The sequence below is a fragment of the Paenibacillus lautus NBRC 15380 genome (assembly GCF_004000945.1).
GTDB lineage: Bacteria > Bacillota > Bacilli > Paenibacillales > Paenibacillaceae > Paenibacillus_AQ > Paenibacillus_AQ lautus.
Genome location: NZ_BIMF01000017.1, coordinates 1 through 115,343, shown reverse-complemented (window position 1 = coordinate 115,343; position 115,343 = coordinate 1). Strand labels below are relative to the sequence as shown.

Sequence of the window (115,343 nt, the reverse complement as noted above, 5' to 3'; positions counted from 1 at the left end):
TACGTGGAGCGCCTGGTGGGGCATGACACGATTCTTCGCATCCTGTCCCAGATGCGCCTGCGGCTGTACCGCATTCTGGAACCGCAAGCCCTCCGCTTGTCCTCCCGGTACCGCACCGGGGATCTGCTTGGCGTGCTCTCCGATGATATCGAGTATTTGCAGGACGTCTATATCCGTACGGTCTTTCCATCGATTGTTGCGCTTGTGTTATACGCCGGTGTTATTCTGGCCGTCGGTCTGTTTGACCCGGCATTTGCCCTTCTGCTTGCGCTGTATGTAGCGGTGCTGATTCTGGTACTGCCGCTGGTTTCCCTGCTGCTCACCAAACGGAAGAACCGGGAGATGAAGCAGGCCCGCAGCAACCTCTACCAGAAGCTGACCGACGCGGTACTGGGCATTCATGAATGGTACGTCAGCGGCCGGCAGACGGAATTCCTGACCGGTTATGAGGCGGATGAAGCCGAGGTCGACCGGACCGACCGCTCCCTTAAGCGCTGGTCGCGTCTTCGGGCTTTTATCGGTCAATGCGTGGTTGCCGTGACGGTGGTATCGATGGTGTATTGGTCAGGACGGCAGTATGCGGACGGCTCGATCGATGTTACGCTGATCGCGGCTTTTGTACTGGTTGTGTTCCCGTTAATGGACGGATTCCTGCCGGTATCCGAAGCCGTGGAGCGGATTCCGCAGTACGGCCAATCGGTCGCGAGACTTCAGGCGATCGATAGCGCCGAAACATCTGAAGGGAAGCAGAACCGGGGGCAACAGCTGAATGAGGGAGAGATCGAATCGGTCATAAACAGCGGTGTTCATGTGAAGGCGGATGGCGTCAGCTTCCGTTATGATCAGGCCGCAGGCGGCGAATCCGGGCTGGACCGATCCGATGTGAATAGGGATGGATCTACATTAATGGATGTATCCCTGGATATTCCTCCTGGGGCTAAGGTAGCCATTATAGGGCGTTCCGGGGCCGGTAAATCCACCCTGCTGCAGCTGATTCAGGGTGTGCTGGCACCTTCAGGGGGAAGTCTTACCCTAGGCGGAGTGGATTCTGCGCGGTTTGGCGATGAGATATCTTCCGTTATTTCGGTATTGAATCAGAGTCCGCACTTGTTTGATACGACGCTAGCCAACAACATCCGGCTCGGACAGCCGGATGCCACGGAGGCCGAAATACGGGATGCGGTTGCCCTGGCACGGCTTGAACCGTTGGTGGCATCCCTTCCGGAAGGGCTCCTCACCCGTATGCAGGAAGCCGGACAGCGTTTCTCCGGAGGAGAGCGCCAGCGCGTGGCTTTGGCCCGGATCCTGCTGCAGAAGACGCCGGTCGTTATTTTGGATGAACCGACGGTCGGACTGGATCCCAAAACCGAGCGGGAACTGTTATCCACCATGTTCTCCAGTCTGCAGGACCGGACTCTAATCTGGGTAACCCATCATCTGGTTGGCGTGGAGCGCATGGATGAGATCCTATTCATGGAGAACGGCCAAATCGTTATGCGGGGTACGCACGATGAGCTAATGGAGCACTATCCGCGGTATCGAAACTTGTACCTACTGGATCGTCCGGCAATCTAGGCAACAACAGCATCCTTTAGTAGAAGAAACCGGCCTTTGGGGTCGGTTCTTTTTTTTTGTCTCCATCTTATTTTTCTTAATGAGCCCGATAAAAGATCAAAATCCATGCGCATCGTGGAAAGATGTAACATTAGTCTAAAGCAGGATAAAGGGTTAATTACAACTTTAGGGGTGTGATGTATGGTGGTTCATAAGCGGATGGTTAACGTGTTTCGTCATTTTGCTGAACGGGAATGTCCGGGCTCCAGTGTGTTCTATGAGTATTTGGCGCGCCATATAGCCGATGATGAAGAGGTGCTGCAAGTCGCTGCATTTGTCCCTGCAGGCCAGCCTGTCCCCAATATGCTGTTTGGCGCCGTTCAATATTTGCTGCTCCAAGGTGAGGGACCGGAGCTGAGGGCGTATTACCCCGGCCTTGTGGAGCATCCGAAGGAAATGAGCTCCTGTTATCCCCATTTTCGTTCATTTGTACTGAGTCATGAGGCGGCTATTATCGGAATACTGGAGAGCAAGCGGGTACAGACGAATGAAGTCCGCCGCTGTGCGTATTTGTATCCGGTGTTCTGCTCGATCTATGACAAGGTCCGTAAGCCGCTTGCCTTGGTGGAGCTTGGAACCAGCGCGGGCTTGCAGCTGCTGTGGGATCGATATAGCTATTCCTATGGAGACGCTGCGAGTTACGGCCTTGCGGGGTCGAAGGTTCATATCACATCGGAGATCAAGGGAGGACGCACGCCGTTCCTGCTGGCTTCCAGTCCTCCGGTCGTCTATCGGATGGGGATCGATCTGCATGTGAATGATGTGCGAAACCCGGAGCATTTGTTGTGGCTGCGGTCTTTAATCTGGCCGGGCAATCACGACAGGGTATCCATGCTGGAGCATGCAGCGAAGGTGCTGAAGCAGCAGTCCGGGATCCAGTTCCGGGAAGGGGATGGGACCGCGCTGCTTCCCGATATCGTGAAGGGCATCCCGGAGGAGGCCGTCATTTGCGTATTTCATACGCATGTGGCCAATCAGATTCCGGAGGCATCCAAGCAAACACTGCTGCATCACTTACATGAAATCGGAAGCGTCCGCGATATCGTGCATGTCTACAACAATATGCAGGATGAAGACCTCCATGTGGACTATATCCTCGGGGGCGTGCGAAGCGAGTTTACGGTCGCCCGGACGGATGGGCATGCTCGCTGGTTTGAGTGGCTGTTGTGAAGCGGAATATTGCCGTTAGCTTGAAAAATCACGGCGAATCGTGCGATACCTCCGCTGTTTCAAGCGAGGCGGCGGTGAGTAAGCCAGCTAAGAAGGCACCGAGCCAAGGCTTTAAGCATGGAAGTCGCAGCTGTTCATCCCGTCTGTTTTTTTCTTGGGCAAGTCTATGTCATAATAGGAGAGATGGAATATGAAGCGCTTAAATTCAAGGAAGCCAAAGGAGGAAGTTGGGATGGATTATCGTATTGAGAAGGATACCCTGGGTGAGGTTAAAGTGCCTGCGGATAAGCTATGGGCAGCGCAGACACAGCGCAGTTCCGAGAATTTCCGGATTGGAACCGAAACGATGCCGAAGGAAATCATTCGGGCGTTTGCCGTATTGAAAAAGAGCGCAGCCATTGTGAATGGCAAGCTCGGCAAGCTGGATGCAGACAAAGTGGATGCGATCACGACCGCCGCCGACGAGATTGTGGCCGGCAAGTGGGATGAGCACTTTCCGCTCGTGGTTTGGCAGACCGGCAGCGGCACACAGTCCAATATGAACGTGAACGAAGTCATTGCGAACCGTGCGAATCAACTGCTTGAGCAAAAAGACAGCGCCCTGCGCGTTCATCCCAACGACGACGTTAACAAATCCCAAAGCTCTAACGATACGTTTCCGACAGCGATGCACATGGCCGCGGTCGTGGCCGTGGAAGATCATGTGCTGCCCGCGCTGCGCCGCTTGAAGAAAACGCTCGAGAAGAAAAGCGATGAATATAAGGACCTGATCAAAATCGGCCGCACGCATCTTCAGGACGCCACACCGCTGACTCTAGGACAGGAAATCAGCGGCTGGCACCGGATGCTCGAGAAGTGTGAATTGATGCTGGCTTCTGCCGTAGAACCGCTGCGTGAGCTGGCTATTGGCGGTACTGCCGTCGGTACCGGCATTAACGCGCATCCGAAATTCGGAGAAATGACGGCTGCCGAAATCAGCATGCAAATCGGAAAAAGCTACACGTCCGCCAGCAACAAGTTCCATTCGCTGACCAGCCATGACGAGATTGTATTTGCCCATGGGGCGCTGAAGGCGCTGGCTGCCGATCTGATGAAAATCGCCAACGACGTTCGCTGGCTGGCAAGCGGTCCGCGTTCCGGGATTGGTGAAATCTCGATCCCTGCCAATGAACCGGGCAGCTCCATCATGCCGGGGAAAGTGAACCCAACCCAAAGCGAGGCACTCACGATGGTGGTCTGCCAAGTGATGGGCAACGATGCCACAATCGGTTTTGCAGCAAGCCAGGGGAATTTTGAGCTAAACGTATTCAAACCGGTGATCATCTATAACTTCTTGCAGTCCGTACGCCTGCTGTCGGATGCCATGGACTCGTTCGACCAGAATTGTGCGGTCGGCATCGAAGCCAACCTAGACGTTCTCCGTGCAAATATGGAGCGGTCGCTGATGCTGGTGACGGCGCTGAATCCACATATCGGATATGAGAATGCCGCGGCCATCGCGAAAAAGGCACATAAAGAAGGGACAACGCTTCGCGAAGCCGCTCTGGCAAGCGGTCTATTGAGCGGAGAGGATTTTGACCGGATCGTTCGTCCGGAAGAAATGATCCATCCGAAGGAGTAAGGCCCAATGTTTAGAGCTTGATCGGAAAATAGGCCTCGGCTGAATACCCAGCCCATTTCACCACGGTGAAATGGGTTTTGGTTTTTTAGATTATAGAATGATAAGGTTTCAGCGAAGCTGAACCATATTTGATAATCGCAGGACACCTTTTTCTCTAAACGCGGTCCGTCTTTTTGTAGCACATCGACAGAAATTTTTCTTCTCCCAAGCTCCACAGCGGTTATAATAGGGTGTCAGGATTTGACCATGATTCACAAACCATATGCATGAAGGACGGATGATAACTTGAGGAAACATCAATGGATTGCCACGCTGCTCTCTCTGATCTGCACCGGGCTCGGGATGTTTTATATCGGGACGCCGGGCATGATGATAGGCGGAACGCTGCTTATGGCGCTTCAGGGAGCGGCTTTGTTTATTTTTTTCATGACATTGGGATTTTTGGGTATGCTGATTGGTCCGATAGCTATTGGGCTTCATATTATAGGTCTGATTATACCGGTTATTTACTTCAACTATCGTTCGCCCAAGAAACCGATGTTCGACGAGAAGCGGCGGCGCCAACTATCCTCCCCTTGGAAAATCATCGTGCGGACGGTGATCGGACTGGCCTTGTTCGCCGGGGCCGTATACGCGGGGTACACCTGGGGATCTGCTCCGTTTATGAAGACGGCTGCTGAGAAACGGGTGGTTCAAGAAGCGGCAGAGTCCTATCTGGAGCAGAAGTACAACGAACCCTTTAAGGTAACGGACGTGGACTATACCTGGGCAACCAGCTCGTATCAACTTCGAGCCCATCCGGAACAGGAGCCTGAGCTGGTGTTCACTCTTAACAGTAATGATAGCAGCCCCCCAACCATATCGAACGATATATATCTGAACCTGCTGTGGGGGCAGCAGCTGAAAGACGAGTTGAAACCTCTGCTCGCTGAGCTTTATCCGGACCAGGCGTTTGCGGACGCCTATGTCAACGCCGATTTCGACACGGTTGAGCGTGATTATAACCAACTTGCAAATGCCGACGGAAATGTCAGTCAGAATATCAGTTTGATCGTCTTTGCGGATCTGACGGCAGACAATCTGGCGCAAGAGAAGGAACGGGTGCTGGAGCTGATTCGGCGGCTGCCTTCGGTGACGGTACAGGGCGAGACAGACCTTCATATCGAGTATTATTCTATGGATCAGAAGACGCCGGACCGTGTGAAGAAGATAGAGCAGGATTTTGATTACATGAATGGGAAACGGAGTACCCATTTCTTCAGGGCGTTCGATATTTCCAAAATCACGTCCACGGATGACATTGAGATCAGAGGACTGGAATGAAGAATGTGAAGGTTTTGAAAGATTGAAGGATTGGATTGCCTGCATTCAGATTAAAAGCCAGGCAGAGTTTGTCACTCTGCCTGGCTTTTTTAAGTATTCATTAGGGGAGCAGATAAAGGGGGCCTCAGCGCAGGGACAGATGAATGAGGCGCCCTTTCTGGGTCTGCGTCATGGTCAGCTTCAGATTTAAGGCTGTGGTCATGTCTCGGACAGGTACGTAGAGGGTGTTCTTGATGAAAAGGGGGCCGTTATACTTGCTCTCATCAAGCTTGCAATGGTCAGATTCCTCGGGGCATAGCTTGGCCGGCTTATAAATGTCGATATCGTTCACGCTCATCTCTTGCGTTGCCCGCCGTACGATCGTATACCCCCATCTGTCGTTGCCCCATATCGATACCGGGGGGCTGTTGGCAGCTTTCAAGTCATATTGATGAAAGTTGTCCAACTCCTCCTTCAGCGTATAGGAAATTTCATACCCCATTGCATCGGCTAAGGACTTGAGCGGAACGTACGCTTTGCCTTTGTGAACAAGAACGTTTGTCATGGGGGTGCCTGCCGCCTTCACGGAATAGTCTTCTGCATCGTTAGCGGCTGCTTGTTCGCTGTTCCAAATTAGCGAAGCGGCTAGCAGGACACTTGTCAGCGCGAACAGCGATATTCTTCTGAATTTCACGATCATAATAACCTCCTTCCGTTTTTCGAATGGGTATAGGCATCCAAATCTAGGAGCCTATCTATTATTATAAACTCTTTTTCAGGCCGGCTGGTTAGCTAACGGATCAGATAAAATAAGGATACCCCTGTCTTACTGTGTGAAAGAGCAGAGGATAGCCTCATGAAGCCTTATGAAAAAAAAGGGATTTCGTAACGTCCTTAGACGGATATGCTGTCTTGGTGTCCGGAGTTTAGGTCTCGGTCCGGCAGCAGGTTTTGATTCCAACGCGCTTTCTCGAGCGCCAAGGAGCTTCCGCCTACGATCGTGCTGGCCATGTTCAAAATATGACGGACGTGCTTCACCTCCGTGCTATTCGTTATGAAGTGCGTGCCGACCGCGAAGGCGGTCAGGTACTCCTCCCAACTGCTGTAATGCTGCTGAAGGTACCGCGCGGCCTGGAGATCAATCTCCCAGGCTTCTCTTTTGGACAGGAGGCCATAGACCCGCCCGATACGGGCGAGCATGATGGCCCAGCCTCCCCCTAATGCGGCTATATCAGCGGAGGGCAGGAGAGACATGTATTTGTGGACGACCAACAGCTTATCGTATTGGGCATCCTCTTTGGAGTTCTCCACATACCGCTCACGTACCGCAAAGGTTAATGCCTGCAATTTGGCGTGAATATCCTTATACTCCTGACAATGGCCATCCTGAAGCAAAAAGTGAATTTGTTCTTCCAGCGAGGTTTTGTCCTTGACACGCCAATAGGCCAGCGTCTTCTTCAAGACCATGTTTCTGATCCAGCGTTCCCCCATATGAAACTCGTAAGGGATATAATAATAGCCAAGCATGCTGTCGATGCAAACGCTGGACAGGCAGCGAAAATACAACTCCAGTCTCTTCTTTTGCTTGCGGCTGTAAGCACTCATTGTTTCACGCACCTTTCTAAGTTGCTATTACCCGGTGAGTCCGGATCATTTTCCATGAATTCCATAACAGGACGGCAACCAGCATGCCCGTAAAGAGCGGATGCAGGTCGAAGAACAGCTGAAGCACGAGGTAGACCAGAATATAAAGCCAGCTTAACCTCAGCACCATCATCGCATAGAAAAGCATATTGTTTCTCCACGCGCGTTTTTTCTCAGCAGGGTCAATATCACTTCGATCGTAATTCTGCTTGTTGGCAGTCAAGCATAGATAGATGAACGAATGGATATGGGTGTTATCCAGTTGATTGGATTGCTTCAAAATCTCTCTTGCCCGGTCCATCTCGCCAAGTTCTATATAGCAGCGCCCCTTCAGACTCAGTGCATCCGTATTCTGAGGCTCGCGCTCCAGAATGCGGTCGAGATCTTGTATGGCCGCCTCATATTTCTGTTGATCGAAGAGGATTTGGGCGCGGTATCGATATCCGTCGATATCCTCGGGCAGCAGCCGAATGGCCTGGCTGAAGCCGTTCAGCGCTTCCTCGGGCTCGCCGATCTCAAGATAATATTTTCCTCTCATAAGCTGGAGGTCAGGGTCATCCGCAAACATCGCGTGCGCTTCGGCAAGGTGCGTTCCGGCTTCCTCCGGCTCATTATGCATCAGCATAGACTGAGCGTAATCTCTTAAATCGAGATAATGCTCGATATCGATGATCTCCCGCAGATGTTGCTTGAAGCATTCATAGCGCAGCTCCGTGGTACCATGGATTTGCCTCATTATATAATCAACAAAAGCTTCCGAATGGCGATCCAGCAGCTCGTCTCGGTTCTCGCTGAAGTGGAACATGCCATCCAGCTGCTGCCATACCGGACGCGGCAGGTGTCGATGATCCTCCAGATAGGAGAGAAGGGCATACTGCAGCTCCTCGCTTTTCTCCACATCCCACGCAATATCCTGGTCAAGGAGCTGCTCCCATGTGCCTGAATCGATGCGTAAGGAGAAGTCTTCATAAACCTCGTCAACCTGGCTGATAAACTGGTGGATAGGGTTTAGTGGTATGGGCTGCTTATGTTGGTTGACTGCTGTATATTCAGGTGGCGTATATTCCAGATCAGGATGCGCAGTGTCACTCTCCTGTTGTTGGGCAGAAGTGCCTGCAGCGTACGCCGGGGATGGCTCTGCGCAGATAGAATCGCTTTGAGCGTTGTTCGCGGTTATGTCTTCCTCGAGGATCAGAGTTTCCTCTTCCTCTGTCTTGAAATAAGGTGCTTGCTTCATAGCGGAATCATATGCTTCCCTCAGCCGCTGATAGCCTTCGGGATCCTCCTCCGGATGGTAGATCCGCAGCTTTTTGGCATACGCTTTTCTGATGATCGATGTGTCTCCTGTTGCCTCGACGCCTAAAATATCCCATATGCTCATGACAAGTCCATCCACCTTTCCATTTGGTCCAGCTGATCCTTCAGCACTTCGGCCGCTTTCTTAATCTCCTGGTCATTTTGCGTTTGCAGCAGCTTTTCGAACTGCTGAATGCATCGCGCAATGAGCTCGCGGCGGTCACCCAGCGACTCTTCATACAAGCGTTCTCCTCTCGCAATCAGAAGCCGGTTTTCCGTACGGTCACGGGGATGAATCTTGATATCCTTCAATTCCGCCAGGCGGGCCTCAATCTGCTCTTTGGTCAACGTGCCGGTATTTTTCTCGATAATCGCTCTTTTTTTCTCGCCGGTTGACACGCTGACCACCTCAACCTCGAGTATGCCGTTGATATCATAGGTGTAGCGTACGTCAATGCTCTGTTCGCCTGCCGGGGCAGGAGGAACCTTGATCTGAAGCTCGCCCAGCTTGATATTGTTCTCCACCCGCCGGCTTTCCCCCTGATACACGTCGACATTCAAGCGTTTCTGATTGTCCGAGATGGTGTACAGCCGTTCTACCCGGCTAACGGGAATGGGCGTATTCCGTTCAATAATGGGCAAAAAGTGTCCATCCGAGTATTGGCCTCCTCCGAGCTCGCGGACGACGCTGGTGCCGAGGGTGTAAGGACACACATCGGTCAAAATGATTTCCTCCAGCGCCTGGTTGCGCTGCTTCAGGGCGGTCTGTATAGCTGCGCCTAACGCTACCGTCTCGTCGGGATGGATATTGCTGTACGGCATGCGTCCGAACATCCGGGCAATCACATTTCGGATCAGCGGCATGCGTGTGGCTCCGCCAATTAGAATGATCGCGTCCAGATCAGCAGGCGTTAGCGAGGCATCACGGAGTGCGCGTTCAATGGGCTGGCGAAGACGGAGCAGCAGCGGCTGGGCCAGCTTTTCATATTCAGTCCGGTTGATGTGCAGTTCCAAGGTAGAGCTGTCGCCCTTGAGGCGCATGGTTGCTGCCGTTTCTTGCCCCAGGGCCAGCTTGCACATCTCGGCTTGCTTGTATAAGAGCGACTTGGCCTTGCTGCTTAGATCCTCAGATTCCAATTGATGTGTATGTAAAAAGTGGGAAACGAGGAGTTCCGTAAAATCCTCACCCCCAAGAAAGTTATCCCCGGCAATGGATTTCACATCCATAATCCCTTCAAACAGCTCCAGAATGGAGACGTCGAATGTGCCGCCCCCCAGGTCAAAGACCAGGAACTTGGTCTCGGGACTCTCCTGATGCAAACCATAGGCAATGGCTGCTGCCGTAGGCTCGCTGATCAGTCGTTCTACCCGAAGACCTGCCAGTTCTGCCGCGGCCTTCGTCGCTTTGCGCTGCGTATCGTTGAAATAGGCAGGGACGCTGATGACGGCTTCAGTTACGGGCTCGCCCAGATAAACCTCGGCATCGCTCCTCAGCGCTTTGAGCACAAAGGAGGAGAGCTCCTCGGGGGAGAAGGAATGGCTGCCGAGGCTGTATTTTTTCTCCGTCCCCATGAATCGTTTAAACGTCGCAGCGGTTGCTTCCGGATGCGTAATCATCCGTTCCTGTGCAATCCGGCCAACGAGGATGTCCCCGTTACCGTCAACGCTGACAACGGAGGGGGTAAGGTGATCTCCGAGCACATTCGGAATGATAACCGCTCCGTCCTCGGCCCAATAAGCCGCAAGGCTATTCGTTGTACCAAGATCAATTCCGATCATCGTCATGTAGTAATCTCCTCTTCCTATCAAGCATTCATGTAAAAACGAATTCGTTCATTATATGATTTTACCAGTGTTAATAGAGTCTTTCCATTTCGTTGACATATACGTTATATCATATACCACATTAATTTATGGTAGAGATGTTAATATATAGATTTCAGCGGTCCCTTGTTATGTTATTTGACACAAATATCCCCATACTCTTTAATGATTTCCCTGATTGACCAGAACAAAATATATATAAAATGAATGAAATAGAGTGATAATCGCTGAATTCATAAAGATAGTGCGCTTACATGAATACAATATAGACTTGTTAGGTTATTTAACATATTCTATCATAATCATCATCTACTACATACCAACATCGATAGAATGGAGCGTGGTTTCATGCGTAAAACGACCTCATGGAAGTTAAAAGGGAGTGCCGCCCTGTTAAGTGCTTCATTACTGACCGGATCATTCATCCTCACGGGAGCTCCTGTAGAAGCCAGCGGTTCGGATGCAGGTACTGGGCAAGCTCAGGCCGTTCAGAAGAGTAACCTGAAGTCACCTATTACCGTCGCGGAATTCTCCAAGCTGCTGAACGGGGTCGCGAAGAGTAACGGGCTTGAGTTCAAAGGACTGGATGGAACCGGAACGATCAAGCGCAAAGACGCTGCAGCAGCTATCTATGAATGGATTGAATTGCCAAAGAGCCCTAGTGCATATAAGGACCTGTCCGATGCTGAATCGGAGATTGCCGGTGCCCTGCTCAAGGCCGGCATTATGAACGGCTACAGCAGCACCCGATTTGCGCCGAATCAACCGGTGACGATGTCCGATGCCAATCTGTTAATCGATCGGATCGAGGTATATCTGACTCCCTTTAACTTAACCGAAGCAACGATAGCCGAGATGCAAACGGCGATGGAGCAGGGGAAGGTCTCCTCCGTCACGCTGGTACAGCTCTATCTGGCAAGAATCAATCGATATGACGATCAGCTGAATGCCATTCTAACCGTGAACGACAAGGCGGTGGAGACGGCAAGAGCGCTGGATGAGGAACGCAAGACCCACGGCTCCCGCGGGCCGCTTCACGGAATTCCGATCATTGTGAAGGATAACTATGATACAGCGGATATGCCGACCACGGCAGGCTGTATATGTCTCAAAGACTCGATTCCGGATGATGATTCGGAGCAAGTCGCCCGTTTGAAGGCGGCGGGAGCGATCATCATTGCCAAGGCGAACTTGGATGAATTCGCGTTTAATATTACAACTTCCAGCTCGCTAGGCGGACAGACTTTAAATCCTTATAATCCGGGGCATTACCCTGGCGGATCGAGCGGCGGGACCGGGGCGGCGATTGCTGCCAATTTTGCAGCTGCCGGTCTGGGTACGGATACAGGCGGCTCCATCCGCATTCCGTCATCCCTGAACAGTCTGGTGGGCATCAGGCCAACGATTGGATTGTCCAGCCGTGATGGCATTATTCCGCTGGCATTAACGCAGGATGTTGGCGGACCGATGGCCCGGACCGTGGCGGACGCAGCGGCTGTTCTTGAAGCTACCGCCGGCTATGATGCGAAGGATTTGGTGACAACGCAAAGCTTGGGTCGTGTTCCCGACAGTTATTTGAGTTATCTGGACAAGGAAGGACTTCAAGGTGCTCGGATTGGCGTAGTCAGCCAACTCCTGGAAGGCACGAAGGCCGAGCAGAAAGAAGTGAACGATATTGTCCTGCAAGCCGTGAAGGATATGGAGAAGCTCGGCGCGACGGCCGTCCATATCGAAATTCCGAATTACGAGGCCATCATGAAATTCCCAAGCCTCAGCGGCTGGGAGTTCAAATTCCAGTTGAATGATTACCTCGAGAGCCTGGGCGACGACGCACCTTATCACTCACTGGAGGAAATTATAGCGTCGGGCGAATATATGGAATCTCATAAGAGCTCCATGGAAGCAAGACAAGCCCGTGAAACCTTGGATGACAATGAATACCGTAAAATTGTTCTGGATCGCACCAAGCTAACGCAGGAATCGCTATTGAAAGTAATGGCCGAGCATGATCTGGATGCTCTGATTTACCCAACCTCGGCTGAGCCGGCAGGCAAAATCGGAGAGGGTCAGAACTCGGGCGTGAACAACAGGCTCAGCCCGTTCTCAGGCTTCCCGGCGATCACCGTGCCCGCCGGTTTCACAAATGGCGGTCTTCCCGTTGGCGTGGAATTCCTTGGGAAGGCATTTGATGAAGGGATTTTGATCAAACTGGCATACAGCTATGAACAAGGAACCTTGCACCGCAAGGCTCCTACATTGACGCCTTAACGGAATGTGATGCACCGCAGTCACTATGATGAGCACTATACTCCCGTAGCCCTGTGGCGTTGGTATTGAATACGGCAGGCAAGAAAAAAAGTACGGATCAAGATGAACCTTGATCCGTACTTTTTTGGTTAGACGGTTGTTTCACCTAAACGAGAAGCAACCTGCATATTGGAGCTGACCATATACTACATACTCACGGTATTCTTCGCATCCCGATAACCGGACAGTTTATTTACGAAGAACGTAATAAGGAACGAGCAGAGCATGCTGGCTGCCATGGAGATCAGGAAGCCAATGGTGTTATTCGATGTGATGGGACCGATGAAGGAAGGCACGTAGGCGGTTCCCCGAACGCCGAATAAACCGACGAGCATGCCGCCAAGACCTGCGGAAGCAATCGCTCCAGCAAACACAAGCTTGTTCGAAAACATGAAGGGATAGGCGGCTTCAACGAAGGTGCCAAAACCCATATTGATGGCAAACCCGGGAGCCGCTACGGCCGCCTCTCCCTTATCCCGAGGGGCGATAATGTTGGCCAGCGTGATGCCTGCGGACACCATCACCAGACCAACCATATCGACCGCGCCGAGGAAGCTGTTGCTTGTCGTCTCCATCTCCAGCAGTACAATCGGCAGGATGGCCGCATGATAGACGCCGCCAATGATCGCGGGCCAGATCAGCAGGCCTGCAATCAATCCGGCTATGGCCGGGCTCCAAGAAACAAGCGTTTCGATCAGGAAGCGGATGCCTTGTCCTGCACTCAGCGCAATCGGCGCAATAAGGAAGTAAACCAGCAACCCGGCAATCAGTCCGGATATACCGCCTGCCACGATATTGACCGTGGTTGCGGGGAAACGCCACTCCACGCATTGACGGAACACGTAATGGACGATGATCCCTGCGCCAATTCCGCCAATGATGCCTCCGATAATGCCCCCTTCGACGGAGAGGACACCTGCCACGATGCCTGCCACGATGGATACCTCGTCCAGTTCGGACACCTGCTTGGCTGCGATAACAGCGACGATGACCGGCAGCGCCTTGATCAATAGATCAAACACCTCGGTCAGCGAGGATAACCCCGGGATTTTGCTGACCGCGAGGATCAGGGCCATGCCGATGAAACCGGGGAGGGATGCCATCATAATGCCTCGAATATTGATTCTCCGCCATGGCGACGAGCTTCCTGGCGCCCCGTGAAGGTTCGCGGTTGCATTTCCGATGACCGGCCGGTACGTAAGCCGCCAATGCTTGCTGAGGGAAGTAATAAAGGTGACCGCGCGGGTTCGGTTGGTTGTTCCGGTTGTACCCGAGGCGGCGATGACATGCGCGCCTTTGGTCTGTATGATGGCCATGGAAGTTCCGCCGGTACCGGTCACTGGCAGTCGGAATTTAGCAGCAGCCTCAATGGCGTGCCGGTTGCTGCCCTCAGGGTCGGCACTCATGACGATAATGCCGTCAATTTCGCCGAGTTCAATCTGCTCGGCAATCTCTAGGTCCAGCCGTTCAGCCGCTTGATTGACCTGCCGAAGCGTACCTTCCGCGATAACGACCGGCTCCCCTTGAGAAATGCTCCAGCTGTAAAGAGCAGCAGGCGTTGTATCCTTAGCTGCATCCATGGAGACCTGGGCAGCGATAAACTGCAGTGCCCCACAGGACAGGCCTGCGCTCTCCAGCTGCATCAATATCTCATCCAGCAGCTTGCGCGGGTCTTTGCCGCCGAGATTGTACAGATTGCCGCCGCTGCTTCCAATGATAGCGATTTGACGATTCATGACTTGCTGCCCCCCATATGTATGAAATTAGATTATTTCTATATTACAGCAGAGTTATAACTTGTTAAAGTGTTAAAATGTTATGCCGTCATACGAAAGCCGCCATGCATAACCCGGTAAGGGCTGCATGGCGGCTTGGCTATATGGTATCTATTCGTTGTTTTCGCTTGCGGCCGCGACGGCAGCTGCTTCTTCCGCTGCTGCTTCGGCAGCTGCCTCGGGTGTTTCTTTAACGATTTGCAGCTTTGTGTAGCGGTGAGTCTTCTTCTCGATGACAGTAAATGTCAGGTCACCGTAACTCCATGTATCGCCTTTGGCAAGCTCGGAGTTATGTCCGTACAGCCAGCCGCCGATCGTATCCAGGTCATCGGTGCTCAGGTCGGTGTGAAGCAGGTCGTTGATCCGGTTAATGGATACCTTGCCGTCGGCAATAATCCGGTTCGGCTCAGGTTGAGTCAACTCGCGTTCTTCATCCTCGTCGAATTCGTCGCGGATCTCGCCGACGATCTCCTCCAGAATATCCTCGATGGTGATCATCCCGGAAGTGCCGCCATATTCATCGATCAGGATGGCCATATGCGTGCCTTCCTGCTGCATTTTGCGAAGCAGCTTCTTGATCGGAATCGCTTCGGATACCGTCATGGCCGGATGAATCAGCTTGGTCAAGTCGATGTTGGAATTGTCATCGAACTCCAGGAAGAACTGCTTGGTGTTCACCATGCCGACGATCTGGTCCTTGTCACCGCGTACAACCGGAAAACGGGTGTACTGCTCGCGCTTGATGATCTGCAGATTGGCGGCAAGCGGCTTATCCACATACAGGCAGATCATATCGGTACGGGGTACCATAATCTCCTTGGCAAGCATATCATCAAAAGCAAAAATTCGGCTTACATAACCGTATTCGGCTTGGTTGATCTTTCCGCTCTCATAGCTGTCGCTCAGAATCATGCGGAGTTCTTCTTCCGAGTGAGCTTCTTCGTGCTCACTGGCTGGATGCATGCCGAACAGACGAACGATCTTGTTGGCGGATCCGTTCAGCAACCAGATGAACGGGTACATGATCCGGTTAAACCAGATAATAGGTGTCGCACAGATGAACGACACGGCTTCCGCTTTATTAATAGCAATCGTCTTCGGTGCAAGTTCACCGATAACGACGTGAATATAAGTCATGATAATAAATGCAAGTAAAAATGAGATGAGCGATGCGATAGCAACAGGAATGGAAAAGCTATCAAACACCGGGTGAAGAATTTTCTCGATGGTCGGTTCCCCGAGCCAACCAAGACCGAGTGCCGTGATGGTAATTCCCAGCTGACACGCAGACAGGTATCCATCCAGATTCGAAGTTACCTTTTTGACGGCAAGCGCGCCTTTACGCCCTTCCATTACCAATTGGTCTACCCGGCTGGGACGAAGTCTTATAATAGCAAATTCCGTCATAACGAAAAAAGCGGTAGCTGCGATAAGCACAGCGACTAAGAATAAATTTAAGCCTATACTGTCTTCCAAACAAAACACATCCTTTTTTATCTGATCCGAATTAGTTTTTTAATAACCATCACTTACTATGCATGGCTGCCAACATAATTCGACCGGAATTTTAAAGGGTCTAGCATCATGTGCTTGAGGAGCAGAAACATACCGGTATCCGTGCGGAATGTAACGTTATGCAAGGAAAGCAGAGACACATGGCGTTTCGACTCCAGCATCAACCGAACAGGTTCCGGGCTCTTGGGTACCGGCGTTGGCGATGGAAGAGTCCCTTCAGACGCTTCCATTCCCTGCGTAGCCGCAGCGGAATCGGTGATGTCCACCAGGGGAACACGGGTAAAGGAAGCAATCAGAAGAAGGCCAAGTGTTGAACATATAATTCTGTTTATCCTTCGTATGGGGTCCAAGTCGGATCGTCACTCCTACAATTCATAATCGATTTGTTCATAAAAAATATATGGCTTAATTGTCAACGTATGAGTATGAAGTCTTTCGAGTTGTTGTACGTAATTTCACCACGAATGCGGTATTCAAAACAAGGTATATTGTTAAGATGATAAAATTTATAAGTTTCAGCGAAGCGTAAGCAACTCTTTAATCGCATTTATAGTTTTGGGGTCCCCGCAAAGTATTTGGAATAAGCATCGAAGCATAGGCTCCACTTTGTGGGGCTATTTTATTAATCATAAGAAAAAGTAAGCCACTATGTCAAATAACCGTCGCCTTCGGCTGTATAAACCCATATACATCAAGGGATTTCAGCGATACTCTACCAAGTAAAAATAGGACAACCCTCCGATTATCCGAAAGAGTTGTCCTATTAAGCAACGGGCTATTTATGGTATGGCAGCTGTCTGATATAGCTGTCCGACAGATGAAGCAGCTGCAGCGCGCGTTCGAATTCTTCCTTGGTCGCCTGGGTCTTCTTTTCGTCCGCGTTCGGAAGCGGATGCTTGGTCCCATCCTCAAAGCCGATTCCCGGAATGTACAGGGTCGTATTGTTGATAAATGTACCGGATGGAAGGTAGTACCGTTCCGGCAGCAAGTTATTATTGGTGTGGTTTAACAGATCCTGACCGAAATGAAGCTGATGGTCCATCGATACGCCGAGCAGGTTGGCCACCGTCGGCAAGAGGTCGATCTGCCCGCCGACTTGCTCCTTCACTTCCGGCTGAAGACCTTCTCCATGGATCATAAGCGGGATATTGATCATATCTCCAGAGTTATAATCACGGCCATAAATTTCGTGCATCAGCTCTTTATCCTTGTTGTCCAAGGAATAAATCGGCAGTCCGAGGTGGTCACCGTAGAGAACAACCAGGCTGTTATCCCACACGCCGTCTTTCTTCAGCTGCTCAATGAATTTACCAAGCGCATCATCGGCGTAATTCTGCGAGCGGATGTAGTCGCCGACGAAGGTGCCTTCATATCGCTCCGGCAGCGTCATCCGATATTTATCTTCGGGAATCGTAAACGGATGGTGAGCCGACATGGAGATGACTTGGGTATAGAACGGTTTATCGGCTTCGTCCATCTTTTTCAGCTCGGCCGCCGTTTTGGAATACAGGGCATCGTCCGAGGCACCGAAGAACAGTTTATCTTCATCACCGAAAAACGCTTTATCGTAATAACGGTTGAAACCGAGGGCCTTGTACAGCTCTCCGCGATTCCAGAATTCCACCACATTGGTGTGGAAAGTGGCCGTATCATAACCTTCCCCTTGCAGCAGTCTCGGCAGGCTTGGCAGAACTCTGTCTGCATAATGCTGCGTTGCCGCACCACGTGGCGGAATGTAGAATGACGTATTCACCACAAACTCGGCATCCGAGGTATTACCCTGACCGACATTCTGGTAGAAGTTCGGGAAGTATAAGCTCTCTTTGGCGAGTTTGTTCAAGTTAGGCGTAATTTCTTTACCATCAATGTTCAAACCGATTAAGAACTTCTGGAAGGACTCCATCTGGATGATAATCAGGTTTTTCCCTTTGGCTGCACCTGAGAGCAAGGCTTCCTGATCAGCCGCTCCGAGGCCTTTCAATTCATTGACTTTATCCTGCGTGATGGTCTTGGCATCCACGAGCTCTTTGTTCTCCTGCTGGAAAATCGTGTAGGCTTCGTAGTTAAGAATGCCCATTTCCTGAGCCTTCACGATTTCATTCATGCTTGCGCGGTTCGGCATAATCTGGAATAGGCACAGCATTAAAGAAACGACAAAAACGATAGGAATAATCTTGCGCTTTTCTTTCTTGGCATGCCGAATCTTCCATTTTTTAACGCGGTCACTGCGCCATAATAGAAAAAACATACCGATGATATCCGTGAAGATCAGCAGATAGTAAGGGTCCATCAAGGAGAATACGCTATTGCTTACCGCGGTTACCTGATTGACCTGCTCCAGCGCATGATACGTAACAATGACACCGTAATATTTATAATACATAATGGCTGCAAAAAATATGGCGGTCAGCAATAAGTTAACACTCATATAGGCAGCGAGCTTTCGCTTGGAAGCGAACCATTCGATCAAGCTGAACACAAGCCAAATAAAAGGAATTTCCGTAATGAGCGGTTTCCATGGCATGACATCATCAAAAATGACCATCCAGGCTACGTAGCTTTTGAGCAGCATAATGACAGAGAAAAATATAAAAGGCTTCGTAATCGTTAACCGAAACCGCGAGGTGGAGAACACCTGTATCGCCTTCCTTTCAATGCCGCCGTACACCATTTTTGAGAACTGCAGCGGCCATCCGTTATTTAAGAATCGATAGACGTTATTCTTACTGTTGATATACATTCCGTATACCATTTATTTTACAAAATGAATGAACAGAACTATTATGACCTCTTCGGAGGAGGTTGTCAAAGAGTTAAAGTAAGTCCTTAAGCTTCTTATAACAACATGAAAAAGACAGCGAAAAAACCGGCCATCGCCGGTTTTGTCAGGGCCTTAGCAAATATTAATAAAGAAAAGACATGATCAGTGGTGCGGTTCCAAGGGTGAAGAGAGCGGCGACAATCATCGAAATGCTGGAGATTGTCCCCGAAAGGGAGCTGAATTCAAATGCCTTGGAGGTGCCGGTTCCATGGGCGCTGGTCCCAAAGAGCACGCCTCTTGCGATATCGCCCCGAATCCGGAAAATTCGCATGACCGCCGGTCCGATCATGGACCCCAGAATCCCGGTCATAATGACAAAGACGGCCGTCATGTTCGGCACGCCCCCAATGACCTCGGAGACATTCATGGCAATGGGGGTTGTTATGGAGCGCGGCACGAGGCTGGTGGCCAGCGAGCTGTTCAGATGCATCCATTTGGCGAGAACTGCAGAGGATAACATCGCCAGTACCGATCCGGTCAGCACGCTGAGCATAATTTCGGCCGCATGCTTTTTAAGGGTTTGGAAGTTTTTGTACAAAGGCACGGCAAAAGCGATCGTAGCCGGTCCGAGCAGCTTGCTGATCCACTGCGCCCCTTCATTGTATGATTCATAGGATACCCCCGTTTGTGTCAATATCACAACAATCAGTACAGGGGTGATAAGGAGCGGCGATAAATAGACCTTTGGCAGACGGCGATACAGTCTTTTGGCTCCCCCATAAATCCCGACCGTCAATAATAAGCCGAGAATTACCGTCAACAGGATGTTCATGGTGTTTTACGCTCCTTTCTGGATGAGATGAAGCCGGCAGTCAGTCCAGAGCTGACCATCACAATGACGGTGCTGAACAAAACCACGGCCAGAATCTGGAGCCCTTCGGCCTCCAGCATCGGGAAATATTTCATGATGCCAACCGCAGCAGGGATGAAGAACAGCAGCAATTCGGCGAGCAGCCAATTGGCGCCAAGCTCGATCCACTCCAGGCGGAGGACTTTGGTTTCGAGAAGTATAAACACAACAACGATTCCGAGAATGCTGCCCGGAATCCCTATATTCAGCCAAGCGGCCAGTTGATCCATCCCTAACGAGAGAAGCATGAAACCGGCCACTTGCAGCGTTCCTTTCAGCATGTTGATCATGACCGGCCTCCTTTATTTTCATTGGTATTGAAATTTTACAACGATAATTTTCATAGGTAAAATGCATATATCGAATGATATGCATTCCATTTATCTATACATAGAAGAAACCGGAGGGAGTATCGGATGGATATACGGCACCTGGAGTATTTTCTTGAGGTAGCGAGGAACCAAAGCTTCACCAAAGCCGCCGAGAAGCTGTATATTACGCAGCCAACGATCAGCAAAACGATTCGCAACATGGAGGACGAGTGGGGCGTAACCTTGTTTTACCGGCAGGGCAAGCGGATTGAGCTGACGGATGCGGGTCATATCATGTATCAGCAGGCGCAGCAGATGGTGGATTCCTTTCAGCGGGTATCGGCCGAGCTGGAGGATCTCATGAACCTGAAGCGCGGCCATCTCCGTATCGGGCTTCCGCCCATGGTAGGTTCAAGCTTTTTCCCTGAGGTGATCGGTCAGTTCCACCGGGAATATCCGAAGATTACCATTCAGCTGATTGAGGATGGTGCCAAGAAGGTCGAAGCGGATGTGGAAAGCGGTCAGACGGATATCGGCGTCGCGGTGCTGCCGGTCAATGAAGACGTATTCCACTATTATTCCTTTGTGAAAGAGAAGCTGAATCTGCTCTTGCATCCGTCCCATCGGCTGGCAGGAAGAGAGCATGTACACCTGAATGAGCTTGCCGACGAGGCATTTGTGTTGTTTCGAGAGGACTTTACGCTGCATGACCGGATTATCCGCGAATGCGTCAGCGCCGGCTTTGAGCCAAGGGTGGTCTATGAAAGCTCACAGTGGGATCTCATCAGCGGCATGGTGGCCGCCAATTTGGGTATCGCACTGCTCCCGGAGACGATCTGTAAGGAAATCGATTCTTCGCGCGTGACGATACTGCCGCTGGATAATCCCTCGATCCCCTGGCAGCTTGGAATGATCTGGAGGAAGGACCGGTACCTGTCCTTTGCCGTCAGGGAATGGATCAGCTTTACCCGCGCCCTGTTGGGTGAGCATGATTAAGTTTGTTTTAAATGAAGGGACATTTCATACATTTTCACGCCTTGGACATAATATCCATAGTAAGAGAACCCATTTTACAAGCCTTATATCCAAGGAGGAATGACATTCGTGAGTGGCCAAGAACATGATGGTAATAATGGAACGAACCCAGGACGGGAAGGCTTTGCCCAGAACCGCGGCGAGACGGAGCGGGAGGATACGCTGACGAACCGCCAGGGACATCCTATTTCGGATAATCAGAATGTGAGAACGGTAGGGAATCGGGGACCGATGACCCTGGAGAATTATCATTATCTGGAGAAGATCACGCATTTTGATCGGGAACGCATTCCGGAGCGCGTAGTGCATGCAAGGGGTGCTGGAGCTCACGGTTACTTTGAAGCTTACGGGAAAGTGGGCGATGAGCCTGTTTCGAAATATACCCGGGCCAAGCTGTTTCAGGTTGAAGGCAAGCGCACGCCGGTGTTTGTCCGGTTCTCAACCGTCATCCACGGTTCCGGCTCACCGGAAACGCTTCGGGATCCGCGCGGGTTTGCCGTGAAGTTTTACACCGAAGAAGGCAACTGGGATCTGGTGGGCAATAACCTGAAAATATTTTTTATCCGCGATCCGCTCAAATTTCCGGACATGGTCCATGCGTTCAAACCGGATCCGGTATCCAACGTTCCGGGGCCTGTCGGCATGTTCGACTTTGTATCCCGCTCCCCGGAAGCGACGCATATGATCACGTTTGTCTTCTCCCCATGGGGCATTCCGGCTAACTACCGCCAAATGCAGGGCTCTGGTGTGAATACATACAAATGGGTCAATGCAGATGGCCATAGTGTGCTGATCAAATACCATTGGGAACCGCTCAAGCAAGGCATTAAGAACCTTACGCAGGAAGAAGCAAGCAAGATCCAGGCTATGAATGACAGCCATGCAACACAGGATTTATATGAGGCCATTGAACGCGGGGATTATCCGGAATGGGAGCTATGTGTTCAGATTATGAGCGATGATGAGCATCCGGAGCTGGAGTTCGATCCGCTTGATGCAACCAAGCTGTGGCCGGCAGATCAATTCCCGTTCCTGAAGGTAGGCAAAATGGTGCTGAACCGCAATCCGGAGAACTACTATAACGAAGTGGAGCAAGCGGCCTTCGGTACGGGCGTGCTGGTGGATGGACTCGATTTCTCGGACGACAAAATGCTCCAAGGTCGCACATTTTCTTATTCGGATACCCAGCGGCATCGGGTAGGCACCAACTATCTGCAGCTGCCGATCAATGCGCCGAAGAAGCGGGTCGCTACCAACCAGCGCGGCGGACAGATGTCGTATTACGTGGATAAGGCACCAGGCCAAAGCCCCCATGTGGATTACGAGCCATCCATGACCGACGGTCTGGTGGAAGCCGCGCAGACAGCGAAACCGCATCAGCCCCATTATGATGCCAACCTCGTCCGGCAAAAGCTGGACCGTACGCTGGACTTCAAGCAGGCAGGGGATACGTACAGAGCCTTTGAGGACTGGGAGCGAAACGACTTGATTAGCAATCTGGTGGGTGCGCTCATCCAATGCGATATCCGGATTCAAGACAAGATGGTGGAATATTTTACGAATGCGGATGAGGATTATGGACGCCGCGTGCGGGAAGGACTCGAGCAGGCCAGAAAGGGCTCGAACGAGACGGTCCGGGAGCAGGCGGTAGAGGATGCAAACCGCATGGGCCATGAGGCGGATCCTTACTAAAATCTGCCAGGACGAAAGAGGTCTCCAGGTTATTATTTGCAATGGCAAGAAGAAAGCCGCCTGCACAGCGATGGATGTGCAGGCGGCTTTACCATTTGAGGTTGTAAAATATTTGCGGAATGTTAAGATGTTGCAAGGAAACCAAGCGATACATATCGAATCAACATAGAACCATGGGAAGAGGAGGCTTGCTTTATGGCAATACAAGCGGGAATCATCGGCTACGGCCTGTCCGGGTCGGTGTTTCATGCACCTATCCTGAGAAGCGTGCCGGATTACGAAGTCCACACGGTTGTATCATCAGATCCGGACAAGGTTCACAAGGATTTGCCGGATACGGCGGTTGTCGATAGCGTGGATGAGCTTTTGTCTAATCCGGATATTGATGTTGTCATCATTACGAGTCCGAATGCAACACATTACGAATATACCCGGTTAGCCATCGAGGCCGGTAAGCATGTGGTCGTCGAGAAGCCGTTTACCGTAACATCCGCAGAAGCAGACCAGCTGATTGATCTGGCCAAGCAGAAGGGGGTCCTGCTGACGGTATATCACAACCGCCGCTGGGACAATGATTTTCTGACGGTCCGCAATCTGCTGGAGACGGGAGCGCTCGGCAAGCTTTCGATTTATCAGGCGCAGTTCAGCCGCTACCGTCCGGAAGTGCAATCGGAGCGGTGGAGGGAGCAGGGAATTCCCGGGTCTGGCATCCTGTATGATTTGGGTTCGCATCTGCTTGATCAGGCGCTGTTCCTGTTCGGTCTGCCGGAGACGCTGTGGGCGGATTTGAGAACGGAGCGCAAAGGGTCCAAAACCCATGATTATTTTCATCTGGTGCTGGGTTACAAAACGTTTCGCGTTATTCTGCATTCCGGTTCGCTGGTACGGCAAGCCGGCCCGAAATTCGAGCTGCACGGGGATAAAGGAAGCTTCCTGAAATATGGAGCAGACCCTCAGGAAGGCCAGCTGAAGCAGGGAATGCACCCGGGGGATGCGGGCTGGGGCGAAGACCAGCCGGACCAGTACGGGGAGCTTGCTACCGAGCTGAGCGGGCTGGCGGTTCAGGGCGAGATTGAGACGCTGCCGGGACGCTATCAGGCCTTTTATCAGGGTTTGGCCGAAGCGATTCTTAAGGATGGCCCGTTACCTGTTCAGCCTGAAGAAGCCCGTAATGTCATCCGCATGATTGAGTATGCACTGCAGAGTTATCAGAAGGGCCGATTGATCAAGATCACGTAAAAGCCGCTGCATCTGGTCCCCGGGTCGTCGTTGATTAACACATAGTTTACTCCGAATTGTGGGATATTAGGTGATGCAACCCTTGTACGTTTTTCATGAGGGGGAATCAATGCATATCACAACAAAGAAGGAGAGAACGGATATGAAGAAACGTGATATCCTTCGGCCGGCCTTATCGCTTCTGGTGTGCTTGGCGGTGATGCTGTCCATATCGGGGGCGGCTTTGGCGGTAGGAAGCGGTCCGTTTCATTTTGGATTCAAAAAAAGCGTCAATGGCCAGCTGCCCTCCATCAACGAGGAGGGTTTTAAGGAGCTCCTGCAAAAATACGACGCGATCTTTATGGGCGATGCCGAGCAGAAGGAGCTGTATCTTACGTTTGATAACGGATACGAGAACGGATATACCTCCCGTATCCTGGATACGCTCAAAGAGAAGAAGGTGCCCGCCACCTTTTTTGTGACCGGACACTACGTAAAGACACAGGAAGATCTGCTGAAGCGGATGACGGCGGAAGGCCATATTATCGGCAACCATTCCTGGAATCATCCGGATGTGACCACGATCTCGGCAGAGAAGCTGACCGAGGAACTGGAGCGGGTGAAGAAAGAGGTTATGCGCATAACCGGCCAGCCGGATATGAAATATTTGCGTACGCCGCGCGGCATTTTCGATGAGCGGTCGCTGGCGACCAGCAAACAATTGGGCTATACCAATGTCTTCTGGTCGCTCGCGTATATGGATTGGGACGTGAAGTCCCAGCGTGGTGCGCAGTATGCTTATGATAAGGTAACCGCGCAGCTTCACCCGGGCGCTGTGATCCTGCTGCACTCGATCTCCAAGGACAACACCGAGGCGCTTGGGCGGATCATTGACGAAGCCAGGAACCGGGGCTACGAGTTCAAGAGTTTGGATCAGATGCAGAAGAAAGCCCCGTAAGCACATGCTGCTTATGCGTACAGCGTGCAGAACGCCATCCTGTCAGGATGGCGTTCTGCACGTTTTTTTGTTACCGAATGAAGTTGGATGCTTCGCTTTCAGGAACGAATGTTTGGTATAATATCCTTCATAGAACATGAACGAAGGAGACCATCATGCCTCATACTATTCAAATATCCGTCAGGCCGCTGGTGGAATACGTCTTTCGCAGCGGCAGCATTACTTCCGGTTTTCGCACGGCGACATCCCTTACTGAGGGAACCCGTGCGCATCAACAGGTACAGCGTGATTATGGTGAGAACGATCAGAAGGAAGTTCAGCTTGAAGTAGAGATTCCCTACGAAGATCTTCTGTTTGTGGTGGAAGGCCGCTGCGACGGTCTGATTCAAGAGGAAGAGCGGATCATGATTGACGAGATCAAGTCGACCTCCGGTGATTTGGGCGAGATTACGGAGCACACGTACCCGGTTCATTGGGCGCAGGCCAAAATGTATGCCTATATGTACGCGAAGCTGCATGAGATACCGACGATGGCGGTGAGATTAACCTACTTCCAGGTCCCGAGCGGAGAGCGGAAGCAGTTCGTACAGGAATGGAGCTTCGCTCAGCTGGAATCCTTCGTATTGGAGGTCGTGGCGGCGTATGCGCCTTATGCCAACCTGCTGCGGGAGCATGGCGAGCGGAGGGATCGGAGCATCCGCGAACTGAAGTTTCCGTTTCCCGCCTACCGCGAGGGGCAGCGGAAGTTGGCCGGAGCCGTGTATAAAAGTATCGGGGAAGGACGAAGATTGTTTGCCAAAGCCCCGACGGGCATAGGGAAGACCATATCCACGCTGTTTCCTTCGGTTAAAGCGATCGGCGAAGGCTTGTTATCCCGGATTTTTTATCTGACGGCCAAGACGATCACCCGAACCACCGCGGAAGAAGCCATGGCGCGTATGGAGCGTCAAGGACTCTGCATGCATACGGTCACGCTGACGGCGAAGGACAAGATTTGTTTCAGTGAAGCCGAGGGCTGCGGTCAGATGGGCTGCGTGTTCTCAGAGGGTTACTATGACCGGATTAATGGCGCCATACTGGATCTGCTCTCAAATGAAACGATGATCACGAGGCCCGTTATTGAAGAGTACGCCCGGAAGCATACGGTGTGTCCGTTTGAGTTCTCGCTGGATGCCGCGTACGCAGCCGATGCCGTCATCTGCGATTATAACTATGTGTTTGATCCGCGCGTATCCTTCAAGCGGATGCCGGAGGACGTGAAGAAACGCAGTGTGCTGCTCATTGATGAGGCCCACAATCTGGTAGACCGTGCGCGGGGAATGTTCTCGGCCGAGCTGAATAAATCGGCTTTTCTGGAACTGCAACGAGCTTACAAGGAGAGTAATCCCGCGCTTTACAATGCGGCGAAGCGGGTGAATAACCGCTTTAAAGTGCTGCGCAAGGTCAGTGAGGAGGAAGAGCGGATTGTCGGGTCCCAGCAGCCGGAGATGATGGTTGAGCTGCTGGAGGATTTCTCGCTCCAGGCAGAGGCCGAGCTGATGACCGGCAAGAGCGGGGATGAGGCCGATGCGCTTCTGGAATGCTATTTTGCCGTGCAGGGGTATCTGCGCATCTCCAAGCTGTATGACGACCGCTTTGTCACGTATGCGGAGATGAGTCAGAGTGAGGTGTTTCTCAAGCTGTTTTGTTTGGACCCTTCTTATTTGCTCCAGCAAGCGGGAAAAAACTACCGCTCCAGCGTATTCTTCTCGGCAACACTCATGCCGCTCGGATATTATCGCGACATGCTGGGAGCGGAGGAAGAGGACTACAGCCTCTCGATTCCCTCCCCCTTCTCTTCCGAGCAATTGGATGTTCGAATTTTGCCGTTATCGACGCGCTTCAAGGATCGGGAGCGCAATAGCGAGGCCATCGTCCGGATGCTGGGTGCACTGGTTCAGGAGAAGCCGGTGAATACCTTGATCTTCCTGCCGTCCTATCCCTACATGCAGGATATTCATGAGGCGTTTGCCCGAATGAATCCGGGAGCGCGTACCTTGCTCCAGGGGCATGGGATGAGCGAGGAGGAGCGGGAGGCATTCCTGAATGCTTTCCAGGCGGATGCGGAAGATCCACTGATCGGCTTTGCCGTGATGGGCGGTATTTTCTCCGAAGGCATCGATCTGAAGGGAGAACGGCTTTCGAGCGTTGTGGTCATCGGCGTTGGATTACCGCAGCTATCCTTCGAGAATGATATCATCAAGGATTATTTTGATCGCACCGGCAAGAGGGGATACGATTATGCCTATGTGTACCCGGGCATGAACAAAGTGCTGCAGGCCGGTGGTCGCTTGATCCGATCGGAGCAGGACAGCGGGACGCTGACGCTCGTGGATGACCGCTTTCTGAATCGCCAGTACGGGATGCTGCTGCCGGAGGAGTGGAGGCATTACAGGCGCATCTAATTTTTTCTTGAGATGTTGACACTTGGAAATACGAACTCTATAATACGGATATATTAATTAAGCTGAAGGAGGCTGATGTCAGATGGTTATGATGCATAGTGGATGGGTCGCATTGACGTTGGTCTCTTTGGACGGGAAATTCTAATGGTAGCAGGGGTGTAAGGCATGTGACCTTACGTGTCTTTATCTCAATACCTAAGAACCCGCAGGAGACCGTGCTTGGTATCCTGCGGGTTTTTTGTGTCTATGCAAGGGGCGTGGTATGACCTTTATCGGCTTGGCTGTATGGGGATTAATGCCTTCTTCTTGCATAGATTCAGATCAGCCGCAGATACAAATCTGCGGTTTTTTTGTGTTTGATAACAACAACCAATCCAATAACGATAAGGGGATATAACGAATTTGACTAAACAAGACATGACCATGCTACAAGCCTATGGATGGAATGAAGAATGGAGTTTGATGGCAGAGCAGATGCCGCAGCACGATAAAGCGCTGGTACCGGCACGCATCACGGCCCAATTCTCGAAGCAGTACCGCATTATTACGCAAGAGGGAGAGCAGTCCGCGATTGTCACGGGCAAATACGAATACGAAGCAGCCAGCAAAAGCGACTTTCCGGCTGTTGGCGATTGGGTCATGGTGGAGCCGCTGAAAGGGGAATCCCGTGCCGTCGTTCATAAGCTGCTCCCCCGAAAGTCCGCGGTGACGCGCAAGGAAGCAGGAAGCGTGCCGGATGAGCAGATCATTGCCGCAAATATGGATACCGTGTTTATCATTAACGCGCTCAATAAGGATTTTAATGTTCGCCGAATAGAACGCTATCTGATTGCGGTCTGGGAGAGCGGAGCCGCACCGGTCGTGCTGCTTACCAAGGCGGATTTATGTGAATCGCCGGAAGCGTATGTCGCGGAGGTAGAGGCTGTTGCTCCAGGTGTGCCGGTCCATGCGGTAAGCTCCTTGATGGATCAAGGGAAGGAGCAGCTGCAGGCTTATTTGGTGCAAGGGAAGACGGTTGCCATTACGGGTACCTCCGGGGCCGGTAAATCCACCCTCCTGAACTGGTTGTCGGGCCAGGAGGGTCAGCGGGTTCAAGGGATACGCGAAGAGGATGCAAGGGGACGGCATACCACGACGCACCGGGAGCTCTTTGTGCTGCCGGGCGGCGCGATTATGGTGGATACGCCGGGCATGCGGGAGCTGCAGCTGTGGGATTCGGAAGAAGGGTTCGAGGCGACCTTTGCGGACATTGCCACGCTCGCCCAGCAGTGCCGGTTCCATGATTGCCGCCATGAGACGGAGGCCGGCTGTGCAGTTCAGGAAGCGCTGCAGGACGGAACCCTGGATGCGAAACGATATGCGAATTACAAGAAGACGGAGCGGGAGCTGGCCCATATCGCCCGTAAAGAGAAGGTTAGCACCCGCCGCCAGAATAAGAGCTCAGGCAAGTCCTCGCGGAAGAGCGACAGAGACCGCAAAGGGACGTACCAGCAGCATCTGTACGATGACGAATAATGGATGTTACGGAGGTCCGAAGTCGATTTGACTTCGGTCTTCTTCGGGTATATAGTTAGGTAACCAATTAAATTGGCAGACTATCTATTTATTCGAGAGGTTGCAGAAAAGAGGTGGACCATGGAAGAGGATATACATCCAGATTTACATAAAGAGAACAACCGGTCAGAGGAAAGGGCTTCGCGAGAAGAACTGTGCATGAAGGGCGGCAGGCGAGAAGATAGCGTCGCCGGCAGGCTCTTGTACAGCATTCGCATGTTCCACAAGCAGGAATGGGATCAGCACTTGATTTCCGGCTATACGCCCGGTGAGATTCGCGTTCTGATGGGAATCAAACATCATATCGAGCCTGATGGTCCCGGCATGAAAGTGTCCGAAATCAGCAGCATGATGAATGTTACGTCACCGACGATCACCCAATTTATCAACGCTCTGGAGAGCAAAGGTCTGGTGGAACGGGTGATGGATGCACAGGATCGACGTGCGGTGCGCGTACAGCTTACCGAGGAAGGGAACCGCGTTGTTCAGCAAACGTATCAGAACGTCAAGAACAACTTTAACGAGCTGGTGGATTTTCTGGGAGAAGAGGACAGCGTCAAACTGACGGAGCTGTTAACGAAGGTGTATCATTTTCACGAGCAAAAACGCAAACCGAACGAAACGACATCAGACAACGAGTAGGGGTGGGGGATTTGTTAAAACTGTTTCACTACATGAAGCCGTACCGGACAGCGGTCATTTTTGTCCTGCTGTTTACATTTTTCCAGTGTCTGTCTGATCTTTACCTGCCGACCTTGATGGCAGACATCGTGGACTATGGCATCGTTGAGGGAGATGTGCCTTACATTTGGCGTGTGGGCGGCTTTATGCTCCTCGTAGCAGCAGGGGGCATGGTGTGCTCCATTGCTGCGAGTTATTTGGCATCCAAATCAGCTACGGGATTCGGGAAGATTGTTCGGGGCCGCGTCTTCTCCCATGTCGAGAATTTCACGCTGCAGGAATTTGACAAGATCGGTACGGCATCCCTGATTACCCGTACAACGAACGATATCACGCAGGTACAGCAGGTCACGATCATGATCCTTCGCATGATGGCGATTGCGCCGATGATGTGTATCGGGGGCATCGTGATGGCCGTGTCGAGAGACCCGGGACTGACCACGGTGCTGCTGATCGTCCTGCCTATTCTGGCACTGGCCATTTTCCTCATCGCCAAAAAGGGCATTCCGCTCTTCAAAGCGATCCAGGTGAAGATCGATACGCTGAGCCGCGTGCTGAGGGAGAATCTGACAGGAATCCGGGTCATTCGTTCATTTAACCGGATGAATCATGAAACCGTCCGCTTTAATGATGCGAACGAGGATTTGACAGCCACCTCCATCAAAGTGAATAAAATCATGGGTGCGATGATGCCTGTCATGATGCTGGTCATGAACTTTGCAACGCTGGCGATTGTTTGGTTCGGAGCCCATCGCATAGAGGGCGAGCATATGAAGGTCGGAGACCTCATGGCATTTCTCCAATACGCGATGATGATCATGTTCTCCCTCATCATGTTATCCGTCATGTTTGTCATGATTCCGCGTGCACAGGCATCAGCGGTTCGGATCAATGAGGTGTTGAACATGATGCCGGAGATCCATGATCCGAAGCAGCCGGGCGAAACCGGCGTGGAGCACGGCTCGATTGAATTTCAGGATGTAACCTTCTATTATCCGGGTGCAGAGGAGCCCGCCATATCCGATATTTCCTTCCGTGCCGGGCCGGGTGAAATTACCGCGATTATCGGCGGAACCGGTTCAGGAAAATCAACGCTCATCAGCTTGATCCCTCGTTTCTATGACGTAACCTCGGGACGGATTCTCGTCAATGGTACGGATATTCGGGACATGCTCCAGGAGCAGCTGCGCAGCCGAATCGGATTCGTGCCGCAGAAGGCGCTGCTCTTCACCGGTACCATCGCGGAGAATATCCGCTATGGTAAAGAGGATGCAACAGACGATGAGATCCGGCATGCAGCGAAGGTTGCCCAGGCGGCCGATTTCATCTCGTCCATGGAGGGCGGGTACGATGCCGAGATTTCGCAGGGCGGCAGCAACGTATCCGGAGGTCAGAAGCAGCGGCTCTCGATTGCTAGGGCGCTGGTTCGGAGACCCGAGATATATGTGTTTGACGACAGCTTCTCGGCGCTGGATTTCAAGACGGATGCCAATCTTCGCGCAGCGCTCCGCGAGGAAACGACGGAAGCTACCGTTCTGATTGTCGCTCAGCGGGTCAGCACCGTCATGGACGCTGATCGGATTATCGTGCTGGATGAGGGACGCATTGCCGGCATCGGCACGCATGAGGAGCTTATGGCTTCCAGCGATGTGTACCGCGAAATCGTCACCTCGCAGCTGTCAGAGGAGGAGATCGCATGAGTGAGAAGAAACGGGGAGGACATCCTCGGGGACCGGGCGGTCCCTTTGGCGGCGGCCCGCACGGACCTGGAATGGCGGGGGAGAAAGCCAAGGATTTCAAAGGCACTTTTCGCCGGTTAACACGATATCTCAAACCGCATACCGGCAAGCTGCTGATCGTCTTGATCGCAGCTATTCTCAGTACGATATTCAGCATCGTGAGCCCGAAAATATTGGGGGATGCGACCACGATCCTGTTCAAAGGCTTCATGGCCAAGATGCAGGGCGTGCCGGGGGCCGGAATCGATTTTGACGCTATTCGGACGATCATGCTCTGGCTTTCAGGGCTATATCTCTTAAGCTCTCTGTTTGCTTACATCCAGCAATATGTTATGGCCGGTGTGGCCCAGCGTACCGTGTATGATTTACGTAAAGATGTTTACAACAAGCTCGGCCGATTGCCGCTTAAATATTTCGACGCCCGGACGCATGGGGAAACGCTGAGCCGGGTGACCAACGATATGGACAATATCAGCAGTACGCTTCAGCAGAGCTTGACGCAGATGATTACCTCCGTGGTCACGCTGGTCGGCGTCATTGTTATGATGCTCACGATCAGTCCGCTGCTGACGTTGGTGGTTATTCTGACCCTTCCGCTTAGCGTGGTGGTCACGATTGTGGTTGCCAAGCGCTCGCAGAAGCATTTTGTGGCGCAGCAGAAGCATTTGGGTGAGCTGAACGGACATGTGGAAGAAATGTACACGGGCCATAAAGTGGTCAAGGCCTTTGGCCGGGAACGACAGTCCATGGAGCAATTTGATGAGGTCAACGACAAGCTGTATGATGCCGGGTGGAGAGCCCAGTTTATATCGGGTACCATTATGCCGCTGATGGGTTTTGTCGGAAATATCGGTTATGTGATCGTCAGTGTTGTCGGCGGTGTGTTGGTTACCCGCAGAGCGATTGAGATCGGGGATATTCAGGCATTCATCCAATATTCACGCCAATTCACGCAGCCGATTACCCAGCTTGCGAATATCGCGAACGTCATTCAATCCACCATAGCATCGGCAGAGCGCGTATTTGAAGTGCTGGATGAGGAAGAAGAAGTGTCAGAGCATACAGCTCCGGCAGTGCTCAAGAAGCCGCTTGGCGATGTGTCATTCGAGAATGTGAGTTTCGGCTATAAAGCGGACCAGCTTCTGATCGAGGATATGAATGTGGACGTGAAGCACGGGCAAACGGTCGCCATCGTCGGACCGACCGGCGCAGGGAAAACCACGCTCATTAATCTGCTGATGCGGTTCTATGAGCTGAATAAGGGCAAGATTACGATAGACGGCACGGATATTACCGCTCTTCGGCGCGGTGAACTTCGCAGTCTGTTCGGGATGGTGCTGCAGGATACATGGCTCTTTAACGGGACCATCCGGGAGAATATCGGATATGGGCGCGAAGGTGCCACGGAACAAGAGATCATCCGGGCGGCGGAAGCGGCTCACGCGGATCACTTCATCCGGACATTGCCGGACGGCTACGATACCGTTCTGAACGAGGAGGCCTCCAACATATCGCAAGGGCAGAAGCAGCTTCTTACGATTGCGCGCGCCATTCTGGCCGATCCATCGATTCTGATCCTCGATGAGGCAACCAGCAGCGTGGATACGCGGACGGAGCTCTATATCCAGAAAGCGATGAATGAGCTGATGAGGGACCGGACCAGCTTTGTCATTGCCCATCGGTTGTCCACGATCCGGGATGCGGACCTGATTCTGGTCATGAACAAGGGCAGCATTATCGAGAAGGGAACCCATGAAGAGCTGCTGTCTCAGGGCGGCTTCTATGCGGACCTGTATAACAGTCAATTCAGCGACCAGCATGAGGCTGGATAGCGAGGCGAGGATTGTCATCATAAGAAGACCCATTCGAGTGCGGAGTGGGTCTTCTTTTTTAGATTAATTAAAGGTTTTTGGTAGGTTGAGAGTAAGCTGGCAGGCATATTTGATATTGCATTTTCATATGGTTCTTTTATAATGATGTTTATGTTTATATCTTTAAAGGGAGCCATGATCATTATTGAATAAGTCCGAACTGAACCGAATTACGCAAGAGCTTCTACGTCGGTCGGGCAGCAGTGTCACCGTGGAGATGGAGGCGTATTTTCCAGGGGGCCGGTTAATCGGCGGAAAATATGTCATGCATTCGCACAGCGTGACGATGTATACCGAAGTCATACGCCAGCAGTGTTTGCAGCTGTTTGGCACGCTTGAGCCGTTCCATGCCTATTTTGCGGTGGTATTTGCACATGAGCTGGGCCATTCGATGGACATGACCCTGACAGAGCTGTGCGACCGGATGGATCGAACGGTGGATGAATGGGATCAGAGGCAGATCGCGCTTCAAATTGAGGAAAATGCCTGGAATAACGCCATACCTTGGATCCAGGATATCGATCCCGATTTCATACAGGTGATCGTGGACCGGTCGCTTGAGGCATACCGCGAGGAGCCGGCACCAGAAATCGCTTAGGCCTGCTAAGGTAATCTAGGTCCAGGTCATAACATTACACAGGCACCCGTCAGGGTGCCTTTTTGAAGTTGTAAGAAAGTATAAACTTCAGAGACTTCCCATCGGGGGAGGCATGGAGATGGCTTCTAATAGCGTATGTTATACAAGATAAAACCAAAAATGGCAGCCACCACAATGAAGGCACCTGCAGCAGCAAGGGTCATTAAAAATCACTAAGCAGGCTCTGTTGCCGGATACCGCGCAGCTTTTCCTTTGCTTTCTTCTCCGAGACGTCCTCTTTAATTCGATCCAAATATTCAGGGCCTAGAACCATGGTTATCCCTCCCGTAACGATTTGTAAGCTCATTATACCAGAAAAATGTTATTTTTGGTTGAAATTAGGTCGCGACCGGTGTATAGTCCCATGTTATAGAAAAGAAGTGAAGCTCGAATGGGCTTCACTTCTTTTTAGGTTAGGAGTCATTGAGGGAGCGATTGCGTCCGCTTAGCTCTCCGGATCCAGCTGCTTCAATGGCTCAATGGCCGGCCCTTCGATCACTTCGCCATTATAGCGGTATCGTGATCCGTGACACGGGCAATCCCATGAACGTTCGCCCTCATTCCATTCCACTTCGCAGCCGAGGTGGGTACAGGTCGTATCCACGAGATGGAGATTCCCTTGGTCGTCCTTGTAAGCTCCGGCACGCTGACCGTTATGGCGGACGACGGCGCCTTCGCCGGCCTTCAGCTCGGTTATATCGGCGTGGGACATCTCCACCTTGCCGGCAACGAAATCTTTGGCAACCAAAGCATTTTGCACGACAAACGTTTTGATGCTCGGGTCCGCGTGGAAGCGGGAGGGGTCAAAGACGTCGGCGTAACGGTTATCCTTCTCCAAGATTTGATCAGCGATGATGTTCGCGGCCAATGTTCCTGTTGTCATGCCCCATTTCCGGAAGCCTGTCGCAACAAAGATCCGATCCTGATTGGACGTGATCGGCCCGATGTAAGGCATGTTGTCCAGTGTAATCAGGTCCTGGGCCGACCAGCGGTAAGGAATGGCGGAAGCGCCCAACAGATTTCCTGCAAAAAGCTCCAGGTTTTCGTAATGCTGGTGGGTGCAGATGCTGCGGCCCGTCGGATGATTCTCGCCCCCGACGATAACCAACTCCTGGCCGTCATAAGAAGCTGACCGCAGGGAACGGGTCGGCTGATCCACGCTTAGGTACATTCCTCCCGGATAAGCGGTTTCGGGTTTGACTGCAATGGCATAGGAGCGTTCCACATGCAGCCGCGTGAAGAACAATCCTTTGGCGTCAATGAACGGAAAATGAGACGCGGATACGGCGTGATTGCACGTAATCCGGTGACCGCCCCGTTTGGTCAACAGCGTGATCGGTCCATCGGTTCCGGCCTTTTCGTCCATGGTCGTGTTCTCGTAAATCCGTCCTCCAAGCAATAGGAATTCTTCTGTCAGATGCTTCAAATACTGCAGAGGATGGAACCGATACTGCCCGGGCATCTTAATCGCTCCCCGAATCGGCATAGGGAGGGGAAGGCTTTCCTGCCATTCTCCCGGAATGCCGAGCTTCTCATAGGCTTTGATTTCGTCTTCCAGTTTTGAGAGATACTTGTCCTCCTGCTGGGCGTAGATATGGGCATCCTCCAGCTTCAGCCCAAATTTCTCTTCGTCTCCGCCAATTATATCCCTAATGAATTCAATCGCTTCCCGATTTCCTTCGTAGTAGAGCCTCGTTTTCTCCTCTCCAAAATGATTCATGAATTCATGATAGATCAGCCCATGCTGTGCCGTTACCTTAGCTGTTGTATGACCGGTGGTCCCGTTCAGGATTTGCCCTGCCTCGATTAGCACGACGTCCTTGCCTGCCTTGGCAAGCAGATAAGCGGTCGTAATACCAGTTATGCCGGCTCCGACGATGGCCACATCTGTCTCAATATCTTCGGCCAAGCGGGGGAAAGTGGGCAGTTCAGTTGTCCCTCTCCACAGCGACTCCGGATATTGCGGAAGTTCTTGATGCGATGAATTGGTTGGGTTCATTCACGATTCCTCCTCAGTTTCTACGGGCGTTGCCCTTAAACACAGACTCTTGTCTTCATTATTACCACTTGGGAATGATTAGAAACGAACAGAATTCCATTCGGTATTCATAAGTTTCCTGGAGGATTGTAAATATTTTGGGACATTTGTGCAGAAACTAAAGAAACCGCGGAAATTTTGGGATTTTGTGAAAAAGAGGGGTGGTATATCATGACCAGCGAACAGCATCTAAATGCGGACCTTGCCAGGAAATGTCTGAAAGAAAATTTCCAGAATATAGGGGATATAGAACATCGAGAGCTGAAAAATGAAGGTGGGCACGCGTTACTGATTTATTTTAAAAGTATGTGTGATCCTGTCATGATTAACGATAATTTGATTAACCGTTTCTATGAGCTGAATTCCTTGGACTTATACGACCAATTCATCCGATCCTTTCCCTCAAGCCTGGAGCCGAAAGATGAACAGGAATTGCTCCGTAATATACTTAGGGGCTGCGTAGCTATATTCATTAGGGACAACGTGCTCCTGTTTGACGCCGTATTGGTTAATGCAGGCTCCATTCAACCCGCCAGTACGGAGAACGTCATTCAGGGTCCCGATGATTCGTTTACGGAAAATATCGAGGTGAACCTGAACCTGATCCGCCACCGCTACCAAACCGTGAATCTGAAGACGGAATTCATGACGGTCGGCAAAATATCACAGACCCGAATCATCATTATGTATGATGCCTGTAAAGTGGAAGAAACGGTATTACAGGAGCTTAGAAAGCGATTGTCCGAGCTCAAAGCGGATATTGTGCAGTCGGCCTCCGAAATCGAGAGACATACCATGCATCCCAAATTCCGTTTGTATCCGACACTCATGCTGACCGAGCGCCCTGACCGGGCCGTATTGAATATATCTCAAGGAAAGATTGCGGTATTGATGGATTCAACGGGGTATGCGCTTCTGCTCCCGGCTATATTCAATGATTTCTTCACGGCGATGGATGACAAAATACAGCTTCCTCCAATCGGCTGGTTTCTCAAGGGAATACGGTATATCGCATTGTTTATCACCGTGCTGATGCCAAGCCTTTATGTGGCCTTCACCTCCTACAATCCGGAAATATTGAGGATGCAGGTTACGCTGCTTATTGCGGGAAGCCGGGCTACGGTGCCGTATCCGTCCTTCTTCGAAGTGATTTTCATGCTGCTGGCGATGGAATTTCTGACGGAGGCAAGTGTCCGTCTGCCTAAAGCGATTGGTCAGACCGCAACGACGGTAGGGGGTCTGATTCTGGGGACCGCTGCTACGGAAGCGGGACTGGTCAGCAACATCATGATCATTCTGGTTTCCGCGGTAGCGATAACGAATTTCGTGATCCCGATCACGATGATGAGCTCCGGCATCCGTGTCACGAAGTATTTGTTCATTGTACTGGCTACCTTCTTCGGCTTGGTCGGCATCGTTTTGGGCATCGTGGCCATGATCATGTACCTAACGAGTCTCCGATCCTTTGGCAAACCATACTTGAAGATGTTTGCTGTGGATTGGAAGAAGAAAGGGGATCAGCGAAGTGGTTAGAAACAAATATTTTTATTACCTCTTCCTGCTCAATGCAACCATCAACCTGATTAATTATGTCCCCCGCATCTTAATTACGGATCGCTTTGACGGCGCGCTGATGTCGATCCTCGTGTCCATTCCGATTGGTACGCTGCTGATGTTTACCTTCGTAAAACTGATTCAGAAATTTCCGGGACAAGGGCTGCCGGAGATTTTCCACTTGGTGATGTCCAAGTGGACATCGGGTATCCTGCTTTTTTTATACGGACTCGCGTGGTTTTTCTCCAGCGTAATCACACTGGTAAGCTTCGTTGATATTACCTCTCGCTACATTAGTCCGGATGTATCTCCCTATATCGTTCTGATGGGATTTCTAGTGGTGGTTGGACTTAGTGCCAGACTGGATTCCGAGTCCATTATATATGCCCTGGAGATGATTCTGTACATCTGTGTTCCTGTTATCGCCTACATGTCATGGCGTATCTTCAGCAATCCCTATTTCAGCTGGGATGCCGTAAGGCAAATCATTACCTATGCGTGGAATATGCCCAATTACGAAACGGTGGCGGCGGCAACTTTTATATTTACGGGCTACGTGAACATGGTGGTATTCAATCGGATCTTTCACCGATTCAGAGTGCGCCATGTTTGGGCGATTGCGGGGGTCGGTATACTTACCCTTCTGGTTTCGATCTTTGCACCCATTGGCATATTGGGCGCTGCGGGCGCAGGAGGACACGTGTACCCTGCCTTCTCGACGGTGGACTCGCTGCGGATTCGTTATTTCATCATTGAACGGATGATCTATGTCTTCTACGTGGTATATATGTGTCTCTCCCTCGTGAATTCCATTATCCACTGGCATGTGGGTAAGGAACTCATTCTGGGAGGTTTCGGATTAAAGGTCGATAAGGGGGAAGCGATGTCTAAGAGGAGGAAAATCGAATGGTGGGTGCTGCTCCTCTTTTCCCTGATTACCTTCGGCACGTCGTTTATCGTGAATCAATACATATTAAATGATATGGCGATTGTCTTTCTGGACGTCCGGTTCGCGGGTGAATTCCTGCTCATTGCCCTGTTATTCTATGCGGTATGGAGGAAAAGGAGGAAGGAAGCATGAAAGTCCTAAGGCGATGGCTGGTCTGGCTCATGTGCTGCTCTTTTTTGTTGGTGTCGGGATGTGATTTTAGGGATATCGATCTGAGGCTTTTTGTCGTGTCCATTGGTATTGACGTCTCTGAGAAAAGTCCCGATATGAACCGATTTACCTTCAAAATGGCGATTCCTTCGGGAGACCCGAAGACAGGTGATAAGAAGTCACTCCTTATTACACAAGAATCATCAAGTATTGCGGAAGCGATCAGGGAGGTCAAATCCAAGGTGGATAAGGAGCTGGACTTTGGTCATTGCAAAGGGGTCATGTACGGCGAGGCCTATGCTCGGAAAAATATCAGCAAAATCCAGGACTGGACCGTTCGGAGGCGGGACATGCAGCTCTTAATGTATCCTGCTGTCGCAGTACCTACGGCAGAAGCCGTATTAAAGACGGATCCTCCAACGGAGCGGATTGCCGGAAACGCAATTTTTCTTGCGCTCAGCGAGGAGGGGACGGAATCTCCCTTCATTACTAAGGCATACTCCTTCGATTTGTCCCGCCGAATGTTAGAGGAAGGAGAAGATCCGGTCATGCCCGTTGTGGAAACTACCGCTGAGAAGATCCTGAATATCGAAAAATTAGCCTTGATGGATAAGAACAAGGTGAAGGTGATTCTGACGCGGGATGAAACCAGGCTGTTTAACCTGTTGGATCGTCGTAATCTAAGCACGAATTTCGGGACGAAAATTGACGGCCAATTGCTTGAAGTTAACACCGATAGAACCCGAGCAAGATACAAGATCGTAACGGATAAACCAGGGGAAGAAACCATTGATTACAAGATTCGGATAACCGCGATTTTGGAAGAGAAAGAAGACCCTGCGCAATTAGATCCGAAGGATCTGCGTAAGATCGAAGAGCAGTTTAGCAAGGAACTATCGCAAGCTGTGAAAAACGTGTTGGAGAAAATTCAGAAAACAGGTCTGGACCCGTTAGGTTTCGGCCTTCGGTATGGAGGTACGCACTGGAACAACCAGACGGAGATGGAGGAGTGGCGCACCATTTATCCCCATGCCAAGTTTAATGTATCAGTCAGGTTTAAAATAAAGTCGACCGGTTATAAACGTTAAACAAGGCACAACTGTCTATCGTACTGGAAGATGTTACAATAAAGAATAAGCATCTATCTTGTATGAAGGAGGTTTCACATATGGAATTTAGAAGAGTGGGCGGTAGCGGATTGAAGGTTAGTGATATCAGTCTCGGGAGCTGGCTGACGTACGGGGGATATGTGGAACGGGAGAATGCGGTGAAATCGATTCAAACCGCATATGGACTCGGCGTTAATTTTTTTGATACGGCGAATGTGTATGCCCAGGGGGCGGCTGAAGTGGTTGTCGGGGAAACCTTAAGAGCTTTCCCAAGGGAATCCTATGTCCTGGCCACGAAGGTATTCGGCAAGATGGGGGACGGACCCAATGATCAGGGACTTTCCCGCAAACATATTAGAGAGCAGTGCGATGCGAGTCTGAAGCGGCTGGGTACCGATTACGTCGACATCTATTACTGCCATCGATATCATGAAGAAACACCGCTAGAGGAAACGCTGCGGGCGCTGGATGACCTTGTCCGACAAGGCAAGGTGCTCTATATAGGAGTCAGTATGTGGACCGCTGCCCAGATGGAAGCGGCACTGGCCGTTGCGGATCGCTATTTGCTGGATCGCATCGTGGTGAATCAGCCGCTGTACAACATGTTCGAGCGCAAGATCGAAGAGGAAATTATCCCGTTAGGCGAGAAGAAGGGCATTGGTCAAGTGGTCTATTCTCCTCTTGCTCAAGGACTTCTGACTGGCAAGTATGCCTCCAAGCAAGCCGTGCCGGAGAACAGCCGCGCATCGAAGATTGGAGCCGACCGGCTCAAAATGAGTGAAGACCGCATTCAGAAGGTGCAGGCACTGGGCCTCGTTGCAAGCGAGCTGGGTATGACCGTCGGCCAACTGGCCTTGGCCTGGATTTTGCGTCAGAACAACGTAGCCAGTGCGCTGGTGGGTGCCAGCCGTCCGGAGCAGGTGGAAGAGAATGTGAAGGCCTCCGGTATAAAGCTGTCTCCGGATACGCTGACTGTCATTGAAGAAATACTGAAGGCGGATCCGAATTAAGAAAGAATCAGATCATGGATTTCGGGGGCGGAGCATACGCGGTTGCGCCCGCTGTCCTTAGCACGGTACAGCTCGCGGTCCGCTTGCTGAAGCAGCTCCTTGGCATTTTTTGACCGGATCGTATCGGGGTGTACAGCAGCTCCGATCGACACAGTGATCTGAATCTTGGTTCCGTCTTCCAGGACAAAGATATGATCCGCTACAGCGGCCCGGATTCGCTCCGCAATAGCGGCAGTCTCGTCGATGGTCGCTTCCGGGACCAACACCGAGAATTCTTCCCCGCCGTTGCGGGACACTTCGTCAAAAGAACGGGAATGCTCCCTCAGCACTTTGCTGAGCTGCTGCAAAACGGCATCTCCGGCCGCATGGCCGTAGGTGTCGTTTATTTTTTTGAAATGATCAATGTCCACGACAAGAACACCCAGCCGTTCGCTGAAATGCTGGGCTTCGAGGAAACGTTCCGACAAGAGCTGCTCGAACTGGCGCAAATTGTGAAGACTGGTCAGGTAATCCGTCTCCGCATTTTTCTTCATCTGCAGAAATAGTTGATTGGACGTGTTGATATACTCGGTCAGCATGTAGATGACCACCGTGGCGAGCATGGATATGATGAGGTGCTGCGTGAAGACGGTATACACCTTGTGGTGGTCCGGGATATTCATCCACATAATACATAGGAGCACCAGCATGCTCGATACACTCATGAGCAGCATTTTGCCTAAACGTTCCCAATGCATACGAGAAAGCATCCCGCAGATGATGCCGATCAGCAGCATGCCGGCTCCTGCAATGGCAGAGGAAGCGGACATGCCGAACAGAAGCAGCCGTCCGAGTGCAATCAGCACGCCGGCAATCAGAGACGGAAGCCAGCCCAAGTAGCTGGCGATCACGACAATGGCCAGATGCCGCAAATCCGCGAAAAACCGGGGGTCAATGGGGAAAGAATAGTACATCAAGATGATCCCGTAAATGCCAAAGAGGAGTCCGGCGTTGATCTTAACGTGGATGGACGGTGTCACAACACCTGCTACATATTTTTTGGACAGCAGTCCGGATAAGTATAAGAAAGTCACAAATATACAAAAGTTGGTAAAAAGTATATTGGTCATGGGGGATCATTCCTTTCATGTACCTTGCGCAAGGGCGGCAAGGCGATGAAGACATTCACCCCCTATTTTATCGGAAAATGGAATTGTATGTCGAATATTAAATGTTTTATTTTGTTAATTTTCAGGAGCCTCTAAAGGTAGACGAACCTCGAACATCGTCAGCTCCGTAGTACTGGTTACTTGAATCGTGCCGTGATGGGCATCCACGATGGTTTTTACGATAGCCAGGCCAAGCCCGGAGCCCCCGGTTTGATCAGTGCGCGATTCATCCGCCCGGTAGAACCGCTCGAACAGATGGGGGATTGCATGCTGAGGGATCGGAGGACCGTAATTGATGACCTGTACGACGGCAAACTTCGGGTCCTGAGATACTTTCAAATCCACCCGCCCGGCCTCCCGTCCGTGCCGTACCGCATTGGACAGCAGATTCTCGAAGGTGCGCATCAGTTTATCCCCGTCCGAGGAGATCATGATTTTCTCCGTTTCAGGTGTGAAGACGACCTGTACTCCTTCCTGCTGCCCGGTTAGTGAAAAGTCTACGGCCAACTGTGCGAGCAGCTCCACCAAATTAATGTCAACCCGGTTCATCGGGGAGTACCCCATCCGTGTGTATTCAAACAAATCGTTCACGAGTCCGCCCAGGCGCAGCGACTTATCGTACGCGATATCGGTATAATACCGGAGCTCGACCTCATCCTTGTAATGGTCTTCATTGACCAGCCGCAAGTACCCGATGATGGAGGTGAGGGGGGTGCGCAGATCATGCGATACGTTGCTGATAAGCTCGTTCTTGGACTGGACGGCCATGCGTTCCTCTGCCAGCGATAGCTTGAGCTGCTTGGCCATTTGATTGATTTGCGTTGCCATCTGGCCCAGTTCGTCATTGGAGCTAACAATAATCTCTTGATCCAATTCGCCCTTCGCCAAACGCTTTGTACCCTCCATTAACTGATTGATTTGATGAATGGTGCCTTGACTCAGGAGGAGCACCATACAGATAAACAGCACGATGCCGATGATCGTCGGGATGATGGGGAAACCGAAGAAATCCTCCAAAGTACGATCAACTCTGAAAAGGGTGTTTACCCAGGGTTCCTTCCAGTACTCCCGGCCGATCAATCGGAAGATCTGCTGCGCGATGAATAGTATGGCCAAGGTCAGGGCTCCGCTGGCAAAGAATAGTGTAATGATCTTCCACTGCAGCTTACGCATGGATTTTGTACCCGACGCCCCATACCGTTTGAATGAGCTTATAACCCAGCTCCTTCTCGAGCTTGTCCCGCAGGTTGCTGATGTGAACCATGACCGTATTATTGGATACGTAATATTTCTCCTTCCAGACCTGCTGGAAGATATCCTCGGCGCTAAAGATTCTCCCCGGCTGGCGGGCAAGCAAATACAGAATCTCGAATTCTCTCGCCGTCAGAGAGATTGCTTTGCCATTGGCCGTTACTTCATGCGTTGTCCGGTTTATGTCGAGCCCATCAATCTCGATCCGCTCGCTGTCCTCCCGATGCAGTTCGGCATTGTACAGAGTGGAGCGCCGCAGCAGTGTTTTGACACGAGTCGTCAGCTCCAGCGGATTGAACGGTTTAATCATGTAATCATCCGCGCCGGTCATCAGCCCCAGTATTTTATCCATGTCCTCACTCTTGGCGCTCAGCATCAGGATGGGTATGGACGAGGTTTCCCGGATTCTGCGGCAGGTGTCAATCCCGTTCAGCTTAGGCATCATGACATCCAGGATCACGAGATCCACCGCCCCGTTATTGGTGGTCATGGCCAGCAGTGCTTCCTCCCCGTCATGGGCTTGCATCACGCGGTAACCCTCATTCTCCAGATAGATGGAGATCAGCCCGGAAATTTCTTTATCATCATCAACGATTAATATACTTCTCATAAAATATCCTCCAGTAAATCCGCCCATTGGAAATGATGATTCCTTACGAACAGTGTACCCTAAATTGACCCCATAAAGTGCAGCTTGGCCTTCAAAAATCGTGAGTTCTTCTATGACGATTATTAAAAAAAGGCCGGATATGAGATTCGAAAGAATACCTTGACGTTCGAATCCGTAATCCATCAGCTTCCGGGTCTCCGTAAACCGCTGATCGGCATTCCCGGTTCCCATCACGACGGAAATCAGCCGGTTTCCGCCACGCGACGCAGTCCCGGTAAAACAATAACCGGCGGAGCGGGTGTATCCGGTCTTAAATCCGTCATTACCTTCGTAAGAATGCGGTTCGCCAGGCAGCATGAGATTGGTGGTATGCAGGGAAAGCTTCTTCTGCGGAACAGGCAAATCGCGCTGGCTGGTTACCTCGAGCAGATCCGGATGTATGTTGACCAGCCATCTGGCCAGCATGGCCGAATCCCTGGCCGTCATGACGGTATCGCCGTCGGAGGCCGCTTCGGCAAAGGGAACGAGGTCAGCGGCAGGCAAACCGGATGCATTGGCGAATACGGTGCGGTCCGAAAGGCCGATTTCCTTCGCCCGTTCATTCATGGTCTCCGCGAACCGGGCCTCCGACCCGCTGAGATGCTCCGCAATAGCTACGGCCGCATCATTGGCTGAATGAATAATGAGTGCTTCGAACAGCTGCTTCAGTGTGTAACGTTCGCCTTCATGCATGCCGATGCCTGAACCGGGCACCTCTGCCGCATAGCGGCTTACCGGTACGTTCTCTTCCCAAGCATGCTGTCCGGATTGGACGGCGTCCAGCACCAGCAGCTCTGTCATCATTTTGGACATGCTCGCGGGAGGTAAGGGGAGATCGGCATGCATCGCATAGAGTACACGGCCGGTATCCGCATGAATCAGGATGGCCGAACTGGCTTTGATGGGAGGCGGAATAAATATCCTCGCGATGAACACAACCAACAGAATGACGACAAACAGTAGTAGGAGCAGACTTAAACGTGCGCGTCCCTTGCGGCGCTTGATTCGTTTGTTTCGAATCGTGCCGGTTTGCTGCCGGGGTCGTTCAGGGGATGACGTTGCTTGACGGGGATGCTTGGCTATGGATTCCATGGCGCTCGATCGCCTCCTTTGGCGGACTATACGATTCATCGTGTATGTATGTTCTAATTCTAACCATACAAGCTAAAGGAATTTTTAATTGAATCTAAAGAAATCTTAAAGATTACCAGCAGCGATTTCGGCACGGGATGTTGACCTTGGAGAGAATAAGATTTATACTTGATCTAAAAATAAATTAAAAGGGTGAATACCTTGAAATCTTTAAATCTGACGACACAACGCCAAGCGGTGTACGATGTCCTTCGGGAATCGCATGATCATCCGACTGCAGCGGATATCATGAACCGGCTGGTGGAGAAAGGATATAACTTGGCGTACGGGACGGTTTATAATTCCCTGCGTTATTTGACGGATAAGCAGCTGATTCGAGAATTGAAGCTGGGCGAGAGCGCGAGTCGGTACGATGCCCGTACTGACGAGCATCAACATATTATTTGTGAAGTATGCGGTAAAGTGGACGAGGTCATGACGGAGGTGCCAGAGGATTGGGCTGCTACGGTAGCCAGTGAAACCAACTACGTTATCCATCATGCTCACGTCGTATTCGGGGGGGTGTGTCCAGAATGTCAAATCAAACGGAAGAAATGACGGAACTGGGAAAGGTCTATGCGTTTCCGGATTTCCAATCCGGCAATCTTTATGTTCGTCCGGAGCCGCCGATGGCAATCGGGGATGCTTGTCCCACAACGCTGCGGGCTGCATTGATCAGCCGCTCCCCGGGACGGGTGAACGAAATGTTCATGACCTTGACGGAGAACTGCTTCGAGGTCATGATGTTCCGTAAATGGGAACCGCGTCTGCAGTCGGCCCTAAACACGGGACTGATTATCGCCGATATGACGGGCTGCCGGAACATGGCGGCATTCAACAAGGAGAAGGAGCTGCTGCTTCCTGAACATTCCTCGATTCCGATCTTGTACCTGGTTGGCGAGGAGCTCATGAGCAAAGCGGGCTCCAGCCTGTTGAACGAAGAGCTTATGGTATGGCCGGCCCGTTCCAAAGATACGATGATGTATCAGGTGCAGCGAACCATTCGATTATTCTCTCCGGCTGCCGGATTGTCGGGTGGAGAAGAGGTCATGCGAGGCCTCGTCTATAAAGACCTATCCATTGATCGGGATAAAATGACCATCCACCGGGGCAGCACTCCTATCCATTTGACCAAGACAGAGTATCATTTGCTGATGCTCCTGCTGGACAGCGAAGGAGCCGTATGCACGCGTGAGGATCTGATGTGCAAAATTTGGGATACGGATTTTATGGGCGGCAGCAATGTGGTTGACGTCCATATCAAAAGCTTGCGTAAAAAGCTGAGCGACAACGCGGGAGCCCCGCGATATATTGCAACGGTTAGAGGAGTGGGATACCGCCTGGCGGACTAATCCCCCTCCTTTTTTTTGTCCATTCTCGTACCCATAAATGGATTCATCCGAACTTCATATAACGATCATAGAAGGGTCATATAACACTCATGCGACAATCATGATCCAATGGATTCTCCAATGATACAATCAATTCATAAATTTAGATTCAGTCTAAAATCAATTATAGAAATGATGGAGGGTTCATATATGGATAGAATGACAACCAATCAAGGGGCTCCAGTCGGAGATAACCAAAACTCCAAAACGGCAGGGCGCCGCGGACCGACGCTGCTTGAGGATTATCATCTGATCGAAAAAATCGCCCATTTCGACCGTGAACGGATTCCGGAGCGCGTCGTTCATGCCCGCGGGGCAGGTGCACACGGCACATTTGTTGTGGAGAATGACATGAAGCCTTATACGAAAGCGGCCTTTCTGCAGGAAATCGGTCAGGAAACTCCTGTGTTCATTCGCTTCTCCACGGTTATTCATGGAACGGGGTCACCCGAAACGGCACGCGACCCGCGCGGTTTTGCCGTGAAGTTCTATACGGAGGAGGGCAACTATGACATTGTAGGGAACCATATTCCGGTCTTCTTTATTCGGGACGCAATCAAATTCCCCGATATGGTGCATTCCTTGAAACCTTCGCCGGAGACCAACATCCAGGAGCCCGGCAGGTACTGGGACTTCATGACGCTGTCCCCGGAATCCACGCATATGATGACCTGGGTGTTCTCCGATCATGGCACACCAGCAAACTATCGGGAGTTGGATGGCTTCAGTGTACACGCCTTCAAGTGGGTGAATAGCGAAGGCAAAGTGACCTACATTAAATACAAGTGGGAATCCGCACAAGGCGTGAATACGCTGAATGCAGACGAAGTGGTCGAAGTCCAGGGCAAGGACTTCAATCACGCCACCCGTGATCTTCGTGAGCACATCGCAAACGGGAATTTCCCGAAATGGCGCCTGCAGGTGCAGCTGATGTCCCCGGAGGAGATGGATGGATTATCCTTTGATCCGCTGGATCCTACAAAGACCTGGCCGGAGGATCGCTTCCCGTTCGTGACGGTCGGCACAATGACCTTGAATCGCAACCCGCAGAACTTCTTTGCAGAGGTTGAGCAGGCCGCTTTCTCCCCAAGTGCATTGGTACCAGGCATCGAGCCGTCTGAGGATAAATTGCTGCAAGGCCGGCTATTCTCTTACCCGGATACGCAGCGTCATCGACTGGGAGCCAATTATTTGCAGATCCCGATCAACTGCCCGTATGCTCCTGTGCGCAATCATCAGCGCGATGGCTTGATGAACGTGAATCAAGATCCGTCGCCGGTGAACTATGAGCCGAACAGCTATACAACAGGCCCTGTGGAGGACCCGTCTGTAAGTGAAAGCGAAGCACCGCTCATAGGGCGTGTCGTCCGCCAGCGTATCGAGAAAACGGATGATTTCACCCAAGCTGGGGAATTGTACCGTTCGTTTACGGAGCAAGAGAAGGATCATCTGATCCGCAATCTGGTTGACGACCTGAGCCAGGTCAAATCCGATATTCAGCTCCGTGCCGTATGCAATTTCTACCGTGCCGACGCCGAATATGGCGCAAGACTCGCTGCCGGGCTTGGTGTAGACCTGAGTGGGTTCATACCTTCCAATCAGTCGAAATAACGTAATCAGAACTTATAAGAGCCAGCCATCTTTGTTTCCGCTGTGCAGGGTGGATGGCCTTTATATAGACGGTGATCTCTGATCGCCGCCAAGAGGGGTGCCTTTTTAACAAGGGCGCCCCTCTTTTTATGGAATTAATTACCTATACACACTACATAATGAATGGTTCAAGAGATGCCGATAAGTTGAAGGGAGTATTTTTATAGAAGACAGGCGAGAGTCACTGCAGTTTAGAAAGGAAAGAAACCCATGAAGAAAAAAAGAGCTAATCGTATTAGAAGAAACCTGATCCTCACATTTCTCCTCGTGCTTCTTGTGCCCAGCTGCGCCATCGGTATTATCACCTATCGTGACGCCAAGGGAACTGTCGAGGATGAAATTCTGCGCAGTGCATCGCAGAGCGTCGATACGGCGAATGAGATCATTAATCACACGCTGCAATCCAAGTTCGATGACCTGAATTATTTAAGTACAACGATGAAGTCCACGGAAATTAACAAGGAACTTGAAGGGCAAGCGGGTTCAACTATTAATGCACTGAAGCAGTACTTGGGACTACATCCGGATACAGTGGACGTATTTATCGGTACAGACCAGGGCGGAATTATCAAGACATCGGGGGATAAGCTGCCGGCGGACTATGATCCTAGACAAACTGGGTGGTACCAGGACGCAATGAATGCATCGGGCCAACCGATTATTACAGCCCCCTATGCTTCGAACGCAGGCTCACTGATTGTTGTAACGATAGCTCAGATGCTGCCTGACGGCAAAGGCGTCGTGGGCATTGATCTTAACCTCCATAGCATCCGGAGCCTGGTCGAAGTGCAGGTAGGTAAAGAAGGCTATACGATGGTGCTGGATCAAAATCACAAATATCTGTTTCACCCCGATTATGATGCGGGGACGGACGCGTTGGCTGAAGAAACCTGGATCTCCAAGCTGTATGAGCAGCCGACCGGTCATTTTGACTATGTTCATAACGGTATCGAGAAACAATTGGATTACATTACGAATGAACGAACCGGCTGGAAAATTGCCGGGACCATGTATGTTAAGGAAGTCGACGACTCTGTTAGTGGCATCCGCCATACGCTGATTGTGGTCATGAGCGTTTCGCTGCTAGCCGCCTTAATCCTGGTGACTTGGAATGTAAGCTCTGTGATCAAACCGATTCGCCGGATGCGCCAAGCGACCGAAGTCATTAGCGGGGGGGATCTGACGCTTCGTTTGAATGGCTTCAAGCGTGATGAGATTGGAGAGTTGGCCGATCACTTTCAGCAGATGGTGGATAGTCTCAGGGACATGGTTCACGGGGTCAAGTCCATGACGGAGAATGTTTCCGCATCTTCCGAGCAATTGTCCGCAAGCGCCTTGCAAAATACAAGCGCTGTCGAGCATGTCACGTCTTCCATTCAGGAGGTTGCCGCCGGCAGCGAACGCCAGTTGAACGCTGCGGAGGAGATTCTGAAGCGCATCCTTCAGGTATCCCGGCATGCGGACGACATTGCGGATGTATTGGAGAAGGTTACAGCGGCCATGAACCAGACGGAGGAATTGGCCCTGGAAGGGAACAAGACGGTGATTACCGCAGCAGCGACGATGCAGGATATTGATCATGCGATGAACGATCTGAATGGGGTTATCCATCAGCTGTCTGAGCGGACTGAGGAGATCGGCGGTATCGCCTCGGCCATTACCGACATTGCTAAGGAGACGAGTCTATTGTCGCTGAATGCCTCTATCGAAGCTGCGAGAGCCGGGGAGCAGGGGAAAGGATTTGCGGTTGTAGCCGCGGAAATCCGTAAGCTTGCCCAAAGGTCGGAAAGCTCGGCAGATTATATATCGGGGCTGATTACAGGGATACTGGCAGAAGTGGAACGAACCATGGAGGTGACGGAAGCCGCCAGGCAGAAGGTGTCGGACGGCGTTGATGCAGCGGACCTGACCGGACGCTCCTTCTCCCGTATCAAAAAGGCCGTGAATACGGTGTCCGACCAGGTAAGATCCACTTCGAAGGCGGCTAAGGAATTGGCTCAAGATACGTCTTCCACGAAAAAGTCCGTTGAGGAGATCCGCGTGGTGTCGGAGCAAACGTCAAGCCAGACCCAGACGATATCGGCAGCCTCTCAGGAACAGCTTGCCTCCATGGAAGAGGTGAGCGCGTCTGCTGCAGATTTAAGCCGGTTAGCCGAAGAACTGCAAGAGATGGTGACACGCTTTAAGATTTAATAGATTCAATGGCGTGTAGTATGCCCTGAATATTTCATGTTGAAGCAGTGAAGGAACATATATTCCTTTGCTGCTTTTCTGTTTGTGGCAGGAAAGAGGGGCTTTTTGAAGAATAAGACCAAAGTGGCTTTATCTATAGGAGCAGGGCCTTTATACTGGAGTCAACTGCTAGAAGCTGTAAGATTAACCGATGAACAAGCTAGAAATGATGAGAGTGGGGCATATAAATGGCACAGCATATGAAAGATCGGATCGTCGCTTTGGCTGGTCCGCGCAAGGCGGCAGACATGGCCAAGCTGGTGGAGAAGATGGGAGGCACCGCGCTGCTTCGTCCGGCCCAGGGAACCGTATTTTTGGATGATGAAGTACTGCGCCGCTCGATCGAAGCTTGGCTCAAAGCGCCTGCGCCGTGGGCGATATTTACGACGGGAATCGGCCTGGAGGCCATTTACGATACGGCCGAACAGATGGGCCTTTTGGATACATTGAATGAAACGCTGCAGAGCACCTCGATTGCGGCAAGAGGGTACAAAACGGCAAATGCACTGAAAAAACGCGGGCTGGCACCGGTCGTCAGAGATGATGACGGCAGTACGTCGGGGCTGATCCGGTCTTTGGAACCGCATGACTTGTCGGGCAAACGTGTCATTCTTCAGCTGCATGGCGAGTCTGCTCCTAAGCTGGTGGAGTGGCTGGAGAGTCGCGGGGCGGTAGTAGAGCAGATTCTGCCGTATAAGCATATTCCGCCGCTGGAGGAGGATGTTTCGCAACTCGTTGAGGAAATTGTTGGCGGCAAGGTTGACGCGGTTGCTTTTACAAGCGCGCCCCAGTTTCGTTTCCTTGCGGATTATGCACGTGCCCATGGCAAGCTGGAGGCTGTGCTTGAGGCGTTCCGCGGGCCTGTCCTGGCAGCGGCTGTCGGCAAGGTTACGGCTCAGGGGCTTCGCGAGGAAGGCATTGAACGCATGGTGGTTCCCGAGGAAGAGCGAATGGGCAGCATGATGGTGGCGCTTGGCCGCTACTTTGCTCAAAATCAAGAATAATGTCATGATATAACGTAATGAAGTTGGGGAGATTTCATTCCATGCCAGCTTCTTCATGCATGTTCCTAAGGATCATGTGAAATATTGAGTAGTAAATAGGAGGATGACCGATGGATAAGAGAAAAGCATTGCTGCTTGGCAGCTACACCCACCCGAAGTTTCATCCGCTGCAAGGCATTGATAAACAAGTGACACACCTGCTGAACGACATGTTCACCGTGCAATGCACGGAAAATCATAAAATGCTGCATGAAAGCAATCTCTACCCTTACGAACTCTGCATCGCCTACAGCGACCTATGGGACGAGCGAGTCTCGCCACGGCAGACCGCAGGTCTGCTGTCCTATGTAAGCGGAGGCGGCGGCTTGCTCGTGATCCATAACGGCGTTACGCTGGCCAATCGTTATGAGCTGGCGCAGCTGATCGGTGCCCGTTTTGACGGACACCCGCCCATGGAGAAGCTGTATTTCGTTCCGGGGGAGACCGATCACGATATTACGGAAGGCGTGGAGCCTTTTGTGCTGGATGAGGAGCCTTACCGGTTCATATTCAGTCCGTTTACGGAAAAAACGGTGCTGCTGCATTATGAATACGAAGGTAAGCAGTGGCCTGCCGCCTGGTGCCATACGTATGGCATCGGACGCGTGGTTTTCTTGATGCCGGGCCACCATGAGCCGTCCTTTCTCCAGCCTCAGCTGCGTTTGATGATTACGCAAGCGGCCAAGTGGGCTGCGCGAGTTCCGGGTTAACAAGCCATTTCGAAATGAGCGGTAGGAGGGACGCGCGTGAGCGGGAAGATACTAATTGTTGAGGATGAAGCGAAAATATCCCGTTTGCTTGAAATCGAGCTGGAGAGTGAAGGCTATCAGGTCACCAAGGCGGATAACGGGCTGGATGCGCTCGAGGCATACCGCAGTCAGGACGTGGATTTAATTCTGCTGGATGTCATGCTCCCCGGTTTGAGCGGGATTGAGCTGCTGCGGCGGATCCGTGCCCATGATTCCCATACAGCCGTGCTGCTGCTGACAGCCAAGAGTTCCGTTGAGGATAAAGTATCGGGGCTTGATCTTGGAGCCAATGATTATATAACGAAGCCGTTTCAGATCGAAGAGCTGCTGGCACGGATTCGTGCTGCGCTGCGGCTCCAGGGTAAGCAGGATCCGGAAGAGCCGGCGGCAGGAGAATGGCTTACGGCAGCGGATTTGAAATTGAACGAAGGTACGCGGGAAGTCATTCGCGATGGCAGAAGGATCGATCTGACGCCTCGTGAATTTGATTTGCTTGTCTATTTGCTGAAGAATAAACGGCAGGTGTTGAACCGCGAGCAGATTCTCGCTGCCGTATGGGGATACGATTATTACGGCGATACCAACGTCGTCGATGTATATATACGTTACGTCCGCAAGAAAATCGATCATGACAGCACATCGGAGCTCATTCACACCGTCCGCGGTGTCGGCTACGTGCTGAAAGAGACCCCATGAAGCTGAGCAGTAAAATCCACCTCTATTCGTCGGTGCTGATGGCGGCCATTCTGATTGTCATGAACTTATCCGTATACTATGTGTTTAGCAAAATGACGGTGGACAGCCAGCTGGAGCAAGCGGAAGCCGAGGCGGGAAGCATTGTCAAAAGTATCGCGCATTCTGCTGCGACCATTCCCATTGACGATCTGCTGCGAAGTTATGTCCCGGCTGACGGAAAGATTCAATTTGTCCCGGCTGACAGCAAGGCTAAGTCCCCTTACGTGACCTCCTCCGGTGAGGATATGGATGAGCTTAAGCTTCCTTATAACACCAATAAGCAGGTAGAGCAGATCCTATATGAAGGAATGCGTTATGTGCTTGTTTCACTGCCGGTCATTTGGAGCGACGGGGCTGTATACAACATCCAAATTTCCCGCAGTCTTGCCGCCACGATGGAGACGCTGCAGGTGCTGCGAATCGTGCTGGTCGCCGTAACCGCAATCGCTTTGGTTCCGGTCATCATTTCGACGCGGATATTGGGGCGTTTAATTGTGCAGCCGATTACGGCTTTAATCCGTACAATGCGGGAGATTCGACAGAGCGGACGATTCCGGCGAATCGAGCTGAAGGAAAAATCCAAGGATGAGCTGGTAGAGATGGGGGCTGCGTTCAACGACATGATTACGCTGCTGGAGAGCAATCATGCGAGGCAGGAGCAATTCGTGTCCAATGCTTCCCATGAGTTAAAGACACCGCTCACCATCATCGAGAGTTACGCAAGTCTGTTAAAGCGGCGAGGTCTGGACCGGCCGGAGCTGTTCATGGAGTCCGTCGAAGCGATCCATTCGGAAGCGATCCGGATGAAGGAAATGACGGAGCAGCTGCTGCTGCTTGCACGCGATCAGGATCAATGGCAGGTCGAGCTGGAGCAGGTGGATCTCGTGGCATTATCGGAGTCTTCCGCACGCGCATTTCGCGATGCTTATAACCGCACGGTAGAGGTGGAAGCCGATGGCGGGGTTCTCGGCTGGACGGACAGCCGCAGGCTCAAGCAGCTTTTGTTCATTCTGCTGGATAATGCGCGCAAATACAGTGACGAACATATCGTCATCCAGGTAGGCAGGAAGCCATCGGAGGTTTATATTCGGGTCATCGACCGCGGAATCGGCATTGCCAAAGATGAGCTGGAGCACGTCTTCGACCGTTTTTACCGGGTGGATGAGGCTCGTACCCGCCGGGGAGGGGGCGCTGGCCTTGGTTTGTCCTTGGCGAAGGATATCGCAGAGGCCATCTCTGCTGTTCTGGAGCTGGACAGCCTGCCCGGCGTGGGCACAACGGCCACCATTCGGCTCAAAGAATCGAAATAAACTGCAGCAGCCTACTGTTTTCTCATCGAATTCTAACCATGCTGCGCTATACTGACGGTAAAGACAGAATGTGTTTGCGAGGTGATTCAATGCGTAAGAAAGTGAGTGTGCTGCTGGGTGTCATCATCGTGGTCGCCGTTATGATCATCGTGAATGCGGTATGGAGTCCGTTTAACCGTTCGACGGAGGCGATGTCGCAGGAGGAAGCCGTTAGTGGAGTATTGAAACAATATCCGGATGGTGAGATTACAAAGGCAACGCTGGAAGGCGAGATGTACCGGATGGAGCTGCAATCGGATTCCGGGAGGTATGAAATGACGGTAGATGCCCGTCAAGGCGATATCGTGTCCATCAAACCGCTGGACAAAGCGCCAGTGAAGCCAGAGCCGGAGCCGGGCGACACCAAGCAGCCGACTGACGATCCGAGCACGCCTCCCACGAAGCCCAATGTGAATGGCGAGAAGGGAACAACGGATGGCGAAAACGGAACGACGGAACCGCCTGCAACGATGATTACCAAAGAGTATGCGATCAAGCTTTCTTTAGAGAAGGTACCGGGAACGGTAGAAGACGTGGAATATCGCGAGAGTAAGAGCAGCCGTTACTACCTGGTGGAGATTGAGCGGGAAGACGGCCGTGAAGCGACCATTCAAGTCCATGCGATTACCGGTAAGATCATGACGGTGACTTGGGATGATGAGGATGATGATGAATAGATTAGAGGCCTATTCGCGTTTTCTCATCGTTTTCTAATCTTTCTCTCCGAAAGCTCTCATGTTGAGACGGTATATTGGTTTTGTAGAGATCACACAGAGAGTTTTGAGGAGGCGTAAGATGATGAACAAAAGAACATTGTGGGCAGGCGCACTGTCCGTAGCTATCGCGGCGAGTGGAGTATACGGCTATAACGCCGTACAGGCGGCAGGCTCAGGACAGACAACTGCAGCAGGAACTCAGGCGGCGGCGAAGCAACAGCAGCAGCTCATTGGAATGGAAAAAGCCGAACAATTGGCTCTGGCTGCTGCCAGCGGTAAAGTGGAGAGCATGGACATCGACCGGAAAAAGGGCAAGCTGGTCTACGATGTTGAGATTCAGCAGAGCAACCGGGATGTCGATGTATGGATTGATGCCTACACAGGCAAATCCCTTGGCGTAAGAGTAGACCGGGATGATGACGATGATGACCGTGACAATCTTCCAGGCAATCTGATCGGTGCCAGCAAGGCATCCGCTATCGCTGTTAAACACGCTAAGGGCGGTACGGCTGTGGAAGTGGATCTGGACCAAGATGACGGCAGATGGGTGTATGACGTCGAAGTGAAGACAGCAAACGGATCATCTGACGTAGAAGTCCATGCGATCAGCGGTAAAGTGATCAAGGCAGAGTATGAGAAATACGACGACCATGATGACGATGATGATGACGATGATGACCATCAAGATTGGGATCATGATGATCAAGACGATCATGATGGGGATGACGACTAAGCCATTCTTCATCTGCATGGCATAGCATCATAAGCGAACAGGCGGATCACTTTCTCCCCCGCCTGTTCGCTTTTTACATTGTATTTTACATAACAAGCATGGCTGGAATGCAATTTCTTGTTATCCGATTCCGGAATGCCCTCATATTTCATGTGAAATCAGGGGAAATTGATAAGGGAGCTTCTCTATACTTATGAAAGCAAGTCCAAGGATAGATGTTTTTACCAGCGTTAAAGGTTATAATGGAACCAGACAACGACCGGGAGGGATATATATGAGTGATCTTTTTAAGAAAGCCATCTCGTTAGGATTGGGCCTTACCGTGGTCAGCAAGGAAAAAGTAGAGAAAATCGTGGATGATCTGGTTAAACGCGGGGAGCTTGCTCCTGCGGAATCCAAAGCGCTGGTAAACCGTCTCGTCGAACGCGGCGAAGAGGAGCAATCCCAGATCAAGACATATATTTATGAGCAGGTGCAGCGCGTGTTGTCCGATCTGGATGTTCCCAAAGAGAGTGATGTCGCCAGCCTGGAACAGCGCATTGCTACTCTGGAGAAGAAGGTTGTAGAACTGGAAGGATCGCGGCAGGAATAGATGGCGGTCCGAATTCGACATGCCGGACGTTACCGGGAAATCGCCATGGCGCTCATGCGTCATGGCTTTGGCTATATGGTGGAGGAGATGGGACTGTTCCATGTTCTGTCACTGCCTGTCCGCTGGAGTTCCAGGGAACAGCCGGAGACGATTACGCTCGGGGAACGCATTCGGCGAGTGCTTGAGGATCTTGGCCCCGCCTTTGTGAAGCTTGGACAGTTGGCGAGTACAAGATCGGATCTGCTGCCAGACCACATTATCCAGGAATTGGTGAAGCTGCAGGAGCGGGTGCCTCCTTTTTCTTCCACGAGTGCACGGGAGCTGATTGAGCAAGAGTGGGGTATGCCGATCGATGAAGTGTTGAGTGAGTTTGAAGATAAACCTTTGGCCGCCGCTTCGATTGGGCAGGTCCATGCCGGGAAGCTCAAGTCCGGAGAGCATGTAGCGATCAAGGTTCAGCGGCCTGGGGTAGCCCGAATGATCGGTCGTGACTTGGAGATATTGCGGGATTTAATCTCGATTGCTGAGCGTCACTGGGACTGGGTGAAGCAGTACCGTGTGGACCGGATCGTTGACGAATTTGCCAGAGCGATGATGGCGGAGCTGGATTACAGCCATGAAGCCCGAAACGCAGAGAAGATTGCCTCTCAGATGCCGGAGCATGAATTTATCCGCGTTCCGCTGATTTATTGGGAGTACACGTCATCCAAAGTGCTGATGATGGAGTATGTCGATGGCCTCACCTTAAGCCGGAGGCAGGAGATCGTGGACAAGGGACATGATCTGAAGGCGATCGCCGAGCATTTGATCGATGGGATGCTGCAGCAGATCTTTATTGAGGGATTCTTTCATGCCGACCCTCATCCGGGGAATTTGCTTGTCAGGGAGGACGGCACGCTGGTCTTTCTGGATTTCGGGCTGGTGGGTCACCTCAGCGAAGATATGAAGGATCATCTGTCCGGACTCATTATTGCATTGATGCGGCGGAATTCGGAAGGGATGATCCGGGCGATTTCCAGAATGGGATTGATCCCGGACGATTGTGATATGGATTCGCTGCGGTCGGATATGGACCGTCTGCGGGGAGAGTATTATGACGTGCCGTTCGCTCAAGTGCGCATCGGCAAGGCATTGACCGATCTGTTTGCCGTTGCCCAGCGGCACCGGATTATGCTGCCGCCGGATATGACGCTGCTAGGCAAATCATTGCTGACCCTGGAAGGGGTCATCGAGATGCTGGACCCGACTCTGAGCATTATCGATATGGCGGAGCCTTTTGGACGAAAGCTTCTGAAGAAGCGGTATAATACACGCCGGATCAGCCGGAAGGTGCTGGATGGGGTAACAGGGCTTGCCGAGAGTTTGCTTGATCTGCCCGGACAAGCCAGGCAGCTGTCGGCTCTGATCAGCAAAGGGAAACTGCGGGTGGAGATCAGCGTTCCAGAACTGCAAACGCTGATGCGCAAGATGGATCAGATCAGTAACCGGCTGTCCTTCAGCATCGTGCTTCTGGCTTTCAGCATCATCATGGTGGGACTGATTATCGGTTCGTCGCTCAGCCGGGAGCCGATGATGATATGGAGCTTCCCGGTGATTGAAGTCGGATTCATCGTAGCCCTGCTCATGGTTGCATGGCTGCTGTATGCCATTTTCAAATCCGGCAGGTTCTAGCCGGTAGACTCAGCTCTTGCCCGCTTGCGCTGCTGTACCCAGGTCTGGACTCCGATGAGGATCCATTCTATGAGGTGAAAGAATACGGCAATGAGAAGCGCTTGCTTCCAGCCGCCGACAAGAATGCCGGGCACAATCAGAGACGCTACGTACAGCAGAACCGTGTCGGTTACAACGGTAACCGCCTGTTTGATATAGATGGAGGTATCCTTGCGAAGCAGCAGCCTTAGCAGGGTGATAACCAAGGGATGAATGATACCTTCGAAGATCAGGAGCCCAATCAGGAGCGTGAGCGAGAAACCGAGCCATACGCCTTGAACGTCGTAAGCCAGGATTTCACCTGATCCTGATGGATCGGACATGGGAAACCACCTTGCATATAACATCGCAAAGAGCTCTAACGGTATAATGATAAAGGCCGACAACAGCGGGATAAGCCACAGCTTCTTCCGGAAGGGGACGATAGGCTCCCCGTCGCGTCTTGAAATATAATTCATCATCAGATTGATAAGGCCGAACAGGATCATCAGGATTAGTGCTGACAGGATGATCTGTATGGTATGCATATCGGGGACACCTCCTTCGCTGGTGCAAACTGGATATCTATATCATTGACATTACCAAAGTCAGGGACTTTTGTCAGTTGAAAAGAAATACAACGAAAACGTTCGTTCTTCTTAGAACGAATTCGAATGACATTTTGTCGGACTTATTATGTAAGTTTGTTTGTTTGTTTGTTTGTTTGCTATATCCAATCGATTTGACGCAACAGATGCTAAATAATTTAAATGAGGTGGAACGTTTGCCGAACTTTCAACAACTGGGCATTGACGAACAAAGAGTACGGAAACTGAAGGAGCAGGGGATTGCCGTGCCGACTCCGGTACAACAAGAGAGTATCCCGCTTCTGTTGCAAGGAAAGGACGTAATCGCCCGGGCGAAGACCGGCACAGGCAAGACGCTGGCTTTCATGCTGCCGATTCTGCAGCATATCGATCCCAAGCGGGCGTATCCGCAGGCGCTCATTATTGCGCCGACGCGGGAATTGGCGTTGCAGATTACGGAAGAAGCCAAGAAGCTGACAGCCGGAGAGCCGGACGGGATCAAAATCCTGGCGGTCTATGGAGGTCAGGACGTGGAGAAACAGCTGCGAAAGCTCGAAGGCGGACGGCATTTGATCATCGGTACACCGGGCCGATTGCTGGATCATTTACGCCGGGGCACGCTTGAGCTGGGCGGCGTGAAGCAGTTGGTGCTGGATGAAGCCGACCAGATGCTGCACATGGGATTTCTGGATGAGGTCGAAGCACTGATCCACGCGCTTCCGTATCGGCGCCAGACGATGCTCTTCTCGGCCACGATGCCTGCCGGTGTGAAGCAGCTTGCCGGCAATTATATGAATGAACCTGTCGATATCGTCATAAAAGGGGCTTCCCCGATCCCGCTGGAGCAGATCCAGCAGGTTGTGGTCGAGTGTACGGACCGCTCCAAGCAGGATGCCCTGCGGGCGATGATCGAGGAGCATAACCCTTTTCTCGCGATTATCTTCTGCCGGACGAAGCGCAGAGCAACTACTCTGAATGAGGCGCTGCTGGCCTATGGGTATCAATCGGACGAGCTGCACGGGGACCTGTCCCAGGCGAAACGGGAAGCGGTAATGAAGCGATTCCGGGAAGCTAAGCTGCAGCTGCTGGTGGCAACGGACGTTGCCGCGAGAGGGCTTGACGTCGAGGGCGTGACCCATGTCTTTAACTACGATATGCCTCACGACGTTGAAAGTTACATCCATCGTATCGGACGGACCGGACGGGCCGGGGGGAACGGGATGGCTATCACGTTCGCTGCCGGTAAGGATCTTAACGATCTACAGCGCATCGAGGAAGGAATCTCCCTGCGCTTGAAGCGCATGCGCTATGATTCCAGTGCTGGAAGCCTTCGGGAAAGCACGGGCAGCTCAGGCAGGGATACGGGTAGACCGGGAAAAGCAAGAAACATCTCTTCGCTTGAAGCCGATCAAGAACGCGGCCAAGGCAGAAGTCGGGCAGAGCGCGGTACGGGTTCCGGACGGAGCCGCGGCAGCGAGCAGAGTAGAGGAAGATCCGGATCGTCACGCAGGGATGAGCGTGGATCCGGACGAGCAGGAGGCCGTGACGGCCGTGCAGGCGAGGGACGCGGACCATCGTTGGCTGGAGGTCGCAGCGGCAGTCGTGACGGCGGGCGTGCAGGCGAAGGTCGTGAACAATCACAGGCCGGAACACGCGGCAGCAGCAGCCGTGGACCGTCCAGAACCGAGGGTCGGGGGAATCACGGCGGTCGCGGTGGACAAGGCGGTACCCGATCTTCCGAAGGCCGCGGTGCGAGGGGCCAGAGTGGTGGCCGGCGCGGTGGCCGCAACCGCTAAGAGTCAGAGGGGAACTTTAGGAAGCATCTGTTTCAATCCGAAAGATCCCGTTTAAGTAGAGATCGTTACCCAGTCAATGATAAGGAGGCGTTACCATGTCTGAACATAATCATGTAGTGAACAAGAACGGTGAGCTGGATGTGAGTAAGGTCAGTGACGCAATGGACCGGATTGATGATGGGGAGAAGGAGAGAATCCTGGCCGATTTTGATGCCTTCCAATCCTATTTGAACAAGCGAATTCAGCTTGCCGAGAGCATTGGGTTGAATGAAGAGCAGCTGGCGCAGGCAGCAGAGAAGGTAGCTGGCTATTTGGCTGCAAACGAGGAGCCCCGCAATTCCGAAGAGAAGCTTCTGCAGGAGTTATGGAAGGTCGGAACCCAAGCGGAGCAGCATCAGCTGGCTCATCTGCTTGTGAAGCTGGCTCAGAAACGTACGGCTCCATAAGGCAAAGCGTGAGATGGAAATCCTTCCCGGCCGACCTGCCGCGGAAGGATTTTTGAGTTCAAGAGTAGTAATTAACATACTTATAAGGATGTAGGGATGTAGGGATGTAGGGATGTAGGGATGTAGGGATGGATATGAATTTTATACATAATATACATGCAATCTAGACCGGCTTGTGCGCCCCCGCCTTCGGTATCTAGGTGCAATGAAATGGTATCTAGGTGCAATGAAATGGTATCTAGGTGCAATGAAATGGTATCTGGGTGCAATGAAATGGTATGACGATGACCAGAACCCCGCCGAACGCCGAGGCTAAAGGACATCAGATACGTTATTTTCCTGTTATGAGGTCCAATTATCGTTCTAACGGACACCACAGCCGTTATGTAGCCTGGAAACAGCTGAAATACCGTCTTTTCAGAAGAATAACGGATCTCCTGTCCGTTCGTTTCGCTCAAAACCCCATTTTCTAAGAAATAAGGTCTCCTGAGTCCGTTAGACTTAACGCGGGACGCTGCTCCATCGCTGGGCTGGACTTACATTACCGCTCTTCTGTCGCACTGCCGGACGCACGCTCTACCGTTGGCCTAACATACTTTTTGGTACATCGTTCGAACTGCTCCATACACGATCTCCAATGTCTTCATTTCATGTAAGCTTTAGAAACAACGAAAAAATAGGAGGAGGGAGTTGCCTGAATGTCTCTGGTGATTCATGAGCAGAGAAAGCCCAAAATGCAGCCTTTTTATTGGGTGATAACATTTGAAATGCACGTGCTGGGAATACTGCTTGGCCTGGCGCTGACACTGGGTCCCTTGATGTTGCTGTACCTCTGGACCAATGTCTGGACCTGGATGAGTCTGGCTGCTATACCCGCCGGTATCTTCATGATGATTCGTCTGTCTAGAAGCCTGAAAGGGCATATCTGGAACAATACGCATCTGGACGAGTATTTGTTATACGAAGATCATATTGAATACGAGAGATGGGACCCGGAAACGAAAGACTCCCTGAAGGGGAGCCTTAGGATCGGTGACATCAAGGAAATATACTATGGGCGATATATTTTTCAATTCAGTTATGCATATAAGAAGAGTAAAATGACCGAATCCGTGCCTATGGCGGAGTTAATGCCCATTATGTACCTCGTCGCTGGAGAAGGGCAGATGGAACGGGCGGTTGCCATTCCATTCACGGATCCGATGGAGGCGAATCGTTGGTTGGAGGTTATCGGCAGAAGGGACATTCCCCTATACCTGACGTCCATCATCATTCAAGATCTGAGCGATGAATCGGTTGCGTCTTTGCTTGGCGAGGACGAGGATTTGGAGCGTGCCGAATTTGACGGCAATATGGAGCGGCAGTTCCGGCCATACCTGGACCGTCTGGTACAGGAGAATGAGGAGGAAGACCGGGAATTGACGGAGGAGGAGCTTAATCAGCTGGAATATGAGATGAAGCTCCTCGAATACGAAGAGGTGCTGCAAAAGAGAAGATCGGCCTTACGTGGAACCGGTTTGCTTGCTTGGCTGATTTTCCCGATTCAGTTCGCCATCGGTTTTTGGCTGACGCGTCAGGCAGAGCTGGGTAACGCGGATCCCGAACAGCCGTTATTCCCAATTCTGCTTGTTGCATTCTCGGCGATCCTGTTCTTCTTCCTGGTGAAATGGATGCGCTGGCTCCAGATCATCATGTTCTCGTTGGTTACCTTTATATCGTTTATGTTTTTGGACTTTTCCGAGATCGAAACGGATCCCTCGTACCAAATGTCCAGCATGCTCCTTGCTATAGCCATGCTGTCACTACCTGTGGTCGGTCTTTTCTATCTGGGCATCCGCTATGTGCGTAAAGGTCGGGATGCGAAGAACCTGCCCCCGATGCCGGGGCCGTATCAGCCTCTTTCTGATAACGATAAGGTGGGGATCCAGCCCGGAGACCATCTGTCAACTTAATACGGGACGAAGAAAACGCACCCTTCACATTTGGGGGTGCGTTTCGTATCGGTACCTGTAGGTTTCCATAGGCTGGCTGGTAAAGGTGCTGTCGAGCTTCTTCTTCTCGCCGGAGGCAAGGGTTACGTTCTTATACATCTCGGTGAAGACTTCCTCATCGTTCTTATCGTACACGAAAAGGGTGATATGACCATGAAATGTTTGGCTCTCATGGTAGTTGCCGGCATAGATCACAATTTCGGCGTCATCCTCGTTTTTATAGGCTCCGGCATGGACAACGATGTAATCTTCAAAGCTATGCAGCTCGGAACCCGCCTTCTTATCCTCATAATTCTGATCCAAATCGGTCAGCATCGTTTCTTCTTTATAAAGGGATTCCTGGGTGATAAGGCCAATGGGGATCGTCAGTATAAAATAGAAGGCCAGCGTCGATAGCCCGGTGCTGCGAAGCACGGTCTTTCGGTCATACCCCCCTTTGATCAAGCCGATGAAGGCAATCAGTGCCAGCACAATGACAATGAGATGCCATGGGGATATAAACATTTCGGGATACAGTTTCATTTCTTTTCCTCACTTATGTTGTTGAAATAAGAACCATTCAATATTTTTTCAAACCTTAATCATTACCCTGCTTACTTGTTGATTAAACAGCTGTTATTAGCCTATGTATCTCTTGTTTGAAGAGGTTATGCATTCATCATAATGGATTTGCGGGCGGCGGGGTAGAGGCGTTGGAACCGAAATTTGGTTTAGGGACATTTATTCGGTATGATGGAAGGAGATTGGCTAGGCTGTAGAGCTTGGAAAGCAATGCATCCAATAATATAGACCGGGGAGGAGATTCGAAGATGTCAGTTTACGAATACCATGCAACAAATACCAAGGGACAGGAAGTCTCGCTCGATCAGTATTCCGGTAAGGTTCTGATTATTGCAAATACGGCAAGCCAGTGCGGACTTACGCCGCAGTATGGAGAGCTTCAGCAGCTGTATGACCAATACAGCCAGCAAGGGCTGCAGGTTCTTGGCTTCCCGTGCAATCAGTTTGGCGGACAGGAGCCGGGTACGAGTGAGGAGGCCGAATCGTTCTGTCAGTTGAATTATGGCGTGAATTTCCCAATCTTTGCGAAGATTGACGTGAACGGAGAAGAAACGCATCCGTTATTTCAATATTTGAAATCCGAGCAGCCAGGACCGAATGAAGGCGGAGAGATCGCTTGGAATTTCACAAAGTTTCTGGTAGACCGCGAGGGCAAGGTGGTTCAGCGGTTCGAACCGCGAGATACACCGGAATCGATGAAGAGTGCCATTGAATCCCTGCTTGGTTAGTGGCAGGAAGTAACGATTACATAACAGGGCTGTTTTCTTTGGGGGGATTTCCCTCTGAGGAGAACAGTCCTGTTTTTCTTGGACACCACTTCGGTTAACCGGATTAATTGACAGTATCTTAGAAAACACTGAGCGTAAGTATCATTCCGTTAGAATCAGCCTAAGCAAGATCCTTCAAGGCAGCACGTAATAAGATAGGGATGATCGCTTGAATTTACTTCATAAGGCCGGACACATATAGCTTACCCTGATACCGAACCTGTATTCTTCGTTTAACCTAGGGCATTGGCGCGAGATCATCATACTGTTTAGGTCAACATCTTTTATCATCTTAACTATGTGAAATTATGAACAATATGTGAATATCGCAATTACCTATTGAACTGTGAAATTTATCACATTATAATAAGAGTATGAAGTGAAAACATTCACAAGCAATATTACCCGTCACCACATTCATGCTCAACAAGCGTTACCAAGCATGAATCCAGGCAAAAGAGCTCATCTTAATCAAATATAAAGCTTCATACTTGGAGGAGGAAAAACCATGAAAGTTGCAGTTATCGGTTGTACCCATGCAGGAACGTCCGCCATCGTGAATACCGCCAAACTTTACCCGGATGCACAGATCACCGTTTATGAACGTAATGATAACATCTCATTCCTGTCTTGCGGCATCGCGCTTTACGTCGGAGGCGTTGTGAAAGACCCTGACGGTTTGTTTTATTCTTCGCCTCAGAAGCTCGACGAGCTGGGTGTCGAAACCAAGATGAAGCATGAGATCATCTCGGTGGATACGGACAAGAAAACCTTGAAAGTTCGGAACCTGGTCACACAGGAAATTTTTGATGATACCTATGACAAATTGATTATCACAACCGGATCATGGCCAATCGTACCGAAGCTTGAAGGCATCGATCTGAATAATATTTTGCTCTGCAAAAACTACAATCATTCCAATGCCATCATTGAAAAAGCGCAGGAAGCGAAACACATTACGGTTGTCGGCGCCGGTTATATCGGCGTGGAACTGGTCGAAGCCTTCCAGCAGAACGGCAAGCAGGTTACGCTGATTGATAGTGCCGACCGCATTCTAAACAAATATCTGGATCCTGAATTTAGCGGCAAGATCGAGGAATCCTTCCGTGAAAAAGGGATTGAGATGGCCCTGGGTCAGACCGTGACTTCTTTCCAAGGCGAGGATGGGAAGGTGAATAAGGTCATCACCGACAAAGGTGAGATCGACACGGATCTGGTGATCCTCTGCATCGGCTTCCGTCCGAATACGGAGCTGCTGAAGGGGCAGGTGGAGATGCTGAAGAACGGCGCCATCGTCGTGGATCAATATATGCAAAGCAGCAAGCAGGATGTATATGCAGCAGGCGATTGCTGCTCCGTGCACTATAACCCGACCGGTAAAATGATGTACATTCCGCTGGCAACTAACGCAGTCCGGATGGGTACGCTCGTTGCACGCAACCTTGTGCAGCCGACGACCCCATATATGGGAACGCAAGGTACATCGGGTTTGAAAATATACGAGCACAACATTGCCTCGACGGGATTAACCGAAGGAGCCGCCAAGGACGAAGGCTTGAAGGTGGAGACGGTCACCATTACGGATCATTACCGTCCGGAATTCATGCCTACCTTCGAAGAGGTTACGCTGAAGGTGGTATATGAGCAGGAAAGCCGCCGGATGCTGGGGGCACAGGTCATTTCCAAAGCGGATATGACGCAATCCATTAATACGCTCTCGGTGTGCATACAAAATCGGATGACGATTGATCAATTGGCATTCATCGACTTCTTCTTCCAGCCGCATTACAACAAACCGTGGAATTTCCTTAACACGGCTGGACTGCAGGCATTGCCGGCGGTCGAGACACAAGCACCGGTGCATTCTTAATCCATTTACCAAGAAGACCCCTGAATCGGGGGTCTTTTTTTTGTTTTTGAAGGATTATGGATTTTGACAGCGAATTGGAAAATATCCGGACATGTAGATATCGACTTTCAGGAGGTAGGATAAAGTATGAATAAAAAAGTAATGCTGGCCTCGGCTGCATTGTTCTCCATGCTGCTGATGGCTGCTTGTTCCAATGATCAGGCGGATCCGCCAGCAGAGACTCCGCCGGCTGTTGTGGATAGCGGGGAGACTGGTCAGACGGGGGCATCGGAAGAGCAGCCGCCTGCAGAACCAACCCAAGGGGAGGATCAACCTGCCGACAATGCAGAGGTGAAGCCGATCGGCGAACCTGCCGCGGTAGGCGATACGGTGGATTATCATGGCACGGTCATTACGCTGAACAGCGTACGTGAGTCCGAAGGGGACGAGTACTTAAAGCCCCAGCCGGGCCATACGTTCAAGGTGGTTGAGATTACCGTGAAGAACAATGGCCAGGAGCCGCTGGTCATCTCTTCCGCGCTATCTTTTTCCCTGACGGATTCGAGCGATCTTAACTATACGGTTCCCATTACGGATGATGTAAAGATGCTGGACGGCACCGTTGCCCCAGGCGGCGAGCTGACAGGTGAAATTCCGTACGAAGTGAAGCAGGGTGTAAAGGGGCTGCAGCTGAGTTATGGCGATCCGATGAAAGAAGGAAGAGCCATTTGGGCAGTGGAATAAAAAAATAATTAGTATATGGTTGCTTCGGGATTAACGAGTGAGGAAAGGATTTTGCGCAGGCAAAGTCCTTTTTTCTATGTGATGGCCAAGGCATCGCTTTACATGCGGGAATGTTTTCAGTATGATTAAACCGTACAGTCGGTTTTTTATCGTGAGTAGCGTTCATCAACTTCAGATTCATTTATATTAAGGGAATCAGGTTTCCGTTTGTGATGGCGGAGTATTATTTCCAAGCAAGGAGTGCTTACACCGATGTCTTCAGAAAAAGCGCAACGAAAGCGGGATTTGATTCTGGATAAAGCGAAGGAACTGTTCATCCAGCGCGGGTATGCGGCAACATCCATGGATGAACTGGTCAAGTATACGGGTGCCAGCAAGGGAAGCATCTACTATCACTTTGAGAGCAAGGAAGATTTGTTCGTCAAGCTGCTGGCTAAGCAGAATCAGGAATGGATGGAAGCCTGGAACGATAAAAAAGCCCGTTACGCCAGCTTCGAGGAGAAGCTGTACGGCATTGCCGACCATATGGTCGATGACTTCCAGAATCCGCTCACCAAGATCGCGGAAGAGTTCTATATCAATCAGCCGGAGAATAAGACGATTGTGGGCGAGATGCTGGCGATCCTGCAAGGACCGCGTACGCTCTACCGCGAGATTTTGGCGGAGGGAGTGGATGAGGGACGGATACCGGCAGAAGATATCGAAGAGATATCCGTCATTTTTGGCGCGCTTCTGGACGGGATGTCGGTTTCGTACTACGAACGTTCTCAGGAAGAATCGAGGCTGTTATACCGTAAAGGAGTGACGTACTTTTTAAACGGTGTGTTATCGGGTCAAGGCTCTTAGCGTGTAGTGAACGATAGGAGGATTTGTCGGAAACGCTTCTCTTGGTTTACAAGCGGGAGCGGGCGTTTTCGCATATATAATTAAACCGAATAGTCGGTTTTACTAGGGGGATAAAATATGAGGCATTTGTTTGGCAACCGCGCGTTTGTGCTGCTGATGGTTTCGGATTTTATGCAAAATATCGGGATCTGGATCCGCAATATGGCGCTGTTGTTCTTCATTATGGAGCAGAGCAACCATGACCCGGTTGCCGTATCGCTGCTGACCGTGATTGAATACGCGCCGATCTTCGTGATTTCCATGGTTGGCGGCGTACTGGCAGATCGTTGGCGTCCCAAGCGAACGATGATTTGGGGGGATATATTAAGCTTCATATCCATTCTGCTTATTTTGTTTGTTGTGTATGCGGGATATTGGCAGGCCGTGTTTGCGGTGACGCTGGTTTCGGCCGTCGTATCGCAATTCTCGCAGCCATCGTCCATGAAGATTATCAAGCGGTGCTTGCCGGATGAGCATGTGCCCGCGGCCACGGCGTTATCCCAGACCTCAATGTCGCTGTTTATCATTTTGGGGCCTATGGTTGGCACGACGATTTATCAAGCTTTTGGATTGCAGGCCTCGTTAATCAGCTTGTTGGTTCTATTCGGCGCTTCGGCGATCGTGCTGGCGTTTCTCCCTTCCAGTGTGGATGAACCCTCTAAGAATTCGGAATCGACCGGTTCTTTTATGAAGGACATGAAGGCAGGCTTCACTTACATCGGCTCCAGTCGGCTGCTGAAGGTGCTGCTGGTGGTTTACGTTTTAATGGCGCTCGGCAGCGGACTTGTTCAGCCGCTCGATATCTTTGTCATCACGGAGCGACTCCAGCTGGAGATGTCCAGCGTCCAGTGGTTTACTGCGCTTGAGGGCTTGGGTATGTTGATCGGCGGTGTGATCGCAGCGGTGATTGCGGGCAAAGTGAAAGGTTCCTACTTGCTGTTCGCCGGGCTTGCCTTCCTTGGACTCTCGACCTTTGTCGAGGTGCTGTCCCAGTGGCCGATCCTGACCGGCACGATGCGTTTTGTAACCGGGGTGCTGATGGCGATGGCGCAGACGGTATTGATGGCCGTGATGATGCAGCAAGTGGAAGAGAAATTTATCGGCCGGCTGAACGGCGTGATGACGCCGGTTTTTACCGGCATGCTGCTCATTGGCTCCGGGTTTACAGGATGGTATATGTCGACAACCTCCATTGTGGTCGTGTATTTCACGGCAGGTGAGCTCTTCCTGCTGTCGTCCTTCATTAGCATGAAGATTCCGATCTCGAACGTTTCGGTTCAGGAAAAGGAAATGCCTGTTAGCGTAGAGACTGCCGCCGAGGCATAGGCTTGTAGGTTTAGAATGCGATGGAGGTAAAAAGGCATAGGTTTGCAGGTTTAGAACATGGTGGTTGGTAAAAGCAATCAACCAAGCGGTGTCGGGATCATCTCCGACACCGCTATTTTATATGTACCGCTCGCTCGGATCGAGCGAATGATCGGCATCCTCTAGAGGACCCGAAGATTCACCCTTGGACAAGGTGCTGTGATTGTATTATCCCTATGAAGTTATATGACCAAAGGGCAATCAAAGGTGAACAAGAGCAGCCAGGACACAAGGATGTCCGCCTCGACGTATACGTTCGTGATATAATTCACGTTCTTGCCTTGGAGGCTGCGGTACAATATGGGTAACTGTAACTGTAACTGTAACTGTAACTGTAACTGTAACTGTAACTGTAACAGAAACATCAGACACTGCATTCGAGAGATTTCAGGACGGAATGCGGGAGAAATGGGGGAGCGGCCATGGCCTATTACAAACCTGATCGCATTGCGGAGATCACCGTGGAGAACGGGGTGAAAAAAGCGCATAACTCCGCCATGAACGTTATGATATTAGGATTTTTGGCGGGTGCTTTTATCGCGCTCGGCTTTTTGCTGGATATTCGCGTGATTGCCGGAGCGTCCGAGGCTTGGGGAGGCATTGCCGGTTTTATAGGCGCGGCGATATTCCCTGTCGGACTGATTCTTGTATTGCTAGCGGGCGGAGAGCTGCTGACGGGCAACATGATGGCCGTGTCCCTGGCCAGATTCAAGAAGCGGATTTCCACGAAGGACATGATGCGGAATTTAGCTCTTGTCACGGTAAGCAATATGGCAGGGGCACTGTTCGTCGCTTATTTCTTCGGCCATGTGACCGGTCTGACGGGCAGCGGCGTTTATTTGGAGAAGCTGGTGGACATGGCGGGTCATAAGCTCGACGACAGCTTCCTGCAAGCATTCTTGTCGGGCATCGGTTGTAACTGGCTCGTAGCGCTCGCCGTGTGGCTGTCCTACGGATCCGACCAGATGAGCGGCAAAATTCTCGGAGTCTGGTTTCCAACGATGGCGTTTGTTGCCATCGGCTTTCAGCACGTGGTGGCCAACATGTTCCTCATTCCGGCAGCGATATTTGAGGGATATTACAGCTGGGGTGATTATCTGATAAACTTCATTCCGGTTTGGCTGGGCAATTTTGTAGGAGGTGCGCTGTTTGTGGGAGCTGCCTACGGGTCCGTATATTTGAAGAAGGATGATAAAGTTGAGGTCATCCCTCGCGGCGAACAAGATAAGGCGCTGCCGTCTGCGCCGGCTACCGGCACTGCTCAACAGGTTCACTCCGCGTAGAATGTTTCGTAATATCCCGAAGCCTGGTAAGCCAAGGTGGAGGAAAAAAGCTGCGATCGACCGCTCCCTTAAAGATAGGGATCGGATGATCGCAGCTTTTTTAACGTTGTTGGCGAGCGGATTCCTTGTATAAGTGGCAGAAGGAATAAACCCGCTATTTTTTTAAATGGTAAGGTACCGTGGTGATAATCACATCTCTCCGATAGAGTAAATGTGCGCGAATGAGCAAGCTGGACTGATTGTGCAGGAAGTTATGCCAACCCTTCTTGGGGATGAATTGCGGGATGACAACGGTAACCTGGTAGTCGGACTCGCTCGCCTTCCGCTGCACGGTATCGATGAATTTGGTCAGCGGCTGAATGATGCTCCGATAAGGCGAATGCAGGGTCACCAGCCGGATGTCCGGCTGCCATTTCTTCCATTTTTCCTGGAAGGCCGCCTCGTCCTCCCGCTCGAACGGCACGTACACCGCGATAATCTGGCCTGCTCCCAGCGATTTGGCATAATTCAGCGAGTTCTCCACCACATGGGTGATTCCCGCCACAGGCAGAATAATAACATTTCCCTCAATCGGCTTAACAGGCTCACAGGTCGTAATTCGCAGCTGGTCTGCTACGGCCTCGTAATGTTTATGGATTCGGGTAAAGATCCAAATGATCAGCGGTAGGAAAATCAAGACGGTCCACACTTGGGCGAATTTCGTGAAAAAGAAAATCATCGTCACGATAAAGCTGATGCATGCGCCGGTGGTATTAATGATCAGTTTGACAATCCATCCTTCGGGCTTTTCGCGAATCCACTTCACCATCATCCCCGTTTGGGAGAGGGTAAAAGGGATGAACACGCCGACGGCATACAGCGGAATCAGATGCTCGGTTTTGCCTTCGAAAGCGAGCAGTAACAGAATCGAGAGAAAACCCAGTATGATGATTCCGTTTGAATATCCCAGACGGTCTCCCCGGACGGTGAACATTCGGGGAATGAATTTATCTTTCGCCAGATTAACGGCAAGCAGCGGGAAAGCGGAATATCCCGTGTTGGCGGCCAGAATCAGAATGAGGGCCGTTGTTCCTTGGATGAAGTAATACAGAAAGTTTCGTCCGAAGGTATGCTCGGCAATCTGGGAAACGACAGTGACTTGCTCGCTGGGGTTAACCCCATAGTAATAGGCCAGGAATACGATGCCCGAAAATAACAGGGCCAGCAAGGATCCCATTGCCACCAAGGTTTTGGCCGCATTATTCGGAGCAGGATCTTTGAAATTCGGGATGGCGTTGGAAATGGCCTCAACGCCGGTCAGGGCAGAGCTGCCCGAGGCGAATGCCCGCAGGAGCAGGAACAAGCTTAGCCCGGCGACAGGCGTGCCGATCGGCGTATGCAGATCCGGAGATGCATGGCCTGTAACAATGTTGAATACTCCGACGCCAATCAGGATAAACAACGCGAGTACAAACAAGTAAACCGGATAGGCCAATATGGAGGCCGACTCCGTGACCCCTCTTAAATTGAGTACGGTCAAACACAGAACGAACACGATGGAGATGGGCAGATTGTAGGCGTGCAATTCCGGAAAAGCCGACGTGATTGCGTCCGTCCCTGCCGATACACTGACCGCAACCGTCAGGATATAGTCGACCAGCAGGGAGCCGCCGGCAACCAGCCCCGGATACATGCCTAAATTTCGTTTGGAAACCACGTAGGCTCCGCCGCCATGCGGATATGAGAAAATAATTTGTCTGTACGATAGGATAAGTGCCAGCAATAAGACCAGGACCCCGACGGCAATCGGTATGGAATACCAATAGGCAGCTGCGCCAACGGTCATCAAGACGATCAGAATTTGTTCTGGTCCATAGGCAACGGACGACAAGGCGTCGGATGAAAGGATGGCCAGCGCTTTGGTTTTGTTCAGCTTTTGCTCGCCCATTTCCGTTGATTTAAGCGGTCTTCCGATGAGGAATCGCTTGATTGAAGATAACATGGTTTTTCACCGCCGATTAAGATTAAGTTCATGATGGAAGCTGACTGAATGGACTTCAATCGGTGTGTTTCATAGGCTGGACATACGAACGGTCACCATTCCTATGCTGAATTTTGGCAAACAAAAAACACAGGTTAGAACCCTGTGTTTGATCACAAGTTCACAACCCTCCCAATCAACGCTGACGAGGTTAGCTGTCGGATTCGGGCGGTGAGAGTCGCCCTACCTGACGTTGTCGCGGCGTACGTTCGCGCTGCATCAGGATTCACCCCATAGTATGGTTGACAGATCCTATAGGTATCCATCCATACGTGTGGTTCCCCCGCTTTCCAAACTGGAAATTAAGCGAATATCATGTGAATATGAAGAATGATATCGAAGCTGAATAGTATATTACGCCTGCTCAAATCTTTTGTAAAACACCCTCCAACGAAAAATTAAGCAGAATTATTTATAAAAAATGACAGATAAGCGCTTACATAATTATGTGGCTTTGACAGGCTTTGTTTTTTGCAGGTTTGCTACAGAAATCATGACTTTCTATGATATGTAAGTTGCAAGTAGCTCGAATGTGATGCGATAGAACCTCAATACAAACAAATTCGCCATGCCGGTCTCGGGGGAGGAGACATGGGCATGGCGAATTTTTTGGGAGTGGTCCATGATTCGGCAAGGAAGAGAAAGGGTCTGGGTTCCTCTTCGTTGCTCTTGATAGGAATATACCCGGAAGGAATTAGAGTGAATCACCCGCTGCAGAAAAAAATGTAAGACTTTACTGGAGCCCTGATTTTCTTTTAAGATAAGGGGATATGATTCAGCGTGTACAAGGGGGAATGAACGAAATGACTCAAGCGATGATTCATCAGGAAAATGGTGTGTTTCCGGCGGTATGTCCGTTGGATTGTCCCGATACTTGCGGCCTGCTGCTGCATAAAGAGAACGGAAAAATCGTGAAGGTTGCCGGTAATCCGGATCATCCGATTACACAGGGAGCCATCTGTAATAAAGTCCGCAATATGGCACATCGGGTGTATCATCCGGAGCGCGTGCTTTATCCGCTGCGGAGGGTAGGGCCCAAGGGCGAGGGGGCTTTCGAGCGAATCAGCTGGGATGAAGCGATTCAGGAGATTACCGGGCGCTACAAGAAGCTGATCGAGGAGCATGGCTCTGAGAGCATCCTGCCCTACAGCTTCTACGGCAACATGGGGATATTGAGCGTGGACGGCATGGATCGGAGATTCTTCAACAGGCTGGGCGCCAGCCGCCTGAAGCAGTCGATCTGCAATTCCGCAGGCAATGAGGGTTGGAAATCCGTTATGGGGTTTAATGGAGGAACCGTCCCGGAGGATACCGTTCATGCCGATGTCATCATCGTCTGGGGCGGCAACATCGTCAGCACCAATATGCACCAGGTCGTGCTGGCAGAGAAAGCGCGCAAGGCCGGTGCCAAGGTCGTTGTGATCGATGTTCATAAGAACCAGACGGGGCAATGGTCGGATTGGTTCATTCCGCTGTTTCCGGGCACGGATGCGGCGCTGGCCGTCGGCCTCATGCACATCATGTTCCGTGACGGCATGGTGAACGAGGAATTCCTCCGGCAGTATACGCTCGGGCATGAAGCCTTGCGTGAGCATGTCAAAGACTATACGCCGGAGCATGTATCCTCTATTACCGGCATCCCAGTAGGGGATATCGAGAAGCTGGCCGAACTGTACGGCCGGGCAGATACTTCGTATATTCATATCGGTAACGGTCTTCAGCATCACGACAATGGCGGCTTGACCGTGCGCAGCATCGCGGCGCTTCCGGCGTTGACAGGACAATGGCTGAAGCGGGGCGGAGGGGCTGCCAAGTCGAATGGCGGCTACAACAGCATGGATAGCGATGCATTGGAACGTCCGGATCTCCGGCCGAATCCGAATGCCCGGACCATTAACATGAACCGGATCGGCGAGGCGCTTGCCATGACCGAACAGCCGATTAAGTCGGTCTTTGTCTATTGCAGCAATCCGCTGGTGGTCGCTCCTGACACCGGGCGGGTACGCGAAGGGTTTGCAAGGGAGGATCTGTTTACCGTCGTACACGATCTGTTCATGACGGATACAGCCAAGTATGCGGATATCGTGCTTCCGGCAACCTCCTCATTTGAGAATACGGATCTGTTCGCTTCTTACTGGCATCAGTACATCCAGCTGCAGGAGCCGGTCATTCCGGCGCTCGGGGAGAGCAAGAGCAACGTAGAGCTGTTCTCCATGCTGGGCCGGGCCATGGGTTTCACCGACCCGACCTTCCATGAGACAGAAGAGGAGATGATGGCAAGAGCGCTCGACTTCCCGGACAACCCTTATCTGAACGGCGTCACGCTGGACAAGCTAAAGGAACACCGTCATGTAAAGCTTGATATGACACCGCTTGAAACATATCTGGATCGTTTGCCGACGCCTTCGGGACGGATCGAGCTTTACTCAGCGCAGTTGGAGCAAGCAGGTCTTCCGCCTCTTCCCACCTACGTGCCTTTGAAGGAGGGATATGACGGCGTAAGGCGCGGCCGCGGGCACAAATACCCGCTCATGTTCATTTCGCCGCCGAACCATAACTTCCTGAATTCGACCTTTGCGAATGTGGACAAGCACCAGAAGCTGGAGAAGGAGCCTGCCTTGCAGATCCATCCGGAGGATGCAGAGGAACGCGGTGTAGAGGACGGAGACATGGTTACGGTATATAACGACCGCGGTACCTACGAAGTCCGGGCCAAGGTGACGGATAAAATGCTGCCTGGCACGGTAGTCAGCCAAGGCTTGTGGTGGGAAGGGGAAGGCAGGAAGCAGCGCGCCAATGCCCTTACGCCCGACAGGTTGTCGGATATGGGCGAAGGCGCTACCTTCTTCTCAACGGTGGTAGAGGTGAAGCGACAATAATGTTTGATATACCTCGACGAGCTGCCTTTCTTCCGAACGTGTTTATAGAAGGGCCTCGCCGCTTGCAGTCGGCAAATGGAGCAAGCGTCCGAGATTCGTTAGGGAAGGGCCGATAGACGAGCAGCGGCCCGGCATTCGTTGTTATGGTAAAGCGTCAATGAGTGTGCTTGCTAAAAATGGATCTCTCAAGCGATACTAGGATTTGGGCGATAAGAAATGACAAGCAATGTTCATTCTTACAGGATTATTGGAGCATCAAAAAGATGGCGTTCGCCTCTTTATTCAAGAAGAATTAGAAAAAGCCCGCACGGGCTTTTTTAGGTTATATGCGTAAATATACTGCTAACGAGGCTGCTGGGAGATAATAAACATGAAATGGTTGGAGCAGTACCCTAAGGAAGTAAAAGGTTTTCTTGTTGCAAGTCTCGTTGCCTCTGCAGGCGGGTCCTTGATGTGGCCGCTGACAACGATGTATGTATTCGATGAACTGGGACGCAGCATGAAGGATGCAGGCTTTGTCATTCTGATTCAGTCGATGGGGGGGATCGCCGGTCAACTCCTTGGCGGCGCGCTGTATCACCGGGTCGGGGTGAAAAAGCTCATTGTGGGCTCGCTGCTGCTGAATGCCCTCGGTTTGTTCACCCTTCCGTTCATCAATGGACTATGGGGTTTGTTCATCGCGATGATGGGTTTCATCGGATTCTGTAACGCGGTATCGATGCCGGCCATTCAGGCATTTATCGGCTTCCGGTTTGCCGATCGGCGGGGAGAATTGTTTAATGTCATCTATGTCGCGAATAATATCGGCGTAGCCTTGGGAACGGCCATGAGCGGTTTCCTGGCGGAGATATCCTATCATTTAAGTTTTGTCTTAAACGGTGTCACGTCCTTCGGATTTGCGATTTTTTTCCTGTCCTACTTGACGAAGCTGGGGGGAACGGGCGTATCGCAAGGGGCCCATCATCCGCAGCCTAGGAGTCCACTGCCGGCGGGCCCCGGGGCATGGGCATTGCTCGGGAACACCCGAATCTATCTCTTTATGGGATTGGGTTCTCTCTTCCTGTGGTTCGGTAATTCCATCTGGAACACAGGGGTGTCTCCATTTATCATCTCGGAGGGAATGTCCAAGACGGCATATGGTTATTTATGGACGCTGAATGGGATCTTGATTTTTGCCGCGCAGCCTGTCACGAATGCCATTAAGCGCTGGGCGGCCCGTACGGAGAGCAGTCAGATGACGGCAAGCGCTTTGTTCTATCTGGCAGCTTATGTCGTCATCGTGACGGTGCACAGTTATCCAGGCATGATCCTCGCAATGGTGCTGGCCACATTGGGTGAGATGTTGATTTCGCCTGCGATCCCGGCTTTTATCTCGGATCGAGCAGGACAAGCCGCTCCGTTCTATATCGGCGTGACAGGCGGCCTGGGTGCCGCGGGCCGGGTGATTGGGCCATATGCGATGGGAACGATGTATGACGGCGGCGGGTTGACGCCGGTGGCATGGTTGGCTGCAGGTGTTGCCGTGTTGTCATTTCTGTCATTTGCGGTACATGCCCGGCTTAGTAAGGACATCCCGCTGCATCATGACGGTCATGACAAGAATGCAGGTCACCTTAACGCCTAGCCCAAGTTTTAAAAAGTTTGAATAATTCCAGGATATAGGATGAAGCAGCAGGCTTACTTCGGAGCTTGCTGCTTTTTTGTCCGCGGTTCAAGCCTTACACCCATTGTCAAAGAAACGCCTTACAAAAAAAATAAAAAGGATATTGAAATCGCTCTCAGAGGGAGCTATAATGAACTTGTCGAAACGTTTCAAAACAGAATGCGTTTTTTGAAATTATCAAGCAAGCAATCTTTTTATTATGAATACACAAGAGCATGTTTATCCCTAGGATGACCATGGAAAGGTGCTTTATAGGGGGAATGAAGAGACAGTAGGATTATAGAAATAACCTTTATCCGGCGTCTTTATTTTTTCGAATAAAATCGAAACGTTTCGAAGTAAGTGCTTTCAATTAGGTTTTGTATTACGTTTCGCATGGTGGTAAACATTAAAAACGGGGTGAATGTAGAATGAGAAAAAAATCAATATTGTGGACGTTGGCAGCATTGCTGGTGTTCTCCGTCGTATTAGCCGGATGCTCGGGCGGGTCTGAGAAAGCAGACGGAGGTAGCGAAGGCGGTGGAGGCAAGAAGGAACTAAAAGTTTGGCTGATGGGTGACACAACGGACGAAACCTTGATTAAGCAATATGAAGAGAAGAATCCAGGCGTTAAGGTAAGCGTTCAATTGATTCCTTGGGGCAGTGCCCATGACAAGCTGCTTACAGCAGTTGCATCCAAAAGCGGCCCGGACGTCGTACAAATGGGAACAACCTGGATTCCGGAATTTGCTCAGGCTGGAGCTTTGCTCGATCTGACACCTTATCTTGAGCAGTATCCAAACTTGAAGCAAGAAAACTATTTTGACGGTGCTGTGCAAACCATGAGTTATGATGACAAGGTTGTCAGTATTCCATGGTATGTGGAAACGCGCGTACTGTTCTACCGTACGGACATTCTGGCTGAAGTAGGCTATCCGGAAGGCCCTAAGACTTGGGATGAGATGAAGGATGCCGGTAAGAAACTGGCAGCTAGAGGAGACGGCAATTACGCAATCACCATTGATGCTAAAGATATGAACTATCTGTCCATGTTTGCTTGGCAGAATGGAAGCGATATGATCGATGAGAACCGGGCCCCTCATTTTAACGAGCCGGAATTCATGGGAGCCATGGAATACCTGAAGAGCTTCTACGATACGGGGATGACACCGCTTGCTAGTGATTTGGATCTGTTTGCCGCATTTAAAGACGGACAATTCCCGATGTTTATCAGCGGTCCTTGGATGATTCAAGGCGTTAAAGACAAGGCGCCTGAGATTGAAGGCAAATGGGCTACGACTACACTTCCAGCTAAAGAAAACAATGCATCGTTCCTCGGTGGAGCGAACATGTCGGTATTCAACACAACCGAAAATGCAGATGAAGCCGTTAAATTCATTTCCTTCATGAGTGAAAAAGAATCGCAACTGACCAACTATGATGTGGCAAAAAACCTGCCTGCTGTTAAGAGTGCATGGGAAGACCAACGCTTTGAAGATCCGATTTTTGCTACCTTTGGAAAACAGCTCGAAAGCGCTAAACCTGTTCCGTTCATTAAGGAGTGGGATGCTATCTCCCAAGAAGCCATTGCAGCATTTGAGAAAATTACCCTTGGCGGAGCTGACATCAAAGCAGAAATGGATCTTTTGAATCAGAAAGCTACTGAAATTCTAAACAAAAAATAAGAGTGCGTCTTAACGCAGCCCGGCTTGTTTCTTCGAAGGATGAAACAAGCCTGACTGCTTCCAAAGAGCGTTATTCTCTTATTGAGGAAACCCACACTTGCAGGAGGTGAATGACATTGCAGAACTTTATCAAGCGCTTTAACCAATATAAGTATCCTTATATGTTTATTGCGCCCGCACTGGTGCTGCTTCTGACGTTCTCAATCATTCCGATCATCATTGCGCTTGTCATCAGCTTCACGGATATTGACCTTGCTGGTCTCGCTAATTATTCAAACATTGAAGGCGTTGGCTTCGATAATTTTATGAATGTATTTAAAGATCCGGTCTTTCTGAAATCCATGTTTAACACCATGTTCTATGTTATTATCGGAGTTCCGCTTGTCGTAATGCTTGCCATGGGCGCTGCATTGCTGCTTAACTATGGCACGGGATGGTTGTTTAAGACTTTCCGCGTCGTGTATTATATGCCTTCCATTACGAATATTGTAGCGGTCGCGGTTGTTTGGGGTTACTTGTATAACAGCCATTATGGCCTCTTTAACCATATATTGTCCTGGTTCGGGGTTCCGGCTCAGCAGTGGCTGACAGATCCGGCACTAGCCAAGCTATCGCTGATTCTGCTGGCCGTATGGAAATCCATCGGACTCAATATGATCATTTTCCTTGCTGCGCTGCAGGGCATTCCACGCTCCTATTATGAAGCAGCGGAGATCGATGGTGCGAGCAAGTGGAAGAAGCTGTTGTATATCACGGTTCCGCTGCTTAGCTTTGCGACTTTCTTTGTCACCATTACGACGCTGATCGGCTGGATTCAATTCTTCGAAGAGCCGCTGGTTATGACCAAGGGCGGCCCACTTAATTCCACGATGTCGATGGCTCTCTTTATTTATAACAATGGCTTCCAGCTGAGCAATTTTGGTTATGCTGCTGCAGGATCGTTTGTGCTCTTCATCATCATTATCGCTGTAACGGTCGTACAATTCGCAGTCAAGAGAAAAGATGTCGAATATTAAGGTTCAGGTTCAAGTCATGTTCCGTATCGTAACTGAAGGAGGCTCAGGGTATGGCAGCTAAAAGAATTGAGAAAACAGTCATGACGGTGCTGCTCATTGCAGGGGGACTGCTGATGATGATTCCATTTATATGGATGATCACGTCCTCATTCAAGCCGGAAAATGAATTTACGGCGGTTCCGCCGACGTTATTACCGAAAGAATTTACGTTTAAAAATTATGTGGATTTATTTACGAAGCTGGACTTTATCGTATACCTGAAAAATACGCTTATCATTGTGTTCTGGTCTTTTGTCGGTCTGTTCCTCAATGCGCTTGCTGGATATGCATTCGCTAAATATGAGTTCCCCGGCAATAAGAAGCTGTTCTATCTCGTGCTGGCAACGATGATGATTCCTGGGCAAGTTACCATGATCCCTGTATATCTGCTAATCAATGCCATGGGCTTGACCAACACGATGGCAGGCATTGTGCTGCCTGGCCTGGTCGGAGCATTCGGTATTTTCCTCTTCCGTCAGTTCATGTCCACGATCCCTACGGATCTGATTGAAGCATCACGGCTGGATGGAGCGGGAGAACTGCGGATTTTCTTCCAGTTGATCGTTCCGATCACGAAGCCGGTATTTGCGGTACAGGGGATTTTGGCCTTCATCGGTGCTTGGAACAGTTTCCTGTGGCCTCTCATTATGGCGAATGACCAAAAGCTTTATACGCTTTCGGTGGGTCTGCAACTTCTAAAAGGACAGCATGGATCCGATTTCGGCCTCCAGATGGCAGGCGCTGCATTTATGGTTGTTCCGATTATCATCGTATTTTCTTTCTTCCAAAAACATATTATTGAAGGATATACGATCTCTGGCATGAAATAAATAGATAGAGCTTTTTTAAGTAGTAGAAGGGGCGTAAGGAAATGGCAACGATTAAGGATGTGGCAAAGCTCGCTGGAGTCGCCTTGTCAACGGCTTCATACGCGTTAAGCGGCGACAGCAGAGTGAGTTCCAAGACAAGATCAAAGGTGCTCGAAGCAGCAAGGCAGTTGAATTATCGGAAGAACGGATTTGCCATGGATTTGAAGCGGAGCCGCACCAAGACAATCGCTCTTATTCTGACGGATCTATCCGGGCCCTATTATTCCGAGCTGATCCGAAGCGTACAGGAAGTCGCTTTAACCAACGGATATGATCTGATCGCCTGCAGTTCAATAGGGGGCAGAGATTCAACGGCGGTTAAATTTCTGAGAGAGAAAAGGGCGGACGGTGCCATCATACTTGCACCTAATATCCGGGATGAAGTTCTGATCGAGACCTCCGGTCCCCAATTTCCGATCGTCGTGATGGATCGTCCATTGTGCAGCGAATACCTGGTCAATGTGCTGGTTGATGGGGAACAAGGAGGGTATACGGCTACCCGATATCTGCTTGAGAACGGTCATCGGCATGTGGCATACATCAGCGGCTCATCGGATTCGTACGATAATCATTTGCGTTATCAGGGGTATTTACGGGCACTTGCCGAGGCAGGGCTGGAGGAACAGTCGAAATGGCGTCTCAGCGGAAACTTCGTGCGCGAGGGCGGTTACAATGCGACCAAGATGATGATTATGCAGGGTTCGCTCCCGTCGGCGGTGTTCTACGGCAACGACGAGATGGCCATCGGAGGATTGAAGGCTTTTGAGGAGAGCGGCATATCGGTGCCTGATGATGTATCCGTCATCGGATATGACGATATTCAATTAGCCGAATACGTGAATCCGCCGCTAACCACCATCAAGCAGCCTAAGAGCGAAGCGGGATCGCTTGCAGCCCATTTGCTGTTTCAGATATTGGGCGGTGAATCCGTGAAGCAGTCTTATATGCTGACGACCGAAATGATGGAACGGGCATCTGCAGGGAAGAGCAAAATAGAGAATTAACGGACCGGATTGGAGATGAGGAACTTGGCATGGATCACGTGTAATTTTTATTCCGAAACACTGAAACTGTCTACAGGCATCGAGGTTTTTCTACCGCAAGCCGCTTTGATGCCGTACGGTTCTTCTTCGAAACTGCCGGTGCTTTACTTGCTTCACGGACGAGGAGCGGATCAGACCGAATGGATGCGCAGGTCGTCCATCGAACGATACGCCGAGAATAAAGGCATCGCGCTCGTGATGCCGGGAGTCGGACGAAGCTATTATATGGACATGGCAAACGGCTTGCCTTACTTTACCTTCCTGAGCGAGGAGCTTCCACAGCTCGTTGTATCGTTTTTTCCGGTGTCCGGACGAAGGGAAGATACCTTTGTCGCCGGAATTTCGATGGGGGGTTACGGAGCGTTCAAGCTGGCCATGAGTTATCCGGATCGTTATGCGGCAGGCGCAAGCCTGTCGGGTGGGCTGGATCTCGCCAGTCGTGCTGCAGGACCGGGCTTTCAGGAGCAAGAAATTCGAACCCTCTTCGGCCATATCGACGGTTTACGGGGGAGCCGGGACGATTTGTTGTTTTTGGCCACGGAATTCGCGGCATATACAGGCGATAAACCGATGTTGTATCAGTGCTGCGGGACAGAAGATTTTTTGTATAACGATAACCAAACCTTTAGACGATATGCGGACAGCCTGGGGATTCGCATCACCTATGAGGAAGAACCCGGTGGTCATGAATGGGGATATTGGGATCGCAAAATTCAGCGTGTGCTGGATTGGCTGCCCCTGCCCTGAATTTTTTGTCCGCATTTATTGAAACGTTTCGATTAAATGCACGAATTGGCGCTGATTTCTTTGTTTTTTAAATGGTTGATTTCTAAGTAAAAACCTTTATAAAGTATATGGTTTTATAGCCAATACTGATCGATTTTAGAAAAATCAAAACGTTTCGAATCAATGATAAAGTGAATGGCAATGACAAAGGAGGATGGGAAATGGCAGATCAACAACTACTTTCTCTGGTAGAGCAGATGACGCTGGAGGAAAAAATTGCGCAGCTTATACAACTGGCCGTCCCTTTTTTCGAAGGAGCTCAAGAATCGGGGCAGATTACAGGACCGATGGAGTCGCTTGGCATCACCGATGACATCGTAAGTAATGCCGGCTCCGTGCTAGGTTTGGCGGGTGCGGAGGAAGTGATAGCCGTCCAAGAGGCACATTTGCGCAAAAATCGATTGAAAATTCCACTGCTGATGATGGCCGATATCGTTCACGGCTTTAAAACGATCTTTCCGGTGCCGCTCGCCATGGGGAGCTCATGGGACCCTGGCCTCGCGGAGCGGAGTGCGGAAATCGCTGCGCGCGAAGCCGCGGTATCCGGCCTGCATGTGACTTTTGCACCGATGGTGGACCTGGTGCGCGATCCCCGCTGGGGACGGGTGATGGAGTCGACCGGTGAAGACCCTTACTTAAACAGTGAATTTGCCAGAGCTTTTGTCAGAGGTTTCCAAGGGGATGACCTGAGCGGGGATCTCAACCGGCTGGCTGCTTGCGTGAAGCACTTTGCCGCATATGGAGCAGGCGAAGGGGGCCGCGATTACAACACGGTGGACATGTCCGAGCGTCAGCTGCGGGAATATTACTTACCTGCGTACAAGGCTGCGCTGGATGAAGGTGTCGAGATGGTCATGACCGCCTTTAATACGGTGGATGGCATACCGGCTACGGGCAATAAACGGCTGATGCGCGATTTGCTGCGCCGCGAATGGGGCTTTGACGGCGTGCTGATCTCCGATTGGGGAGCAGTCAAAGAGCTGATCCCTCACGGGGTAGCGGAGGACGAGGCAGAGGCAGCGTTAAGAGCCATCGAAGCGGGCGTGGACATCGAGATGATGACGTCCAGCTATGTTCATCATTTACCGGACATGGTACGAGAAGGCCGGGTAGACGAGAGTCTGATCGATGAAGCGGTGCTGCGTATTCTGTCATTGAAAAAGCGCCTTGGACTGTTCGAGCGCCCTGTGCGGGGAGCCGATCCACAGGCGGAGCAGGAGATTGTGTTCTGCGAAGAACACCGTCAGGCAGCCCGGGAGGCAGCGGCGAAATCCTGCGTTCTTCTGAAAAACAACTCGCTACTGCCGCTGCGTGGTGAGCAGCATGTGGCATTGATCGGTCCGTTTGCCGCCAGCGGCGATATTCTTGGGCCATGGTCATGGACAGGCTCCAAAGAAGATGCGGTAACCCTGGAACAGGGACTACGCGCCAAGCTGTCTTCCGGTGCCCTCACGGTAGCCGAGGGCTGTAACGTGAACGCCATGACTGGGCAGCAGTTGGAAGAGGCGATGAAGGCAGCAAAGGAAGCCGACGTGATTGTGCTTGCGCTGGGCGAGGATTCCGAGATGAGCGGCGAAGCGGGCAGCCGTGCGTTTATAAAGCTGCCTCAACCGCAGCTCGAGCTGATTCAGCATTTGAAAACGCTGGAGAAGCCGATGGTTGCCGTATTGTTCAACGGTCGTCCGCTGGATCTGCATGGCGTGCTGGACGAAGCGGATGCCGTGCTGGAAGCCTGGTTCCCGGGAAGTGAAGGCGGAGCGGCCGTAGCTGCCCTGCTTATGGGCGAGGCGAATCCTTCCGGCCGGCTCAGCATGTCGTTCCCTTATTCCGTTGGGCAGGTGCCGGTATACTATAACCATTTTAATACCGGCCGTCCGAAGGATGCGCCCGATGCGCAGGTACGCTATGTATCGCAATATTTGGACATACCGAATGAGCCGCTGCTTCCGTTTGGATTCGGCCTCAGTTATACGGATTTCCTCTATGGGAGGATGAGCCTGTCGGCGGAAGAGATGTCCCCGGATCAACCACTTGAAATCACGGTTTCGGTAACGAATGCCGGCGATATGGCCGGTGAAGAAGTCGTCCAGCTGTACGTCCGGGACCGATCCGGTGAGGTCGTTAGACCCGTCAAAGAGCTGAAGGCCTTCCGCAAGGTGCTGCTGCAGCCGGGCGAACGCCAGGAAATCACGTTTACGCTGACCGAAGAACAGCTTCGCTATCATCACTCGGATTTGTCTTTCACCAGCGATGCGGGCGAGTTCGACATCATGGTCGGAAAGAACAGCCGGGATACGGAGACCAGACGTTTTCGGCTTCGAAAATAACACGACTAACATCATTTATGCAGAATAGGAAGTGAAACTTGTGACAGCCAATCATGTAATGAACGATGCAAAAGTTGTACTCCAGGCGGGAGAATTGACGTTTTCCTTTTTGCCTAGCGGTGATCTTTATCAAGCCACTTACGGCACGACGATGATCAATCAGCTGCTCTCCAATTCGATTGATGGCGCCCTCAACAATTTATTTCTGAGAATCCATACCGAAATCGGCATCGAGGCCGTTCCTATGCTCGGGGTACACTCCAACAGCGTGGTCACTCATGTGGATAACCGGTTGATATGGGAAGGCAGCGTCAAGGGAGTAGATTATAAGGTTCTGTTTACCCCAACGGATACCGGCGCATGGTTCTGGGACGTCGAGCTCCGGGGGGAAGGAATTCAAGCCGACGTCGTGTATGGGCAGGATATCGGGATCGCCCATCCGGGCGCCGTTCGAAACAATGAAGCCTATCTGTCCCAATACATCGACCATGCTGTGTTCCAGAAGGAAGATCTGGGGTATGTCGTGTGCTCCCGTCAAAATCAGCCGCAGGGAGGCGTATTCCCTTATCTTCAACAGGGAGCGCTGACTTCTGCCGTGGGATATGCAACGGATGGCTTTCAGTTCTTTGGTCTTTCTTATAAAGAGACGAACCAGGCTGAGGCTTTATCCAAGGAGAGCCTGCCGAATGAGGTATATCAATATGAGTTTGCCTATACCGCCCTGCAGTCCCCTCGCGTAACGCTGAATGGCACGGCACGGTTGGTATTTTACGGCCTGTTTAAGGAGAATCATCCGGATGCAGTCACAACGCTTGAATTCCAGGATGAGCTTCAGGCTGCATGGCAGCAGGTTGAAGCGCGCCGCTTGACGGAGACGAGCAATTCGCTGCCTCGGATCGAGCGATCCGAACGCTTCGGGGAGCCTTTGCGCACATTGCCGCTGACGGAAGACGAGCTGAACGCTTTGTACCCTTTACGCCGCCAAGAGGAGCGTGACGGGGAAGAACTGCTCTCGTTCTTCACGGATACTTATGAGCATATCGTCATGAAGGAGAAGGAGCTCCGCGTAGAGCGTCCGCACGGCCATATCTTGATGAGCGGCAACAATGTGAAGCTGGGCAGTCCTGTCATTACGACAACCTCTTACATGTACGGCGTGTTTAATTCCCAGCTGGTGACGGGGAACACGAACTTTAACAAAATGATGAGTCATGCGCGAAATGCACTGAACGTGCCTAAGACATCCGGACAGCGGATTTATGTCGAGATGGACGGGGAGTATCGCCTCCTGACGATGCCGTCCGTGTTCGAGATCGGATTTAACTATGTACGGTGGTACTATAAGACCGAAAGCGACATGCTGATCATCACCAATTTCACGTCTGCCGCGGCTCCGGAGGTTACGCTTCAAGTCCGATCCGAGAGCGGAAGGGCTTATCGTTATCTGGTCACCATGCAGATCACGATGGATGTCAACGAATATGAAGTGCCATATCATATGGTTCAGGAAGACGGCATCCTGACTTTCCGTGCCGATTCGGCATCGCTCAGCGCTTCCGTGTACAAGGAACTGCATTATCGTCTTGGCGTGACGGGAGCCGATATGCAGGTTAAGGACGAAACTTGTCTGGCAAGCCATATCGCGCCCGGCAGTGCCTCCCTAACGGTACTTGAGCTTGGCGAGAGTACGGAATGGACCATGACGGTACAAGGCAGCCTTGATGCAGCGAGCGCTCCGCTAGCGGCGCGGGAAGCCGATGAAGAAATTGCAAGCTACCGCTCATTCTATGCGTCCGTCATGAACGGGTTCCATCTGAGCCGGCAGAATGGGCAGGAAGACGGCTTGTTCAAGGTAAATGCGCTGGCCTGGTGGTATACGCATAACATGCTCGTTCACTATTCGGTACCGCACGGCCTGGAACAATACGGCGGCGCGGCGTGGGGAACGCGCGATGTATGCCAAGGGCCTGTTGAATATTTCATGGCAACGCATAAATACGAGCAGGTACGCGAGATCCTGCTTGAAGTGTATTCCCACCAGTATGAGGATGACGGAAATTGGCCGCAGTGGTTCATGTTTGATCAATATGCTCATATTCAGCAGGAAGAGAGCCACGGCGATATTATCGTATGGCCGCTTAAGGTGCTGGGCGATTACTTGGCCGTCACGCATGATTACAGCATATTGGAGTCTGTTGTTCCTTACACAAGAAAACACAGCTTTGATTTTACGGAGCAGACGTACACCGTGCTTGAGCATGTGAAGAAGCAAATGGCCTATATTCAAAATCATTTCCTGCATGACACCTATCTTTCTTCATATGGAGACGGGGACTGGGATGATACGCTTCAGCCGGCTAACGCGCAGCTGAAGCAGTTCATGGTCAGCAGCTGGACGGTGGCTTTGACCTATCAGACCCTGAACCAGTTCTCCCGCGTTATGGAGGGTGTGGACCAAGTGATGTCCGATGCCATGGGGGAACTCGCGGAAGGAATTCAGCGGGATTTCAATACGTATATCTTAAACTCCGAAGTCATTCCGGGCTTTGTCTATATGGAGAGCAAGGAGCAAAGCAGATTCCTGCTGCATCCGTCCGATGAGGAAACGGGAATCCAGTACAGGCTGCTTCCGATGACGCGCAGCATGATCAGCGAGCTGCTGACGCCGGAGCAGGCAGCAAGCCATTATGAAGTTATCCGTGAGCAGCTGTTCTGTCCGGACGGTGTAAGATTGATGAACCGCCCGGCCGTATATGCCGGCGGCGTCAGCACGCACTTTAAGCGGGCGGAGCAGGCGGCGAATTTTGGCCGGGAGGTTGGCCTTCAATATGTGCATGCGCACATCCGTTATGTAGAGGCGATGGCAAAGCTCGGCAAGAGCAGCGAGGTTTGGAGCGGGCTGGAGCGCATCAACCCGATCGGCATTACCGAGGTTGTGCCGAATGCGGAACTGCGTCAGAGCAATGCGTATTTCAGCAGCTCGGACGGGAAGTTCAACACGCGCTATGAAGCGCAGGAATCGTTTGATGCGCTGCGAAGCGGACGCGTGCCTGTCAAAGGCGGCTGGCGGATTTATTCCAGCGGTCCGGGGATCTACATGAACCAGCTGATCTCCAATGCGCTTGGCATTCGCGAAGCGGGAGGAGACCTGGTGATCGATCCGGTCCTGCCGAAGACGCTGGATGGCCTGGAATTCCAATTCAACTATGCGGGGATAGCGGTAACGTTCATTTATCACATGGATCGCGCCGAGCGGACTCGTATCACCATTAACGGGCAGGATGTAGCAGCGGTTGCCATCTGGAACCGCTACCGCGCAGGCGGCGTTCGTATTGCGGGTGCGGATTTCAAACGATTGGCCGGAGAGGGCGACACCGGCTGTGTCGTGGATATTTACGCCTCTATTCATGAACAATAATTCCTAACCCGTGAAACTCGTCTGCAAGAAGCAAACCGGTCTGATATAATAGAGAGAATGGTTATCAAAGCGAGGGATGGCGATGAAGACCCGTCAAGAGACATTGACCATCCGGTTCTCCGAGATGAAGGATGCTGCTGCACTCATGGAACTCGACGAACTGGTATGGGATCGCAATACGGCCCCTGCCCCATTGGAGTGGACCTCAAGAGATCAGTATCTTCTGCATTGTCCGCCAGGCACACAGCTCGTGGCGCTGCGTGAGGGAGAATTGTGCGGTTACATCGGATTCCGGTCGCCCACAAGCCTTCACAGTAATCGTCACGTGCTGGAGATGAACATCGCGGTTCACCCTGCCTATCAACGGCAGGGCATCGGGCAGCGGCTGATCGAAGCCGTGAAGGATATGGCGCGCGTGGAAGGCATTTCGAAGCTGAGGCTGCGGGTGCTGTCCAGCAATCCGGGCGCCTTCTCTTTTTACAGGAACTGCGGGTTTCAGGAAGAGGGCAGGCTGATTCAGGAGTTTTACGTGGATGGACGTTACGTCGATGATATCTTAATGTGCTGCTTCTTATCATGATCACATCATGATACCCCTCTAGGCCGGTTAACGTGCGGCAGAGAGGAGTCATAGGGTTGAACAGTCCGGCAGCTTGCCGGGCTGTTTTTTTCGTGGCTTAAATGGCTTCTGGACAAGGGTACACGCTATTGAATATAGTAGATGAAAAGAAAAGAAGGCGGAGGTTATTTTCCATGACCATGGGCATTGTATCGCTGAATGTGGGAAAGCCTGTAACGGTTGATTATCAGGGAAAGGACCTGTCTACGGGAATTTATAAGCAGCCTGTGGAAGGCCCCTTATTCCTAAGTGCGTTGAATTTCGAAGGGGATGGTCAGGCCGATCTCGTCAATCACGGCGGCGTGGATAAGGCGGTGTGCGCGTATCCTTCTGAGCATTATCCCTATTGGGAACAGTCCTTGGGCAAACAGATGGAGTATGCTGCATTTGGCGAAAACCTGACGCTGCGGGGGATGGTGGAGGATCAGGTTTGCATCGGGGATGTATACCGGATAGGCGACGCGGTGGTGCAGGTCAGCCAGCCTCGATATCCCTGCTTTAAGCTGTCGCAAAAGCATGGCGTTAAAGACATGCCGGCAAGAGTATTGAATACGGGATACAGCGGGTTTTACTTTCGAGTCCTGGAGGAAGGGGACGTCCGTGCCGATTCCGTGGTCGCTCAGCTTGAGTCCCATGCTTCCGGCATCACGGTGCTGGACGTGCTTCGAATGATGAAGGATGGGAGGAAGGATGAACGCGGGTTGTCCCGCATGCTGGAGATCGATGCGCTGTCAGCCAGCCTGAAGGCGCAATTCGGCAAATGGCTGGAGACCCTGCGGGACCATCAGGAGTGAGACGCGGGCTCCCAGCCAAGCACTTAGCCAAGGTTATCCTACGTCCTAGAACATATACAGACAACAAAAACCGGCTTGCATCCTGATCGTAGGATACAAGCCGATTTTGTTGGGATTCTAGTGCTAAGTGAAGCCGAACAATTTCAATAATTGCAGGAAAAACATCCTTTTAAGTGCGGCCTGTGTTCTGCGAAAAAGCGCCGATGGACGTTCTTAGAACGTTATCGCGCATTACCTCATCCGCTTCCATTCGCTCTGAATCATGCCGTAGACCGCATGGTTGACATAGCCTTGGGGGAGCTTCTCGGCTTCCCTTATGACTCCCTCCAGGACAAACCCCAGCCGTTCCGGAATGGCCCGGCTGCGATGGTTAGCCGTTGCACAGCGAATCTCCACCCGGTTCAGGCCCATTCGCATCAGCGCGTGATCGGTGAACGCCCGGCATGCGCTTGTCATCAGGCCTTGCCCCGTAAAATGCTGATCCAGCCAATATCCGATGCTGACCGAGCGGTTGTTCCAATCAATCTCATGAAACGAGATGGTGCCCGCCAGCTCCTCGCGAACCCAGATGCCAGCCGAAAAGCCGCCGGTCTCAGCCGCTTGCTTCATGGCGCCTTTGATATAATTGACGGTATCGTTGACCTCGGTAACAGCATCCACCCACGGAAGCCACTTGCGAAGACGGTCCCGGGACCGATCGGTAATTTCGAACATCGCCCGTGCATGCTCGATGGCAAGCGGGCGCAATTCAACATGGTCATCTAAAGTGTATCCAAACATACGGTATCTCCTTTGTTCTCCATCGTGAAGTGTATGTAGCTTTAACGTGTCCGCTTCACTTTTTGCTCCAATGCGTAAATATCTTCTTCAATGGAAATCATACGCTGATTGACAACCGTTCTGCAGTCGCTGAGCGCTTGATTGTACAGATGCGGCCCTAAGGTTTCCATGAAAAAATCAAGAACCCCTTCTGCTGCCAGATGGCCGAGGGTTTCGCCGCGCTCCGTTTCAAAGTATTCCTGAACCAGTTCAATCAGCTGTTCGCGTTGTTCCTTGGGGAATTTACTAGGTTTCATAAGAGATTGCAGGCCTCCTTCCATCGCTGTTTTTCTCTCCATGCTACCCTATTGAAAAGCCCCCGTCAAAACGATTTTCACCGGCATTTTCGGCTGTAGAAGGATTCTCTGCGCGCAGGTTTAATGCAGGGAGCGGGCTGCTTGTCGGAATCCTCATCCCAAGTCGGCAGCTTGCGGCACGGAAGTGCCGAATTCCTTGAACAATCGCGGCATTACAGGTATATTTAAGGGAAACACGTTTATACAGGAGATAGACAGAAATTACAGGACGAAAGGTTGATCAACGTGGAGAACCATCGGGGCACCCCCTCCAATTTCATAAAAAATGTTATTACCGAAGACCTGAAGTCCGGTAAAGTTAAGGAAATCGTTACCCGCTTTCCGCCGGAACCGAACGGCTATTTGCATATTGGACATGCCAAGGCCATATGGATCAATTTCACGCTGGCCGATGAATTCGGCGGACGGACGCACTTGCGGTTCGATGATACGAACCCGGTGAAGGAAGACATTGAGTATGTGAACTCCATCAAGGAGGACGTGAAGTGGCTCGGATTCGATTGGGAAGAGCTGCGGTACGCGTCCGATTATTTTGAAGAGATGTACAACCGTGCGGTGCTGCTGATTAAGAAAGGGAAAGCTTACGTGGATGACCAATCCGCCGACCAAATCCGCGAAACGCGCGGAACCCTGACCGAGCCTGGGCAAAATAGTCCGTACCGGGATCGCAGCGTGGAAGAAAATCTGGATCTGTTCGAGCGGATGCGCAAAGGGGAATTCGCCAACGGCGAACGCGTGCTCCGCGCCAAGATCGATATGGCTTCGCCGAATATCAATTTGCGGGATCCGGTCATCTACCGTATCTCTCACGCGCATCATCACAATACAGGCGACAAGTGGTGCATTTATCCGATGTACGCTTTTGCCCATCCGCTGGAGGATGCCATTGAAGGGGTTACGCATTCCCTGTGCTCCCTGGAGTTTGAAGATCAGCGCCCATTCTATGATTGGGTCGTGGCGGAATGCGAGATGGACAGCACGCCGCATCAGTATGAATTCGGGCGTCTCAACGTGGCGCAGACGGTTACGAGCAAACGCAAACTGAAGCAGCTCGTAGACGAGAATGTTGTGGACGGCTGGGATGATCCGCGCATGCCAACGATCTCCGGACTTCGCCGACTGGGGTATACGCCTGAAGCCATTCGCAACTTCGTGTTTGAGACAGGAATTTCGAAGGCGTACGGCACGGTGGACCGCCAAGTAATGGAACACTTTATCCGTGAGGACCTGAAGCTGAAGGCCCCGCGTACGATGGCTGTGCTGGACCCGCTGAAGGTGGTCATTACGAATTACCCTGAAGGTCAGATCGAATGGCTGGACGCCGAGAACAACACGGAGAATCCGGAGATGGGGATTCGCCAGATTCCGTTCTCGCGTGAGATCTATATTGAGCAAGAGGATTTTATGGAAGATCCTCCGAGCAAATATTTCCGCTTGTTCCCGGGCAATGAGGTGCGTTTGAAGCATGCGTATTTCATCAAGTGCAATGACGTGATCAAAGACGAGAACGGCAAGGTCGTCGAGATCCACTGCACGTATGATCCGGAGACGAAGAGCGGGAGTGGCTTTACCGGACGCAAGGTGAAAGGAACGATTCACTGGGTGGAGGCCACGCAGGCCGTGCCTGCCGAATTCCGCCTGTTCGAACCGCTGTTCAAGGACGAAGAGGAAGAAGCCGAATTGGTGCAGGAGGTTGCAGGCGAAGCGGAAGAAGCAACTGCCGAGAAGTCCTTCCTGGACGACATCAATCCGAACTCGCTGCAAATCGTGCAAGGATTCGTGGAACCGAATATGAAGGATGCTGCACCGCAGGACAAGTTCCAGTTCTTCCGCCACGGATATTTCAACGTCGACTCGAAGTATTCGCAGCCAGGACGTCCGGTATTTAACCGCGTGGTCTCTCTGAAGAGCTCGTTCCAGCTTCCGAAGAACTAATTAAGATACACGGGATGGGCGGCGTAGAAGAGGTCTCCCGCGACCTTATAACGTAAACAAGACTCGAAGATTCCGTTACAGGATTCATTCGAGTCTTGTTATATTATGGTGATACCAGCTTGCAATTGGAATGGCTTGCGTACGGACCACGTTCTAACTCGCAGCGTACTCCTCGATCTCGTCGACTTCGGGATCGTCCGGATGCAGCGGCTGATACCCGTGCTTGCGAAGGTTGTACCACATCCAGCCAAAGCCGATGGCACCCACAATGGCAAGCATCGTGCCGGTCCAGTACATGATCTGCGCCCCGAAGTTCTGGAACATCCAGCCGCCGGCGAGGCCGCCGATGACGCCGGATATGCCGCTCCAGCTTAAGGTATAGATTGCTTGTCCGGAAGCACGGTACGGCGTCGGAACAAACAGCATCGTCAGCTGTACGCCGACATAGAAATAGCCGCCGAAGGTTACGCAGTGCAGCAGCTGGATGAAGGCCACCTCCAGCGCGCTGTTGGCTTCCGCCATCAGCAGCCAGCGGAGGGCGAAGAGCAGGCTGACAATCGTCAAGCAGCCGACCAGGACATTGATTTTACGCTTCAGGAAGCGGTCAAACAGAATGAAGATCACCACTTCAAATATCGACGAGAAGAAAATCGCCAGGCCCACCATCTGCTTGGTACCGCCAAGCTCCAGAATGTAAAGGGACATAAAGGTGTTATTGGCTGTGTTCGGGATGGATACCATGATGCCTAATAGAATGAACCAGACAAAATAGGAATTCAGGAACAGCCTGCTGAGTCCTTTAAGGTTAACCGATGCTGACGCCGTTGTTTTCTGGATGGAGGGCAGTGTGAACATGAACAACGCCGCCACCAGCAGCATGATCGAGAACACGATGGAGATGCGTCCCGATCCGAGCCGGTCGATGACAGGTCCTGCAGCAATTGCCGTCAGCGCCCAGCCCAGGGACCCCCATAGCCGGAACGAACCGAATTTTTGCTGCGTCCCCTCAATATAGGTTAGAATCAGCGAATTCGTCTGTGAGAACATCGGAGTCTGGAAGAAATAAAAGAAAATCATCGTCATGTATATCATTGCATAGGTATTCGCCTGAAATACGAACTGAACCAGCAGCAGCGTACCGGTCATCATGATCAGCAGCACGCGTTTAATGTTGGCCGCCCGATCACCCCAGAATCCCCAGAACGGATTTGCGAAGATGGACACAAATGGCGCGATGGCCATCAGGCTGCCGATTTCGATTTTGCTCATGCCGATGTCTTGTAAATATAACTGGAAGAAACCGGTGAAGATGACCATGGTTCCGTAAATGAAGAAGTTGAACAGCTTGAGCGATGTCAGCGAAGGTTGAGCATTGTCCATATTCCGCAAGTAGGTCATTCCTTTCAAACCGAATGCAATCCAAAATCGCGGCAACGAAAAAAAGCCGCTTTCCTTTCAATGTATCACGCATTGAAAAGGGATACAAACCATCTTTTAAATGATTTTCCATTATTCTGGTTATTAACCTATAAACTGAATCAGGTTTTTTTACAACGTGTAAGAAAGGCTGGTAGAGCATATGAGCGGTCAACCCATAGATGTCGGCCTTCCGCCGGACCAGGTGACGGGTATCGTGCTTGCAGGTGGAGCCTCCCGGAGAATGGGGAGAAACAAGGCGCTGCTGCCCATAGAGGGAATGAGTCTAATCGAACGAACAGTTCAGGCGCTTGGCAAGGTTAGCGGACGGATAATCCTATCCACCAATGCCCCGGACTCTTATCCATTTCTCGGACTTGAATGTGTTCCCGACCTTTATGTCGGGCAAGGCCCGATGGCGGGACTCCATGCAGCGCTCAAGTCATCCCAAAGCACATGGAACATGGTTGCTGCGTGCGACATGCCCCATATCCATGAGCGTTTCCTTCGGGGACTGCTGGATCTGGCGAACAAGCAGCATACAGCAGACGCTGTCATCCCCGTTGTAGATGGTAGGGTGCATCCGCTGCTGGCGGCATATCGCAAAGAAACCGCAGAAGGCCTTGAACGCTGGCTGATCAAGGGACAGCTGCGCATGGTGGAGTGGGTGCAGGAGCTGGATGCCGTCTTTGTGCACGAGGAGCAATTAGAGGCAATGACGGGCCTTGATCCGCGCAGGATTTTATTTAATATGAACACGCCAGGGGAATACGAGGAGGCAGGCGGCCTGCTGAACACGGACTTTCCTAAGGAACGATAGTAGAGTTCTCATAGCAGCATCAAGGTGCAAAGGTTGATGAAACCGGTACTCATCCTAAAAAATAACCCCGCCATCTAAATGCTTGGCGGGGATTTTAATATAGATCATACGACTGCCTTCAGCTATTATACGCACAGCAGATGGTTTATCCGCCGATCTGTGACATACGCCGGACGGTGGGGGTATGGCTTTGCGTTTTTTTCTCGAGCGCGAGCGCCATTTCATGATTCAGCGGTTTGGCGCCCAGCGCTTTGCGGAACAGGTTCGCCACCGCGGAAGGATCATCGACGACGCGGCGCACGTTAAATTCGTCGGACCAGTACAGGCAAGCTTTGATGTGGCCGTCAGCCGTCAGCCTGAGGCGGTTGCAGGAATCGCAGAAATGATCGCTGACCGGATGGATCAGACCGAAGGTTCCTGTAGCTCCAACCACCTTCATATTTTGTGAGGGCCCATTGCCGGATGGCCCCTGCTCTTCTTGAATGGTCCAACCCGCATCCTGGCACACTTCGGATACCCGGCTCAGCGGCATATATGAATCTCGCCAGGCATCGGATGCTTGGCCGATCGGCATGTATTCAATAAAGCGGACATGTAGGGGACGATCGAGCGTCAGCGCGATAAAGTCGCGAATCTCGTCTTCGTTGAAGCCCTTCATTAACACCATGTTCAGTTTGATGGGATCCAGGCCGGCTTCATAAGCGGCTTCAATGCCTTCCAGCACTTTGCGCACTTGACCGCCGCGCGTGATGCGCGCGTAGCGCTCCTCATGAAGCGAATCCAGGCTGATGTTGATTCGGGTAAGTCCCGCTTCCTTAAGCAGACGAGCTTTGGATGGGAGCATGATCCCGTTGGTGGTGAGGGAAATATCCTGAATTCCATCAATGGAAGCAATCATATGGACCAAGGACTCCAGATCCTTGCGCACCAGCGGCTCGCCGCCGGTAAGGCGTACTTTGGAGACGCCCATAGGGGCAAGGACGCGCATGATCGCTGCGATTTCTTCATAGCTCATAATCTGATCGTGAGGTTGGAATTCCAACCCTTCTTCCGGCATACAATAGACACAACGAAGATTGCATCGATCCGTCACTGAGATACGAATATAATCATGGACCCGACCGAAAGAATCTTTAAGCGGTTCGATCATGGAAATCCCCCTTTATAGCATGCATGGTCACATTGTAGCTATTCCCCGTACGGGAGTCAATGCACCTTTTGGGTCATGCCGGCAGGACAAGCTGCGGCAAAACGGCCATTGTTTTGTGAGAAGAATCACAGAAAACGCTTTCGGGATCCAGTATATTGAAGCTGTGGACAAAAGCTTTCTCCCCTTGAAAGCGAGTAGTGACATTCTAGATTTCCGAAAGTTTCCTGAATTTTCCGAAATTTTCGGAAATCATTTCAAACTGCTTTCATTAGACGTTCATCTAAGATATACTGTCAAGGATATCTCATCCAACAAGAAAGGTTACCAATAGGAGGTTCGATATGGCGATATCACCTGTTCAAACTTTGGAGGTGCCTGACGTCTGTCACAGATGGCTTGAAAACCGGGGGACGGTCTACGAGCTGCTGATTGATTTTTTGGGCAATTGGCCCAGCTTGTCTATGATTGCGGAATGGAGCCGCGGAAGTGGAATTAGCAAGGCTGCGGAATGTTCGAAGGCCGGTACGGACCTGATGACATATTTATGTGGACGCTCACCTGAGGAATTGGTTCGGATTTGCGAATATGAAGGGGCGGAATACCGCCAATTGCTTCAGCAGTCCAAACAGCGTCAGGCGGCAGAGTCTCATTATACGAAGGATGGATGCGCTCAGGATTTAGCCGATTGTTATGCATCCGTCGGTGTTGCCTTTAATAAACTGCACGGCGAAGCGGACGATCATATAGCCATTGAACTGGAATTTATGACACTGCTTCATGACCGTATGCTGAACAATACGTATTGTGAACATAGCATGCTGCAATTGATGGAGGTTCAAGAGAAGTTTCTGGAGGAGCATCTGTTGTCATGGGTGCCATCCCTCTGCAAAGATTTGAAGGAATCCACGAAAAGTCCGCTTTATCAGTCGGTATTCAGTCTGCTGGAGGAGTTCCTCGCACAGGATCTGAACATGCTGAAGACGTGGAAGCATTCCAGGGAAGCTGTGCTGGTACATTAGCGAGCAAGACAACATCATCGTCATCAAAAAAAGCCCCGGTCTCCTAGTGTAGGAAGCCGGGGCTTTGGTGTTCTGCTTAATCTTCGATTCTTTTCTTGCTGAACTTCATCAGGAACTCGTACACGATAGGTACCACCACGAGCGTGAGCAGCGTCGAACTGATCAGACCGCCGATAACCGTAATGCCGAGACCTTTTGAGATGATGCCTGCGCTGTTCTCCCAGCCGAATACGAGAGGCAGGAGAGCGCCGATGGTTGCGAGTGCCGTCATCAGGATTGGACGAAGACGGGTAGCTCCGGCTTCAAGCAGGGCTTCGCGGGTGCTCATTCCTTCGCGTTCCATATGGATCACGCGGTCGATCAATACAATCGCATTGGTCACGACGATACCGATCAGCATGAGTACGCCCATGAGTGCAGACACGTTCAGTGTCTCGCCTGTGACGAGCAAGCCGATAATGGCTCCGATGACAATGAACGGCAGTGAGAACAGGATGGCGAACGGTGCGAGACCGCCACCGAATGTAACCACAAGCACAAAGTATACAATCGCAATGGCTGCCAGCATGGCGAGTCCAAGCTGTCCGAAGGTTTCGTTGATTTGCTCGGTGACGCCTCCGAACTGGACGGAAACGCCGTCTGGAAGCTCAAGCTTGTTCACTTCAGTCTCCAGGTTGGTGGAGGCCGACCCTACATCGCTGGACAGGATATCGGCTGTAACGGTCACAACCATTTTCCCGTCGATGCGCATAATGGAATCTGGAGTCGTTCCTTTTTCCACCTTGGCTACATCCTTGATCGGTACTTCGATCCCGAGCGGAGAGGTGACGGTTTCGTTCTCGATTTCCTTTATGCTCTTATAGGTTTTGCTGTCCGTCTCAATGTAAACATTGTAGGTCTTGTCCTCAATTTCGACTTCGGTCAAGACCGGACGTTCCCGTACCGGAGCCAGCTTCATCGCGAGTTGTCCTGCTGTCAGGCCAAGGGAGCTCAGCTTCTCTTGGTCGGCAACCAGCGTATACTGCTCGAACGCTTCGGACAAGCTGGTTTCTGCATTGTCAAAGGTTGCGGTATCCTTGTTTGCGAGCTCTGCGATTTGATCAGCCACCGGCTTGATCTGCTCCAGAGAATCGCCAAAGACGTTAACCGTTAACTGGCTGCCGCCAAAGCCGCCGGCCGCCATGTCCATATTGGACCAAGTACCATCCGGCACTTCCTTGGCAAGATCCTCGACAAGCGCTTTTTTAACATCTTCGAAGTTTTTCGTGTCCGGGTCATACATAATATAGAACAATCCGGAATTGGCCGATCCCATGCCAAGCGGATTGCTGCCGCCGATGGAGTACTGCATCGTTTGCACGCCAGGCTGATCCAGGATCAATTTCTCCGCTTGTAATGCGCGTTCCTCTACATCCTCCAGCATGACGCCAGGTTCAGGAGAATATGTCACCATGGCATATTTGTCTTCCTGTTCAGGTATAAAGCTAACTCCAAGGTACTTCGTCAGGAACAAGCTTCCTGCCAATAATACGATGGCTGCCAGGAATGTAATGGCTTTGTGATTCAGCGTCCATTTCAGAATGGAACGATACCCGCGGGCCATTGCGCCCGGTTTCTCTGCATGATCATGTTTGTTCTTCAAGCCTTTGCGGAACAGGCTGTGCGCCATGGCGGGCACAAGCGTGATCGCCACGACCAGGGAAGCGAGCAGTGCGAAGACCATCGTCAATGCAAATGGCATGAACAGCTCTCCGACCATACCGCTGACCAGGGTAAGCGGCAGGAATACCGCGATGGTTACGATGGTGGAGGACATGATCGGTACAAACATTTCACGTGTAGCAGCGCTAATGAGCGCTCGGCCCGTCAACTTCTCGGTCGAGAGGGACATGCGCCGGTAGATATTCTCGATTACGACGATCGAGTCATCGACAACCCGGCCGATGGCAACGGTCATGGCACCGAGCGACATCATATTTAGGGTGATATCCATTTGTCTCAGGCACAGAACCGCAATCAGCAAGGACAATGGAATCGAAATGATCGATATAATCGTCGAACGGATATTGCGCAGGAAGACCATAATGATCAGAACGGCGAACAGCGCGCCGAATAATGCCTTGGAAAGCATCGTATGAACAGAGTCTTCAATCGGCTTGCCTTGGTCCAGCATGATCGTCAGATCCATGCCCGGATAAAGGCCTCTCAATTCTTCGGCCTTGTCTTTGACCTGATTGACAACGTCAACCGTATTGGCGTCGTTGGCTTTCACGATTTGGATACCGATCGATTCCTTCCCGTTGGTGCGGGAGATGGATTCCGAGGTTCCGATAACTTCAATTTTGGCAATCTCGCTGAGTTTTATGGTTGGAATGCCGGTTGGAACGGCAGGAGCACCGCTTGGTCCTCCGGCAGCCGCACCAGCTCCAGGAGCGCCTTGTTGACCTGCCCCAGCTGCGTCACCGGGAGGCTGCTGCGATGGTTGTTGACCTGCCCCGGCATTCGGAGCACCCGCTCCGGCAGATGCATCTGCGCCGCCGCCACCCGGAATAACCGGAATAGCGATATTCTTCAGATCGTCAATGCCGATGATGCCGCCATCAATGGCAACGGCCTTCTGGGATTTTTCCATTTCGAACATGCCGAGCGGAACGTACAGTGCGGAACCCTGTACGATACCTTTGACGGTATCCTCCGTCAGGCCGAGCTCGTTCAGTTTGTCCTGATTAAACTTAAGCTGTACTTCGTTCACGAATTGTCCGGCTACCTGGATGGAAGCAACGCCGTCCAAATCCTCCAGCTCAGGAACGATGTCATTCTCTGTAATACGTGTCAATTCATCCAATGCCATATTGTCTTTGTTCGCAATACTTAGGGAGACAACCGGCATGGAGCTCATGCTGAATTTGGATATGGTAGGTTTCTGAGCGTCATCGGGCAGCTTTACCTCGTTAATGGCTTCACGAACAGCAGCCGTAGCGTTGTCCAGATCACTACCATAATCAAACTCAACCATGACATTGGCTGCATTCTCCATGGAAGTGGAGGTTACGGTTTTGACGCCGTCGATATTGCGGAGTCTCGTCTCGAGCGGTTTGGTGACATCCTCCACAACACCTTCAGGGGCTGCACCGGGATAGATCGCAGTGACACTTAAGAACGGGACGTTAATATCCGGAATGGTTTCTTGCTTCATTGTCAGTCCGCTGTATAACCCACCGAAGCTGACGATGATGGTCAGCAGCCAGATCGCAAACTTGTTGCGCAGCGAGAAATTGATAATTCCTTTCATTAGGCGATTCTCTCCTCTCCAGAACTCTATGTCTCTAACTTGGACTCATTTCCCTGCATAATTCCACCGGGCGTAAGATAGCTTTCAAGCACAGTAACGATGGTGCCCTTGAGCTCCGTAAACAATGCTTCAAGGTCCTCGATCCCCTCCAGGTTAGCAAGCATTCCTTTCAGAACGGCCCTGCTGGGCTGGAGGGCAAGCAGTTCCTTCTCCATAATATTGAGCGACTCCATTGCATCTTCCCGGACATCCGGCTCCACCTGAATCTTCTTGAGCTCGTTCTTCATCGCCTTAATGACGATGAGCGGGTGACGCGTCGTGCGGATGTCGGTCTGGCATAATTGGCCCAATTGCCCAACCGCCTCCATCGGAATCAAGGGCTCGGGCCGTCTGCGCAGAATGCTGGCTACGATATCATCGAGCAGTTGGATCTGGTGATCTGCCGTGATTCCCACATTCAAATGGAATCCCGGCATGAACAGGAAACGGATATACGAGCCCAGCATGCTGGCCATAAACATGCCGATCTCCATCGTATACGGCTCCACGTCCGGTCCATAAATGGTTTTAAGCTTATTGTTAAACCACTGCAATGCAGCGAGCATTTCCTGCCGCATGTTTTCCTTGTCAAAGGGCGGTTTTCCCGGCATCTGATCATGGAACTGCTTCATGAGAAATTCCCGGATCTCCAGAAAATGGATCAAAAGCACTTCCGTCTGCTTGCGCAGCTGCTCCTTGGGCGCAAGCAGCGGATCGTGGTCGACCCGGAGAATCTCGTCTTTAATCCGGCTTGCGATATGCTCGAAAATGCTCTTTTCCAGTTCCTCTTTGGACTTGAAATGAAGATAGAGGCTGCCTTTCGACATCCCGCATACTTCGGCGATTTCCTGCATGGAGGTAACCGAAGAGCCCTTCGCGGAAAACAGCTGCATCGCAGTGATGAGAATTTGCTGTCGTTTTTCTGCCGTTTTATCAGCCAATTAATAACTCACCTCGCTTGAGAACTTTGCGGTTCTTGGATTGACCATAAGGTCAAGAATTATTATATATGAAAAAGAACGACCGTTTCAACTTTACTACGGTCGTCCTTTTCGTTAGGTTCTGAAAACTTATGAAATTATACGAAAAAATCAACTGATCAATTTCAGGCCGACAGCCGAGCACAGAATCATGGCGATAAACAGCACCCGCCGCCACTCCTTTGGTTCCCCGAACAGGAACATCCCGGTGATCGCGCCGCCCGCGGTCCCGATTCCCGTCCAGATAGCGTAAGCAGTCCCCATAGGCAGTATGGTCATGGCGTAGGAGAGAAGGGAGAAGCTGGCGGCAAAAGATACGGCCAAAATCAGTACATAACGCCATCCCTTGCGCTCCGACACGCCTTTGATGCCGATGACGCCGCCGATTTCGAATAATCCGGCAAATACAAGAGCAACCCAGGCCATTACTTACTCACCTCCGGTTCTGCATGATCCGCCGTAACCAGCTTCAGGCCGATCACACCTGCCAGCAGCACGCAGATCAGAAGCACCTTGAGCAGTTTAAACGGTTCTCCGAAGAACAGCATTTCGGAAGCGACCGTTCCGGCTGTGCCGATTCCCGTGAAGACGGCATACACCGTTCCGACCGGCAGCCGTTTGGCTGCCTCGATAATAAGATAGAAGCTGACTGCAATGGCGGCTACGGTTCCAAGCCATTCCAAGATGTTAGAGGAATGCTTCAAACCCATAACCCATATCACTTCAACCACCCCAGCAAGCAGCACAAAAACCCAGTTGCGATTCATTATGATTGTCACTCCTTTTATGAATACAACAGTAACCCCTCACGGCTACCGATTCCTATTCTCCTTAAGCCTCTTTATCATGCGTAGAACAGGAGACATTAACTCTTGTGGGTATACCTTTGCTTCGTTACTCCTAACCAATACACAGGCCAAGCGGCCACGAGCCGCCTCATGGCCCGTTCTTCTCCGCCGTACACGGTCTCCAGATGGATTCCGTCCAGCAAGGTCATATAGGCAATTGCGGCATTCCGCGGATAACGGATGATGCGTCCGTGCACCGGGCATCCTGCGGCAAGCAGTTTGGACAGGTTCTCCTCCTGCTGGTCCAGCAATGGATACACCATCCCCATCACTTCGTCATACAGCGCGCTTGGCGGGAAGAAGGCCATCCGCAAGAAGAACCGGACTTCATCATCCAGGCGATAAGCTTGCAGACGGCTTTCTAGAAAGCCGTGCAGCTGCTGCTCCAGCGGCCAATCCGCATGGTCGAGGAAATACGCTACCATCAAGTCCTCTTGACGCTGGAATACGTCCTGAAGCACCTGCAGGAACAAATCCTGTTTGCTTGAAAAATGAGCATAAATCGAGGGTTTCTTAATTCCGCAATCATCAGCGATATGTTTCAGCGATGCCCCTTCGTAACCGTTCTTGGCGAAGTGGGCAAGGGCGGATTGTTTAATGTTGGCGGCACTCATAATCATCCTCCTAACTAACGATCGTTAGTTATATTTCTAGCAAATAGTTTTAGCATTGTCAATATCTTATTTTTGAGCATCGGGCCTTGTCGGCTCAAAGAGAACAGTCTTTAGTTCCTGGGGGAGATCATGTAGAATATGGGTGATCGGCATCGTACATACAAAAGAGACGAAAAACGATGAATAAACAAGGGGTATACGGACATGAGAAAGGGAATTGAGGCTGTACTGATCACCGCGCTTTTGTTCGCGTTTTATTATTTTGGCATGGATTATTTCGGGAAGACGACCGGGACCATTATCGGGATATTCTCCACCTTAACCGTAGTATCCATCGGCTTCATGATTTTTATGGAGAATCGCCATCCCAGCAGCACCATGGCCTGGATTCTGCTGCTGGCACTTGTCCCGATCGTCGGGCTTGTCTTTTATTTTTTGTTCGGACAGAATTATTTCAAACGGAGAAAATACGACAAAAAAGCGCGGAGGGACGGCCTGGTGTACACCAGCGAGGTCCTTCGCAAAAGCACTCCGGACGTCTCCTGCTTCAAGCCGGAAGTGCAGCAGCTCCTTCAGCTGTCTGCCCGGCTGGCGCGGACGCCGATTTCCTTCTCAAGCGAAACGCGGGTACTGACCGATGGGGAAGAGACCTTCGAGGCCTTGATCGCGGAGCTGGAACAGGCAACGCATCATATCCATATGGAATATTACATTTACCGGCCGGATGCCATCGGAACGCAGATCCAGGAAATTTTGATACGGAAGGCGAGAAAAGGGGTTGCCGTGCGGTTTATGGTGGACGCCGTTGGCAGCTTGCAGCTGCCGCCTACCTTCCTGCAGGAGATGAGGGATGCGGGCATACAGGTTGCCGTATTCGGCAGTCCCAAGACGATATTCTTCACGAGCCGCGTGAATTACCGCAATCACCGCAAAATCGTTGTTATTGACGGCAGTGTCGGATTCGTGGGCGGATTGAATGTGGGGGATGAGTACTTAAGCCGCAGTAAGGCATTCGGTTTCTGGCGCGATACCCATATGCTTGTTCGTGGAGAGGCTGTCCGAACGCTCCAGGTTGTCTTTCTGCAGGATTGGCAGTACATGACGGGGGAGCAGCCAAGTGAGCCGATCTATTATTCACCGGATTTGCTGGAGAACCGTGCCGGTGCCGTCCAGATTATCGCAAGCGGACCTGACAATGAGCGAAGAGCCCTGAAAAACATCTTCTTCTCCATGATTGTGTCTGCTCGCAAGTCGGTATGGCTGGCTACGCCTTATTTTATACCGGATGAAGACATATTCACCGCGCTCAGGGTTGCCGCCTTGTCCGGTCTTGATGTGCGGATTCTGTTTCCGTCGAAACCGGACAAATGGCTGCCCTTCCTGGCTTCCCACTCCTATTTTCCGGCTCTGCTGGATGCCGGGGTAAGGGTGTATGAATATGAAAAAGGGTTTATGCACTCGAAGCTATTGATCGTTGACGGCGAGGTCGCAACCATTGGCACAGCTAACATGGACATGCGGAGCTTCCACCTTAATTTTGAGGTTAATGCATTACTCGTTCATACGGAAAGCGTAGGCAGGCTGGTATCCGATTTCGAGCAGGACCTGGAATCCGCCATCCTGTACGACCGCAATCATACCCGTAAAAAAAGAATCATGACCCGGCTGCTGGAGTCGGCTGCCCGGCTGATGTCACCTCTGCTGTAAGCGGTGGAGGTGGGTAACTGGCGGTACATACCGGCACTTTATGCGCGTACATACATAATTATTGAAAGAATTTTAAAAGGTAGTGAAACCCAGCCATTTTTGCAGTTTAAACAGGATGTCCTTCATCCATGTCGTTTTTCCCTGATAAGCCTCGGCTTCGAGACTAAAGGCTGCGCCTTCGTTGAACCATATCCGATGAAAGTAACGGTCCAGGTCCCGGGTGAGCGGATGATCCTTAGGTGCGGCTATCCACAGATTGTTTTCCAAATTGAGATCGGCCAGATTCCGCTTGGTGAAATTGGTTGACCCACCGGTAATCACGGACTTGCCTGTCGGTTTGGCAATGTACATGAGCTTGGTATGATACTGCTCTGTACCGGTGTTGTACCAGCGGATGGAAATGTTCCCCTTGGATTTCTTGATGAGCTCAGCGGCAGCCGGACGGTTGGGGATGCCGATCTTATCCCGGCCGAAGGCGTTCTGGTTCGGATCCAGAATGAGGCGTATATCAACGCCACGGTCCGAGGCTTTTAGAAGCTGGTCCATGACGTTGCTGTCAGCCAGATAGAACATCCCCATCCAGAGCGTGTCCCCGGGCTGTGATTGCCCAATGGCCTCCAGAACATATTTATAGATTTTCCCTTCCGTCAAATAACGAACATCGACATCGTTTGCTTGACCAGAAGGTTGCACGGGTGGGTTAGAGCCCGGCTCATACTCCGGCAGTTTGATGGGGCTTGTAAGGTTAACGGCGGCTTGCTCGGCTGCAAGCATATCCCCGATGATGTCCCCGCTCGTTTCGAAGGCGATGTTCGAGTGGAACGCACTGGCATCATGGATGTTGGCCGAAGTGACCAGTGCGGTGTTCTCGCTGATGACGACTTTACGGTGATTGGCCTTCACGTTCAGCAGCTTCAGATAGGAGCGGACCGTAATATCAGGTGCTTCGTTTGCCATCAGATTGGGGAGTGTCCCCTGGCCCGATTGGCCGAACCACTGGACGAACGTACGCCATACGGCGGAATAGGCGGGCGTGGAGTCCCGCAGCCGGTCGACATCGGTGATGATCACATGAATGCCGGCAGCCTTCATGGTCTCGAATTCTGGCAGCGAATAAGAGCCGTATCCGGTGTTCACTTCATCGGAAATAAAGAAGATATCCATGTCGGGATATTTCTTTTTATGGGAAACAAGGCGATGGGCAAGCTCTTCGCTGACTTCGGGGAATTCCTGACCTTTATGGGTGTAGCCGTTGAACAGAAACATATCGATAACCAAGAACTTTCGGGATTCATCGATAATTTGACCGATGCGTGGTCCGATTTCACGATCATGTACCGGTTGACCGTCCGGTCCGGGATAGGTCAGGTCAGTCCACATTTTAACGTCGCTCTGGTAGAGCGGGCTTTCATAGGAGATCCCCTTCGGTAGCGGCTTATGAGTCTGATAGACCATTACGCCGATGAGCCATAGTATAAGAAGGACAAGGCAGATGAAAATCGCTGTTCGTGTTCGGGAGCTTTTGGTATCCGGTTTCCCTGGTACGAGCTGCGTCCCTGGATCGCCTGCATCGCTTGTATGTAGATCCTCTGAATTGCGGTTATGAATGAAATGGTGGAAACCCAATATAGCCCATCCTCCTATCGCTGTCATATACCGTTAATTAACATGAAAGTCCTGCTCTGACGCACTCTTCGTTTCTGCAATTCAGAAAGTGTGAGATTTGGAGCCTGAGTTGATCCTAGGAAGCCGGGGTAGAATGATATTCGGGTTTGTTTTTTCAAAATATGCGGTAGAATGGGTGAAGATCGAGTCGTTTATATTGTTGCTTAAGGATGATGTGCATATCCATGCAGCCGGGACAACCTGTGATGCCAATGATATGCTTATATATGGGTTATTTAAAGGATGAGCGAAGTGGATAAGGAGGCACGGGATGAATTCAGAACATAAAGAGACTGCGGGTAAACCTGCTGAAACCATTTCAGGCAGAGGATTGGAAAGACCCGAGGGCAGGCTGATGCCGGAAGTGTCCACGGGCGAACGGAAAATAGAGCATGTACGTTTATGCTTGAATGAGGAAGTAGGCTCCGTGGGAGTAACCACAGGTTTTGAACGTTACCGCTTCCGTCACTCCGCACTGCCGGAAATCGACTTTGACGATATTAAGCTGGACACTACATTTCTTGATTTTTCCGTACGAACACCTTTTCTGATCAGCTCCATGACTGGCGGAAGCAAGGCCACCGGAGAGATCAATAGACGTCTGGCTGAAGCAGCGGAACGGCGCGGCTGGGCTCTTGGGGTAGGCTCCGTGCGCGCCGCGGTGGAGAAGGAAGAGCTTGCTCCTACTTTCCGTGTCCGGGAGAGTGCGCCGAGCGTGCCGGTTATCGCCAACCTTGGAGCGGTGCAGCTGAACTATGGCTTTGGCCTTAACGATTGTCAGCGGGCGGTGGATATCGCGGGCGCGGACATGCTGGTTCTTCATCTAAACGGACTTCAAGAGGTGTTTCAGCCGGAAGGGAATACCCGGTTTGGCCGTTTGCTTGGGCGAATTGAGGATCTGTGCCGTACGCTGTCGGTACCGGTCGGCATTAAAGAAGTCGGCTGGGGAATCGATGGTGAAACGGCGCGGAACCTGCTGAATGTCGGGGCGGCCTTCATCGACGTGGCTGGTGCGGGCGGTACCTCGTGGAGCCAGGTTGAAAAATTCCGCAGCCCGGATCCGGTTCGCCGCGCTGCGGCTGAGGCTTTCGCCGGGTGGGGCAATCCAACCGCGGAATGCATCGTGGAGGTGCGCGAAGCTGCGCCAACCTGTGCGCTTATCGGCAGCGGCGGACTGCAGAGCGGCGTCGATGCGGCTAAAGCGCTCTCGCTTGGCGCCGATCTGGCCGGCTTCGGGCGTGGACTCCTGGGATCGGCGGTCGATTCGGTGGAAGCGCTGGATCAGCGGCTTGCCCAGGTGGAGTTGGAGCTGCGGACGGCGATGTTCGGAATCGGCGCGGCGAATATCGATGCGCTGAGGTCAACCAAACGGCTGATTCGTGTTTAAATGGCCGGGGGGATTTGCGGGATCCACATTAAAGCGATGGCAGTATATTCGTGTTGAAGTCTATCGGGTATCTGCTATAATTAATAAGATTGTTTAACAGGCGATTAGTAGCTTCGGCGATAAGAACCGAAGCTGTGTAATACTTACCAATTAAAGAAGTAAACCTGATAAGGAGTTGTCACATAAATGGCTTTAAAAGCAGGAATCGTCGGTTTGCCAAACGTCGGCAAATCAACATTGTTTAATGCGATCACGCAAGCGGGCGCCGAATCGGCCAACTATCCGTTCTGTACGATTGATCCTAACGTCGGCGTCGTGGAAGTGCCGGATGAGCGCCTCGACAAACTGACCGAACTGGTTCAGCCGAACAAAACGGTACCAACCGCTTTTGAATTCGTGGACATCGCGGGCTTGGTTCGCGGGGCAAGCAAAGGGGAAGGTCTCGGGAACAAGTTTCTTGCCCATATTCGTGAAGTGGATGCCATCGTTCATGTTGTTCGCTGCTTTGAAGACGAGAACATTACCCACGTTGACGGTAAAGTGAACCCGGTCAGCGACATCCAGACGATTAATCTGGAGCTGATCCTTGCGGATCTCGACAGCGTGGAGAAGCGGATCGACCGCGCGAAGAAGAACATGAAGGGCGGCAACAAGCAGTATGCTCAGGAGGTAGAACTGCTGGAGCGCTTGAAGGAAGCACTTTACAACGATCAACCGGCGCGCAGCGTGGAACTGAGCGATGATGAGAAGCTGATTGTTCGTGATTTGCACCTGCTGACATTGAAGCCGGTGTTATATGCGGCTAACCTGAGCGAGGACGGCGTTGCGGAAGCCGACAGCAATCCTTACGTGCAGCAGGTTCGTGATTTCGCGGCTGCGGAGAACGCGATCGTGGTTCCGATCAGCGCGAAGGTTGAAGCTGAGATTGCCGAGCTTGAGGGCGAGGACAAAGCGATGTTCCTTGAGGAGCTGGGGCTGGAAGAATCCGGTTTGAACCGTCTCATTAAGGCGGCTTACAGTCTTCTGGGATTGTACACCTACTTTACGGCAGGCGTGCAGGAAGTACGTGCCTGGACGATCCGCAAAGGAACGAAGGCTCCGCAAGCGGCAGGCGTGATCCATACCGACTTCGAACGGGGCTTCATTCGTGCGGAGGTCGTAGCTTACGATGACCTGGTTGCGGCCGGATCGATGAACGGCGCGAAGGAACGCGGACAGCTTCGTCTGGAAGGCAAAGAGTACGTTGTGAATGACGGCGATGTGATGCACTTCCGTTTCAATGTGTAGCAATTGAACGATTCAAAGGCCATGGCTCCATGTCACTTTGTGCATGGGACCGTGGTTTTTTTGAAGGGGAGAACCTTTACCGTCCGGTCAACTGCCTGCTAGTCAAATACGTCGTTTCATGGTAAAATAAAAAGTCGTTTACACTTCATTGTTGATGCGAAATGGAGTGCAAAAAGACATATCTTCAGGAATATATCTTAGAGAGGTGAATTCCTTTGTTGGACCGATTACAATCCCTTGCGGATCGTTACGAGAAGTTAAGTGAGCTGTTGTGCGATCCTGATGTCGCTAATGATTCCAAGAAGCTCAGGGATTATTCCAAAGAACAATCCGATTTACAGCCTGCTTATGAGGCTTATGTTGAATATAAAAATGTTATTGAAGAACTCGAAGCTGCCAAAACCATGCAGGGCGAAAAGTTGGACGACGAAATGCGCGAAATGGTGAAAATGGAGATCGAGGAGCTTACCCAGCGCGAGCGCGAGTTGGCGGAGAAGATTCGGATCTTGCTGCTGCCGAAGGACCCGAATGATGATAAGAACGTGATCATCGAGATTCGCGGCGCAGCCGGCGGCGACGAGGCGGCACTGTTTGCTTCCGACCTGTACCGGATGTATACCCGTTATGCGGATACCCAGGGCTGGAAGGTTGAACTGATGGATGTCAACACGAACGATCTGGGCGGCTTCAAGGAAGTGATCTTCATGATCAATGGCCGCGGCGCTTACAGTAAAATGAAATTTGAGAGCGGCGCGCACCGTGTGCAGCGTATTCCGGCTACGGAATCCGGCGGTCGTATCCATACCTCCACCTCCACCGTGGCGGTCATGCCGGAGGCGGAAGAAGTGGATATCGAAATCCATGACAAGGACATCCGCGTGGATACCTTCTGCTCCAGTGGTGCAGGCGGTCAGTCCGTTAACACCACCAAATCGGCGGTACGCGTAACGCATATCCCGACGGGGATCGTGGCTACGTGTCAAGACGGCAAATCGCAGAACTCCAATAAAGATAAGGCGCTGCAGGTGCTTCGTGCTCGTATCTTTGATATGATGCGCCAAGAGGAAGAAGCGAAGTATGCCGGGGAACGGAAGAGCAAGGTAGGTACAGGTGACCGCAGTGAGCGGATCCGTACGTACAACTTCCCGCAAAGCCGTGTAACCGATCACCGGATCGGACTTACCGTTCACAAGCTGGATCAAGTGATGAACGGTGAGATTGAAGAGATCGTTTCGGCGCTGACCCTTGCGGAGCAGGCTGAAGCGATGGAAAAAGGAGTATAACGCTTTGAAGCGGACGATATTTGAATTGACGCCGCAGCGCAGCATAAGAGAAGCCTTTGTGGAGGCTTCTTCTTTTTTAGACGGCATGCGGGTAATGGAGCCGCAGCGGAATGCGCAGCTGCTGCTGGAGCATGTGCTGGGATTGTCGGGAACCTCATATTATATGGCGCTCGCGGAGCCGTTTCCGGCGGACCGCCGCCACGCCCTGGAAGAAGCGATCAATCGCAAAGCTCAAGGCGTTCCTGCGCAGTATATTATCGGCGAACAGGAATTTTACGGCCGGCCGTTTGAAGTTACGCCGGCGGTTCTCATTCCGCGTCCGGAATCGGAGCTGCTGGTGGAAGCGGTGCTGAAGTATGGGCAGGGGCTCACTCCGCGATCAAATGATAGGCTACAGGCCATTGATATTGGCACCGGCAGCGGGGCCATTGCCATCACGTTGGCATTGCAGTCCAAAGGATGGGATTTGCATGCGAGCGATATTTCGCCCGATGCGCTGGAAGTTGCCGCGCGGAATGCGAAGCAGCTGAACGCTGATGTCGAGTTCCGGCAGGGGAACCTGCTGGAGCCATTCGCGGGCATGGCCCCGGACATCCTCGTCTCCAACCCGCCGTACATTCCGGCGGAGGATATTGAGGGGCTGCAGCCGGAAGTCCGCGATTATGAGCCGCGAACGGCACTGGACGGCGGGCCGGACGGATTGAATCCGTACCGGATCATGATGGCGCAGCTGCCCTTGCTGACAGCGCCGCCACGGCTGATCGCTTTTGAGCTGGGTATGGGTCAGGCCGAGGATGTGGCGGAGCTTCTGCGAAGTGCAGGGCACTGGGAGGAAATCGTCACGGTGCCGGATTTGGCGGGGATTGACAGGCATGTCTTGGGAATATCCCGTTAATTGTGTTCTGGGTGGATTTCTTTTAAAATAGATGATGGGCTGAGCCGATTAAATTATTGCTGTCGTTCAGATCGCTACATTACCTCAATTGGCAAATCAGTGTGTACAGCTCCGGGCACAGGGGGACCAAAGCATGCTTCAGAAATTCAAGAAGATTGATTTTGTTATCGTTTTTGTACTGTTGATGCTGATGGTTGTCAGTATTACATCGATATATAGTGCCACGCTCGACACCACTGGATTCGAAAAACACCATATCAAGATGGCGATCTTTTATATCCTCGGATTTGCAGCCTTTTTCGGGCTGAGTTTGATTGATTATCGGTTATGGAATAAATACGCACTGCACATATACATCGGCGGGTTATTAACCCTTTTGCTGCCGTCCTTCATCGGCCAGACCAAAAATAATGCCACGGGCTGGATTAATCTTGGTATCGTGGATTTTCAACCTGCGGAATTGTTTAAGCTAGTGCTGATTATATTTATCACCTATATTCTTATTCGTAAGAATAAAGCGAAGTTGTCTTTTTGGCGGGACATCGTACCGATTGGGCTCTTGACGTTTATCCCGTTTGCCGTTGTCATGGTTCAGAATGACTTGGGTAATGGACTAAGTTATATTGTCATCTTGCTTGGGTTGTTATGGATCGGTAATGTGAAGTTTTCGCACGCTCTTATCGGGCTGCTGCTTGTAGCAGGTATTGCTTTTGGTGGAGCACAGGCCTATATCCACTACCATGATGAGATTAAAGAATCAAAAATCATGGAGAGCCGCGGCCACTGGATGGAACGGATTGACCCATGGCTGATACCGGAGAAAGCAACGGCGAAAGCGAGTTACCATACTAACAACGCGAAGCTGGCCATCGCTTCAGGCGGTATGAGCGGAGAAGGGTACTTACAGGGAAGCTCCGTACAATCCTCACGTGTACCTTATACGTATTCGGATTCGATTTTTGTGCAAATTGCAGAGGAATATGGCTTTATCGGTTCTTCCGTTCTGTTGTTGTTATATTTCATCCTCATTCACAGGATGATCTTGATTTCATTGGAAAGCCGGGACAAAGCGGGGCCGTTTCTAATCATCGGTATTGTTGCCATGCTGCTGTATCAAATCTTTGAGAATATCGGCATGTTTATTGGATTGATGCCTTTGACAGGGATTACGCTCCCCTTCATTAGTTATGGCGGGACCTCGCTCATCATTAACATGGCGTGTCTCGGGGTCGTCATGAGTGTAAAGCTGCATGGACAAGAAGTGGAGGAAGATATGCCTAATCCTCAAACGTACCGTTCCGCACCACCTAAACAGGCTTGATTTACGTTTATCGGATTTAGAATCAAAAGAGATGCTATCGAAAGCAGCATCTCTTTTGTATTTTTTGTTGGTACCTACAGGAGGGCCCGTGAATTGTATTAGAGAAGGAAATCTTTTAGAATAATTCATTAGGGGCTAGTAGGCATACTCCTTGAAACGCTCCATTGTAATGCTGCCGTTAGACGTTTTTAACGGGTATCATTTGTATCAACGATAGCGACGTCAAACTTTCTTTCCGATTAATCGTTATATGCCTGTATAGGCAAACCGGGGGGCTAACAGCTCCGGGCACAGGGGGACCATAAAGAATGCTTCAGAAATTTAAGAAGATGGATTACGTTATTGTTTTCGTACTGGTTTTGATGATGGGTATCAGCATTACGTCGATATACAGCACAACCGTTGACACCAAATTTGAGGGCTCTCATCTCCGCATGATTGCTTTTTACATTGTCGGCTTCATTGCTTTTTTTGGAATAAGCCTGCTGGATTACCGGTTGTTGATTAAATATGCTAAATATATTTACTTGGGCGGATTGGCCGTGTTGGTCCTTGTTATGTTTATCGGTAAGGATATCAACGGCGCGCAAGGCTGGATTTACATTGGCAGTTTAAGTATACAGCCTGCCGAATTGTTCAAGCTGATCCTGATTATTTTCCTTTCTTTTGTATTGGTGCGCAAAAACAAACCGCTGCTGTCCTTCTGGAAGGATGTTGTTCCGATTGGACTTTTGGCATTCGTGCCTTTTGTGCTCGTCATGGCCCAGAATGATTTGGGTAACGCGCTCAGTTATGTCGTGATTTTGCTGGGGCTGCTCTGGATCGGGAACGTCAAGTTCTCCCATGCGCTCATTGGGCTTGCGCTTGTGGCAGGCGTGGCCTTCGGCGGCGCGCAGGCCTATATTCATTATCATGATGAGCTGCTGGAATCGAAAATTTTGAAGCCGCACTGGGTGGAACGGATTGATCCGTGGCTCTATCCGGAGAAGGCGACCGCCAAGGCAAGCTACCATACAACGAATGCGAAGCTTGCCATCGCCTCGGGCGGTATGAGCGGCGAGGGTTACATGCAGGGATCGTCGATCCAGTCGGGCAGAGTTCCTTATGCGTACTCCGATTCCATATTTGTGCAGATTGCCGAGGAATTCGGTTTTATCGGATCTTCCATTCTGCTTCTGTTATATTTCATCCTGATCCATCGGCTGATCCTGATTTCCCTGGAATCCCGGGAGCGTGCGGGACCGTTTCTCATTATAGGGATCGTGGCTATGTTCTTATATCAGATCTTCGAGAATATCGGCATGTTTATCGGCTTAATGCCGCTGACCGGGATTACGCTGCCCTTCATCAGTTACGGGGGAACTTCCCTTGTGATCAGTATGGCCAGTCTGGGGGTAGCCATGAGCGTGAAGCTGCATGGACAAGAAGTGGAGGAAGATATGCCTGATCCGCATGCATATCGCCCGGCAGCTTCTAAGCAGGCCTAAACTTTTCCTTGCGGGAAGCTCAATAACCGCTCCAACTCTAGTTTAAAAATGTGGGCATGGAAAACAGATAAACTAAATAATCGAGCTAGGCGAAGATGTGATTCCGAATGGGGATCGCATCTTTTTTTGGTTCGTGCCGCACCCATCTATGATTTTTATATCAAATTGCTAGATTCTACGTTTATATCTTTTTCCGGCGGACATACTGATAGCATCATAGAGTTTCGTCATAGAGAGGCGGTTGTCCGAGATGAAAAATTATAGTGAAACCCTCCGTATTATCGTGAAAAAAATGGTTGTGCTCTTATCCTGTATGTTTATGGTCATCATGGCTTGGGAAGGACAGCAGATTGATGCTTCCGTTGTGGGCGGTCCGATCCCCCAGGAATCGATACGACTTCGCATTCTGGCGAATTCCGATAGCCCGTCCGATCAGCTGGTCAAACGAGAGATTCGTGATTCGGTCGTTGAGCAAATGCAGCTCTGGGTCCTGCAGCTGGAGAACCCGCAAAGCCTGGAGGACGCCAAAGAATTAACCCGGCAGCATCTTCCGGAAATCCGCCAATTGGTGGGTGAAGAGTTGAAGAAAAGAGGAATTACGTACAGTTACACCGTAGAGCTTGGCGTCGTACCATTCCCGACTAAGTTATATGGGGGCACGGTGTATCCGGCCGGCGATTATGATGCGCTGCGGATTACTTTAGGGGAAGGTCAAGGGCAGAACTGGTGGTGCGTCTTGTTCCCGCCGCTTTGTTTCATCGATGGTGGCAGCGGGGATGCGGCGGCGCAGCCTGTTGACACAGGTATTCAAACGGTTTCTGCTGAGTCTGGTGAGGCTTCTCAAGAGGAAACTCCGAAGAATGCAGGCGATAGCGAACCGGAGGTCCGCTTCTTCTTGTGGGATATGTTCCTTGGCATTTGGAACTGGGTGGTAAGCTTGTTCTAAGATTATGAGCGAGCTGATTTTCAATCCTGACCCGGTATGATAAACTTTGATGTAGAAGAGTGCTTTCTCTTTGGCGCGACTGGTTTGAATGGGAACCGGCACGGGACTGAAGAACGAAAAGCGCTTTTTATTTTGGGACATAGGCAAAACTCGCATTGAAGTTTATATATTTCATATACAGAAAGTTTGGGATAGGTATGGAACAGAACGAGAACGGCATGGAACTTAACCAGCAGCGGGATAACGGCTTCCGCCATGCTGCTGCAAAATCAACCCAAGTGTGGCACGTCTCGAACTCGCTTTCCAGGGAGGGCTTGGGCTCGGAGAAGGAAGCGAAGCAGGCACTCAGGGAAGCGGGGCAGGTGCTCGAGCTCGGCGGAACGGTGGCCTTTCCGACGGAAACGGTCTACGGGCTTGGCGCAGACGCCGGCAATACCGAAGCGGTTGAGCGCGTCTTTGCCGCAAAAGGCCGGCCGTCGGACAATCCATTGATCGTGCATATTTCGGAGCTGACTCAGCTCGACGGCTTGGTCCGTCATGTGAATGAGACGGAACGGGCGCTGATGGCAAGGTTCTGGCCTGGGCCGCTGTCGCTGGTACTGCCCGTTAAACCGGGAGCAGTATCCCCTCGTGTGACGGCAGGGCTCGACACCGTTGCCGTGCGGATGCCGGATCACAACGTGGCGCTGGCTTTGATCAGCGCCGCCGGGCGTCCGCTGGCTGCGCCGAGCGCGAACCGTTCCGGTCGGCCAAGTCCGACGCTGGCCAGCCATGTCCTGGAGGATCTGGCAGGGGCGATCGACGGCGTGCTCGACGGCGGCCCGGCCGGGGTGGGCGTCGAGTCGACGGTGGTACAAGTCGGCGAAGACGGCGCCGTCACGGTGCTCCGCCCGGGCGGCGTCACGGCCGAGCAGCTTGCCGCCGTTGCGGCAAGCGTGCGCATGGCCCCGGCGCTGCA

89 protein-coding genes, 1 pseudogene and 1 riboswitch (1 of these 91 running past the window's edge) are annotated in these 115,343 nt (G+C 51.4%); of the genes and pseudogenes, 63 read left to right on the top strand and 27 right to left on the bottom strand.

Features of this window, described 5'->3' with window-relative positions; translation table 11 throughout:
* From cydC to PLA01S_RS24390, 4 genes are all read left to right on the top strand, one after another.
* Positions 1-1,575: the 3' portion of a thiol reductant ABC exporter subunit CydC gene (gene cydC / locus PLA01S_RS24405; protein ID WP_127594408.1), read on the top strand. The gene continues 222 nt to the left of window position 1, outside the view; 1,575 of the gene's 1,797 nt are visible here — the last part of the coding sequence; its start codon lies beyond the left edge, outside the window; it ends in the stop codon at positions 1,573-1,575.
* 180 nt (positions 1,576-1,755) lie between these two features.
* On the top strand, positions 1,756-2,784 hold the full coding sequence (locus tag PLA01S_RS24400; protein WP_174819246.1) for a DUF2332 domain-containing protein: 1,029 nt from the start codon (positions 1,756-1,758) through the stop codon (positions 2,782-2,784).
* A gap of 232 nt (positions 2,785-3,016) precedes the next feature.
* Positions 3,017-4,405: a class II fumarate hydratase gene (gene fumC / locus PLA01S_RS24395; protein WP_127594407.1), complete on the top strand. Its 1,389-nt coding sequence runs from the start codon at positions 3,017-3,019 to the stop codon at positions 4,403-4,405.
* Between the two features lie 285 nt (positions 4,406-4,690).
* A complete protein-coding gene (locus PLA01S_RS24390) occupies positions 4,691-5,728 on the top strand; it encodes a hypothetical protein (protein WP_127594406.1) in 1,038 nt (345 codons plus the stop codon).
* A 124-nt stretch (positions 5,729-5,852) separates the two neighbouring features.
* Here the strand turns inward: PLA01S_RS24390 and PLA01S_RS24385 are convergent, their stop codons facing one another.
* From PLA01S_RS24385 to PLA01S_RS24370, 4 genes are all read right to left on the bottom strand, one after another.
* Positions 5,853-6,407 carry a hypothetical protein gene (locus tag PLA01S_RS24385; RefSeq protein WP_246059804.1) on the bottom strand — a complete coding sequence of 185 codons (555 nt, stop codon included), beginning with the start codon at positions 6,405-6,407 and terminating at the stop codon, positions 5,853-5,855.
* A gap of 194 nt (positions 6,408-6,601) precedes the next feature.
* Positions 6,602-7,312, bottom strand: a complete 711-nt coding sequence (locus tag PLA01S_RS24380) for a DUF1266 domain-containing protein (protein ID WP_127594404.1) — start codon at positions 7,310-7,312, stop codon at positions 6,602-6,604.
* 16 nt (positions 7,313-7,328) lie between these two features.
* Complete coding sequence (locus PLA01S_RS24375; RefSeq protein ID WP_127594403.1) at positions 7,329-8,732, bottom strand: J domain-containing protein; 1,404 nt, start codon at positions 8,730-8,732, stop codon at positions 7,329-7,331.
* Positions 8,729-10,432 (bottom strand): molecular chaperone HscC, encoded by a 1,704-nt coding sequence (locus PLA01S_RS24370; RefSeq protein ID WP_127594402.1) that lies wholly within the window; start codon positions 10,430-10,432, stop codon positions 8,729-8,731. The genes PLA01S_RS24375 and PLA01S_RS24370 overlap by 4 nt, the downstream gene beginning before the upstream one ends.
* 387 nt (positions 10,433-10,819) lie before the next feature.
* Between PLA01S_RS24370 and PLA01S_RS24365 the strand changes: the two genes are divergently transcribed.
* Positions 10,820-12,739 (top strand): amidase family protein, encoded by a 1,920-nt coding sequence (locus PLA01S_RS24365; RefSeq protein WP_127594401.1) that lies wholly within the window; start codon positions 10,820-10,822, stop codon positions 12,737-12,739.
* Positions 12,740-12,924: 185 nt separating this feature from the next.
* Here PLA01S_RS24365 and PLA01S_RS24360 read toward each other — a convergent pair whose 3' ends face one another.
* From PLA01S_RS24360 to PLA01S_RS24335, 5 genes are all read right to left on the bottom strand, one after another.
* The gene (locus PLA01S_RS24360; RefSeq protein ID WP_127594400.1) at positions 12,925-14,514 is read right to left on the bottom strand and encodes a PTS sugar transporter; all 1,590 of its coding nucleotides are present in this window, start codon (positions 14,512-14,514) and stop codon (positions 12,925-12,927) included.
* A gap of 150 nt (positions 14,515-14,664) precedes the next feature.
* Positions 14,665-16,029 (bottom strand): hemolysin family protein, encoded by a 1,365-nt coding sequence (locus PLA01S_RS24355; protein ID WP_127594399.1) that lies wholly within the window; start codon positions 16,027-16,029, stop codon positions 14,665-14,667.
* An 814-nt stretch (positions 16,030-16,843) separates the two neighbouring features.
* Complete coding sequence (locus PLA01S_RS24345; protein ID WP_127594427.1) at positions 16,844-18,703, bottom strand: LTA synthase family protein; 1,860 nt, start codon at positions 18,701-18,703, stop codon at positions 16,844-16,846.
* A gap of 268 nt (positions 18,704-18,971) precedes the next feature.
* A complete protein-coding gene (locus PLA01S_RS24340) occupies positions 18,972-19,661 on the bottom strand; it encodes a CidB/LrgB family autolysis modulator (protein ID WP_098749309.1) in 690 nt (229 codons plus the stop codon).
* The gene (locus tag PLA01S_RS24335) at positions 19,658-20,029 is read right to left on the bottom strand and encodes a CidA/LrgA family protein (RefSeq protein ID WP_100541038.1); all 372 of its coding nucleotides are present in this window, start codon (positions 20,027-20,029) and stop codon (positions 19,658-19,660) included. Before PLA01S_RS24335 ends, PLA01S_RS24340 begins: the two co-directional genes overlap by 4 nt.
* A gap of 126 nt (positions 20,030-20,155) precedes the next feature.
* On the opposite strand from PLA01S_RS24335, the gene cidR reads away from it, so the two are divergent.
* The 10 genes from cidR (at position 20,156) to PLA01S_RS24285 (ending at position 33,840) form a co-directional block, all read left to right on the top strand.
* Entirely contained in the window at positions 20,156-21,046 is an 891-nt protein-coding gene (gene cidR, locus PLA01S_RS24330) for a cidABC operon transcriptional activator CidR (protein WP_127594397.1), read from the top strand.
* A 108-nt stretch (positions 21,047-21,154) separates the two neighbouring features.
* Positions 21,155-22,777 (top strand): catalase, encoded by a 1,623-nt coding sequence (locus tag PLA01S_RS24325; RefSeq protein WP_127594396.1) that lies wholly within the window; start codon positions 21,155-21,157, stop codon positions 22,775-22,777.
* Between the two features lie 195 nt (positions 22,778-22,972).
* Entirely contained in the window at positions 22,973-24,016 is a 1,044-nt protein-coding gene (locus tag PLA01S_RS24320) for an oxidoreductase (protein ID WP_127594395.1), read from the top strand.
* Positions 24,017-24,158: 142 nt separating this feature from the next.
* The gene (gene pdaA, locus PLA01S_RS24315) at positions 24,159-24,953 is read left to right on the top strand and encodes a delta-lactam-biosynthetic de-N-acetylase (RefSeq protein ID WP_100541033.1); all 795 of its coding nucleotides are present in this window, start codon (positions 24,159-24,161) and stop codon (positions 24,951-24,953) included.
* A gap of 155 nt (positions 24,954-25,108) precedes the next feature.
* Positions 25,109-27,397, top strand: a complete 2,289-nt coding sequence (locus PLA01S_RS24310; protein WP_127594394.1) for an ATP-dependent DNA helicase — start codon at positions 25,109-25,111, stop codon at positions 27,395-27,397.
* A 417-nt stretch (positions 27,398-27,814) separates the two neighbouring features.
* Positions 27,815-28,912, top strand: a complete 1,098-nt coding sequence (gene rsgA / locus PLA01S_RS24305; RefSeq protein WP_246059803.1) for a ribosome small subunit-dependent GTPase A — start codon at positions 27,815-27,817, stop codon at positions 28,910-28,912.
* A 120-nt stretch (positions 28,913-29,032) separates the two neighbouring features.
* Positions 29,033-29,593 (top strand): MarR family winged helix-turn-helix transcriptional regulator, encoded by a 561-nt coding sequence (locus tag PLA01S_RS24300; RefSeq protein ID WP_127594392.1) that lies wholly within the window; start codon positions 29,033-29,035, stop codon positions 29,591-29,593.
* An 11-nt stretch (positions 29,594-29,604) separates the two neighbouring features.
* Entirely contained in the window at positions 29,605-31,332 is a 1,728-nt protein-coding gene (locus tag PLA01S_RS24295) for an ABC transporter ATP-binding protein (RefSeq protein WP_127594391.1), read from the top strand.
* The gene (locus tag PLA01S_RS24290; RefSeq protein ID WP_127594390.1) at positions 31,329-33,203 is read left to right on the top strand and encodes an ABC transporter ATP-binding protein; all 1,875 of its coding nucleotides are present in this window, start codon (positions 31,329-31,331) and stop codon (positions 33,201-33,203) included. The genes PLA01S_RS24295 and PLA01S_RS24290 overlap by 4 nt, the downstream gene beginning before the upstream one ends.
* Before the next feature lie 184 nt (positions 33,204-33,387).
* Positions 33,388-33,840: a hypothetical protein gene (locus PLA01S_RS24285; protein ID WP_127594389.1), complete on the top strand. Its 453-nt coding sequence runs from the start codon at positions 33,388-33,390 to the stop codon at positions 33,838-33,840.
* Positions 33,841-34,324: 484 nt separating this feature from the next.
* On the opposite strand, the gene PLA01S_RS24280 is transcribed toward PLA01S_RS24285, so the two are convergent.
* Positions 34,325-35,878, bottom strand: coding sequence for an FAD-dependent oxidoreductase (locus PLA01S_RS24280; protein WP_127594388.1), 1,554 nt, complete (start codon positions 35,876-35,878; stop codon positions 34,325-34,327).
* Positions 35,879-36,088: 210 nt separating this feature from the next.
* On the opposite strand from PLA01S_RS24280, the gene PLA01S_RS24275 reads away from it, so the two are divergent.
* From PLA01S_RS24275 to PLA01S_RS24260, 4 genes are all read left to right on the top strand, one after another.
* Complete coding sequence (locus PLA01S_RS24275) at positions 36,089-37,450, top strand: spore germination protein (protein ID WP_127594387.1); 1,362 nt, start codon at positions 36,089-36,091, stop codon at positions 37,448-37,450.
* The gene (locus PLA01S_RS24270) at positions 37,443-38,552 is read left to right on the top strand and encodes a GerAB/ArcD/ProY family transporter (RefSeq protein ID WP_127594386.1); all 1,110 of its coding nucleotides are present in this window, start codon (positions 37,443-37,445) and stop codon (positions 38,550-38,552) included. The genes PLA01S_RS24275 and PLA01S_RS24270 overlap by 8 nt, the downstream gene beginning before the upstream one ends.
* Positions 38,549-39,658: a Ger(x)C family spore germination protein gene (locus tag PLA01S_RS24265; protein WP_127594385.1), complete on the top strand. Its 1,110-nt coding sequence runs from the start codon at positions 38,549-38,551 to the stop codon at positions 39,656-39,658. The genes PLA01S_RS24270 and PLA01S_RS24265 overlap by 4 nt, the downstream gene beginning before the upstream one ends.
* A gap of 80 nt (positions 39,659-39,738) precedes the next feature.
* Positions 39,739-40,689 (top strand): aldo/keto reductase family protein, encoded by a 951-nt coding sequence (locus tag PLA01S_RS24260; protein WP_127594384.1) that lies wholly within the window; start codon positions 39,739-39,741, stop codon positions 40,687-40,689.
* Here the strand turns inward: PLA01S_RS24260 and PLA01S_RS24255 are convergent.
* The 4 genes and pseudogenes from PLA01S_RS24255 to PLA01S_RS24240 form a co-directional block, all read right to left on the bottom strand.
* Positions 40,686-41,798 carry a GGDEF domain-containing protein gene (locus PLA01S_RS24255; RefSeq protein WP_127594383.1) on the bottom strand — a complete coding sequence of 371 codons (1,113 nt, stop codon included), beginning with the start codon at positions 41,796-41,798 and terminating at the stop codon, positions 40,686-40,688. The two genes, PLA01S_RS24260 and PLA01S_RS24255, sit on opposite strands and share 4 nt — an antisense overlap.
* 114 nt (positions 41,799-41,912) lie before the next feature.
* Complete coding sequence (locus tag PLA01S_RS24250; protein WP_127594382.1) at positions 41,913-43,010, bottom strand: sensor histidine kinase; 1,098 nt, start codon at positions 43,008-43,010, stop codon at positions 41,913-41,915.
* Positions 43,003-43,698, bottom strand: coding sequence for a response regulator transcription factor (locus PLA01S_RS24245; RefSeq protein WP_127594426.1), 696 nt, complete (start codon positions 43,696-43,698; stop codon positions 43,003-43,005). The genes PLA01S_RS24250 and PLA01S_RS24245 overlap by 8 nt, the downstream gene beginning before the upstream one ends.
* A gap of 234 nt (positions 43,699-43,932) precedes the next feature.
* Positions 43,933-44,829: pseudogene (locus tag PLA01S_RS24240) on the bottom strand (D-alanyl-D-alanine carboxypeptidase family protein); the annotation flags it as partial.
* A 201-nt stretch (positions 44,830-45,030) separates the two neighbouring features.
* Here PLA01S_RS24240 and PLA01S_RS24235 point away from each other — a divergent pair.
* The 12 genes from PLA01S_RS24235 to PLA01S_RS24180 all read left to right on the top strand — a co-directional run bounded on the left by PLA01S_RS24235 (position 45,031) and on the right by PLA01S_RS24180 (position 57,729).
* The gene (locus PLA01S_RS24235; RefSeq protein WP_127594381.1) at positions 45,031-45,426 is read left to right on the top strand and encodes a Fur family transcriptional regulator; all 396 of its coding nucleotides are present in this window, start codon (positions 45,031-45,033) and stop codon (positions 45,424-45,426) included.
* Positions 45,402-46,220: a winged helix family transcriptional regulator gene (locus PLA01S_RS24230; RefSeq protein WP_127594380.1), complete on the top strand. Its 819-nt coding sequence runs from the start codon at positions 45,402-45,404 to the stop codon at positions 46,218-46,220. The genes PLA01S_RS24235 and PLA01S_RS24230 overlap by 25 nt, the downstream gene beginning before the upstream one ends.
* Before the next feature lie 189 nt (positions 46,221-46,409).
* Entirely contained in the window at positions 46,410-47,870 is a 1,461-nt protein-coding gene (locus PLA01S_RS24225) for a catalase (protein ID WP_127594379.1), read from the top strand.
* Positions 47,871-48,119: 249 nt separating this feature from the next.
* On the top strand, positions 48,120-50,102 hold the full coding sequence (locus tag PLA01S_RS24220; protein WP_127594378.1) for a methyl-accepting chemotaxis protein: 1,983 nt from the start codon (positions 48,120-48,122) through the stop codon (positions 50,100-50,102).
* A gap of 227 nt (positions 50,103-50,329) precedes the next feature.
* Complete coding sequence (locus PLA01S_RS24215; protein WP_127594377.1) at positions 50,330-51,145, top strand: uroporphyrinogen-III synthase; 816 nt, start codon at positions 50,330-50,332, stop codon at positions 51,143-51,145.
* Between the two features lie 110 nt (positions 51,146-51,255).
* Positions 51,256-51,894, top strand: coding sequence for a ThuA domain-containing protein (locus tag PLA01S_RS24210; RefSeq protein ID WP_071218819.1), 639 nt, complete (start codon positions 51,256-51,258; stop codon positions 51,892-51,894).
* 36 nt (positions 51,895-51,930) lie between these two features.
* A complete protein-coding gene (locus PLA01S_RS24205) occupies positions 51,931-52,629 on the top strand; it encodes a response regulator transcription factor (protein ID WP_127594376.1) in 699 nt (232 codons plus the stop codon).
* Positions 52,626-53,978 carry a sensor histidine kinase gene (locus PLA01S_RS24200; protein WP_127594375.1) on the top strand — a complete coding sequence of 451 codons (1,353 nt, stop codon included), beginning with the start codon at positions 52,626-52,628 and terminating at the stop codon, positions 53,976-53,978. Before PLA01S_RS24205 ends, PLA01S_RS24200 begins: the two co-directional genes overlap by 4 nt.
* Positions 53,979-54,067: 89 nt before the next feature.
* Positions 54,068-54,694, top strand: coding sequence for a PepSY domain-containing protein (locus tag PLA01S_RS24195; protein WP_127594374.1), 627 nt, complete (start codon positions 54,068-54,070; stop codon positions 54,692-54,694).
* A gap of 121 nt (positions 54,695-54,815) precedes the next feature.
* Positions 54,816-55,466: a PepSY domain-containing protein gene (locus PLA01S_RS24190; protein ID WP_127594425.1), complete on the top strand. Its 651-nt coding sequence runs from the start codon at positions 54,816-54,818 to the stop codon at positions 55,464-55,466.
* Between the two features lie 274 nt (positions 55,467-55,740).
* The gene (locus PLA01S_RS24185; protein WP_076323924.1) at positions 55,741-56,058 is read left to right on the top strand and encodes a phasin family protein; all 318 of its coding nucleotides are present in this window, start codon (positions 55,741-55,743) and stop codon (positions 56,056-56,058) included.
* The gene (locus PLA01S_RS24180) at positions 56,059-57,729 is read left to right on the top strand and encodes an ABC1 kinase family protein (protein WP_127594373.1); all 1,671 of its coding nucleotides are present in this window, start codon (positions 56,059-56,061) and stop codon (positions 57,727-57,729) included.
* Here PLA01S_RS24180 and PLA01S_RS24175 read toward each other — a convergent pair.
* Positions 57,726-58,295: a hypothetical protein gene (locus PLA01S_RS24175; protein ID WP_127594372.1), complete on the bottom strand. Its 570-nt coding sequence runs from the start codon at positions 58,293-58,295 to the stop codon at positions 57,726-57,728. The genes PLA01S_RS24180 and PLA01S_RS24175 overlap by 4 nt on opposite strands.
* Positions 58,296-58,501: 206 nt before the next feature.
* Here PLA01S_RS24175 and PLA01S_RS24170 point away from each other — a divergent pair, with 206 nt between their 5' ends.
* The 3 genes from PLA01S_RS24170 (at position 58,502) to PLA01S_RS24160 (ending at position 62,528) form a co-directional block, all read left to right on the top strand.
* On the top strand, positions 58,502-60,130 hold the full coding sequence (locus tag PLA01S_RS24170) for a DEAD/DEAH box helicase (RefSeq protein ID WP_127594371.1): 1,629 nt from the start codon (positions 58,502-58,504) through the stop codon (positions 60,128-60,130).
* 95 nt (positions 60,131-60,225) lie between these two features.
* Entirely contained in the window at positions 60,226-60,576 is a 351-nt protein-coding gene (locus tag PLA01S_RS24165) for a DUF3243 domain-containing protein (RefSeq protein ID WP_076323927.1), read from the top strand.
* Positions 60,577-61,274: 698 nt separating this feature from the next.
* On the top strand, positions 61,275-62,528 hold the full coding sequence (locus PLA01S_RS24160; protein ID WP_127594370.1) for a PH domain-containing protein: 1,254 nt from the start codon (positions 61,275-61,277) through the stop codon (positions 62,526-62,528).
* Positions 62,529-62,552: 24 nt separating this feature from the next.
* Here the strand turns inward: PLA01S_RS24160 and PLA01S_RS24155 are convergent, their stop codons facing one another.
* Positions 62,553-63,089, bottom strand: a complete 537-nt coding sequence (locus PLA01S_RS24155; protein ID WP_127594369.1) for a hypothetical protein — start codon at positions 63,087-63,089, stop codon at positions 62,553-62,555.
* Between the two features lie 287 nt (positions 63,090-63,376).
* Here PLA01S_RS24155 and PLA01S_RS24150 point away from each other — a divergent pair, with 287 nt between their 5' ends.
* From PLA01S_RS24150 to PLA01S_RS24125, 6 genes are all read left to right on the top strand, one after another.
* Entirely contained in the window at positions 63,377-63,856 is a 480-nt protein-coding gene (locus PLA01S_RS24150; protein WP_076323929.1) for a glutathione peroxidase, read from the top strand.
* Between the two features lie 547 nt (positions 63,857-64,403).
* Positions 64,404-65,765: an FAD-dependent oxidoreductase gene (locus PLA01S_RS24145; protein ID WP_127594368.1), complete on the top strand. Its 1,362-nt coding sequence runs from the start codon at positions 64,404-64,406 to the stop codon at positions 65,763-65,765.
* Between the two features lie 126 nt (positions 65,766-65,891).
* Complete coding sequence (locus tag PLA01S_RS24140; protein ID WP_127594367.1) at positions 65,892-66,488, top strand: DUF4352 domain-containing protein; 597 nt, start codon at positions 65,892-65,894, stop codon at positions 66,486-66,488.
* A gap of 252 nt (positions 66,489-66,740) precedes the next feature.
* Positions 66,741-67,334, top strand: coding sequence for a TetR/AcrR family transcriptional regulator (locus tag PLA01S_RS24135; protein WP_127594366.1), 594 nt, complete (start codon positions 66,741-66,743; stop codon positions 67,332-67,334).
* 117 nt (positions 67,335-67,451) lie between these two features.
* Positions 67,452-68,699, top strand: a complete 1,248-nt coding sequence (locus PLA01S_RS24130; protein WP_127594365.1) for an MFS transporter — start codon at positions 67,452-67,454, stop codon at positions 68,697-68,699.
* Between the two features lie 461 nt (positions 68,700-69,160).
* Positions 69,161-70,021, top strand: a complete 861-nt coding sequence (locus PLA01S_RS24125; protein WP_127594364.1) for a formate/nitrite transporter family protein — start codon at positions 69,161-69,163, stop codon at positions 70,019-70,021.
* 154 nt (positions 70,022-70,175) lie between these two features.
* On the opposite strand, the gene kimA is transcribed toward PLA01S_RS24125, so the two are convergent.
* Complete coding sequence (kimA, locus tag PLA01S_RS24120; RefSeq protein ID WP_127594363.1) at positions 70,176-72,002, bottom strand: potassium transporter KimA; 1,827 nt, start codon at positions 72,000-72,002, stop codon at positions 70,176-70,178.
* A 163-nt stretch (positions 72,003-72,165) separates the two neighbouring features.
* Positions 72,166-72,360: riboswitch (cyclic di-AMP (ydaO/yuaA leader) on the bottom strand.
* A gap of 484 nt (positions 72,361-72,844) precedes the next feature.
* On the opposite strand from kimA, the gene PLA01S_RS24115 reads away from it, so the two are divergent.
* From PLA01S_RS24115 to PLA01S_RS24065, 11 genes are all read left to right on the top strand, one after another.
* Entirely contained in the window at positions 72,845-74,920 is a 2,076-nt protein-coding gene (locus tag PLA01S_RS24115; RefSeq protein ID WP_246059806.1) for a molybdopterin-containing oxidoreductase family protein, read from the top strand.
* Between the two features lie 370 nt (positions 74,921-75,290).
* Positions 75,291-76,544 carry an MFS transporter gene (locus tag PLA01S_RS24110; protein WP_127594361.1) on the top strand — a complete coding sequence of 418 codons (1,254 nt, stop codon included), beginning with the start codon at positions 75,291-75,293 and terminating at the stop codon, positions 76,542-76,544.
* 449 nt (positions 76,545-76,993) lie between these two features.
* On the top strand, positions 76,994-78,247 hold the full coding sequence (locus tag PLA01S_RS24105) for a sugar ABC transporter substrate-binding protein (protein ID WP_127594360.1): 1,254 nt from the start codon (positions 76,994-76,996) through the stop codon (positions 78,245-78,247).
* A gap of 110 nt (positions 78,248-78,357) precedes the next feature.
* The gene (locus PLA01S_RS24100) at positions 78,358-79,263 is read left to right on the top strand and encodes a carbohydrate ABC transporter permease (protein ID WP_174819245.1); all 906 of its coding nucleotides are present in this window, start codon (positions 78,358-78,360) and stop codon (positions 79,261-79,263) included.
* Positions 79,264-79,313: 50 nt separating this feature from the next.
* A complete protein-coding gene (locus PLA01S_RS24095) occupies positions 79,314-80,132 on the top strand; it encodes a carbohydrate ABC transporter permease (RefSeq protein WP_127594358.1) in 819 nt (272 codons plus the stop codon).
* Positions 80,133-80,173: 41 nt separating this feature from the next.
* Positions 80,174-81,175 (top strand): LacI family DNA-binding transcriptional regulator, encoded by a 1,002-nt coding sequence (locus tag PLA01S_RS24090; protein WP_127594357.1) that lies wholly within the window; start codon positions 80,174-80,176, stop codon positions 81,173-81,175.
* Between the two features lie 24 nt (positions 81,176-81,199).
* A complete protein-coding gene (locus tag PLA01S_RS24085) occupies positions 81,200-81,961 on the top strand; it encodes an alpha/beta hydrolase (RefSeq protein ID WP_127594356.1) in 762 nt (253 codons plus the stop codon).
* Positions 81,962-82,161: 200 nt separating this feature from the next.
* A complete protein-coding gene (locus PLA01S_RS24080; RefSeq protein WP_127594355.1) occupies positions 82,162-84,327 on the top strand; it encodes a glycoside hydrolase family 3 N-terminal domain-containing protein in 2,166 nt (721 codons plus the stop codon).
* 40 nt (positions 84,328-84,367) lie between these two features.
* Entirely contained in the window at positions 84,368-87,745 is a 3,378-nt protein-coding gene (locus PLA01S_RS24075; protein WP_127594354.1) for a GH36-type glycosyl hydrolase domain-containing protein, read from the top strand.
* Positions 87,746-87,827: 82 nt separating this feature from the next.
* Positions 87,828-88,325, top strand: coding sequence for a GNAT family N-acetyltransferase (locus tag PLA01S_RS24070; RefSeq protein ID WP_127594353.1), 498 nt, complete (start codon positions 87,828-87,830; stop codon positions 88,323-88,325).
* Between the two features lie 173 nt (positions 88,326-88,498).
* Entirely contained in the window at positions 88,499-89,158 is a 660-nt protein-coding gene (locus PLA01S_RS24065; RefSeq protein WP_127594352.1) for an MOSC domain-containing protein, read from the top strand.
* Between the two features lie 231 nt (positions 89,159-89,389).
* Here PLA01S_RS24065 and PLA01S_RS24060 read toward each other — a convergent pair whose 3' ends face one another.
* Both PLA01S_RS24060 and PLA01S_RS24055 read right to left on the bottom strand, forming a co-directional pair.
* Entirely contained in the window at positions 89,390-89,938 is a 549-nt protein-coding gene (locus tag PLA01S_RS24060) for a GNAT family N-acetyltransferase (RefSeq protein WP_127594351.1), read from the bottom strand.
* A 41-nt stretch (positions 89,939-89,979) separates the two neighbouring features.
* Complete coding sequence (locus tag PLA01S_RS24055) at positions 89,980-90,234, bottom strand: DUF2164 domain-containing protein (RefSeq protein WP_127594350.1); 255 nt, start codon at positions 90,232-90,234, stop codon at positions 89,980-89,982.
* 276 nt (positions 90,235-90,510) lie between these two features.
* Between PLA01S_RS24055 and PLA01S_RS24050 the strand changes: the two genes are divergently transcribed.
* Complete coding sequence (locus tag PLA01S_RS24050) at positions 90,511-92,229, top strand: glutamine--tRNA ligase/YqeY domain fusion protein (RefSeq protein ID WP_127594349.1); 1,719 nt, start codon at positions 90,511-90,513, stop codon at positions 92,227-92,229.
* A gap of 153 nt (positions 92,230-92,382) precedes the next feature.
* On the opposite strand, the gene PLA01S_RS24045 is transcribed toward PLA01S_RS24050, so the two are convergent.
* Positions 92,383-93,609: an MFS transporter gene (locus PLA01S_RS24045; protein WP_127594424.1), complete on the bottom strand. Its 1,227-nt coding sequence runs from the start codon at positions 93,607-93,609 to the stop codon at positions 92,383-92,385.
* A gap of 199 nt (positions 93,610-93,808) precedes the next feature.
* Here PLA01S_RS24045 and mobA point away from each other — a divergent pair, with 199 nt between their 5' ends.
* Entirely contained in the window at positions 93,809-94,465 is a 657-nt protein-coding gene (mobA, locus tag PLA01S_RS24040) for a molybdenum cofactor guanylyltransferase (RefSeq protein ID WP_127594348.1), read from the top strand.
* Positions 94,466-94,610: 145 nt separating this feature from the next.
* Here the strand turns inward: mobA and moaA are convergent, their stop codons facing one another.
* Complete coding sequence (gene moaA / locus PLA01S_RS24035) at positions 94,611-95,615, bottom strand: GTP 3',8-cyclase MoaA (RefSeq protein ID WP_127594347.1); 1,005 nt, start codon at positions 95,613-95,615, stop codon at positions 94,611-94,613.
* Between the two features lie 341 nt (positions 95,616-95,956).
* Here moaA and PLA01S_RS24030 point away from each other — a divergent pair, with 341 nt between their 5' ends.
* Positions 95,957-96,634: a TorD/DmsD family molecular chaperone gene (locus tag PLA01S_RS24030; RefSeq protein WP_127594346.1), complete on the top strand. Its 678-nt coding sequence runs from the start codon at positions 95,957-95,959 to the stop codon at positions 96,632-96,634.
* 76 nt (positions 96,635-96,710) lie between these two features.
* Here the strand turns inward: PLA01S_RS24030 and PLA01S_RS24025 are convergent, their stop codons facing one another.
* From PLA01S_RS24025 to PLA01S_RS24005, 5 genes are all read right to left on the bottom strand, one after another.
* The gene (locus PLA01S_RS24025; protein WP_127594345.1) at positions 96,711-99,926 is read right to left on the bottom strand and encodes an efflux RND transporter permease subunit; all 3,216 of its coding nucleotides are present in this window, start codon (positions 99,924-99,926) and stop codon (positions 96,711-96,713) included.
* Between the two features lie 26 nt (positions 99,927-99,952).
* A complete protein-coding gene (locus PLA01S_RS24020; protein ID WP_127594344.1) occupies positions 99,953-100,906 on the bottom strand; it encodes a TetR/AcrR family transcriptional regulator in 954 nt (317 codons plus the stop codon).
* Positions 100,907-101,056: 150 nt separating this feature from the next.
* Complete coding sequence (locus PLA01S_RS24015) at positions 101,057-101,371, bottom strand: DMT family transporter (protein WP_127594343.1); 315 nt, start codon at positions 101,369-101,371, stop codon at positions 101,057-101,059.
* Positions 101,371-101,712 (bottom strand): DMT family transporter, encoded by a 342-nt coding sequence (locus PLA01S_RS24010; RefSeq protein WP_127594342.1) that lies wholly within the window; start codon positions 101,710-101,712, stop codon positions 101,371-101,373. Before PLA01S_RS24010 ends, PLA01S_RS24015 begins: the two co-directional genes overlap by 1 nt.
* A 98-nt stretch (positions 101,713-101,810) precedes the next feature.
* Positions 101,811-102,407 (bottom strand): TetR/AcrR family transcriptional regulator, encoded by a 597-nt coding sequence (locus PLA01S_RS24005; RefSeq protein WP_100540975.1) that lies wholly within the window; start codon positions 102,405-102,407, stop codon positions 101,811-101,813.
* 204 nt (positions 102,408-102,611) lie between these two features.
* Between PLA01S_RS24005 and cls the strand changes: the two genes are divergently transcribed.
* Positions 102,612-104,114, top strand: a complete 1,503-nt coding sequence (gene cls / locus PLA01S_RS24000; RefSeq protein WP_127594341.1) for a cardiolipin synthase — start codon at positions 102,612-102,614, stop codon at positions 104,112-104,114.
* A 72-nt stretch (positions 104,115-104,186) separates the two neighbouring features.
* On the opposite strand, the gene PLA01S_RS23995 is transcribed toward cls, so the two are convergent.
* Entirely contained in the window at positions 104,187-105,740 is a 1,554-nt protein-coding gene (locus PLA01S_RS23995) for a phospholipase D family protein (RefSeq protein ID WP_246059801.1), read from the bottom strand.
* 310 nt (positions 105,741-106,050) lie between these two features.
* On the opposite strand from PLA01S_RS23995, the gene fni reads away from it, so the two are divergent.
* From fni to PLA01S_RS23955, 8 genes are all read left to right on the top strand, one after another.
* Positions 106,051-107,166, top strand: coding sequence for a type 2 isopentenyl-diphosphate Delta-isomerase (gene fni, locus PLA01S_RS23990; RefSeq protein WP_127594339.1), 1,116 nt, complete (start codon positions 106,051-106,053; stop codon positions 107,164-107,166).
* 186 nt (positions 107,167-107,352) lie between these two features.
* Entirely contained in the window at positions 107,353-108,453 is a 1,101-nt protein-coding gene (gene ychF / locus PLA01S_RS23985; protein ID WP_015737759.1) for a redox-regulated ATPase YchF, read from the top strand.
* Between the two features lie 215 nt (positions 108,454-108,668).
* Positions 108,669-109,736 carry a peptide chain release factor 1 gene (gene prfA / locus PLA01S_RS23980; protein ID WP_127594338.1) on the top strand — a complete coding sequence of 356 codons (1,068 nt, stop codon included), beginning with the start codon at positions 108,669-108,671 and terminating at the stop codon, positions 109,734-109,736.
* A 4-nt stretch (positions 109,737-109,740) separates the two neighbouring features.
* On the top strand, positions 109,741-110,631 hold the full coding sequence (gene prmC / locus PLA01S_RS23975) for a peptide chain release factor N(5)-glutamine methyltransferase (RefSeq protein WP_127594337.1): 891 nt from the start codon (positions 109,741-109,743) through the stop codon (positions 110,629-110,631).
* 133 nt (positions 110,632-110,764) lie between these two features.
* Positions 110,765-111,952 carry an FtsW/RodA/SpoVE family cell cycle protein gene (locus PLA01S_RS23970; protein WP_100540969.1) on the top strand — a complete coding sequence of 396 codons (1,188 nt, stop codon included), beginning with the start codon at positions 110,765-110,767 and terminating at the stop codon, positions 111,950-111,952.
* A gap of 308 nt (positions 111,953-112,260) precedes the next feature.
* Positions 112,261-113,439, top strand: coding sequence for an FtsW/RodA/SpoVE family cell cycle protein (locus PLA01S_RS23965; RefSeq protein ID WP_127594336.1), 1,179 nt, complete (start codon positions 112,261-112,263; stop codon positions 113,437-113,439).
* Between the two features lie 250 nt (positions 113,440-113,689).
* Positions 113,690-114,385, top strand: a complete 696-nt coding sequence (gene spoIIR / locus PLA01S_RS23960) for a stage II sporulation protein R (RefSeq protein WP_127594335.1) — start codon at positions 113,690-113,692, stop codon at positions 114,383-114,385.
* Positions 114,386-114,582: 197 nt separating this feature from the next.
* A partial coding sequence (locus PLA01S_RS23955; protein WP_164817508.1) for an L-threonylcarbamoyladenylate synthase occupies positions 114,583-115,343 on the top strand: 761 nt, incomplete at its 3' end.

Coding starts and splice junctions, on each gene's coding strand:
- PLA01S_RS24400 (WP_174819246.1), top strand. CDS start 1,756: ATGGTGGTTCATAAGCGGATGGTTAACGTGTTTCGTCATTTTGCTGAA.
- fumC (WP_127594407.1), top strand. CDS start 3,017: ATGGATTATCGTATTGAGAAGGATACCCTGGGTGAGGTTAAAGTGCCT.
- PLA01S_RS24385 (WP_246059804.1), bottom strand. CDS start 6,407: ATGATCGTGAAATTCAGAAGAATATCGCTGTTCGCGCTGACAAGTGTC.
- PLA01S_RS24380 (WP_127594404.1), bottom strand. CDS start 7,312: ATGAGTGCTTACAGCCGCAAGCAAAAGAAGAGACTGGAGTTGTATTTT.
- PLA01S_RS24375 (WP_127594403.1), bottom strand. CDS start 8,732: ATGAGCATATGGGATATTTTAGGCGTCGAGGCAACAGGAGACACATCG.
- PLA01S_RS24370 (WP_127594402.1), bottom strand. CDS start 10,432: ATGACGATGATCGGAATTGATCTTGGTACAACGAATAGCCTTGCGGCT.
- PLA01S_RS24365 (WP_127594401.1), top strand. CDS start 10,820: ATGCGTAAAACGACCTCATGGAAGTTAAAAGGGAGTGCCGCCCTGTTA.
- PLA01S_RS24360 (WP_127594400.1), bottom strand. CDS start 14,514: ATGAATCGTCAAATCGCTATCATTGGAAGCAGCGGCGGCAATCTGTAC.
- PLA01S_RS24340 (WP_098749309.1), bottom strand. CDS start 19,661: ATGAACATCCTGTTGACGGTAATTCTCGGCTTATTATTGACGGTCGGG.
- PLA01S_RS24335 (WP_100541038.1), bottom strand. CDS start 20,029: ATGATCAACATGCTGAAAGGAACGCTGCAAGTGGCCGGTTTCATGCTT.
- cidR (WP_127594397.1), top strand. CDS start 20,156: ATGGATATACGGCACCTGGAGTATTTTCTTGAGGTAGCGAGGAACCAA.
- PLA01S_RS24320 (WP_127594395.1), top strand. CDS start 22,973: ATGGCAATACAAGCGGGAATCATCGGCTACGGCCTGTCCGGGTCGGTG.
- pdaA (WP_100541033.1), top strand. CDS start 24,159: ATGAAGAAACGTGATATCCTTCGGCCGGCCTTATCGCTTCTGGTGTGC.
- PLA01S_RS24310 (WP_127594394.1), top strand. CDS start 25,109: ATGCCTCATACTATTCAAATATCCGTCAGGCCGCTGGTGGAATACGTC.
- rsgA (WP_246059803.1), top strand. CDS start 27,815: ATGACCATGCTACAAGCCTATGGATGGAATGAAGAATGGAGTTTGATG.
- PLA01S_RS24300 (WP_127594392.1), top strand. CDS start 29,033: ATGGAAGAGGATATACATCCAGATTTACATAAAGAGAACAACCGGTCA.
- PLA01S_RS24290 (WP_127594390.1), top strand. CDS start 31,329: ATGAGTGAGAAGAAACGGGGAGGACATCCTCGGGGACCGGGCGGTCCC.
- PLA01S_RS24280 (WP_127594388.1), bottom strand. CDS start 35,878: ATGAACCCAACCAATTCATCGCATCAAGAACTTCCGCAATATCCGGAG.
- PLA01S_RS24275 (WP_127594387.1), top strand. CDS start 36,089: ATGACCAGCGAACAGCATCTAAATGCGGACCTTGCCAGGAAATGTCTG.
- PLA01S_RS24265 (WP_127594385.1), top strand. CDS start 38,549: ATGAAAGTCCTAAGGCGATGGCTGGTCTGGCTCATGTGCTGCTCTTTT.
- PLA01S_RS24260 (WP_127594384.1), top strand. CDS start 39,739: ATGGAATTTAGAAGAGTGGGCGGTAGCGGATTGAAGGTTAGTGATATC.
- PLA01S_RS24255 (WP_127594383.1), bottom strand. CDS start 41,798: ATGACCAATATACTTTTTACCAACTTTTGTATATTTGTGACTTTCTTA.
- PLA01S_RS24250 (WP_127594382.1), bottom strand. CDS start 43,010: ATGCGTAAGCTGCAGTGGAAGATCATTACACTATTCTTTGCCAGCGGA.
- PLA01S_RS24245 (WP_127594426.1), bottom strand. CDS start 43,698: ATGAGAAGTATATTAATCGTTGATGATGATAAAGAAATTTCCGGGCTG.
- PLA01S_RS24230 (WP_127594380.1), top strand. CDS start 45,402: ATGTCAAATCAAACGGAAGAAATGACGGAACTGGGAAAGGTCTATGCG.
- PLA01S_RS24225 (WP_127594379.1), top strand. CDS start 46,410: ATGGATAGAATGACAACCAATCAAGGGGCTCCAGTCGGAGATAACCAA.
- PLA01S_RS24220 (WP_127594378.1), top strand. CDS start 48,120: ATGAAGAAAAAAAGAGCTAATCGTATTAGAAGAAACCTGATCCTCACA.
- PLA01S_RS24215 (WP_127594377.1), top strand. CDS start 50,330: ATGGCACAGCATATGAAAGATCGGATCGTCGCTTTGGCTGGTCCGCGC.
- PLA01S_RS24210 (WP_071218819.1), top strand. CDS start 51,256: ATGGATAAGAGAAAAGCATTGCTGCTTGGCAGCTACACCCACCCGAAG.
- PLA01S_RS24200 (WP_127594375.1), top strand. CDS start 52,626: ATGAAGCTGAGCAGTAAAATCCACCTCTATTCGTCGGTGCTGATGGCG.
- PLA01S_RS24195 (WP_127594374.1), top strand. CDS start 54,068: ATGCGTAAGAAAGTGAGTGTGCTGCTGGGTGTCATCATCGTGGTCGCC.
- PLA01S_RS24190 (WP_127594425.1), top strand. CDS start 54,816: ATGAACAAAAGAACATTGTGGGCAGGCGCACTGTCCGTAGCTATCGCG.
- PLA01S_RS24185 (WP_076323924.1), top strand. CDS start 55,741: ATGAGTGATCTTTTTAAGAAAGCCATCTCGTTAGGATTGGGCCTTACC.
- PLA01S_RS24180 (WP_127594373.1), top strand. CDS start 56,059: ATGGCGGTCCGAATTCGACATGCCGGACGTTACCGGGAAATCGCCATG.
- PLA01S_RS24175 (WP_127594372.1), bottom strand. CDS start 58,295: ATGCATACCATACAGATCATCCTGTCAGCACTAATCCTGATGATCCTG.
- PLA01S_RS24170 (WP_127594371.1), top strand. CDS start 58,502: ATGCTAAATAATTTAAATGAGGTGGAACGTTTGCCGAACTTTCAACAA.
- PLA01S_RS24165 (WP_076323927.1), top strand. CDS start 60,226: ATGTCTGAACATAATCATGTAGTGAACAAGAACGGTGAGCTGGATGTG.
- PLA01S_RS24160 (WP_127594370.1), top strand. CDS start 61,275: ATGTCTCTGGTGATTCATGAGCAGAGAAAGCCCAAAATGCAGCCTTTT.
- PLA01S_RS24155 (WP_127594369.1), bottom strand. CDS start 63,089: ATGAAACTGTATCCCGAAATGTTTATATCCCCATGGCATCTCATTGTC.
- PLA01S_RS24150 (WP_076323929.1), top strand. CDS start 63,377: ATGTCAGTTTACGAATACCATGCAACAAATACCAAGGGACAGGAAGTC.
- PLA01S_RS24145 (WP_127594368.1), top strand. CDS start 64,404: ATGAAAGTTGCAGTTATCGGTTGTACCCATGCAGGAACGTCCGCCATC.
- PLA01S_RS24140 (WP_127594367.1), top strand. CDS start 65,892: ATGAATAAAAAAGTAATGCTGGCCTCGGCTGCATTGTTCTCCATGCTG.
- PLA01S_RS24135 (WP_127594366.1), top strand. CDS start 66,741: ATGTCTTCAGAAAAAGCGCAACGAAAGCGGGATTTGATTCTGGATAAA.
- PLA01S_RS24130 (WP_127594365.1), top strand. CDS start 67,452: ATGAGGCATTTGTTTGGCAACCGCGCGTTTGTGCTGCTGATGGTTTCG.
- PLA01S_RS24125 (WP_127594364.1), top strand. CDS start 69,161: ATGGCCTATTACAAACCTGATCGCATTGCGGAGATCACCGTGGAGAAC.
- kimA (WP_127594363.1), bottom strand. CDS start 72,002: ATGTTATCTTCAATCAAGCGATTCCTCATCGGAAGACCGCTTAAATCA.
- PLA01S_RS24115 (WP_246059806.1), top strand. CDS start 72,845: ATGACTCAAGCGATGATTCATCAGGAAAATGGTGTGTTTCCGGCGGTA.
- PLA01S_RS24110 (WP_127594361.1), top strand. CDS start 75,291: ATGAAATGGTTGGAGCAGTACCCTAAGGAAGTAAAAGGTTTTCTTGTT.
- PLA01S_RS24105 (WP_127594360.1), top strand. CDS start 76,994: ATGAGAAAAAAATCAATATTGTGGACGTTGGCAGCATTGCTGGTGTTC.
- PLA01S_RS24100 (WP_174819245.1), top strand. CDS start 78,358: ATGACATTGCAGAACTTTATCAAGCGCTTTAACCAATATAAGTATCCT.
- PLA01S_RS24095 (WP_127594358.1), top strand. CDS start 79,314: ATGGCAGCTAAAAGAATTGAGAAAACAGTCATGACGGTGCTGCTCATT.
- PLA01S_RS24090 (WP_127594357.1), top strand. CDS start 80,174: ATGGCAACGATTAAGGATGTGGCAAAGCTCGCTGGAGTCGCCTTGTCA.
- PLA01S_RS24080 (WP_127594355.1), top strand. CDS start 82,162: ATGGCAGATCAACAACTACTTTCTCTGGTAGAGCAGATGACGCTGGAG.
- PLA01S_RS24070 (WP_127594353.1), top strand. CDS start 87,828: ATGAAGACCCGTCAAGAGACATTGACCATCCGGTTCTCCGAGATGAAG.
- PLA01S_RS24065 (WP_127594352.1), top strand. CDS start 88,499: ATGACCATGGGCATTGTATCGCTGAATGTGGGAAAGCCTGTAACGGTT.
- PLA01S_RS24060 (WP_127594351.1), bottom strand. CDS start 89,938: ATGTTTGGATACACTTTAGATGACCATGTTGAATTGCGCCCGCTTGCC.
- PLA01S_RS24055 (WP_127594350.1), bottom strand. CDS start 90,234: ATGAAACCTAGTAAATTCCCCAAGGAACAACGCGAACAGCTGATTGAA.
- PLA01S_RS24045 (WP_127594424.1), bottom strand. CDS start 93,609: ATGGACAATGCTCAACCTTCGCTGACATCGCTCAAGCTGTTCAACTTC.
- mobA (WP_127594348.1), top strand. CDS start 93,809: ATGAGCGGTCAACCCATAGATGTCGGCCTTCCGCCGGACCAGGTGACG.
- moaA (WP_127594347.1), bottom strand. CDS start 95,615: ATGATCGAACCGCTTAAAGATTCTTTCGGTCGGGTCCATGATTATATT.
- PLA01S_RS24030 (WP_127594346.1), top strand. CDS start 95,957: ATGGCGATATCACCTGTTCAAACTTTGGAGGTGCCTGACGTCTGTCAC.
- PLA01S_RS24025 (WP_127594345.1), bottom strand. CDS start 99,926: ATGAAAGGAATTATCAATTTCTCGCTGCGCAACAAGTTTGCGATCTGG.
- PLA01S_RS24015 (WP_127594343.1), bottom strand. CDS start 101,371: ATGGCCTGGGTTGCTCTTGTATTTGCCGGATTATTCGAAATCGGCGGC.
- PLA01S_RS24010 (WP_127594342.1), bottom strand. CDS start 101,712: ATGAATCGCAACTGGGTTTTTGTGCTGCTTGCTGGGGTGGTTGAAGTG.
- PLA01S_RS24005 (WP_100540975.1), bottom strand. CDS start 102,407: ATGAGTGCCGCCAACATTAAACAATCCGCCCTTGCCCACTTCGCCAAG.
- cls (WP_127594341.1), top strand. CDS start 102,612: ATGAGAAAGGGAATTGAGGCTGTACTGATCACCGCGCTTTTGTTCGCG.
- fni (WP_127594339.1), top strand. CDS start 106,051: ATGAATTCAGAACATAAAGAGACTGCGGGTAAACCTGCTGAAACCATT.
- ychF (WP_015737759.1), top strand. CDS start 107,353: ATGGCTTTAAAAGCAGGAATCGTCGGTTTGCCAAACGTCGGCAAATCA.
- PLA01S_RS23970 (WP_100540969.1), top strand. CDS start 110,765: ATGCTTCAGAAATTCAAGAAGATTGATTTTGTTATCGTTTTTGTACTG.
- PLA01S_RS23965 (WP_127594336.1), top strand. CDS start 112,261: ATGCTTCAGAAATTTAAGAAGATGGATTACGTTATTGTTTTCGTACTG.
- spoIIR (WP_127594335.1), top strand. CDS start 113,690: ATGAAAAATTATAGTGAAACCCTCCGTATTATCGTGAAAAAAATGGTT.